Annotated in this window: 102 protein-coding genes, 2 tRNA genes and 5 pseudogenes (2 of these 109 running past the window's edge); 57 read left to right on the top strand and 52 right to left on the bottom strand. The window is 71.1% G+C overall.

Annotated features, from left to right (window positions below):
• On the top strand, positions 1–519 hold the 3' end of the coding sequence (gene chvE / locus QF032_RS17370) for a multiple monosaccharide ABC transporter substrate-binding protein (RefSeq protein ID WP_307043771.1). The gene continues 573 nt to the left of window position 1, outside the view; only the last 519 of its 1,092 coding nucleotides appear in the window; the start codon falls outside the window, past its left edge; it ends in the stop codon at positions 517–519.
• 727 nt (positions 520–1,246) lie between these two features.
• Here the strand turns inward: chvE and QF032_RS17360 are convergent.
• The gene (locus QF032_RS17360) at positions 1,247–2,071 is read right to left on the bottom strand and encodes an SDR family oxidoreductase (protein ID WP_307056468.1); all 825 of its coding nucleotides are present in this window, start codon (positions 2,069–2,071) and stop codon (positions 1,247–1,249) included.
• 238 nt (positions 2,072–2,309) lie between these two features.
• Between QF032_RS17360 and QF032_RS17355 the strand changes: the two are divergent.
• From QF032_RS17355 to QF032_RS17345, 3 genes and pseudogenes are all read left to right on the top strand, one after another.
• Positions 2,310–2,394: pseudogene (locus QF032_RS17355) on the top strand.
• A gap of 386 nt (positions 2,395–2,780) precedes the next feature.
• Positions 2,781–3,254 carry a carboxymuconolactone decarboxylase family protein gene (locus tag QF032_RS17350; RefSeq protein ID WP_307043769.1) on the top strand — a complete coding sequence of 158 codons (474 nt, stop codon included), beginning with the start codon at positions 2,781–2,783 and terminating at the stop codon, positions 3,252–3,254.
• A gap of 147 nt (positions 3,255–3,401) precedes the next feature.
• Positions 3,402–4,325 carry an RNA polymerase sigma-70 factor gene (locus QF032_RS17345; RefSeq protein WP_307043767.1) on the top strand — a complete coding sequence of 308 codons (924 nt, stop codon included), beginning with the start codon at positions 3,402–3,404 and terminating at the stop codon, positions 4,323–4,325.
• A gap of 156 nt (positions 4,326–4,481) precedes the next feature.
• On the opposite strand, the pseudogene QF032_RS17340 reads toward QF032_RS17345, so the two are convergent.
• Both QF032_RS17340 and QF032_RS17335 read right to left on the bottom strand, forming a co-directional pair.
• A pseudogene (locus tag QF032_RS17340) lies at positions 4,482–4,763 on the bottom strand (hypothetical protein); the annotation flags it as partial.
• A 77-nt stretch (positions 4,764–4,840) separates the two neighbouring features.
• A complete protein-coding gene (locus tag QF032_RS17335; RefSeq protein WP_307043765.1) occupies positions 4,841–5,647 on the bottom strand; it encodes a hypothetical protein in 807 nt (268 codons plus the stop codon).
• A 207-nt stretch (positions 5,648–5,854) separates the two neighbouring features.
• Between QF032_RS17335 and QF032_RS17330 the strand changes: the two genes are divergently transcribed.
• The 9 genes from QF032_RS17330 (at position 5,855) to QF032_RS17290 (ending at position 11,152) form a co-directional block, all read left to right on the top strand.
• Positions 5,855–6,289, top strand: coding sequence for an Asp23/Gls24 family envelope stress response protein (locus QF032_RS17330; protein ID WP_307056466.1), 435 nt, complete (start codon positions 5,855–5,857; stop codon positions 6,287–6,289).
• A 38-nt stretch (positions 6,290–6,327) separates the two neighbouring features.
• Positions 6,328–6,555 (top strand): hypothetical protein, encoded by a 228-nt coding sequence (locus tag QF032_RS17325; protein WP_306951407.1) that lies wholly within the window; start codon positions 6,328–6,330, stop codon positions 6,553–6,555.
• Positions 6,552–6,998 carry an Asp23/Gls24 family envelope stress response protein gene (locus tag QF032_RS17320; RefSeq protein WP_307043761.1) on the top strand — a complete coding sequence of 149 codons (447 nt, stop codon included), beginning with the start codon at positions 6,552–6,554 and terminating at the stop codon, positions 6,996–6,998. The genes QF032_RS17325 and QF032_RS17320 overlap by 4 nt, the downstream gene beginning before the upstream one ends.
• Positions 6,995–7,684, top strand: coding sequence for a DUF6286 domain-containing protein (locus QF032_RS17315; RefSeq protein ID WP_307043756.1), 690 nt, complete (start codon positions 6,995–6,997; stop codon positions 7,682–7,684). The genes QF032_RS17320 and QF032_RS17315 overlap by 4 nt, the downstream gene beginning before the upstream one ends.
• Before the next feature lie 9 nt (positions 7,685–7,693).
• On the top strand, positions 7,694–8,287 hold the full coding sequence (gene amaP, locus QF032_RS17310) for an alkaline shock response membrane anchor protein AmaP (protein ID WP_307043754.1): 594 nt from the start codon (positions 7,694–7,696) through the stop codon (positions 8,285–8,287).
• A gap of 242 nt (positions 8,288–8,529) precedes the next feature.
• The gene (locus QF032_RS17305) at positions 8,530–8,700 is read left to right on the top strand and encodes a hypothetical protein (protein WP_306951416.1); all 171 of its coding nucleotides are present in this window, start codon (positions 8,530–8,532) and stop codon (positions 8,698–8,700) included.
• A 376-nt stretch (positions 8,701–9,076) separates the two neighbouring features.
• The gene (locus QF032_RS17300) at positions 9,077–9,469 is read left to right on the top strand and encodes a tyrosine-type recombinase/integrase (protein ID WP_307056464.1); all 393 of its coding nucleotides are present in this window, start codon (positions 9,077–9,079) and stop codon (positions 9,467–9,469) included.
• A 298-nt stretch (positions 9,470–9,767) separates the two neighbouring features.
• Positions 9,768–10,550, top strand: coding sequence for a transposase (locus tag QF032_RS17295; RefSeq protein WP_373430352.1), 783 nt, complete (start codon positions 9,768–9,770; stop codon positions 10,548–10,550).
• Positions 10,551–10,573: 23 nt separating this feature from the next.
• On the top strand, positions 10,574–11,152 hold the full coding sequence (locus QF032_RS17290; protein WP_307056462.1) for a hypothetical protein: 579 nt from the start codon (positions 10,574–10,576) through the stop codon (positions 11,150–11,152).
• A gap of 1,334 nt (positions 11,153–12,486) precedes the next feature.
• Here the strand turns inward: QF032_RS17290 and QF032_RS17285 are convergent.
• The 9 genes from QF032_RS17285 to QF032_RS17245 all read right to left on the bottom strand — a co-directional run bounded on the left by QF032_RS17285 (position 12,487) and on the right by QF032_RS17245 (position 26,115).
• Positions 12,487–12,559, bottom strand: a tRNA-Arg gene (locus QF032_RS17285).
• Positions 12,560–12,807: 248 nt separating this feature from the next.
• Complete coding sequence (locus tag QF032_RS17280) at positions 12,808–16,002, bottom strand: RICIN domain-containing protein (RefSeq protein ID WP_307056460.1); 3,195 nt, start codon at positions 16,000–16,002, stop codon at positions 12,808–12,810.
• Between the two features lie 85 nt (positions 16,003–16,087).
• Entirely contained in the window at positions 16,088–17,851 is a 1,764-nt protein-coding gene (locus QF032_RS17275; RefSeq protein WP_307056459.1) for an amylo-alpha-1,6-glucosidase, read from the bottom strand.
• A gap of 116 nt (positions 17,852–17,967) precedes the next feature.
• Complete coding sequence (locus QF032_RS17270) at positions 17,968–18,810, bottom strand: carbohydrate ABC transporter permease (protein WP_307043733.1); 843 nt, start codon at positions 18,808–18,810, stop codon at positions 17,968–17,970.
• Positions 18,807–19,790 (bottom strand): carbohydrate ABC transporter permease, encoded by a 984-nt coding sequence (locus QF032_RS17265; protein WP_307043731.1) that lies wholly within the window; start codon positions 19,788–19,790, stop codon positions 18,807–18,809. The genes QF032_RS17270 and QF032_RS17265 overlap by 4 nt, the downstream gene beginning before the upstream one ends.
• A gap of 19 nt (positions 19,791–19,809) precedes the next feature.
• The gene (locus QF032_RS17260) at positions 19,810–21,054 is read right to left on the bottom strand and encodes a sugar ABC transporter substrate-binding protein (RefSeq protein WP_307043730.1); all 1,245 of its coding nucleotides are present in this window, start codon (positions 21,052–21,054) and stop codon (positions 19,810–19,812) included.
• A 265-nt stretch (positions 21,055–21,319) separates the two neighbouring features.
• Entirely contained in the window at positions 21,320–22,390 is a 1,071-nt protein-coding gene (locus tag QF032_RS17255; RefSeq protein ID WP_307043728.1) for a LacI family DNA-binding transcriptional regulator, read from the bottom strand.
• A 661-nt stretch (positions 22,391–23,051) separates the two neighbouring features.
• The gene (locus tag QF032_RS17250) at positions 23,052–24,680 is read right to left on the bottom strand and encodes an IclR family transcriptional regulator domain-containing protein (RefSeq protein WP_307056457.1); all 1,629 of its coding nucleotides are present in this window, start codon (positions 24,678–24,680) and stop codon (positions 23,052–23,054) included.
• A 124-nt stretch (positions 24,681–24,804) separates the two neighbouring features.
• Positions 24,805–26,115: a M6 family metalloprotease domain-containing protein gene (locus QF032_RS17245; RefSeq protein ID WP_307056454.1), complete on the bottom strand. Its 1,311-nt coding sequence runs from the start codon at positions 26,113–26,115 to the stop codon at positions 24,805–24,807.
• 310 nt (positions 26,116–26,425) lie between these two features.
• Here QF032_RS17245 and QF032_RS17240 point away from each other — a divergent pair, with 310 nt between their 5' ends.
• Together QF032_RS17240 and QF032_RS17235 are read left to right on the top strand one after the other, a co-directional pair.
• Positions 26,426–27,076 (top strand): TetR/AcrR family transcriptional regulator, encoded by a 651-nt coding sequence (locus QF032_RS17240; protein ID WP_307043722.1) that lies wholly within the window; start codon positions 26,426–26,428, stop codon positions 27,074–27,076.
• A gap of 236 nt (positions 27,077–27,312) precedes the next feature.
• Positions 27,313–28,860: an MFS transporter gene (locus QF032_RS17235; protein WP_307043720.1), complete on the top strand. Its 1,548-nt coding sequence runs from the start codon at positions 27,313–27,315 to the stop codon at positions 28,858–28,860.
• A gap of 37 nt (positions 28,861–28,897) precedes the next feature.
• Here QF032_RS17235 and QF032_RS17230 read toward each other — a convergent pair whose 3' ends face one another.
• Positions 28,898–29,413 (bottom strand): MarR family winged helix-turn-helix transcriptional regulator, encoded by a 516-nt coding sequence (locus QF032_RS17230; RefSeq protein ID WP_307043718.1) that lies wholly within the window; start codon positions 29,411–29,413, stop codon positions 28,898–28,900.
• 149 nt (positions 29,414–29,562) lie between these two features.
• Here QF032_RS17230 and QF032_RS17225 point away from each other — a divergent pair, with 149 nt between their 5' ends.
• On the top strand, positions 29,563–30,372 hold the full coding sequence (locus tag QF032_RS17225) for a dioxygenase family protein (protein WP_307043716.1): 810 nt from the start codon (positions 29,563–29,565) through the stop codon (positions 30,370–30,372).
• 97 nt (positions 30,373–30,469) lie between these two features.
• Here the strand turns inward: QF032_RS17225 and QF032_RS17220 are convergent, their stop codons facing one another.
• On the bottom strand, positions 30,470–31,009 hold the full coding sequence (locus tag QF032_RS17220; protein WP_307056452.1) for a GNAT family N-acetyltransferase: 540 nt from the start codon (positions 31,007–31,009) through the stop codon (positions 30,470–30,472).
• Between the two features lie 188 nt (positions 31,010–31,197).
• On the opposite strand from QF032_RS17220, the gene QF032_RS17215 reads away from it, so the two are divergent.
• Positions 31,198–32,196 carry a sigma-70 family RNA polymerase sigma factor gene (locus QF032_RS17215; RefSeq protein ID WP_306951573.1) on the top strand — a complete coding sequence of 333 codons (999 nt, stop codon included), beginning with the start codon at positions 31,198–31,200 and terminating at the stop codon, positions 32,194–32,196.
• 812 nt (positions 32,197–33,008) lie between these two features.
• Positions 33,009–33,803, top strand: a complete 795-nt coding sequence (locus tag QF032_RS17210) for a TetR family transcriptional regulator (protein WP_307050143.1) — start codon at positions 33,009–33,011, stop codon at positions 33,801–33,803.
• A gap of 99 nt (positions 33,804–33,902) precedes the next feature.
• Here the strand turns inward: QF032_RS17210 and QF032_RS17205 are convergent, their stop codons facing one another.
• Complete coding sequence (locus QF032_RS17205) at positions 33,903–34,967, bottom strand: helix-turn-helix transcriptional regulator (protein WP_307043712.1); 1,065 nt, start codon at positions 34,965–34,967, stop codon at positions 33,903–33,905.
• A 223-nt stretch (positions 34,968–35,190) separates the two neighbouring features.
• Between QF032_RS17205 and QF032_RS17200 the strand changes: the two genes are divergently transcribed.
• The 5 genes from QF032_RS17200 (at position 35,191) to QF032_RS17180 (ending at position 41,714) form a co-directional block, all read left to right on the top strand.
• Complete coding sequence (locus QF032_RS17200) at positions 35,191–36,648, top strand: MFS transporter (protein WP_307050141.1); 1,458 nt, start codon at positions 35,191–35,193, stop codon at positions 36,646–36,648.
• A gap of 294 nt (positions 36,649–36,942) precedes the next feature.
• Complete coding sequence (locus QF032_RS17195) at positions 36,943–37,704, top strand: DeoR/GlpR family DNA-binding transcription regulator (RefSeq protein ID WP_307043711.1); 762 nt, start codon at positions 36,943–36,945, stop codon at positions 37,702–37,704.
• A 140-nt stretch (positions 37,705–37,844) separates the two neighbouring features.
• Positions 37,845–38,792, top strand: coding sequence for a 1-phosphofructokinase (gene pfkB / locus QF032_RS17190; RefSeq protein WP_307060290.1), 948 nt, complete (start codon positions 37,845–37,847; stop codon positions 38,790–38,792).
• 295 nt (positions 38,793–39,087) lie between these two features.
• Positions 39,088–41,274 carry a PTS fructose transporter subunit IIABC gene (locus QF032_RS17185; RefSeq protein WP_307056450.1) on the top strand — a complete coding sequence of 729 codons (2,187 nt, stop codon included), beginning with the start codon at positions 39,088–39,090 and terminating at the stop codon, positions 41,272–41,274.
• Positions 41,275–41,432: 158 nt separating this feature from the next.
• Positions 41,433–41,714 (top strand): hypothetical protein, encoded by a 282-nt coding sequence (locus QF032_RS17180; protein ID WP_307043707.1) that lies wholly within the window; start codon positions 41,433–41,435, stop codon positions 41,712–41,714.
• Positions 41,715–41,757: 43 nt separating this feature from the next.
• On the opposite strand, the gene QF032_RS17175 is transcribed toward QF032_RS17180, so the two are convergent.
• The 4 genes from QF032_RS17175 to QF032_RS17160 all read right to left on the bottom strand — a co-directional run bounded on the left by QF032_RS17175 (position 41,758) and on the right by QF032_RS17160 (position 46,866).
• Positions 41,758–42,504 carry a DUF6227 family protein gene (locus QF032_RS17175; RefSeq protein ID WP_307056448.1) on the bottom strand — a complete coding sequence of 249 codons (747 nt, stop codon included), beginning with the start codon at positions 42,502–42,504 and terminating at the stop codon, positions 41,758–41,760.
• A 166-nt stretch (positions 42,505–42,670) separates the two neighbouring features.
• Positions 42,671–43,900 (bottom strand): L,D-transpeptidase, encoded by a 1,230-nt coding sequence (locus tag QF032_RS17170; protein ID WP_307056446.1) that lies wholly within the window; start codon positions 43,898–43,900, stop codon positions 42,671–42,673.
• Positions 43,901–44,195: 295 nt separating this feature from the next.
• Positions 44,196–45,284, bottom strand: coding sequence for a P1 family peptidase (locus QF032_RS17165; protein ID WP_307056445.1), 1,089 nt, complete (start codon positions 45,282–45,284; stop codon positions 44,196–44,198).
• Positions 45,285–45,513: 229 nt separating this feature from the next.
• Complete coding sequence (locus QF032_RS17160) at positions 45,514–46,866, bottom strand: low temperature requirement protein A (protein ID WP_307056443.1); 1,353 nt, start codon at positions 46,864–46,866, stop codon at positions 45,514–45,516.
• Between the two features lie 140 nt (positions 46,867–47,006).
• Here QF032_RS17160 and QF032_RS17155 point away from each other — a divergent pair, with 140 nt between their 5' ends.
• A complete protein-coding gene (locus QF032_RS17155) occupies positions 47,007–47,189 on the top strand; it encodes a hypothetical protein (protein WP_107443508.1) in 183 nt (60 codons plus the stop codon).
• 52 nt (positions 47,190–47,241) lie between these two features.
• On the opposite strand, the gene QF032_RS17150 is transcribed toward QF032_RS17155, so the two are convergent.
• The 6 genes from QF032_RS17150 to QF032_RS17125 all read right to left on the bottom strand — a co-directional run bounded on the left by QF032_RS17150 (position 47,242) and on the right by QF032_RS17125 (position 53,183).
• Positions 47,242–47,661: a large conductance mechanosensitive channel protein MscL gene (locus tag QF032_RS17150; RefSeq protein WP_373430474.1), complete on the bottom strand. Its 420-nt coding sequence runs from the start codon at positions 47,659–47,661 to the stop codon at positions 47,242–47,244.
• Positions 47,662–47,817: 156 nt separating this feature from the next.
• Positions 47,818–48,357 (bottom strand): RcpC/CpaB family pilus assembly protein, encoded by a 540-nt coding sequence (locus QF032_RS17145; RefSeq protein ID WP_307043692.1) that lies wholly within the window; start codon positions 48,355–48,357, stop codon positions 47,818–47,820.
• A 442-nt stretch (positions 48,358–48,799) separates the two neighbouring features.
• Positions 48,800–49,642, bottom strand: a complete 843-nt coding sequence (locus tag QF032_RS17140; protein WP_307056441.1) for an S-methyl-5'-thioadenosine phosphorylase — start codon at positions 49,640–49,642, stop codon at positions 48,800–48,802.
• Between the two features lie 85 nt (positions 49,643–49,727).
• On the bottom strand, positions 49,728–50,054 hold the full coding sequence (locus QF032_RS17135) for an FmdB family zinc ribbon protein (protein WP_306951593.1): 327 nt from the start codon (positions 50,052–50,054) through the stop codon (positions 49,728–49,730).
• A 67-nt stretch (positions 50,055–50,121) separates the two neighbouring features.
• Positions 50,122–51,414, bottom strand: coding sequence for an MFS transporter (locus QF032_RS17130; RefSeq protein ID WP_307043690.1), 1,293 nt, complete (start codon positions 51,412–51,414; stop codon positions 50,122–50,124).
• 269 nt (positions 51,415–51,683) lie between these two features.
• A complete protein-coding gene (locus QF032_RS17125; RefSeq protein ID WP_307060288.1) occupies positions 51,684–53,183 on the bottom strand; it encodes a potassium/proton antiporter in 1,500 nt (499 codons plus the stop codon).
• 276 nt (positions 53,184–53,459) lie between these two features.
• Here QF032_RS17125 and QF032_RS17120 point away from each other — a divergent pair.
• Positions 53,460–56,247: pseudogene (locus tag QF032_RS17120) on the top strand (penicillin acylase family protein).
• A gap of 53 nt (positions 56,248–56,300) precedes the next feature.
• Here the strand turns inward: QF032_RS17120 and QF032_RS17115 are convergent.
• The gene (locus tag QF032_RS17115; protein ID WP_307043688.1) at positions 56,301–56,915 is read right to left on the bottom strand and encodes a 5-formyltetrahydrofolate cyclo-ligase; all 615 of its coding nucleotides are present in this window, start codon (positions 56,913–56,915) and stop codon (positions 56,301–56,303) included.
• 126 nt (positions 56,916–57,041) lie between these two features.
• On the opposite strand from QF032_RS17115, the gene galU reads away from it, so the two are divergent.
• From galU to QF032_RS17080, 7 genes are all read left to right on the top strand, one after another.
• Positions 57,042–57,953, top strand: coding sequence for a UTP--glucose-1-phosphate uridylyltransferase GalU (gene galU / locus QF032_RS17110; protein WP_306951603.1), 912 nt, complete (start codon positions 57,042–57,044; stop codon positions 57,951–57,953).
• Positions 57,950–59,275: a molybdotransferase-like divisome protein Glp gene (gene glp, locus QF032_RS17105; protein ID WP_307043687.1), complete on the top strand. Its 1,326-nt coding sequence runs from the start codon at positions 57,950–57,952 to the stop codon at positions 59,273–59,275. The genes galU and glp overlap by 4 nt, the downstream gene beginning before the upstream one ends.
• Before the next feature lie 82 nt (positions 59,276–59,357).
• The gene (gene moaC / locus QF032_RS17100; RefSeq protein ID WP_306951607.1) at positions 59,358–59,837 is read left to right on the top strand and encodes a cyclic pyranopterin monophosphate synthase MoaC; all 480 of its coding nucleotides are present in this window, start codon (positions 59,358–59,360) and stop codon (positions 59,835–59,837) included.
• Positions 59,834–60,391 (top strand): MogA/MoaB family molybdenum cofactor biosynthesis protein, encoded by a 558-nt coding sequence (locus QF032_RS17095; RefSeq protein ID WP_307043685.1) that lies wholly within the window; start codon positions 59,834–59,836, stop codon positions 60,389–60,391. Before moaC ends, QF032_RS17095 begins: the two co-directional genes overlap by 4 nt.
• Positions 60,392–60,417: 26 nt before the next feature.
• Positions 60,418–61,029: a GNAT family N-acetyltransferase gene (locus tag QF032_RS17090; protein WP_306956064.1), complete on the top strand. Its 612-nt coding sequence runs from the start codon at positions 60,418–60,420 to the stop codon at positions 61,027–61,029.
• Between the two features lie 281 nt (positions 61,030–61,310).
• Positions 61,311–62,675: a divisome protein SepX/GlpR gene (gene sepX / locus QF032_RS17085; protein ID WP_307056439.1), complete on the top strand. Its 1,365-nt coding sequence runs from the start codon at positions 61,311–61,313 to the stop codon at positions 62,673–62,675.
• An 80-nt stretch (positions 62,676–62,755) separates the two neighbouring features.
• Positions 62,756–62,829, top strand: a tRNA-Ala gene (locus tag QF032_RS17080).
• 73 nt (positions 62,830–62,902) lie between these two features.
• On the opposite strand, the gene QF032_RS17075 is transcribed toward QF032_RS17080, so the two are convergent.
• The 12 genes from QF032_RS17075 to QF032_RS17020 form a co-directional block, all read right to left on the bottom strand.
• The gene (locus QF032_RS17075) at positions 62,903–64,126 is read right to left on the bottom strand and encodes a site-specific integrase (protein WP_307056437.1); all 1,224 of its coding nucleotides are present in this window, start codon (positions 64,124–64,126) and stop codon (positions 62,903–62,905) included.
• Complete coding sequence (locus QF032_RS17070; RefSeq protein WP_307056435.1) at positions 64,123–64,329, bottom strand: excisionase family DNA-binding protein; 207 nt, start codon at positions 64,327–64,329, stop codon at positions 64,123–64,125. Before QF032_RS17070 ends, QF032_RS17075 begins: the two co-directional genes overlap by 4 nt.
• Positions 64,326–65,720, bottom strand: coding sequence for a replication initiator protein RepSA (repSA, locus tag QF032_RS17065; protein WP_307056433.1), 1,395 nt, complete (start codon positions 65,718–65,720; stop codon positions 64,326–64,328). Before repSA ends, QF032_RS17070 begins: the two co-directional genes overlap by 4 nt.
• Complete coding sequence (locus tag QF032_RS17060; protein ID WP_307056431.1) at positions 65,717–65,887, bottom strand: hypothetical protein; 171 nt, start codon at positions 65,885–65,887, stop codon at positions 65,717–65,719. Before QF032_RS17060 ends, repSA begins: the two co-directional genes overlap by 4 nt.
• A 5-nt stretch (positions 65,888–65,892) precedes the next feature.
• On the bottom strand, positions 65,893–66,129 hold the full coding sequence (locus QF032_RS17055; RefSeq protein ID WP_307056429.1) for a hypothetical protein: 237 nt from the start codon (positions 66,127–66,129) through the stop codon (positions 65,893–65,895).
• Between the two features lie 4 nt (positions 66,130–66,133).
• Positions 66,134–66,316, bottom strand: a complete 183-nt coding sequence (locus tag QF032_RS17050) for a hypothetical protein (RefSeq protein ID WP_307056427.1) — start codon at positions 66,314–66,316, stop codon at positions 66,134–66,136.
• 92 nt (positions 66,317–66,408) lie between these two features.
• On the bottom strand, positions 66,409–66,690 hold the full coding sequence (locus QF032_RS17045; protein ID WP_307056425.1) for a hypothetical protein: 282 nt from the start codon (positions 66,688–66,690) through the stop codon (positions 66,409–66,411).
• Between the two features lie 13 nt (positions 66,691–66,703).
• Positions 66,704–66,886, bottom strand: a complete 183-nt coding sequence (locus QF032_RS17040; protein ID WP_307056423.1) for a mobile element transfer protein — start codon at positions 66,884–66,886, stop codon at positions 66,704–66,706.
• Positions 66,887–66,906: 20 nt separating this feature from the next.
• Positions 66,907–67,524, bottom strand: coding sequence for a DUF2637 domain-containing protein (locus QF032_RS17035; protein WP_307056421.1), 618 nt, complete (start codon positions 67,522–67,524; stop codon positions 66,907–66,909).
• Between the two features lie 72 nt (positions 67,525–67,596).
• On the bottom strand, positions 67,597–67,764 hold the full coding sequence (locus tag QF032_RS17030; protein WP_307060573.1) for a hypothetical protein: 168 nt from the start codon (positions 67,762–67,764) through the stop codon (positions 67,597–67,599).
• 5 nt (positions 67,765–67,769) lie between these two features.
• Positions 67,770–69,113, bottom strand: coding sequence for an FtsK/SpoIIIE domain-containing protein (locus tag QF032_RS17025; protein ID WP_307056419.1), 1,344 nt, complete (start codon positions 69,111–69,113; stop codon positions 67,770–67,772).
• Between the two features lie 2 nt (positions 69,114–69,115).
• The gene (locus tag QF032_RS17020) at positions 69,116–69,445 is read right to left on the bottom strand and encodes an SCO3933 family regulatory protein (protein WP_307056417.1); all 330 of its coding nucleotides are present in this window, start codon (positions 69,443–69,445) and stop codon (positions 69,116–69,118) included.
• A 189-nt stretch (positions 69,446–69,634) separates the two neighbouring features.
• Here QF032_RS17020 and QF032_RS17015 point away from each other — a divergent pair, with 189 nt between their 5' ends.
• The 4 genes from QF032_RS17015 to QF032_RS17000 all read left to right on the top strand — a co-directional run bounded on the left by QF032_RS17015 (position 69,635) and on the right by QF032_RS17000 (position 75,332).
• Complete coding sequence (locus QF032_RS17015; RefSeq protein ID WP_307056415.1) at positions 69,635–69,955, top strand: putative quinol monooxygenase; 321 nt, start codon at positions 69,635–69,637, stop codon at positions 69,953–69,955.
• Positions 69,952–71,187 carry a helix-turn-helix domain-containing protein gene (locus QF032_RS17010; RefSeq protein WP_307056413.1) on the top strand — a complete coding sequence of 412 codons (1,236 nt, stop codon included), beginning with the start codon at positions 69,952–69,954 and terminating at the stop codon, positions 71,185–71,187. The genes QF032_RS17015 and QF032_RS17010 overlap by 4 nt, the downstream gene beginning before the upstream one ends.
• Positions 71,188–72,496: 1,309 nt before the next feature.
• Positions 72,497–73,441 (top strand): restriction endonuclease, encoded by a 945-nt coding sequence (locus tag QF032_RS17005; protein WP_307056411.1) that lies wholly within the window; start codon positions 72,497–72,499, stop codon positions 73,439–73,441.
• Between the two features lie 628 nt (positions 73,442–74,069).
• Positions 74,070–75,332: a DNA sulfur modification protein DndB gene (locus QF032_RS17000; protein WP_307056409.1), complete on the top strand. Its 1,263-nt coding sequence runs from the start codon at positions 74,070–74,072 to the stop codon at positions 75,330–75,332.
• 273 nt (positions 75,333–75,605) lie between these two features.
• On the opposite strand, the gene QF032_RS16995 is transcribed toward QF032_RS17000, so the two are convergent.
• Complete coding sequence (locus tag QF032_RS16995; protein WP_306951614.1) at positions 75,606–75,971, bottom strand: hypothetical protein; 366 nt, start codon at positions 75,969–75,971, stop codon at positions 75,606–75,608.
• 58 nt (positions 75,972–76,029) lie between these two features.
• The gene (locus QF032_RS16990) at positions 76,030–76,512 is read right to left on the bottom strand and encodes a GNAT family N-acetyltransferase (RefSeq protein ID WP_306951616.1); all 483 of its coding nucleotides are present in this window, start codon (positions 76,510–76,512) and stop codon (positions 76,030–76,032) included.
• 115 nt (positions 76,513–76,627) lie between these two features.
• Here QF032_RS16990 and QF032_RS16985 point away from each other — a divergent pair, with 115 nt between their 5' ends.
• The gene (locus tag QF032_RS16985; protein ID WP_307056407.1) at positions 76,628–77,431 is read left to right on the top strand and encodes an exodeoxyribonuclease III; all 804 of its coding nucleotides are present in this window, start codon (positions 76,628–76,630) and stop codon (positions 77,429–77,431) included.
• A 26-nt stretch (positions 77,432–77,457) separates the two neighbouring features.
• Here QF032_RS16985 and QF032_RS16980 read toward each other — a convergent pair whose 3' ends face one another.
• Positions 77,458–78,102 carry a MerR family transcriptional regulator gene (locus QF032_RS16980; RefSeq protein ID WP_307043679.1) on the bottom strand — a complete coding sequence of 215 codons (645 nt, stop codon included), beginning with the start codon at positions 78,100–78,102 and terminating at the stop codon, positions 77,458–77,460.
• 134 nt (positions 78,103–78,236) lie between these two features.
• On the opposite strand from QF032_RS16980, the pseudogene QF032_RS16975 reads away from it, so the two are divergent.
• From QF032_RS16975 to QF032_RS16960, 4 genes and pseudogenes are all read left to right on the top strand, one after another.
• Positions 78,237–79,749 (top strand): annotated as a pseudogene (locus tag QF032_RS16975) (flavin-containing monooxygenase).
• Positions 79,746–80,621 (top strand): alpha/beta fold hydrolase, encoded by an 876-nt coding sequence (locus QF032_RS16970; protein WP_307056405.1) that lies wholly within the window; start codon positions 79,746–79,748, stop codon positions 80,619–80,621. Before QF032_RS16975 ends, QF032_RS16970 begins: the two are co-directional and overlap by 4 nt.
• Positions 80,618–81,502, top strand: coding sequence for an SDR family oxidoreductase (locus tag QF032_RS16965; protein WP_307056403.1), 885 nt, complete (start codon positions 80,618–80,620; stop codon positions 81,500–81,502). The genes QF032_RS16970 and QF032_RS16965 overlap by 4 nt, the downstream gene beginning before the upstream one ends.
• 92 nt (positions 81,503–81,594) lie before the next feature.
• On the top strand, positions 81,595–81,882 hold the full coding sequence (locus tag QF032_RS16960; RefSeq protein ID WP_307043673.1) for a hypothetical protein: 288 nt from the start codon (positions 81,595–81,597) through the stop codon (positions 81,880–81,882).
• Positions 81,883–81,953: 71 nt separating this feature from the next.
• On the opposite strand, the gene QF032_RS16955 is transcribed toward QF032_RS16960, so the two are convergent.
• The gene (locus QF032_RS16955) at positions 81,954–85,265 is read right to left on the bottom strand and encodes a S41 family peptidase (RefSeq protein WP_307056401.1); all 3,312 of its coding nucleotides are present in this window, start codon (positions 85,263–85,265) and stop codon (positions 81,954–81,956) included.
• 206 nt (positions 85,266–85,471) lie between these two features.
• Here QF032_RS16955 and QF032_RS16950 point away from each other — a divergent pair, with 206 nt between their 5' ends.
• From QF032_RS16950 to QF032_RS16940, 3 genes are all read left to right on the top strand, one after another.
• Entirely contained in the window at positions 85,472–86,080 is a 609-nt protein-coding gene (locus QF032_RS16950) for a TetR/AcrR family transcriptional regulator (protein WP_306951636.1), read from the top strand.
• 147 nt (positions 86,081–86,227) lie between these two features.
• Positions 86,228–88,438, top strand: coding sequence for an MMPL family transporter (locus QF032_RS16945; protein WP_307056399.1), 2,211 nt, complete (start codon positions 86,228–86,230; stop codon positions 88,436–88,438).
• A gap of 307 nt (positions 88,439–88,745) precedes the next feature.
• Positions 88,746–89,339 (top strand): lamin tail domain-containing protein, encoded by a 594-nt coding sequence (locus QF032_RS16940; RefSeq protein WP_307056397.1) that lies wholly within the window; start codon positions 88,746–88,748, stop codon positions 89,337–89,339.
• Between the two features lie 87 nt (positions 89,340–89,426).
• On the opposite strand, the gene QF032_RS16935 is transcribed toward QF032_RS16940, so the two are convergent.
• Positions 89,427–91,391, bottom strand: a complete 1,965-nt coding sequence (locus QF032_RS16935; RefSeq protein WP_307056395.1) for an Ig-like domain repeat protein — start codon at positions 91,389–91,391, stop codon at positions 89,427–89,429.
• 217 nt (positions 91,392–91,608) lie between these two features.
• On the opposite strand from QF032_RS16935, the gene QF032_RS16930 reads away from it, so the two are divergent.
• The 3 genes and pseudogenes from QF032_RS16930 to QF032_RS16920 all read left to right on the top strand — a co-directional run bounded on the left by QF032_RS16930 (position 91,609) and on the right by QF032_RS16920 (position 92,657).
• The gene (locus QF032_RS16930; protein WP_307043663.1) at positions 91,609–92,100 is read left to right on the top strand and encodes a YbaK/EbsC family protein; all 492 of its coding nucleotides are present in this window, start codon (positions 91,609–91,611) and stop codon (positions 92,098–92,100) included.
• A gap of 25 nt (positions 92,101–92,125) precedes the next feature.
• Positions 92,126–92,272 (top strand): annotated as a pseudogene (locus QF032_RS16925) (EamA family transporter); the annotation flags it as partial.
• Positions 92,273–92,369: 97 nt separating this feature from the next.
• Positions 92,370–92,657, top strand: coding sequence for a DUF1876 domain-containing protein (locus tag QF032_RS16920; protein ID WP_307043661.1), 288 nt, complete (start codon positions 92,370–92,372; stop codon positions 92,655–92,657).
• A gap of 108 nt (positions 92,658–92,765) precedes the next feature.
• Here QF032_RS16920 and QF032_RS16915 read toward each other — a convergent pair whose 3' ends face one another.
• From QF032_RS16915 to QF032_RS16890, 6 genes are all read right to left on the bottom strand, one after another.
• Entirely contained in the window at positions 92,766–93,935 is a 1,170-nt protein-coding gene (locus QF032_RS16915; protein WP_307056393.1) for a serine hydrolase domain-containing protein, read from the bottom strand.
• Positions 93,936–94,041: 106 nt separating this feature from the next.
• Complete coding sequence (locus QF032_RS16910; protein WP_307050135.1) at positions 94,042–94,446, bottom strand: organic hydroperoxide resistance protein; 405 nt, start codon at positions 94,444–94,446, stop codon at positions 94,042–94,044.
• A gap of 314 nt (positions 94,447–94,760) precedes the next feature.
• Positions 94,761–95,258: a MarR family winged helix-turn-helix transcriptional regulator gene (locus QF032_RS16905; RefSeq protein WP_307056390.1), complete on the bottom strand. Its 498-nt coding sequence runs from the start codon at positions 95,256–95,258 to the stop codon at positions 94,761–94,763.
• Entirely contained in the window at positions 95,255–96,112 is an 858-nt protein-coding gene (locus QF032_RS16900) for an energy-coupling factor ABC transporter ATP-binding protein (protein ID WP_307056389.1), read from the bottom strand. Before QF032_RS16900 ends, QF032_RS16905 begins: the two co-directional genes overlap by 4 nt.
• Positions 96,100–96,861 carry a cobalt ECF transporter T component CbiQ gene (cbiQ, locus tag QF032_RS16895; RefSeq protein WP_307043653.1) on the bottom strand — a complete coding sequence of 254 codons (762 nt, stop codon included), beginning with the start codon at positions 96,859–96,861 and terminating at the stop codon, positions 96,100–96,102. The genes QF032_RS16900 and cbiQ overlap by 13 nt, the downstream gene beginning before the upstream one ends.
• A gap of 5 nt (positions 96,862–96,866) precedes the next feature.
• The gene (locus QF032_RS16890; protein WP_307056387.1) at positions 96,867–97,934 is read right to left on the bottom strand and encodes an energy-coupling factor ABC transporter permease; all 1,068 of its coding nucleotides are present in this window, start codon (positions 97,932–97,934) and stop codon (positions 96,867–96,869) included.
• 199 nt (positions 97,935–98,133) lie between these two features.
• Here QF032_RS16890 and QF032_RS16885 point away from each other — a divergent pair, with 199 nt between their 5' ends.
• Positions 98,134–98,517 (top strand): SsgA family sporulation/cell division regulator, encoded by a 384-nt coding sequence (locus QF032_RS16885; protein WP_307043649.1) that lies wholly within the window; start codon positions 98,134–98,136, stop codon positions 98,515–98,517.
• A gap of 89 nt (positions 98,518–98,606) precedes the next feature.
• Here QF032_RS16885 and QF032_RS16880 read toward each other — a convergent pair whose 3' ends face one another.
• The 3 genes from QF032_RS16880 to QF032_RS16870 form a co-directional block, all read right to left on the bottom strand.
• On the bottom strand, positions 98,607–100,283 hold the full coding sequence (locus QF032_RS16880) for a penicillin-binding transpeptidase domain-containing protein (RefSeq protein ID WP_307056386.1): 1,677 nt from the start codon (positions 100,281–100,283) through the stop codon (positions 98,607–98,609).
• A gap of 134 nt (positions 100,284–100,417) precedes the next feature.
• A complete protein-coding gene (locus tag QF032_RS16875) occupies positions 100,418–102,052 on the bottom strand; it encodes a penicillin-binding transpeptidase domain-containing protein (RefSeq protein WP_307056384.1) in 1,635 nt (544 codons plus the stop codon).
• Positions 102,053–102,178: 126 nt separating this feature from the next.
• Positions 102,179–103,930, bottom strand: coding sequence for a dolichyl-phosphate-mannose--protein mannosyltransferase (locus QF032_RS16870; RefSeq protein ID WP_306951668.1), 1,752 nt, complete (start codon positions 103,928–103,930; stop codon positions 102,179–102,181).
• A 63-nt stretch (positions 103,931–103,993) separates the two neighbouring features.
• Here QF032_RS16870 and rsmI point away from each other — a divergent pair, with 63 nt between their 5' ends.
• The 9 genes from rsmI to QF032_RS16825 all read left to right on the top strand — a co-directional run.
• Positions 103,994–104,866 carry a 16S rRNA (cytidine(1402)-2'-O)-methyltransferase gene (gene rsmI, locus QF032_RS16865; protein WP_307043642.1) on the top strand — a complete coding sequence of 291 codons (873 nt, stop codon included), beginning with the start codon at positions 103,994–103,996 and terminating at the stop codon, positions 104,864–104,866.
• Between the two features lie 245 nt (positions 104,867–105,111).
• Complete coding sequence (locus QF032_RS16860; protein WP_307043641.1) at positions 105,112–105,519, top strand: hypothetical protein; 408 nt, start codon at positions 105,112–105,114, stop codon at positions 105,517–105,519.
• 87 nt (positions 105,520–105,606) lie between these two features.
• Positions 105,607–106,527: a TatD family hydrolase gene (locus tag QF032_RS16855; RefSeq protein WP_307043639.1), complete on the top strand. Its 921-nt coding sequence runs from the start codon at positions 105,607–105,609 to the stop codon at positions 106,525–106,527.
• A 112-nt stretch (positions 106,528–106,639) separates the two neighbouring features.
• Complete coding sequence (locus QF032_RS16850; RefSeq protein ID WP_307056382.1) at positions 106,640–108,052, top strand: resuscitation-promoting factor; 1,413 nt, start codon at positions 106,640–106,642, stop codon at positions 108,050–108,052.
• Positions 108,053–108,130: 78 nt separating this feature from the next.
• Positions 108,131–109,006, top strand: a complete 876-nt coding sequence (rsmA, locus tag QF032_RS16845; protein WP_307056380.1) for a 16S rRNA (adenine(1518)-N(6)/adenine(1519)-N(6))-dimethyltransferase RsmA — start codon at positions 108,131–108,133, stop codon at positions 109,004–109,006.
• Entirely contained in the window at positions 109,003–109,902 is a 900-nt protein-coding gene (locus QF032_RS16840) for a 4-(cytidine 5'-diphospho)-2-C-methyl-D-erythritol kinase (protein ID WP_307056378.1), read from the top strand. Before rsmA ends, QF032_RS16840 begins: the two co-directional genes overlap by 4 nt.
• Before the next feature lie 233 nt (positions 109,903–110,135).
• Positions 110,136–111,944, top strand: a complete 1,809-nt coding sequence (locus QF032_RS16835) for an ABC-F family ATP-binding cassette domain-containing protein (RefSeq protein WP_307043634.1) — start codon at positions 110,136–110,138, stop codon at positions 111,942–111,944.
• Positions 111,945–112,133: 189 nt separating this feature from the next.
• Positions 112,134–113,915 carry an outer membrane protein assembly factor BamB family protein gene (locus tag QF032_RS16830; protein ID WP_307043632.1) on the top strand — a complete coding sequence of 594 codons (1,782 nt, stop codon included), beginning with the start codon at positions 112,134–112,136 and terminating at the stop codon, positions 113,913–113,915.
• Positions 113,916–114,075: 160 nt separating this feature from the next.
• Positions 114,076–114,549 carry the 5' end (the start) of an outer membrane protein assembly factor BamB family protein gene (locus QF032_RS16825; RefSeq protein ID WP_307056377.1) on the top strand. The gene runs 1,629 nt beyond the window's last position, so only the first 474 of its 2,103 coding nucleotides appear in the window; its start codon is at positions 114,076–114,078; the stop codon falls past the right edge of the window.

Below are 114,549 nucleotides of genomic sequence, written 5' to 3'. Positions count from 1 at the left end.
CCGTACCTGGACAACAAGCAGTTGATCGTCCAGTCCGGCCAGACCGCGCTCAAGGACGTCACCACCCTGCGCTGGGACGGCCCCACCGCGCGCAAGCGCATGAACGAAGTCCTCGCCGACTCGTACGGGAGCAAGAAGGTCGACGCGGTCCTGTCGCCGTACGACGGCATCTCCATCGGCGTCCTGAACGCGCTGAAGGCGGACGGCTACGGCTCCAACAGCAAGCCGCTGCCGGTCATCACCGGTCAGGACGCCGAACTGGCGTCGATCAAGTCGATCATCGCGGGCGAGCAGTCGCAGACCGTGTACAAGGACGTCCGCCAACTCGCCTCGGCGGCGGCCGACATGGCCAACGACATCCTCACCGGCAAGACGCCGAAGGTGAACAACAGGCTGGGCTACAAGAACGGCGTGAAGGCCGTGTCCGCCTACCTGCTGCAACCGACCAGCGTCGACAAGAGCAACTACAACTACGTGCTGGTCGCGGGGGGCTACTACACCGCCGCCGAACTCAAGTAGCCGTACGGGGCGGGACGTCGTCCGCCGGGCCCGGGTGCGAGCCGGCAGCCACCCTCGGCGGTCGGCCACGGGAGACACGAGACGTGCACGACGGGCGCCACGGGGGACGGGGGACAGGCCACGGGGGCGGGGGACGGGGGACGGGGGACGGGGGATCGAGTGGAGAAGGAACGGCGCCACGCGGCGGACGCGGCGGATCTCGTCCTGTCCGGTGTCCGGTGTCCGGTGCCCGGGGCCGGTGTTCGGCACCCTGCGTCCGAGGCCCAGGCCGGTTCGGCCGTCGCGCGCCGCGGCGTGGCACGGGCGTCGGTGGCCGGTCGCGGCTCTCCGGAGCCGGCGGTGACCGACGCGGCGGGCGCGCCGGGGCGACGGCGTGGCACGCGGACCCGCAGCGCCCCGGGTGTGCAGCGGCAAACGACGGGTGAGGGCAGCACGGTGTGCTCCCCGTCGACGCCGACCGGGAGGGTGACCGTGTCGGCTTCGACGACGACTTCCCCCGCACTCAGCCGCATGACGCCCCGCGCACGTGGACCGCGCACCAGGCGCGCCGCGTCGGCGGCGTTGTCGGGGCCCGCGTAGGGGGAAAACCGGAAGGGTGGGCCGGTGCCGGTGCCGGTGCCGGTGCCTGGCCGGGCCGCGGCACCTCCGGCGTGGTGGTTCAGGTGACCCACGCCGAGGAGCCGCTCCGGTGGTGTGCTCCGCGGGTTCCGGTGGTGTCGCCGTGTGGTTATACGGCGGCGCCCTGAGCCTGGGCGGACACGTCGGCCCACTCCTCCCAGGTCTTCAGCCGCTCGGCGTAGACCTGCGGGACGATGTAATGCGGGGCGGTGCCGAAGAAGACGCGCAGGGGCGGGTTCTCGGCGTCCACGACCTTGAGCAGGGCCGCCCCTGCGGCGTTCGGGTCGCCGGACTTGACGTCGCCCCAGCTCGCGGCGACCGCCGCGCGCAGCTCGTCGTAGGCGGGCAGCTGCTCCGCGAAGACGGCGGAGGAGCCGGCCCAGTCGGTCTCGAAGCCGCCGGGCTCGACGAGGGTGACCTTGACGCCGAAGCCGGCGACCTCCCCTGCGAGCGCTTCGGTAAGACCCTCCAGGGCCCACTTGGAGGCGTTGTACCCGCCCAGGTTGGGGAAGGAGACGACGCCGCCGACGGTGGAGATCTGCACGATGTGGCCGCTGCCCTGCTCGCGCAGGAGGGGCAGGGCGGCCTGGGTGACCCACAGGGCACCGTGGAAGTTGGTCTCCATCTGGTCGCGGACCTGCTGCTCCGTCAGCTCCTCGACCGCGCCGAACAGTCCGTAGCCGGCGTTGTTGACGATCACGTCCAGGCGTCCGAAGTGGTCGTGCGCACGCTGCACGGCCTCGGTGGCGGCCGCCTTGTCGGTGACGTCCAGGGTCAGCGGCAGCATCGCGTCGCCGTACGTGGCGACCAGGTCCGCGAGGGAGTCGGTGTTGCGGGCGGTGGCGGCGACCTTGTCGCCGCGCTCCAGGGCGGCCTGGGTGAACTGGCGGCCGAAGCCGCGCGAGGAACCGGTGATGAACCAGATCTTGCTCATGTCAACACTTTCGTTCGAAACGAAGTACTTGAGAGGGACTCTACCTCTACTTGAGACTCCGTATCAAGACGAGCTGGCGAGTCTTTGTTGTACGCGGTGCCTTCCTGAAGGTTCGCCAGGGCGCTCGGCGGCCCCCTGTGCGCTCGGCGGAGACATGCGGACAGCCGGACAGCCGACAACGGCCGCTCTGTCTGAAAAGAGGTGGGCTCGCCAGGCCGTGCGTCAGTACGATTCCCCCGGCCATGAGTCGTTCAGCGGCCCAGGACGTCGCACGGGGGTTCGCCCCTACGCGGAAACCCCGGTTCGAATCCGGGCCATGGCCACCCTCTCCCGTCCCGACGCGGGCCCGACGTGAGGGCGCGATGCGGAGCGCCGGCAGCGGGACGGCAGGACGTCGAGCCATGTCGTCGGTGTCGGACGCGGCCGTACGCGCCGCGCGCCGCGCACCACGTCACCGGCCTGAACTCTCAGGTTGTCGCTGGCGGGACCGCGCCACCGGAGCCGCGCTGGAGTTCGTCATCAGCTCCTTGTTCCAGGATTGCCTGCTCCCCCTGGGACGAGACAGCACCCCGCCTGTGCCATCCCCGAACACCCGAGTCCGGGGAGACGTGGATCACACACGTCGGTGTCACAGGGCGTTGGGCTGTCTCGTCCCAGGGGCGTAGCCACCGATGAGCACGGAAGAGAACCGAGCACGGAGGAGAACGCAATGGACGCGCGACTGAACTACTTCGCCTACCCGACCGCCGCCAAGGCCCTCAAGCACCTCATGTCGGCGGGCAGGACGCTCAAGGAGTCGCCGCTGCCGGCCGTCACACAGGAGCTCGTGGCGCTGCGCGTGAGCCAGATCAACGGCTGCGCCGTCTGTATCGACATGCACACCAAGGAGGCAGCCGCGGCCGGTGAGACCATGGCGCGGCTGCACCTGGTGACGGCGTGGCGGGAGGCCACGGTCTTCACCGAGGCCGAGCGTGCCGCGCTGGAGCTGGCGGAGCAGGGCACCCGGGTCGCGGACGCGGCCGGCGGGGTCAGCGACGAGGTCTGGGCGCGTGCCGCGCAGCACTACGACGAGGAGCAGCTCACCGCCCTGGTGCTCCTGGTCTCCTTCACGAACACGGCGAACCGGCTGAACATCATCGCCCAGCAGCCTGCCGGCGACTACGAGGTAGGGCAGTTCCACTGAACGGCCATCGGTGATCCGCCCGGGGGCACTGTCGCAAGTCCCCGGCACAGGGCCGTTGCGCGGCCCCTCCGACGGACGTCAAGATCACCGGAACGTCCCCGCGACGGGAAATACGGCCGGGTGGGAAGAACTCGAGGAGGACGCGGCGTGAACAAGGTCGAGGAGTTCCAAGAGTTACGGTCCCTGTTGTTCTCGATCGCCTACCGGATTCTCGGCAGCGTGAGCGAGGCCGAGGACGCGGTGCAGGAGACATGGCTTCGCTTCGACGGCTCGACGACCGTTCCCACGTCGGTCAAGGCGTTTCTGTCCGCCACGGTGACGCGGATCTCGATCGACGTGCTGCGCTCCGCGCGGGTGCGTCGAGAGGCGTACGTGGGCCCGTGGTTCCCCGAGCCGCTGCTGAGCGATCCATATCAGGATCCGGCACGCTCGGCGGAGCTGGCCGACTCGGTGTCGATGGCGGCGCTGTTGCTTCTGGAGCGGCTCAGCCCGCTGGAGCGGTCGGTGTTCGTGCTGCGGGAGGTGTTCGGCTTCGGTTTCGACGACGTCGCCTCGGCGGTGGGGCGTTCGGAGGCGGCGTGCCGGCAGCTGCTGGTACGGGCACGGCGGCACATGCGGGCCGGGCGGCCGCGGTTCGAAGCGGACCGTCAGGAGCGGCAGGAGTTGGCGACGCGATTCTTCGACGCGCTCCGCGAAGGCGATGTCACCGGCCTGCGGGATCTACTGGCCGCCGACGTGCAGATGGTCGGGGACGGCGGCGGCAAGGCTCCGCAGCTGGCCAGGGCCGTCGTCGGCGCCGAGAACGTGGCTCGGCTGCTGGCTTCCGTTTTCCCGTTGCTGGCCCGGATCGACGTGACGTTCGAGCCGCATGAGGTCAACGGCCAACCCGGCGCCATCTTTCACGACCGGGACGGCAAGGTCCTCCATGCCCTCACCCTCGACGTGCACGACGGGCAGGTCCAGGCCATCCGCTCGGTCATCAACCCCGACAAGCTGGGCCACCTCGGACCGGTTGCCGACGCCTGGGCCATCGACGGCGAGCTGAAACGGGCCCGCCGCCAGATGAAATGACCCGGAGACCGGCGTGGGCCGGCTCGATCGCCTGTCGGGCGATGCATGAGGTCGGGTTCCCGGAGGTTCCCGGCCTCATGCGGGCTGAATCCCTGCCAGGCCCTCGTCCGACGACGAGTCGACGACCATCTTGTAGCGCCGGGCCGGGTCCCCGACCGCCCGGCGTCGGCGGAACACCTGGCGGTGGGCCGCGTCATGGGCGATCAGGGCGACCTGGCCGAAGACGACGGCCAGGAAGCCGGCGACCGTCAGCGTCCACCGACTGTCGCCGATGAGCGCGACGGCGGCCCACCCGCTGACGTAGAGCGCGGTCACCACTGTGATTCGCAGTGCGTAGTAGCCGGGGCGGCGTCTCAGCAGCCCGGCGTCAGCGATCTTTCTGCGGGCTCCCTGCCAGGCAGATCTCACACCGTGGCAGGGCAGGGCACGGCAGCGCAGGGGCGGCGGGGTGACGGCCACGCGCTTTCACAGATGAACCCGGGGAGGCCGGGGAGGCCGGGGAGAGGGACGGCTGATCACTGAGGGGCGCTCATCACCGTGACCGGCGAGGTGCCTCGCCAGGCCGCGGTTTCCGTGATGAGGACGGCGACGGTGGCCGGGCCCGGGGTGCCATCGGTGGCTGCCTCGGCTACGGCCTCCCTGACGGCGCGGGCCACTTGCAATGGATGGTGTCCGGGGCCGACCGCGAGGTGAACCTCGATGTGTCGGCCGGGTGGATCATCATGGTCCTCCACCCTGACCGGGCGGCTGCCCAGCACGGCCGTGAGGCGGGCTACGCCCGGCACACCCGTCGCGACGACCGCCAGCTCCCCGGCGAGTCCCCGCATGGGCCCTGTGCCGGTCACCGGGGGCGAGTTCCGCGCGGCCTCAGCTTCCGGCGTGGGCCTCATGGCCGTCGCCGCGGCCCGGGACGTCACGCCCGCCTCCGGGACCTCACGGAGATCCGTCACGCGCATGTCAGCCGTCACCGCGGTCAGCCCGAGCCGTTCCGTGGCCGCGCCCAGCAATGTGCTCCTCAATTCGTCGGCGGTCTCCGGCAGCGGCCGCACGAGGGATGCGGTGAAGGCGGCCTCGATGGTGAGCGGGCCCGGCGGTAGCGCGCTGGCCGGCGGACGGACGGCCGGCTCGGACGCGGGCCGCAGCGGCGCCGACCCGATGCGCAGGGACTCCAGTCGGACACCGGGGACCTCGGCGGCGGTGCGCCCGAGGGCCTGGACGGCCGCGTGCTCGGTGATCCACGTCCCGTCGTCGGGCCCGCCGAGCGGGAGCAACCGGCCCAGGCCCAGCTGGCTTCGTACTGCCTGCGTCCACGCCTCGGTCACTGGCCTCTCACCCTTACTTCTCCACGGCCGCGGTTCTCTTCCCGCGGCGCTCTGCCCGGAGTGTCCGCGAGAACTCGAGGCAGGGGCCGCGGGCCACTCGTCGGACCGATCACCCTGCCTCACGCTCCACAGCCGGGCAAAAGGTACTAAAAAGACTATAATCCTAGTAATTGGTGCTCTGTGGCCTCGAGAGGGAGGAATATCCCGATGACTGAGAACACCGGCGTCAGGCTCGGCGCTGCGCCCGGTTCTCGCGGCCGGACGACCATCGCCGACGTGGTGGTGGAGAAGATCGCCGGAATGGCGGCACGGGACGTACGCGGCGTCTATGCCCTGGGCAGCGGATTCGCCCGCTCGATGGGATCCATGCGGGAGCGGATGCCCGGCGCCGGCAGCGGCAAATCCGCCACGCGCGGGATCAGTGTCGAGGTCGGCGAGCTGCAGGCGGCCATCGATCTGGAGATCGTCGTCGACTACGGCGTCTCGATCACGGACGTGGCCGCCGCGGTGCGGGAGAACGTGATCTCCGCGGTGGAGCGGATGGCGGGCCGGGAAGTCGTGGAAGTCAACATCACGGTCAGCGACGTGAAACTGCCGGACGACGAGGAGGACGAAGGGGAGGAGCGGCAGCGGATCCAGTAGCCGGGGCGGAACAGCCCACTTGAGTGAAGGAGCGCGAAATGAGCAGGGCCGTGGTGGGCTTGATGGCCGGAATGGCGCTGGGTTTCGCCGCGTATTTCGGTGACTTCTGGGCTTTCCTGCTGGTGCTGGTGCTGGGCCTCGTCGGTCTCGTCATCGGGCGGTTCATGGAGGGTGATCTCGAACCGGGCGACTTCGTCCGCCGCCGGGACCGGCAGGATCGGATCCGCGACGACCGGCGACAGGCTCGGGGGGACTGGCAGCGGTGAGCGGGGAAGCCGATGAGCGTCCGGGCGTCCCCCGCGGGGAGCGCGGGGCGACCGCCGTCACCGACCGGGTCGTCGCGAAGATCGCGGCCCGGGTGGCGCGCGAAGCGCTGAGCCGGTTCGCCGAGTCGGCCGGCCACGTACCACCCGGCCGCCGGACGCCGCACGTGAGCACTTCCGTACGGCGGGCGCCGGAACGGACCAGCGCAGGCCGGGACGCCGAGTCCGCCGCCGGACGGCAGGCGGTGCTCGGCGAGGCACGGCTGCACATCACCGTCGAACTCGGCTACCCGTCCGACATCGGGGCGCAGTGCGCCGCGGTGCGCCGGGAGGTCACCGAGCGGATCAGGGTGTGGGCCGGCATGGAGGTGTCCGACCTCGCGGTATCGGTCGGGCAACTGCACTCGGCGCATACGCGGCACACGGACCGGGAGAGGGTGAGATGAGCGCGAACACCTCGCGGCAGCCGACCGGTGACAGTGACCTCTCTTCCGGTCCGGGACCGGCGGCTCCGTCCGCCGACGGCACCCCGGGGGCGGCCGAGGGCGCTACGAAGGTGATCGACGGATCAGGCCGGTCGGCGCACCGTTTCTGGTCGTCGCGGCGGATTCCCGCGGCCTTGGCAGCCCTGCTGTCCGCCGCGGCCGTCGGATTTCTCCTGTACGACGTGGTCGCGGTGCGGGCAGGCCGGAATGCGATGCGATGGCGGCGGCGGCTCGCCGAGGAACTGGCCGAACGGCCCCTGGACGACGTCTGGATGATCGTCGGGGCCGCGGTGGCGATGGCCCTCGGCCTGTGGCTCTTCCTGCTGGCGGTGACGCCGGGACTGCGCAGGCTGCTGCCCATGCGGCGGCCCACCGGCATCCCGGGGACAGAGGACGTCCGAGCCGGGCTCGACCGCCGCGCGGCCGCCCTGGTTCTGCGCGACCGGGCCATGCAGGTGCCCGGTGTCCAGTCGGCACAGGTCGATGTCGGCCGCCGGAAGGTCAAAGCCCGAGCGCGGGCACATTTCCGCGATCTTGAGGAGGTCCGCTCCGACCTGGACGCCGAGCTGGGCGAAGCCGTGACGTCCTTGGGCCTGGCCCGGCAACCCGCACTGGCCGTGCGCGTCCGGCGCCCCAAGAAGGGCTGAGGTGATCCGATGCTCAAGACGGCGAACCGGGTGCTGCTCGGACTGCTCGGCCTCGGACTGTTCGCCCTGGGCGGCGGCGTGCTGCTGGGCGCACTTGACCTGCAGCGTCACTGGGATTTCGACGTGCCGGGCTGGTGGCCCTTCCGTGGGCCGGACGATGTGGTGCTGGGCGCCGAGGGACGCACCCGGTGGCGGGAAGAGGACTGGTGGTGGCCGACCGTGATCGCGGTGCTCGCCGTGCTGCTGGCCCTGCTGCTGTGGTGGCTCCTCGCGCAACGCAGACACCGCCTGGACCGTGTCCTCGTAGACAGCGAAGACGGCGTGCCGGCCCGGCTGAGCGGCCGCACCCTGGAGAGGGTCATCGAGGAAGAGGCACAAGCCCTGGACGGGGTCTCACGGGCCCGCGTCCGGCTGACCGGCCGACGAAGCGCTCCGACCGCGCGCGTACGGCTGCTGCTGGAGCCTCACGCGGACCCGGCGCGGACTCTGGGGCAGCTGAGCCGCGAAACGCTCGCGCACGCACGAGACTCGGCCGGCCTGGACCGCCTCCCCTCGAAGGTCCGACTCCGGGAAGCCCGCCATCGCGCCCAACGCGCCACCTAGCCAGGACCGTTGGGGCTGAGCCTCATGGAGGTATCGGCTGCGAGGAGCCCAGGACTCCTGGAACCCGAGCGAGCCCCGGGGCAGACGCCGCCTCCACCCTGGTGGCCGGCTGCCTCGTGCGCCGGAGCCGCCACGTACCCCTCCTCGGCCGACGCGACATCGAGCGCAGGCACAGCGTGTCCTGCCGTAGCCGAGAGAACGCGCGCGGATCTCGCACGGTTCCTTCCAGGAGGCATCCCGTCATGGTCCTCTTCCTGATCCTGCTCATCGCCGGAATCGCTCTGGTGGCCATCGGCGCGGCCGTCGACGGCATCCCCTACGTGATTTCCATCGGCGTACTGCTTCTCATCGTCGATCTGCTCTACCTGGCGGCCCGCTCCATCTGGCGCTCCACCCGGGGCCCGGCCCGCTGATGGCAAGCCGTACATGGCCGCTGTGCCCCATTGCAGAGTGGCACGTCCCGGCACGAGCCTGACGCGCAACTCGGTTACCTACAGGACGCCCTGACGTTCCCAGCACTCGGCTCCCAGGGCGGGAGAGTTGTGGTAGTGCTGTACCAGCCGCTCGAAATGTACCCCTTCAAGGGGGGAAGCATGAGTGCGCCGGTCCACGAGATAAGGCTCGATGGCTGCCCGGACCTGCGGCGGGGAGCGATGGAAGCAAGCGACTACGAGGTCGAAAGCCAACAGTCCTTCAGGGTGTACGGGATGTGAGTAGGAACAGCTCAAGTCCGGCCGCTGGCAGGTCCGCTACCGCGACCCTGAGACGGGGCAACTCCGGCCGGTCGAGATGACGCGGCGTCGCGACATCGACTTGGACGGGCTGACCGTCAGCGTGCGCCGGTCTCAAGCGGAGTTGCAGGAGGGCGGGCTCTTCGACAAAGCACCGAAGTCCGCCGCTGGGGTACGGGCCATCTCGTTCCCCGCTGAACTGCTCGACGACGTCACACGTCACCTGGACCAGTTCGCAGCACCCGGCCGCGACGGACACGTCTTCGTCGGCCCACGAGGCGGCCTGCTCCGGCGGAGCAACTTCCGCGACGACTGGGTGTCGGCCAGGAAGGCCGCGGGGGTCACGTCGGAACTCCACTTTCACGATCTCCGCCACACCGGCAACACCCTGGCCTCGACCGCCGGTGCCAGCACCCGTGAGCTGATGACCCGGATGGGCCACAACAGCTGACGTGCCGCGCTGATCTATCAGCACGTGACCAGCGACCGGGACCGGGCCATCGCTGATTGCCTAGGAGCCATGATCCGCCAGGGTGGGCGAGAGGGAGATCCCGACTAGGGTTGTGCAAGTGCAGCTCACGAGCACGCATTGAGGCAACGACTGCGCGGGCCGCTCCATCCGCCACCTGTACCGCGAGAGGGCGTGCCACTGGGCGGCTGATAGCTTCAAGGAGTCTGCATCCCGCCCAGGAGCACGGCCACCACTAAAGTCTGTCTCGTAACCGTGTGGGCTGAACCGCGTTGGCCTGATGATGCAGGTGATCTCCGCTGAGCGTCAGGAGCTCGTTGAAGTGTTTACCGGGCTTCGGCCGCGCCAGTTCCAACGGCTTGTGCAGGCGGTTCACAGGGCCGGTGGGCAGGCACTGGGTGCGGTCCGACCTGGACGTCCATGGTCGTTGCCGCTAAGGGACCGGGTCCTGCTGGTGGCGACGTACTGCCGCACCAACCTGTCCATGCGGCAGCTTGCACCCTTGTTCGGGATCTCCGTCTCTGCCGTAGGGCGGATCATCAATCGACATGGGCCGTTACTGGCTCTTGCCCCGAGGAAGCGCAAGCCGACCAGCAACGACGTACTCATCATCGATGGCACTCTGGTGCCCACGCGGGACCGGTCGATCGCGGCATCCTCGAAGAACTACAGGTACTCGACCAACGTGCAGGTGCTGGTCACAGCGGAGACCAGACTCGTCATCTCGGTCGGCCGGCCTCTGCCCGGGAACCGGAACGACTGCACAGCGTTCAGCGACTCCGGGATCGATGCCGCATGCGGAAAGGCAACGGTCATCGCGGACGGCGGATACCAAGGGACGGGCCTGCTCATCCCACATCGCCGCCAGGCGGGGCAGACGCGATTACCTGAGTGGAAGGAGCGGCACAACGCCGCTCACCGCCGCGTTCGGGCCCGCGTTGAGCATGTCCTGGCCCGGATGAAGAACTGGAAGATCCTCCGCGACTGCAGGCTCAAGGGCGACGGTGTGTTCTGGGCTGCCAGCTGTGTCGCCCACATGCACAACCTGGCTCTCGGCGGGTGAGTGGCCCCATAGCATCGCCTGTCATGACCACAGCGATCGTTACCGTCGGACTGGCGTTCATCGGCTACCTGGCGACCTACCTGAACGGGCTGCGTCTTGCGCAGAGACAGGCCGGGCTCATGCGCGTGAACCAGCAGCTGAGTGACTTCTACGGGCCACTGTTCGCCCTGATGGAAGCCAACAGCCGCACCTACGACACCTTCGCAGAGAAGTACGCCCGCCCTGACGGTCGCGATCCCTTCCGCCACGACACACCACCTACCGAGCAGGAGCTCGCGGAGTGGCGCACCTGGGCAACCACCGTCTTCATCCCCAACATCCAAGCCATGCGCGACGTAGTGGTCACCAAGGCCGACCTCCTCATCGAGGAGGAGATGCCCCAGGCCCTGCTCCAGCTATGCGCCCACGTCTCGGGCTATGAGATCACGGCTGCGCGCTGGGCCCAAGGCAACTATGAGGAGCACCTGTCACTCGTATCCTTCCCCGGCCGGGAGCTGCGGGAGTACATCCGTGACCGGTTCGCCCGGCTCAAGAGCGAGCAGGCGCGGCTGCTGGGGCACAGCCGAGCTGGTAACTGGTGGACGAGGCTCCAAGGGAGATAAAGGGAAGTCCCCGCATTGCGAGACAGGCTTTAGGTACACCGGGATAGCCAAGGCGATGGCCAACCCGGCAACGCAGCCCCATATGGCAAGTCGCATGCTGGTTCTCGCGTAGCCATCGCTCTTCGGCACGTCCATATCCAACAGTGAAAGACACTGGCTCTCTACCCAGAGGATGTGGACGCCGCGTGGCCTCTAGCTAAGCGAATCGGTGAATACGCGCCCGGGCGGATCGCGGCGGCGAAAACGCCGTCAACTCCATCCTTCGGCACCGTAAGCACATGTGATCGGCTCCGCGCCCGTCGTGCACACGGAGAGCCAGACCCGGGTTTGCTCCGGAAGGTCACCGGTTTTCCAATCCGTACAATAGGGCGAAGCGTGACCTGAGGTACTGGCGGTGCGAATGACTTTGCCGGTGTCTCGATTAGTCAGCGTCGCCTTTATGCCACGGCCATCGGCGTGCAGGTCGCAGGCTTTCAGTGCGTCACCGGGAAGGCTCCCGTTCGGATCGGCATGGAACCACCCGTACCCTGCAGAGGGGCAGTACTCGAATCCGCACTGCGGAACATGGACAGTAACATCTTGACTTGCAAGGGCCGGAGCTGCGTCAAACACCACCAACCCCGCAGTCGCTATCGCCGCCGTTAGCGCACTCCTCATGAAACGAGAAATCGGCATGGGTTTCCCTTTCTGTTGACGAGTTGGCTGAGCTGACCGCATCGGTCTTGAAATCAGAGGCCTGTCCTGTGGCAAGTCCCAGACATCTCTGCGGCGATCACCAGGATGTACGGCGCTCATTCACCCGTCATTGGCACACCGTCCACAGTTACTTGACGCACCGTCCACGGTGTACGGGCGCGGTTGCGTCAGGGCCGGACACGCGGCGCGCACCCGCAGCGGGGCCGGGGCGGCCCGGGCGGCCGGCGAGTGGCCGGCGCGCTTCGTCGCCTTCGATGTGCCGAGGCTGCCCGGGACCGACACCACCGCCTGGCCGTATCGGCGGCGTAGGGCCGTGCTGGAGTCGGTGTCCGCCGCGCGGCGCCTGTCTGCGCCGTGGCGCTGTGCCCGTCGCCACCGACCGGGACCCGCGCGCATGGCTGTCGTGTGCGGCTGTCGACATGGAAGGCCTCGTCTTCAAGCGGCTGGACGACGCCTGCCACGCGGCGGCGAGAGGCTGGCTCCACGCGCCCGCGGTGGCAAGAGTACAAGTACGCGAAACTACCGAGGCGATCGTCGACAAGCGGATAGTTCCTTGATCAACAACTTCTGTCAGGACCCCTCGAACACGACGAAGGGCCAGCCTGGGAGGAAACCCTCCTGAGCTGGCCCTTTCGCTGTGCCCCCGGCAGGATTCGAACCTGCGACACCCGCTTTAGGAGAGCGGTGCTCTATCCCCTGAGCTACGAAGGCGGGGGCTTGTGGGTTACGTGCCGAGGATCCGGAGATTGGATCTCGATACGTAGTACAAGCCCGCTGGTCAGACCTGGTGCGACGCTTTCCGCTCGGTTGGCTGAGCGGATGGCGCGGCGTACCGATGGCCGACCAGGGACAGCCTAGCGGATGTGCTCCGCGGGGCGTCGTCGGTATAGGGGGCGGAGGGCTTTCGCCGCCCTCTCCGCGCCTCCCGCCGGCCTGGGGCCGGCGGGAGGCCGGGGTGGTCATGAGGTGCCGAGCAGGCGCCAGATCTGGTTCTTCTTGGTGGTCAGGGTGCTGCCGGTGTCGCAGGTCCACTGGTGGACGAGGGCGCCGGGGACGGTGGAGACGGTGCTGACGTCGACGCACTTGCCGCTGTGCACGGCGACGAGCTGGTAGTCGTGGCTGTTGCCGAGCGCGGTCACCGGGCGGAGGGTGAACCGCTGGTTGTTGGCGCCGGTGCAGGTCCACTGCTGGACGGCGGCGCCGTTGGCGGTGGAGACCTCGGAGATGTCGAGGCACTTGCCGCCGGAGTGGTTGACGACGGTGTAGGTGTTGGTGGCGCCGCTTACGGGGTGGAAGTCGAAGATCTGCTCCTGGCCGCCCGAGCAGGTGTTCTGCCGGGACTGGGTGCCGTCGGCGGTGGACTGGCCGGGGTTCTCGAGGCAGAGCGAGCTGTGCTGGGCGACGGCCGTGGACGAGAAGCCGGTCGCGGCGCCGATGTGCAGGCTCTGCGGGGCGAAGGAGACCTCGTCCAGGTGGGGCGCCGAGCTGGAGCGCAGGGGCTGTCCGATGTCGCTGCCGCCGCCGGAGTAGACGACGCCGATGGTCGTGCCGTCGTAGTCGTAGAGCTGGGAGGCGGTGAACTTCACCGTGTTCGCGCCCTTGGCCAGGGTCACCGGGACGGTGTGGGTGGCGAACTGGTTCCAGTGCAGGGTGCTGGCGAAGTTGACGCGGGTGGCGGTGCCGCCGTTGACGCTGACGTCGGCGTGCTCGGCGTACAGGTCGGGGTTGTAGTGGTTGGAGGGCAGTTCCTCGGCGTTGGCGTACCGCATGGTCATGGCGTAGGTGCCGGCCGTGGGCGCGTTGACGGCGAGGGTGAGGGAGTTGGCGGTTCCGTTGCCGATGCCGGTGACGACGCCGCCGTCGGCCTGGGTGTAGGTGGTGTCGGCGGCCGCGGTGCCGGTGAGGGTGCCGTTCTCGGCCTGATAGGTGACGACGTTGCCGGTGGTGACGGCGTCGCCCGCGCCGAGCGGGGTGACGGCCAGGTCGTCCAGGGTCAGGGTGCCGCTGGTGCCGGTGACCTCGACCTTGTTGATGCCGGCGGTCAGGTGGACCCGGTTGGTGGAGGTGGACCAGGCGCTGGTCGTCGTGCCGGCGAGGATCTGGTCGTCGGCGGCCTTGCCGTTGACGGTGAGGCCGGCCCGGCCGGTGTTGCGGTAGCGGGCTGTCAGGTCGGCGTAGCCGTCCTGCGCGGAGTAGACCCAGAACGTCGCGGACCTGCCGGAGGTGAGGTTGACCGCGCCGGCGCCGGACTGGCCCTGCGAGGTGTAGGTGGCGGCGGCGCTGTCGGAGAGGTTGGTCTGCTCGGCCTCGTAGAGGGTCGTGCCCTGGACGGCGGCGTCCTTGTAGCGGAGGTCGATCTTGTCGATGATGGCGTCGCCGACGGTCTTCGCACCGTTGTCGCCGGTGGTGGCCAGGGTGATGGTGTGGCTGCCCGCGGTGAGGTGCACGGTGGTGTCGCTGTGCCCCCACACCACCCACTGGAAGCCGACCGGTATGTCGACCCTGCTGGAGGCGCCGCCGTCGACCCGTGCGTACACGTTCGTCGGGCCCTCGACGTCGGCGTCCTTGGCGTAGCTGTTGCCGAACACCGACAGGTCGTAGTCGCCGGTGGTGGGGACGGAGACGGGGAAGGAGATCACCGTGGTCGAGCCGGTGCGCAGACCGCCGACGTCCTTGGTGCCCGAGGTGGCGAACTTGCCGACGTTGCCGGTCGTGCCCTCGGTGTTGATGTTGTAGCCGCTGCCGCTGAGCGTGGCGTTCTCGGCCTCGTACGTGCCGGTCCAGGTGCTGTCGGAGGCGGTGGCGCTGCCGGTGCCTCCGGGAGAGACGATCACCTGGTACGCGGACATCGCGTCGAGGGTGAGCGGGAGGGTGATCGAGCCGTCGGAGCCCACGGCGACGTCGGCGTCGGAGAGCCGGGTCGGGGTGGCGGCCGCGCCGATGTAGCCGCTGTAGCGGTCCTGGAACACGCTGACGTGCACGGTGCTGCCGAAGACCGCGGGGTCGATGTTCTTGATCACCGTGCTGGAGGCGCCGCTGGTGCCGCCGCCGGCGAGGATGACGCGGGCCTGCTTCTTGGCCGTGTCGAGGCTGGCCAGGCCCTGGAGGGTGTACGCGGCGTCGGCCCCGGTGCTGCTGACCTCGACGGTGTTGCCGCCCTTCATGGAGCTGTACCAGTTGTACAGCCACCACTGGGCGTTGGGGGTGTTCTGGGCGGCGGCGGAGTCGCCGAGGTTGCCGTTGATGTTCCAGTACGGCAGGTTGCCGTCGATCTTCTCGTCCTCGATGGCCGCGATCCACTGGACCATCTGGCCGGGGTCGGTCAGGTGGTAGCGGTGGGCGTACTCGTTGAGGTTGACGGTGATCGGGGAGGTGATCCCGGCGGCGGTCTCCACCGCGCGGTAGGCGTCGACGGTGCCGCGGACGTCGGCCGGGCTGCCCAGGGTGTGCCAGGTCACCACGTCGGGCAGGCAGTTGTTGGCCTTGCAGTAGGTGAGGAAGCCGCTGAGGGAGGAGTTGCTGTAGCCGGCGCTGTTGGGCCCCGCCAGCCGCGCCTGGGGCCAGAGGCCCTTGATGAAGTTGTACGTCTGGCGCCACTCGGCGTTGAAGTTGGCCAGCGCGGTCGCGTTGGTGCGCATGCCGTTGAACCAGCCTATGTCGGGCTCGTTGTAGGGCACGAAGACGATGCGGCTCGCGTAGGGGCTGGCCTTCGCCTGCTCGACCTGCTTCTTCATGTTCGCCTGGTATTCGGCGTAGCTCGCGCGCTCGTACGTGGTGCGGTACACGTCCGTCATGTAGATGAAGACGTCCCTGCCGCCGCTGTCGACGAACGGCTTGGCGACCTCCAGCGCGTCCGAGCCGGGGTGCTGCTGTCCGTCCTGGTACTTGGTGTTGGTGGTCTGCAGCCCCATTCCCTCGATGAGGTCGTTCGTCGGCACGTCCGGCCCGTACAGGCCGTACAGCGCCCCGGAGGCGCCGCCGCGGAATGCTCCGGTGGTGGTGCCGAGGTCGACGGTGAGGGTGGGGGCGGCGGCTGAGGCCGGCGTCGCCGTCACGGTGGTGACGCCGGCCATGAAGGTCAGCGGGAGCAGCGTCCTGGTGATGCCGTGGAGGAGGCGTCTCTTGGCCGAGCGCCTTTGCCCGAGTCTTGCCATGTGCTTACGTCCCTTCAGGGATGGGGCTGGTTGTCGCTGTGCCGGCCCCCGTGCCGGACGTGTGTGGGTGGGTGTCGCCAGCGGGTCAGGCGAGGGTGGTGACGGCCGTCCCTGCTTCCGCGCCGCGGCGTTCGTGGTCGCGGGCGAGGAGGAGGTAGCTGCTCGCGGTCCAGGTGTAGGCGCGGTCGCGCAGGCCGGCGCCGGTGAGGGCGTCGAAGTTCTCGGCGAAGCCGGAGGTCTCGCACAGGGCGCGGAAGCGGGCGCTGATCTCGTCCGCGAGGCGGGTGTGCCCGGCGCGGCGCAGGCCGTCCTCGATGAGCACGGTGGTGGGGGCCCAGATGGGGCCGCGCCAGTAGCCGTCGGGCTCGTAGTGCGGGGAGGCGGGGTGTTCGGTGGCCAGGCCGAACGCGGTGAGGTGGGCCTCGATCCGTTCGGCCAGCCGGTCGCGGACCGCGGCGGGCAGACGGTCGCCGAGCACGATCGGCATCAGGTCCAGCAGGCTGGCGCTGGGGGTGCGGGCTCCGCCGTGGGCCGGGCGGCTCAGGAACCGTTCGCCGTCCCACAGTTCGTCGAGCAGGGCGGCCTGGAGGGCGTCGGCCGTGTCGGCGCGGCGACGGGCGTCCTCGGGGAAGCCCAGTTCGTCGGCCAGCCGGGCCAGTTCGTCGAGTTGGAGGATGAGCAGGGCGGTGAGGTCGGCGGTGACGGCGAGACGCCCGGGGTCGAAGGTGGTGGCGTTGTCCCAGCCGCTGTCGTTGCCGTGCTGGTAGTGGGGCAGGGCGGCGTCGGGTGCGCGCCGCGCGGTGAGCCAGAAGTCCGTCCAGCGGTTCAGCCGGTCGTACGCCTCGGTCAGTTGTGCCCGGGTGAGCGGCTCGGGGAGCAGTCGGCGCAGGTGGCCGAGGGCCCAGCCGTGGATGGGAGGTTTGACGAAGTTGTAGAGGACCTCGGAGTGGGTGACGGAGTCGGGGAGCGCGCCGCTGTCGTCCTGGTGGTCGAAGGGGAGGGAGAACTGGTCCCAGGCCAGCTCGGGGCAACCGGGCGCCAGGGCGAGGGCGTTGAAGCAGTGGTCCCAGCTCCACACCTTGTCCATCCAGTGCTTGGACATCAGCACGGCGGGCCGGGTCACCAGGCCGGCCGGGAGCACGGTCGCCGACCACACCACGTAGGAGGCGAGTTCGGCGGCCGGGGTGGCGGCCGAACGCCAGGGGGCGACCGTGTCGGCGAAGCCGGCGAACAGCTCCCGCGCGGCCTCCCGGACCTCGCCGAACGTCGCCGGGGAGCGGAAGGGCGGTCGCGCGGTGTCGAGTTCCTCGACCGCGACCTCCCACGAGCCGTCGGCCCCAGCGGCGACCGTGAGACCGCGGTCGCCGGCGCCCAGCGCCTGGGAGCCGGAGACGGCGGTGACCGTGCCCGACAGCACGGTGATCCGGTAGCGGCGGCCGGTCTCGTAGGAGGTGAACACGTGCGCGTCGTCCACCGGGTCGCGGTAGAAGTAGGTTCCGCCGAACGGGGTCAGGGCCTGCGCCGCCGCGGTGACGCGCAGGTCCAGTCCCCGGCCGTGCACGCGCACGGTGTCCGGCGACTCGTAGGCGAGGTCCACGCGCCCGGCCGCGCCGGTCCAGCCGAGCAGGCCCGGCGACGCCTCGACGGCGGTCTCCGCCCGCTCGCCCGTCGCCGCGTCGAGGGGGACGAGGCGCAGGACGGCGTGCATGCCGTTCTGGTGCGAGACGAGGTGGAGGTCCTCGGCGCGCGTCCGCTCCGACAGCACGGGGGAGACGCCGAACCAGGAGCCGTGCGTGCTGAAGGGGATGTCGTGGACGGAGAAGGCCGGGCCGGCCGGTGCGGCGGTCATGGAGGCGGCACTCATTTCTTGTGCGGGGGCGGTCGGCGGTTCGCGGTCCGCCGGACGGGGCGACGGTGCTCGCGCGGCGGCTCGTGGGGAGCGCGGCGGCACGGGTGGTGCCGGTGTCAGTCCTTGACGGCGCCGGCGGTCACGCCGGCGGCGACGTACCGCTGGGCCAGGACGAGGATGACCGCGGCCGGCAGCGACGCCACGACGGCGGTGGCCATGATGGCGTTCCACTGCTGGTTGTTGTTGCCGATGTAGTGGTAGATGCCGAGGGTGATCGGCTCGTGGGCGCCGCCGCCCGCGAGGGTGCTGGCGAAGACGAAGTCGGACCAGGACCACAGGAAGGCGAACAGCGACACCGTGACGACGGAGTTGCGGCTCATCGGCAGGACGATCGCCCAGAAGGTGCGCAGCGGCCCGGCGCCGTCCGTCTTCGCGGCCTGCAGCAGCTCGCCGGGGATGCCGGACATGAACGCGGTGAAGATGAGGACGGCGAACGGGACGGCCAGCGTCGAGTCGGCGACGATCAGGCCGGGTACCGACTGGAGCATGCCGAGTTGCAGGTAGATGGCGTAGAAGCCCATCGCCATGATGATGCCGGGGATCATCTGGGCGGCCAGCAGGACGAAGTTGAGGATGCCGCGGCCGCGCGGGCGCAGTTTGGCCAGCGCGTAGCCGGCGGGCGCGGCCAGCGCCACGGTCAGGGCCACCGTGCCGAGGCCGATGACGAGGCTGGTGCCGAGGTAGGGCAGTTGCTGGTCGACGACGGCCCGGTAGCCCTCCAGGGTCGGGTGGGCGGGGAACAGGTCCGGCGGGCTCTTGCGCATGTCCTGGTCGCGGGTGAAGGAGACGTTGAGCATCCAGTAGACCGGGAAGAGCATGACCGCGGTCAGCAGCAGGCCGACGGCCGTCTTCACCCAGGTGCGGCGACGACGGTCCGGGACCGTCCGTGCGTGTGTCATGACAGTGCCTGCTTTCGCTGGACCCGGACGTGGATCAGACCGAAGACCAGGGCGGCGACGACCAGCAGGTTGCCGACGGCCGCTCCGGGGCCGAAGGAGGGCAGCAGGTTGCCGAAGCCGAGCTGGTAGGACCAGGTGGCGAAGGTGGTGGACGAGTCGGCCGGGCCGCCCTTCGTCATGATCCAGATGATGTCGAAGACCTTGAGCGTGTAGACGAGGCCCAGCAGCAGGGTGATCGCGGACACCGGCCGCAGCAGGGGGAACGTGATGCGCCAGAAGCGCTGCCAGGCGTTCGCTCCGTCGAGCGCGGCCGCCTCGTACAGCCCGGCGGGGATGGACTGCAGACCGCTGTAGAGCACGACCAGGTTGAACGGGACGCCGATCCAGATGTTCGCGATGATCACCGAGGCCAGCGACCAGGACGGCGAGGTCAGCCAGTGCACCGGACCGATCCCGACGGCGTGCAGGGCGGCGTTGACGATGCCGGAGTCGCTGTTCAGCATCCACGACCAGGTCGACGCCGACACGATGAGCGGCAGCAGCCACGGCACCAGGAACAGCGCGCGCAGGGTGGCGGAGAGCCGGAAGTGCTGGTTGAAGAAGACGGCGAGCGCCAGGCCGATCGCGTACTGGAAGACCAGGCACACGGCGGTGAACACCACGGTGTGCAGCAGGGCCGGAGCGAACGTCGGGTCGTCGAAGACCGCCCGGTAGTTGGCCAGGCCCGTGAACGGCGCGTCGCCCCGGACGAAGGAACGGACGGTGTAGTGGCGCAGGCTCAGGTCGATGTTTCGGTAGAGAGGGTAGGCGTAGAAGAGGACGAGGTAGAGGGTCACCGGGGTGAGGAACGCCCAGGCGGTCCACTGCGGGGAGGCGGGACGGCGCCGGGCCGGGGTGCGGCCCGGGGGCGGGGCGGCGGTCGCCGCCCCGTTCCGGTCGCGCACCGGCCGGCGGTCCGGCGACGTTGTCGTGTGCTTCATCGGCTGGCCGAGGTCCTGGTCACTTGGCGGCGGACTGGGCTGCGGTCAGCGCGTCCTTCGGTGACGCGGACCCGCTCAGGGCGGACTGCACGGCCTTCCACAACTGCTCGGAGATCTTGGGGTACTTGGTGCCCAGGTCGTCACTGGTGCGTCCCTTGGCGGCCTTGACGGCGTCGACCCAGGGCTTGAGCTTCGGGTTCGCCGCGACCTGCTTGTCCTGGACCTCGGCCGTGGGCGCCACGTAGGACAGCGTGGTGTCGGTCTCGAGCAGGTTCTGGGCGTTGGTCAGGCAGGACACGAGCTTCTGCGTGGTGGCGTAGCGGCCGGTGTCGTCCTGCACCGGGATGCTGACGAACTCACCGCCGGTCGGGGCCGCGGCGTCGCCTCCGGTGGCGGCGGGGACGGGGATGACTCCGTAGTCGAGGCCGGCCTTGTCGGCGTTGCCGAGCTGCCAGGTGCCGTTCTCGGCGAAGGCGTAGTCGCCGGTCGCGAACTCCTGCCAGCTGGTCGTCTGGGTGTTGTTGATCACCGAGTTGGGGGCGTAGCCCTTGTCCAGCCAGCCCTTCCACAGGGACAGCGCGGAGACCGCCTTGTCGGAGTCGAGCGCGGTCAGCTGGGCTCCGGAGCCCCAGTACCAGGGAAGGAACTGGAAGCTGCCCTCCTCCGTGCCGATCGCGGAGAACGTGATGCCCTTCTTGCCCGCTCCCTTGACCTTCGCCAGCGCCGCCGTCAGCGACTTCCAGTCCTTGACGGACGAGATGTCCACCCCGGCCGCCTTCAGGACCGCCTTGTTGTAGTAGAGGGCGAGGGTGTTGGCGCCGATGGGCGTGCCGTACGTCTTCCCGCCCGACTGGCCGGCCGCGAGCAGGTTGTGGTCGACCTTCGAGACGTCCAGCTCGGTGTCGTCCGTGGAGGTCAGCACGCCCGCCTCCGCCAGGGTCGACACCACCGGGTTGTCGACGATCAGGACGTCCGCGGAGTTGCCCTGCTGCGCCGCCAGCAGCGCCTTGTTCGTGAGGTCACCGGTGTCGAACGCGGTCCGCTTGACCTTCACGCCGGCCTCGGTGCCGCAGCCGTCCAGCAACTTCGCCCACGCCGAGCTCTTGTCGAACTGGGGGTAGGGGTCCCAGATGGTGAACGTGCCGCCGTCCGAGGCCTTCGTGGACGTTCCGCTCGCTCCGGAGGAGCACGCGGTGGCGCCGGCGGTGACGGCGACGACGGTCAGGACTGCGGCGGTGAGACGCCGTCCGGCGGATCTGTTCATGACGTGTCCTCAAGGGTTTCGGCACGGGAGTGCCCTGGGATCGGCACGGATGTGCCCGGGGGGACCGGCACAGACGTGGGTGTGCCGTGAAAGCGGCACGGGTGTGCCGGGAGAGGGGTGATCGAGGGCCGCCGGGTTCGCCTAACCGGGGCGGTGAGTTGTGCGGTCGGCCGTCGGACGGCACGGAAGGTGGAGGCGGGCGGGAAGGGAGGAGGGGGAAGGGAACGGAACGGAACGGAAGTTGGGGCAGGCGCCCCGGTGACGGCTAGGGGTGCGTGGAGGCTGCGGGGTCCGCTCCCGGCTCGGCGGGAGTGGCTACCGCGGGAGTGGCGCCGGCGGGTGCGGTGCTGGCCCGCAGCGAGATCGGCGGGGCGAGGAGGTGGTGCCGGGCCGGTGTGTCGGGATGGTCGAGCCGTTCGACGAGCAGGTCGACGGCGAGGCGGCCCATCTGCTCCGCCGGCACGTCGGCCGCGGTGAGCTGCGGGGTCACCGTCTCCGCCCACCTTCCGGCCACGACCCCGGTGACGGAGAAGTCGCGCGGCACATGGCGGCCGGCCTGCGCCAGCCCTCGGTAGAGGCCGCCGAGCGCGGCCTCGTTCAGCGTGACCAGCGCCGTGGTGGCGGGGTCGTCGTGCAGGATCCGCTCCAGGCAGGCGAGGCCCGAGGCGGCGTCGTCCCCGCAGCAGTACGTCCTGACGGTGAGGCCGCGTTCCGCCGCGGCCTTGGTGAACCCGTCGAGGCCCCGGTGGGCCGATTCGTAGCCGGCCCGCAGCAGTTGCTCCGGCCGGTTGACGAAGGCGACCCTGCGATGGCCCAGGTCCGCGAGGTGGTGCACGCAGGCCGCCGCCAGTGCCGTGTGGTCCAGGCCCACCCACCAACTGCCCTGCGGATGGGCGGTGCGGCCGATGGCGACGGAGGGGAAGTCCAGCGCGGTGAGATGGTCGAGCCGGTCGTCCTCCAGCCGGATCTCCATCAGGATCGCGCCGTCGACCCGCCGTTCGCCCAGCAGACGCTGGAACGAGCGGTCGCTGTCCATGCCGCTCGGCGAGAGCAGCACGTCGTAGTCGTGGGCCGCGGCGGCCTCCGTCACGCTGCCGATGAAGTCCAGCTGCATGCCGGTGTAGTGGTTGCCGGCGGGCGGGAAGACCAGACCGATGGTGTTGGTCCGGCCGTTGGCCAGGGCCCGCGCACTCGCGTTGGGCTGGTAGCCCAGCTCGTCGATGACCCGCTGGATCTTGTCGCGGGTCTCCCCGGACACGGGACGCTTCCCGCTGAGGGCGTACGACACGGTGCTCCGCGAGACACCGGCCCGCTTGGCGATCTCACCGATGTTCACGGGACTCCTTGCCGGGATCGATCGAACCGGTTCGACTGTTCCGGGGAACAACATAGGCCGGGTGGCCGATCGTCGAACCGGTTCGCGTGAAGTGAAGGTAGGAGCAACCCGGACGGGTGTCAACGCCTCGCGCCGGATTTCTCGTAACGCCCCGGAAACGTCGGTGGGAGCGGATGTGCGGCCTGACCCGGGGGTGCGCGTACCCGCCCGCCGCCGGGCCAGGGGGATGCGCCGGGCGAAACGCTGTCGTCCCGGTGGGTGGCCGGCCCCGCCGGGAGGGGAATCGACTCCGGGATGCCTCGGGACGGGCCTCGGGATCGACGTGGGGACGGGCCTCGGGATCGACGTCGGGACTGTTGTCGGCCGGTTTCTCCGGTGTTAGTTTCGTCGAACCGGTTCGATCGCTGTCGCGAGCCGTCGTTCCTGCCGAGGAGCCGATCGAAGCGGTTTCGAGCGGACCGGAGCGGTTTCGAGCGGACCGAAGCGGACTGGAGCAGATCGGTGGGGATCGGAGGGGATGGACCGGAGGCCGGCAAACGGACCGGAGGCAGGCAAGCGGCTCGAAGCGATCGGACCGGAGGCAGGCAAGCCGCTCGGAGGCAGGCAATCGACTCGGAGTGGAGCGGCTCGGAGTGGAGCGGATCGGAAGCGGAGAGGGCTGTCAGGTCAGCGGGACGTGGGTGAAACGGGCTGCCGTGTGGAGGTCGGCCTCGATGCGTGAGGCCGTCGACCGCAGGGCCGGGAGGATGTCCCGCACGCATTCCTCGGCCGTACGGCGGGCGACATGCGTGGCCGCGTTCAGGGCGGCGACCGTGACGCCCGCACGGTCGCGGATCGGGACGGCGATCGCGCGCACCCCCTGTTCGAGTTCCTCGTCCGCCAGGGCGTACGCCGAGGCGGGGTCGCTGGGCGCGGCCAGCAGCACCCGGCCCATCGACGTCGTGTGGGCGGGGAGCCGTGTGCCGACGCCGACGTCCACGCTCATGACGTGGCTCGCGGCGGTGCGGGCCGTGTACCGGATCTCCTCGCGCGACTCGGTCAGCACCGCCAGCGACGTCGTCTCCCGGATGTCGCCCGCCAGTGCCGCCATGTGCGGAGCCGCGATGCGGGGGAGCGAGGTGCGGGAGAGCGGCGGGAAGCCGAGGGCGAGCACCCGTGGGGTGAGGGCGAACGTGCGGGGAGTGGACGGCGTCACCAGGCCCAGGTGTTCGTAGGTGATCAGCGCCCGGCGGACCGTCGCCCGTGCGAGCCCCGTCGCCTTCGCGACGTCGGTGAGGGTGAGTTCGGCCCTGCCCTCGCCGAACGCCGTCAGGACGGTCAGGCCCCGGGCGAGGGACTCGATGAACTCGCGGCCCAGTTCTTGCTTGGACGCCCCCGTCCAGACGGCCAGCCCCGCGGGCGGCGGGCCGGACTCGGCGGCCGGCGCCCGGCGCAGCTCGTCCTCCATCGCCGCGACGGCCGCCCGCAGCCGTGGGAGCAGGGTGGCGCGCAGATCCGCCGCCGTGTGCCGGCTCGTGTGGCTGACGACGCTCGCCACGCACGCGATCCGTCCGCTGCGCGGGTCGCGGACCGGGACGGACACGGCCACCAGGCCCGCTTCGATCAGCTGGTCGTCCAGGGCGCAGTCCTCGTCCGCGGCAAGGGCCGTCCGGCGGGCGAAGCCGTCGTCGTCCGAGAGCGCGGGGGGCGGTGGCGGGACGGCCGGGAAGGCGCGGTCGTCCGGGTCCGCCGTGCGGCGGGCGCGCCAGGCCCGCCACTCCTCGTCGGTCCACTCGGTGGCGAACAGCGGTCCCGGCGCGGTGCGTTCGGCCGGCAGCAGGTCGCCGATGCGGAAGCTCAGGGACATCGCGCGGCGGCGGGTCGCCTGGTGGACGAAGCGGATGCCGCTGCCGTCGGCGACCGCCAGGGACACCGACTCGTCGAGTTCGTCGGCCAGGGCGTCCGCGTGGGACGACAGCAGCGCGGGCAGGCGCAGGGCGGCCAGATAGGCATTGCCCAGCTCCATGACGCGGGGGGCCAGCACGGCGTCCCGGCCGTCGAGGCGGACGTATCCCATGCGGGCGAGGGTCGCGACGATCCGGTCGACCGTCGAACGCGCCAGACCGGTGCTCCGCTCCAGTTCGCTCGGACTCGCCGTGCCGCCCGCGCCGGTCAGTTGCCGCAGCACGGCGACCCCGCGGATCAGCGGCGTGACCGCCTCCGCCGGAGCGGGCGCGGTGGCCTCCTGAGGCGGGACGGGCGCGGCGGACCCGGGCGGCGGAGCGGGCACTGGCGTCCTGGTCGCGGGCATGCGGTGGGTTCTCCGATACGGGCGGTACGGGGTGTGGCGTCGGCAGCCTGTCCGCTGCCCTTGCGGTTGCCGCCCTACGGTAGCCCGGGGCCGTCCCCGCACCGGCCCGAGTCACCCGGGGCCTCTACCGTCGGGTCACCCGCACCCGGTATCCGTCCCCGGGGTCCGCCTCCGTGACCGAGATCCGGATGCCCTTCTTCGGGTCCTCGAAGGTCTCGCCCGCGGTGAAGGGCGCGTCGGAGAGCTCGGCGTGGACGTTGGGGCTGCGGGTGCAGCCACCGCTGTCGGGGCGGGAGTCGTAGACCGTCACCGGGCCCATGCCGGTGTCGACGTCGGCGTTCACCTTGTAGATGAGGACGCCCGGGCGGCACACCGCCTCGTCGTTCCCGCCGCGCGCGCGTGTCTCGACGGCGTACCCGGTGCGGTCGGTGAGCGGGACGAAGACGAGTTTCGGGCCGCCCGCGCGCGCGAGGGGCGTCAGCCGGTACTCCCTCGTGCCGGGTGTCGCCGCGCAGGAGATCTGGGCGGCGTCCAGCCAGCCCAGTTTCCACTTGTGCCAGCCGAGCAGGTCGTTGTTGGCCCCCCAGTCCTCGCTCATGATGTCCCAGTGGCCGACGGCCCCGCCGCCCTCCTGGGTGTAGAGGTCGGGAAGGCCGAAGACATGGCCGTTCTCATGGGGCAGGACCCGGTAGCCGGTCCGGTCGTAGGAGCCGGAGCCGTCGTCCTGGCGGGAGTACACGAAGGAGGCGTTCGCCACCGACACCCCGTCGGCGACCGGCGCCTCCGCGTTCCCGGCGAACGTCACCGACAGGACCGTGTCCAGCGCGGAGGGGCCCGCGTTCGGGGTGATCAGCACGTTCAGGAGGTTGTAGTCGCGGAAGTCCACCGCCGGGTCTGCGGCGCCCACGATGTCCTGGACGAGTTCGCGGTAGCCGGGTTCGAACGGCGCGCCGCGCTCTATGCCGTACGCGTGGAACGACTTGGGCATGCGCAGCCAGCGTCGGACGGGCGTCTCGGCGCGGTAGTCGAGACGCCCGTAGGAGGCCGTGCGGAACCACTGCTCGGTCTGCGGGAAGAACTCGCGGTAGCGGCTCAGGGCGCTGCCCCGGCCGGGCGCGTCGGAGAAGTCGATCATGAGGGTGAGGGCGCGGACGACGCCGGTGGAGCGGGAGTAGCCGCCTGCGGTGGGCAGGCCTTCGGACATCTGGACGGACGCGCCCCCGTTGATCATGCAGGGGGCGAGGGCGGCGGTGCGGGCCACGGTGAGAGGGCCGGCGCCGGCCGTCGTCGAGCCGGGATCCGGGGCGAGGTGTCCGCTGCCGGCGGACGAGCTGAGGGCGAGCGTCAGGACGGTGACGGAGGCGAGTGCGGCGGTACGGCGCGTGCGTATCCGGCGGCGAAGGTCCCGGGCAGTGCCCGCGGGCTGCGGCTGCATGGGGGGCCTTTCGCTCCGGGCAGCCCACCGGTCACCGGCTGCGTCCTGATCGCCTCCTGATCACCCTCTTTGAGGGCGCACGCGGGCGCGCGCTGGAAGAGACCGATCGTGGGTTACCAGCTGGTACGGCGAGGTGCGGACGGGGCTGTGGTCCAGGTCACATCGAAAACTTCCGGATCCGGGAAATAACCGGGGACGCCGTCCCCGTTTAGCCAGGTGTCCGACTGAAACGGGGATTCGCTCCCCGGATCGCAGCCACAGACGTCCGTGACGCATCACGCGTCACACGAGCCTCAGACAGGAGTACGCCGTGCAGACCGCGACCGCGATCCCCGCAGAGCGCAAGGCGACCCGGCCTCGCGCCGACGCCCTGCGCAACCGGGAGCGGATCGTCTCCGCCGCCCGCGAGATGTTCACCGAGTTCGGCCCCGACGTGCCGCTCGACGAGATCGCCCGCCGGGCCGGCGTGGGCAACGCCACGGTGTACCGCAACTTCCCCGACCGGGACGCGCTGGTCCGCGAGGTCGTCTGCTCGGTGCTGGACCGTACGGTCCGGGCCGGACGGACCGCCCTCGCCGAGACCGGCGACGCGTTCGAGGCGCTGGAGCGCTTCGTGCACGTCTCCGCCGACGAGCGGATCGGCGCGCTGTGCCCGATGGTCTCCACCGCCTTCGACGAGCACCACCCCGACCTCGAGGCCGCCCGCGAACGGTGCGAGCGGATCATCGAGGAGGTCATGGACCGCGCGAGGGCGGCCGGGCAGCTCAGGCCCGACGTCGGCGTGGGGGACGTGATGATCGCGGTGGCCCAGCTCAGCCGGCCCCCGGCCGGCACGGCCTGCCCGAGCGCCGACCGCTTCCTCCATCGCCACCTGCAACTGTTCCTGGACGGACTGCGGGCCCCCGCCCCCTCGGTGCTGCCGGGAGCGGCCGTGACCATGGAGGACCTGCGCCAGTCCTGAGCGGCTGGTCCTGACCGATGGGTTTCCCGTACCGCAGCAGTCAACACCGAACACGCACCACCGAGAACTCGTCACCGGCCGGCCGTCACACAAGCGGGCGACCGAACGTCAGTGCAGAGATTCCGCCTAGTCGCTCCACCTCCTCTTCATCACGTTTCATCCCTTCACTTCAGATCCTTCCGTTTACTTCAGATCCTTCCGTTTTTCCGTCACGAAGTCCCGAAGCGGGTATTCCCATGTCTGAAACAGCCCAGAAGGCCTCGGCCCCGGCCCCCGGCAAGGGGGGCGGGCCGGACGCCAACCGCTGGAAAGCGCTGGCCTTCATCGCCCTCGCCCAGCTGATGGTCGTCCTCGACGCGACCATCGTGAACATCGCGATGCCCTCCGCCCAGCAGGACCTGGGCATCTCCGACGGCAACCGGCAGTGGATCGTCACCGCCTACGCCCTCGCCTTCGGCGGTCTGCTGCTGTTCGGCGGCCGCATAGCCGACCTGTGGGGCCGCAAGCGCGCCTTCGTCGTCGGCCTCGGCGGGTTCGCCGCAGCCTCCGCACTCGGCGGCGCGGCCGTCAACGAGGCGATGATGTTCGGCGCCCGCGCACTCCAGGGCGCGTTCGGCGCGCTGCTCGCGCCCGCCGCGCTCTCCCTGCTCGCCGTGATGTTCACGGACGCCAAGGAGCGCGCCAAGGCGTTCGGCATCTACGGTGCGATCGCCGGTGGCGGCGGCGCCGTCGGCCTGATCCTCGGCGGTTTCCTCACCGAGTACCTGGACTGGCGCTGGACGTTCTTCGTGAACATCCCGTTCGCGATCGTCGCCGCGGCCGGCGCGTACTTCGTCATCCGTGAGCCGGAGGGCGGCCGCAACCGTTCGCCGCTCGACATCCCGGGCGTCATCCTCTCCACCCTCGGTCTGGTCTCCCTGGTCTACGGCTTCACCCGCGCCGAGTCGGAGGGCTGGAGCGACTCCGTGACGATCGGCATGTTCGTCGCGGCAGCCGTCCTGCTGGCCGCCTTCGTGGTCGTCGAGTCGAAGGTCAAGGCCCCGCTGCTGCCGCTGCGCGTGATCACCGAGCGCAACCGCGGCGGGATCTACCTCTCCCTCGGCCTCGCGATCATCTCGATGTTCGGCCTGTTCCTCTTCCTGACCTACTACCTGCAGATCGTGAAGGGCTACACGCCGGTCAAGACCGGTTTCGCCTTCCTCCCGATGATCGCGGGCATGATCACCGGCTCCACCCAGATCGGCACCCGTCTGATGACCCGGGTCGCCCCCCGTCTGCTGATGGGTCCCGGCTTCCTGGTCGCCGCCCTCGGCATGCTGCTGCTGACCCGGCTGGAGATCGGCTCCTCGTACGCGGCCGTGCTGATGCCGGCGATGCTGCTGCTCGGCCTCGGTATGGGTACGGCGTTCATGCCGGCCATGTCCCTGGCCACGTACGGCATCGAGCCGCGCGACGCCGGTGTCGCCTCCGCGATGGTCAACACCTCGCAGCAGGTGGGCGGCGCGATCGGCACCGCCCTGCTGAACACCATCGCCGCGTCCGCGACGACCTCGTACATCAAGGACCATGTCGCCGGCGCCGCCTCCAAGCCCCAGCAGCAGCTGGTGCAGCTGGAGGGCATGGTGCACGGCTACACGAGCGCCATCTGGTTCGCCGTCGGCATCCTGGTGGCTGCCGCCACGATCGCCCTGACCTTCATCAACGCCGGCAAGCCGGACATGGGCGCGGTCGCGGGCTCGGGGTCGAAGGACGCGGAGGACGCGGTGCCGGTGATGGTCCACTGACCCCCTCGGGGCATCTGACCCGCCTCGGGTCACGGCACTAGCGGAGCCAGGGCAGGTCCGCACCCGCTTCGTTGGGCTGAAGTCCCTCGGCGATGATCTGCATGATCTCGCCGAGGGACTTCTGCTGTTCCGGGGAGAGCCGGTCGAACAGCGCGTTGCGCACGACGGCGACATGGCCCGGCGCGGCGCGTTTGAGCATGTCCAGACCCGCCTCGGTCAGCACGGCGAACTGGCCGCGCTTGTCGGAGGGGCAGTCCTCGCGGCGCACCCAGCCGTTCTTCTCCAGGCGCGCGACGGCGTGGGAGAGGCGGGAGCGGGTGATCTTGGCGTGCATGGCCAGTTCGGTCATCCGCAGCCGTCGGTGGGAGGACTCGGCGAGCTTGACCAGGAGCCCGTAGTAGACGTGCGGCATGCCCGCATCCCGTTGCAGCTGCCGGTCCATGTGGTCCTCGAGGAGGGTGGTGGCGTGCACGTAGGAGCGCCAGACGAGCTGCTCCTCTGCGGTGAGCCAGCGCGGCTGCGGCTCGTCGACGGATGTGGGTGCCTTCTTCATGGACTCCACTGTAGACGTCCGCTCCTTGAAATTTAAATCATCTGGGAATATGCTTATGGCTGTTGACGTTTTAGATTTCAATCAACCATCGCGATCGGCGTCGTTCGGGAACCGCGGCCCGGTCCGAAAGCCTGGAAGGAGTAGCTGCCATGTCCGCCGCAACTCAGGAGCGCGCCCTCCCCCAGGAACGCATGCCCGCGCTCTACCTCAGCCACGGCGCCCCGCCGCTCGCGGACGACCCCGTCTGGCCCGGCGAGCTCGCCGCCTGGTCGGCCGCGCTGCCCCGCCCCAAGGCGATCCTGATGGTCTCCGCCCACTGGGAGGAGGCCCCGCTCGCCCTCGGCGCCGTCGACCCCGTCCCCCTGGTCTACGACTTCTGGGGCTTCCCCGAGCACTACTACCAGGTGAGGTACGACGCCCCCGGCGCGCCCGAACTCGCCGAGAGCGTGCGCAAGCTGCTGCGCGCTCCGGGCGTCCCCGTACAGGACATCCCCGACCGCGGCCTCGACCACGGCGCCTACGTCCCGCTCGTCGAGATGTTCCCGGCCGCCGACATCCCGGTCCTGCAGATCTCCATGCCGACGCTCGACCCCGTGAAGCTCATGGACATCGGCCGCAAGCTCGCGCCGCTCCGTGACGAGGGGGTCCTGATCGTCGGCTCCGGTTTCTTCACCCACAACCTGGCCGCGCTGCGGCACCCCGGCGGGGGAGTGCCGACCTGGTCCACGGAGTTCGACGACTGGGGCCGGCGCGCACTGGAGACGCGTGACTGGGACGGTCTGCTCGACTTCCTCCACAAGGCCCCGGCCGGCCGGTACGCCCACCCGCGCACCGAGCATTTCGCCCCGCTCTTCGTGACCATGGGCACCGCCGAGGTGACCGGCGAGCTGGACGCGCAGAAGTCCGTGATCGACGGGTTCTGGATGGGGCTGGCGAAGCGGTCGGTGCAGTTCGGCTGAGGGCTCCGCGCCGCGCCCCTCGGCCGACGCACCCCCCCGGTCGGCCGACGCGCCCCCGCCGGTCCTGCCGACGCGCCCGGCGACGACGCGCCGGAGCTCAGAGCTCCTTCTCGTACCAGGCCACGTCCCAGTAGCGGCCGAACTTGCGGCCCACCTCCCGGTAGGTGCCGACGTGCCGGAACCCGAACTGTTCGTGCAGCCGCGCGGACGCTTCGTTGGGCTGCGCGATGCCCGCGTACGCGCGGTGCAGGTCCTGGTCCGCGAGCGCTTCGAAGAGCGCCTTGTAGAGCAGTGTGCCGATGCCGCGCCGGCCGGCGTCCGGAGCGACGTAGACCGACACCTCCACCGACGTGGAGTAGGCCGCCTTGGGCCGGTAGGGGCTGGATGTGGCGTAACCCAGGATTGCCTGTGAGGCGCCGTGGATGTCCTGTGAGTCCGTTTCCGTGGCAACCATCAGGCGGTACGGCCCGTCTTCAGGGTGGGAGAGCAGCCAAGGACGTCGCTCTTCCGGACTGAAGACCGCGGTGTCGAATGTGATGGGCGTCTCACGTACGTAGTGGTTGTAGAGGCTGGTGAGGGCTTCGAGGTCACCCTCGATTCCAGGCCTGACCTGCACCTCTTTACGTTCGGACGACATCGGCTCTCCTCGCGTGGTCCGACAGGGTACTGCAAGATCATCAAAATCGGGGTGCGGGTTGGGAATTCTGTCCTGATTCCAGTCGTTGTTTCCATCAGATGCCGGGCACACGAGGAGAGTCGCAAGTTCCGAGAGTGACCGGGCGTCTGAAGGGCCACCCGCCGAACCTCCATCGCAAGGGAGCACGCATGGCAACCCGTGCCGTCGCCCGCCGCAAGTCCGCCACCGGCGAGACGAGCGGCGCGGCCCGCAGTGTTCGCGCCCATGGCGGCGAAATCGCCGACCGCGACCTGGTCGGCATGTACCTCGACGAAATCGCGCGCACACCCCTGCTCGACGCGGCGAAGGAAGTCGAGCTGTCCCAGATAATCGAGGCCGGCGTGTTCGCGCAGCAGGTCCTCGACGGCGAGGAGGAGTCCAGGGCGGACGCCTCGCGCGAGGAGCTCGAGGCTCTGGTCGCGGACAGCGAGCGGGCCAAGGACGTATTCATCCGTTCCAACCTGCGCCTGGTGGTCGCGGTCGCCCGCCGCTACCCCCGCAGCGGGCTTCCCCTCCTCGACCTCATCCAGGAGGGCAACGCGGGCCTGGTGCGCGCGGTCGAGAAGTTCGACTACCGCAAGGGCTTCAAGTTCTCCACGTACGCGACCTGGTGGATCCGTCAGGCCATCACCCGGTCGATAGCGGACCAGTCGCGCACGATCCGGCTGCCCGTCCACCTGGTGGAGGAACTCGGCCGCATCCGCCGCGTACAGCGCGAGTTCAACCGTGAGAACGGCCGTGACCCGGAGCCGGCCGAGATCGCCGCCGAACTCGGCTCCACGCCCGAGCGCGTCACCGACGTGCTGGACTGGGCCCGTGACCCGGTCTCGCTGAACATGTCGGTCGACGACCAGGGCGAGACGCAGTTCGGCGACCTGCTGGAGGACACCTCCGCGGTCTCGCCCGAGCAGTCCGTCCTCACCCTGCTGCGCAGCGAGGAACTGGACGGCCTGATCGACCGCCTCGACCCGCGCACCGCCTCCATCATCAAGATGCGTTACGGCATCGACGACGGCCGGGAGCGCACTCTGACCGAGGTCGGCAAGGAGCACGGCCTGACGAGGGAGCGCATCCGCCAGATCGAGAAGCACGCTCTGCTGGAACTGAAGAAGCTGGCCCGCGACACGGGCTTCGAGGCAGCGGCGTAGCAGGTCGTCGGCCCCCGCCCTGACGGCCCCCGGCAGGGCGGGAGTCGCTGTACGGGGCGGGCGCGCCGAGTGTGCGGCCCTCTGCGGCACTGCGGATCTGCACGGCGGGGGTGGCCGGCGTGGACGGCGCGGGCACCCCGCCGGTGCGGTGCGGCGGATGCGACGGGCTGCGGTGCGGTCGGTCCGGCGATTGCGACGGGTTCCGGACGGACGGCGGTAAGGGCGCCGGCCGATTCGGGCTGGTTCGCATCGGCCGTGACGTGGGCGGAGGCCGGGCGGAGGCCGGTTCGCTTCGGTCGCGCCAGCGCGGTCGGCTGTCGTGGGCAGGCTGCGGGCGTGCTGTGGTGTGGGGTTTCCGCCCGCGTGCGCCGGGTGAGCGGGGACCGCGCGAACATGGCGCGGGAACGCCGCTTCAATCGACGGAAGCGGGGAAAAAGACTTCTGAGCACGGGAGTTCGGGCCGACCGGACCTTGTAGCTCTTCCCGAGAACTTCGCACTACGCGAGTGAGCCACGTCCCGACGCACATCCCCCCGGTGCCGGGACTGTCCAGAGCCGGGCTCCGGTGCCTCTCCCCCCAGGCGCCGGAGCCCGGCTCCTTTTCGACGTGCGGGTGTTGCGAGCGCACACGGCCGGCCTTCGAATGCTCCGCACGCGGGCACGTCAAGAGGCGGGGCACCCCGTACCTGAACCACGGGGTGGCCCGCCCGAATGGCAGATTGTGCCACATGGGCATAGCCTGCCGACGTGATCAGCTCGACCCCCTCCGCCGGCTCGGCTTCGCTGACCGAGCGGCGCAAAGCGGCGACCCGGATGGAGATTGCCCGGGCGGCGGCCGGCCTTTTCGTCAGCCGGGGTCTGAAGGCGACCCGCGCCGAGGACATCGCCCAGGCCGCGGGCATCGCCCCGCGCACGTTCTACCGGTACTTCGCCACGAAGGAGGAGGCGGTCGCCCCCCTCTACTCGGCGGGCGCCGAGCGCTGGGCAAAGGCGCTGCGCGAGGCCCCGGCCGAACTGCCGGTGCCGCAGGCTCTCGAACACGCCGTGCTGCACACCCTCGTCACCGGCCGTGGAGTCTCGGCGGCCTCCTGGGAATGGGTGCGCACGCTGATCCGGCTGGCCGGCGCGAGCCCCGCCCTCGGGAAGGTGTGGGCGGAGGTCTGCCACACCTCGGAGACCACGATCGCGGAGGTGCTGGCCGAACGGGCGGCGGCCACCGAGGGCCGGACGTCCTCCCCGCCGGCCGCGCCCTCGGCCGCCACGGAAGCCGCCGACGTCCCTGCCACGCCCGGCACTTCGGACGAGGCCGGTGCTTTCGCGGGGGCCGGGACTGCGGATGGAGCCGCCGCCGCTGCTGCTGCCGACGCCTCCGATCCGCTCGAGGGCCCCGAGGTGTCCGGCGCCCCCGCCTCCGACGCGACTCCCGCCTCCCCGCGTCAGCGCTTCACCGCCGCCGTGGCCAGTGCCGCCGTCCGGGTCGCGGTGGAGAGCTGGGCGGCGACCGACGCCGCGCCGACCGGCTCGCAGGGCCCGGCCGAGCTGGCGCTGCACAACCTGCGGGCTCTGCACGGGTTCGGGTGGGAAGCGACACCGGCGAAGCGGGCGTGACGCCGGGGCGCGGCGGACGTAACGCAGGGACCGGGCTCACCGCCCGGGGCCCGCTTCACCGCCTGGGGCCCGCCGGGCCCGCCTCACCCCCGCCCCGGATCACCGCCCCGGGCCCGGGACGGTGATCCGGGGCCTGTCCGCTTCCGCGTCGTTCAGCGGCCCTGCGCTTGCCGCCCGGCCCAGGCGCCCGCTCAACTCCCGTGCACAGTCCACCAGTTCCTGTGGCTCCCGGACCGAGAACTCGTACCCCAGCATGGCGATCCGGACCGCCACCCACTCCACCGGATCGCTCGTGGTCCCCCGCAGCCGGCATCGGGGCGCGCCGCCCTCCTCCCCGTCTCCCGGCTCGGACGGGTCCGCCGCGACCGACGCGCTCAGCCAGGACGGCAGCCGGGACGCCACCAGCTCGGCGGGCGCGTCGACGGTGACGTCGTACGCGTACTCGTCCGTGTCGGGGCGTCGTTGGATGGACTGCCGGAGGTATTCCGCCGCACTGCCCGTCGGCAGCTCGCGCGGCGCGAAGCGGGAGCCGGTCGCGAAGGGGTCCCGGACCCGGTCGACGCGGAAGGTCCGCCAGTCCTGGCGGTCGAGGTCGTACGCCACGAGGTACCAGCGCCGGCCCGTCGACACCAGCCGGTAGGGCTCGGTCAGCCGCCGCGACTCCGTGCCGTCCTTCGCGCGGTAGGCGAACCGCAGCCGCTCATGCCCGGCGACCGTCGAGGCCATGACGGTCAGCGTCTCGGGTGCGATGCTCGCGCCGTCCCCGCTGGTCAGCGGCGTGGTCGCGGCCTGGAGGGTGGAGACGCGGTGGCGCAGCCTGGCCGGCAGCACCTGTTCCAGTTTGGCGAGGGCCCGTACGGAGGCCTCGTCGACGCCCTCCAGTGCGTGGCCCGCGCCGGCCCGCAGGCCGACGGCGATCGCCACGGCCTCCTCGTCGTCGAGCACGAGCGGCGGCATCGCCTTGCCCGCGACCAGCCGGTATCCGCCGTCCGAGCCCTTGCTGGCCTCGACGGGATATCCGAGTTCGCGCAGCCGGTCGATGTCCCGCCGGACCGTGCGCCGGGAGACCCCGAGGCGGTCCGAGAGCTCGCCGCCGGGCCATTCACGGGGCGTCTGGAGGATGGAGAGGAGTTGCAGCAGCCGAGCCGGAGTGTCCGTCGTCATGCTTCGAGAATGCCGCACCACTAGGACACGATCTGACCTATTGCGGTCCTACAGTCACACCATGAACGACACGGACACCTCCACCGGGAACGAGAACGAGGCCGCGCCCGCCGCTCGGGCCACCGACGCCGGGACCGCAGCCACGGCATCGGGCGCATCGGGCGCGACGGATGCATCGGACGCACCGGGCGACCGTCGCCGCTGGTTCGCGCTGGCGATCGTGATGACCGCGGCTTTCATGGACCTCGTCGACGTCACCATCGTCAACATCGCGATCCCCTCCATCCGGGAGGACGCGGGCGCGTCCTGGAGCCAGATCCAGTGGATCACCGCCGGTTATGCGCTCGCCTTCGCCGCGGGGCTCATCACGGGCGGCCGGCTCGGCGACATCCACGGCCGCAAGCGGCTGTTCCTCATCGGCATCGGCGGCTTCACCGTCGCCTCCGCGCTGTGCGGTTTCGCGGTGAACCCGGACATGCTGGTCGCCTCCCGCATCCTGCAGGGCGGCATGGCGGCGATGATGGTCCCGCAGGTGCTGTCGATCGTGCACGCCACCTTCCCGGCGCACGAGCGGGGGAAGGTGTTCGGGCTCTTCGGCGCGATCGTGGGGCTGGGAGCGGTCTCCGGTCCGCTGCTCGGCGCGCTGCTGACGGAGTGGAACCTGTTCGGGCTGGAGTGGCGGCCGATCTTCCTGATCAACCTGCCGGTCGGCATCGCGGGACTGATCCTCGGCAGCCGGTTCATCACGGAGTCCAAGGCCCCGAAGGCGCTGAAGCTGGACCTGGTGGGCGTCGTCCTGGTGACCCTCGGTCTGCTCATGCTCCTCTACCCGCTCACCCGCGGCCGTGAGCTGGGCTGGCCGGCGTGGGGCTTCGTCTCGATGGCGGGCGCGCTGGGAGTCTTCGCCGCGCTGGTCGCCTACGAGCGGCGCAAGGGCGCGCGGGACGGCTCGCCGCTGATCGAGCTCTCCCTCTTCCGGGTGCGGAGCTTCGCGGCGGGCGTCGCCGTGCAGACGGTCTTCGGGATCGGCCTCGGCGTCTTCTTCCTGGTGTGGACGCTGTACATGCAGACCGGCCTCGGCTGGAGTCCGCTGAAGGCCGGGCTGACCGGTGTCCCGTTCTCGATCTCAGTGTCGGTGGCCGCCGGGATGTCCGTGCAGAAGCTGACTCCGCGCTTCGGACGCAAGGTGCTCCAGGCGGGCGCCCTGACGATGACCGTCGGTGTGCTCCTCTACATCTGGGAGTCCGAGCGCTACGGCCTCGGCATCGCACCCTGGCAGATGGCGCTGCCGCTGGTCGTGATGGGTGCGGGCATGGGCCTGATCTTCGCCCCGCTGACCGACGCGGTGCTGTCGGAGGTGCCGCGCGAGCACGCCGGCTCGGCGTCGGGACTCATCAACACCGTGCAGCAGATGGGCAACGCGCTCGGTCTCGGACTGGTCGCGGTGGTCTTCTTCGGTGAGATCGGCGACCGGCTGGCCCCGGCCGAGGTCGGCCCCACCTTCGTGAACGCCTTCCAGCACGCGCTGGGCTGGGTGGCGCTGGTGATGTTCGGGATCTTCCTGCTGATGTTCGCTCTGCCGAAGCGGTCCGCGCAGCACATGGAGGGCGCCGAGGACTTCCCGGAGGTGACCTCCTTCGAGGGGCCGGAGCGGGAGAAGGAAGGCGCGTTCGCCGGCTGAGCCGCTGGTCGCGCGTTCCCGGCGAGGGGTCCGTCACCGCAACGGTGACGGGCCCCTTCTCCGTGCCGGGACCCTCGCGGCGCGGGATCGGAGCGACACCGGAGGCAGCGGCGCGGGATCGGAGCGACACCGGAGGCAGTCGTGTCCGTTCATGCCCGAATCACGCCCGAACCTGTTTACTTCTCGGCCATCCGGGCGTAGTCTCCGGGGCGAAACCACAACTTCGGGCACAAAGCACCTCGAGCACACAGCACTTCGGGCACAAAGCACGGTAGCGGTCGGAGGGGAACGGACATGTACGCACCGGAGCGGCAGCAGGAGATCCTGCGGCTCGCCCGCGACGCCGGCCGGGTGGACGTCCTGTCGCTCGCCGAGGAGTTCCAGGTCACCGCGGAGACGATCCGCCGGGACCTGAAGGCCCTCGACCGCGCCGGCCTGGTGCGCCGCGTCCACGGCGGTGCCATACCGGTCGGACGCCTCGACTTCGAGCCGGACCTCGCCGAACGCGAGGGCACCTCGATCGACGAGAAGGACCGCATCGCCAAGGCGGCCCTCGCCGAACTGCCGGCCGAGGGCACGATGATCCTCGACGCCGGCACGACGGTGGCCCGTCTGGCCGCGGCTCTGCCGCTGGAGGCCGAACTCACCGTCGTCACCCACAGCCTGCCCATCGCGGCCCGCCTCGCGGACCACCCCGGGATGCAGCTCCATCTCATCGGGGGGCGCGTACGGCACCGCACGCGCGCCGCCGTGGACGCCTGGGCGCTGCGCGCGTACGGCGAGATCCGCGCCGACGTCCTGTTCGTCGCCGCCAACGGCTTCTCCGCCGAGCACGGGCTGACCACCCCCGACCTCGCCGAGGCCGCGGTGAAGAGGGCGGCCGTCGCGGCCGCACGCCGCGTGGTGCTGCTCGCCGACTCCTCCAAGCACGGCCAGGAGCACTTCGCCCGCTTCGGCGACCTGAGCGACGTGGACCTGCTGATCACCGACAGCGGGCTCAGCGACGACGACACGGCCGCCGTCGAGCGCGGCGGCACGGAAGTGATACGAGCATGAGCGGCGGCAACGGCGGCATCGGCACCAACGGCAGCAACGGCAGCAACGGCAGTATCGGCACCAGCGCGTCCCACGGCGCCGACGCCGGCGGCGCCGACGGCGTGAGCGGCGGGACCGGTGCCGTCGCGAACGGTGCGGGCGTGATCCTCACCGTCACCCCCAACCCCTCCCTCGACCGTACCTACGAGGTTCCCGCCCTGGACCGCGGCGAGGTCATCCGTGCCACCGGTGAGCGGATGGACCCGGGCGGCAAGGGCGTGAACGTGTCGCGCGCGGTGGCCGCCACCGGGCGGCGCACGGTCGCCGTGCTGCCCCTGGGCGGCGCACCGGGCGCGCTCGTCGCCGAACTGCTCGACGCGCAGGGCATCGAGGTCGCGCCGGTCCCGGTCGCCGGAGCCACCCGCTCGAACATCGCCCTCGCCGAGTCGGACGGCGTCCTGACGAAGATCAACGCGCCCGGTCCGGAGCTGTCCGCCGAGGAACAGGAACGGCTCCTGGAGACGGTGCGCGAGCAGTCGCGCGGCGCGGACTGGATCGCGTGCTGCGGAAGCCTGCCCCGCGGGCTCACGCCCTCCTGGTACGCCGAGGTGGTCGCACGGGCGCACGCCGGAGGCGCGCGCATCGCGCTGGACACCTCGGGGCGTGCGCTGCTCGAGGCGCTGCGCGAGCGGCCCGACGTCGTCAAGCCGAACGCCGAGGAGCTGGCGGAGGCCGTCGGACGCCCCCTGACGACCGTCGGCGACGCGGTGAAGGCGGCCGAGGAACTGCGCGGAATGGGCGCCCTCGCCGTGCTCGCCAGCCTGGGCGCCGACGGGCAGCTGCTCGTGGAGGACGCCGGCACCTGGTTCGCGAGCGCCCGCGTGGACGTCGTACGCAGCAACGTCGGAGCGGGCGACTCCTCCCTCGCCGGCTTCCTCGTCGCCGGCGGCACCGGCCCGGCGGCGCTCGCCTCCGCCGTCGCGCACGGCGCGGCCGCCGTCCAGCTGCCCGGCAGCGTGATGCCGACCCCGTCCGACCTGGACCCGGCGGCGGTGACGGTCACGGCACAGGTGCCGGTGGACCGTCGCCTCGAGGAGCCGGTGTCATGACGACGACTCACGCGCGTCCCGCGGCGCCCGGCGGACCGGCCCGTGAACGGCGAGACGCCCCGTCTCCCGCCGCCCCCTACGGCCGGCAGGGCATCCTGAGCCGCCCTGCCGACCAGGGGAAGCAGGACCCGAGCCCTCCTGCGACCCCCCGGAGGCGGGGCTTCCCCGGCCCCGCCTCCGACCTCCCCCGACCGCCCGACGCATTCCACCGAACCCCCGCCTCCACCCGCCTCCCCGTCCCCCCTCCCGCCCACCACACCACGCCCCGGGCGATACGCGTGCGAAGGAGCCCGCGATGAGCGACATGATCACCGCGGATCTGGTCGATCTCGACCTGTCCGCCGAAACGAAGGAAGCGGCGGCGCGGTCACTCGCCGAGCGCATGGTCGCCCTCGGCCGGGTGACCGACATCGAGGGCTTCCTCACCGACGTGGCCGCCCGCGAGGCCCAGATGCCGACCGGTCTTGACGGCGGCATCGGCATCCCGCACTGCCGCAGCGCCCACGTCACCGAGCCGACCCTCGCCTTCGGCCGCAGCGCGGCGGGCGTCGACTTCGGCGCCGCGGACGGCCCCGCCGACCTGATCTTCCTCATCGCCGCCCCCGCCGGCGCCGACGACGCCCACCTGACGATCCTGTCGTCCCTGGCCCGTCAGCTGATGAACAACGAGTTCACCGACGCGTTGCGCGCGGCGGGCGACCCGGTGGCCACGGCGGCCCTGATCCGCGGTGAGCAGGCCCCGGGGGCCACGTCGTCCGAGACCCCCGAGACGGCGGAGACCTCCACGGCCCCCGCAGCCGAGGCCGCAGCCCCCGTTGGCGAGGCAGCAGCCCCCCTTGGCGAGGCAGCAGCCCCCGTTGGCGAGGCCGCAGGCGCCTCCGCAGACTCCGTGCCGGCGTCGGCGGCGGCCTCCGCCGACGCCGGCACGGCTCCCGTCGCGGACCCGGCCGCCCCCGCTCCGGCGAGCGATCGCCCCTTCCGGATCGTCGCCGTCACCTCCTGCCCCACCGGCATCGCCCACACCTACATGGCGGCGGAGTCCCTGGAGAACGCGGGGCGTGACGCGGGCGTCGAACTGGTCGTCGAGACGCAGGGCTCGGCCGGGTTCACTCGACTCGACCCGGTGGTCATCGCCGAGGCGGACGGCGTGATCTTCGCCCACGACGTGCCCGTACGGGAGAAGGAACGGTTCGCCGGCAAGCCGACCGTCGACGTCGGCGTGAAGGCCGGCATCAACAAGCCCGCCCAGCTGATCGCCGACGTGCGCGGCAAGGCCGAGCGCGGCGAGGTCACGGCGAGCGCCAAGGGCGGCACGCCCGTCGAGCGGGCCGGCGAGTCCGGCGACGGCTACGGCACCAAGCTGCGCAAGTGGCTGATGACCGGTGTCAGTTACATGGTCCCGTTCGTCGCCGCGGGCGGTCTGCTGATCGCTCTGGGCTTCGCGATCGGCGGCTGGGAGATCAACAAGGCGCCGTCGGTCATGGAGCATTTCTCCTGGACCCAGGTCGACAGCTGGGGTGCCCTGCTGTTCCAGATCGGCGGGGTCGCCTTCGGCTTCCTCATCCCGGTCCTCGCCGGTTACATCGCCTACGGCATGGCCGACCGCCCCGGACTCGTCCCCGGCTTCGTCGGCGGAATGATCGCCTCCAACATCGCGGCCGGCTTCCTCGGCGGCCTGGTCGCCGGTCTGCTGGCGGGCGGGGTCGTCCTCGCGATCCAGCGCGTCAGGATTCCGCCGGTGCTGCGCGGCATCATGCCGGTGGTGGTGATCCCGCTGATCTCCTCGCTGGTCGTCGGCTTCCTGATGTTCGTGGTGGTCGGCAAGCCCATCGCCGAGGCCCAGAAGGGCATGACGGACTGGCTGGCCGGGCTGTCCGGCACCAACGCCGTCCTGCTGGGCGTGCTGCTCGGCCTGATGATGTGCTTCGACCTCGGCGGCCCCGTCAACAAGGTCGCGTACGCCTTCGCCACGGCCGGCATCGCCGTCCAGGCCCCCAGTGACTCGGCGATGAAGGTCATGGCCGCCGTGATGGCGGCGGGCATGGTCCCGCCGCTGGGCATGGCGCTCGCGACCGTCGTCCGCAAGAAGCTCTTCACGCCGACCGAACGCGAGAACGGCAAGGCGGCCTGGGTGCTGGGCGCGTCCTTCATCTCCGAGGGCGCGATCCCGTTCGCCGCCGCCGACCCGCTGCGCGTCATCCCCGCGTCGATGGCGGGCGGCGCGGTCACCGGCGCCCTGTCGATGGCCTTCGGCGCCACCCTGCGAGCCCCGCACGGCGGCATCTTCGTGGTCCCCCTGATCGGCAGCCCGTTCCTGTACCTGCTCGCCGTCGCGGCAGGCGTGTGCGTGACGACGGCCGTCGTCGTCGTCCTCAAGGGCCTGCGCAAGCCGCTCACCGACGCGGAACCGACGGAACCCCGGACGACGGAAGAGGCCGCGGCCACATCAGAGCCGAAGCCGAAGCACCCGGTGGCCGCATAATCTCCGAGACCTGAACCCGCGGCCCCGGCTTCGGGCCTGCGGCCCCGGCCCCGCCCGTCTCCCTATGGGGCGAGCGCGAATATCCGCCGTTGTGCGTGACCTGCGAGATTCGTCACGGTCCGGGGCCGGGCTCCCGGGCCGTGGTGTGTACTGGCGGTATGCCCGTGCATCTCACGCCCGCACAGTTGACGGCCCTGACCGTTCTCGCCGCGGCGTCCGTCGTCTGGCTGCTCGTCCTGACCCGGGTCCTGCGCCGTATGCGGGCACGCGCCGCCGCTCACGCCGCACTGCGCGCCGTTCCGGTCATCCCCGCTCATCCCGCGCTTCCCGTCCTGCGGAGTCGGGAGCGGACCGGGCCCCACCGGGAGACCGTCGAACTGACCGTGGCGGAGGAGGACGCGTTCGCGGGCCTCGTGCGCCGGCTCGGCGACGGACGCTGATCCCGGCACGCCGGCCGGACGCTTCCGCTCCCGAGCCCGCTCCTCAGGAGACCTGGGCCGCCCGGCGCTCCATCGCGTCGCGTGCAGCGTCCTCCGACGCGTACACCTCGCACATGTGACGACCGTCGGGCGTGGCCGTGTGCTCGACCTCCCACAGGGAGATCTCCCGGCCGTCGCGCAGCAGGAAGGCGTGCTCGTAGAGCGAGTAGCCGAGGCCGATCCGGCCCGCACGGCAAGGACGCCCGAAAGCCTGGGTGATCTGGTGCGCGAACGCCGACTTCAACAGCGCGGTCGTGTCCGCGCCGGGCTGATCGGCGTTCTCCGCGCGGCGTAGCAGTCTGCGCGCGTGGTCCGCCGAGTCGTCCGGCACGTACATGTGCCGGGGCGCGGGCACCGGCGACAGCTGTACCAGCACCGGCAGTTCGAAGTCCGGCGTGTCCGACGGCAGGGGCAGCCGGGCGGTGGCGGCGCGCAGCTCCTCCTCGTCGACGTACACCTCGTGCTGCGGCTCGCTGCCCGGCGCGGTGTTGTGCACCAGCTCCCACAGTGTGAGCGCGCAGCCGTCGGCCAGCAGCCAGGTGTGCCGGTAGGTCTCCCGGTGCAGACCCGCGCTGTGGTGCGCCGAGTGCAGGGAACTGTCGTGGGCCAGCGCGCAGTCGAGCCGGCGCAGGGCCTCGTCGGGCAGTTCGAAGGAGTTCAGGGCGCGACCCAGCAGTCGCGCGAGGTGCTCCTCCGGAGACTCGGGCGACTCGGCTGGTTCGTACGCTGCAGTCTCGTACGGAACGCTCAAGGTTTCTCCCGGCGTTGCTGCATGTCACCTTGTGGGTGCATACCGTAGCCCCTCGGTCGGACATCATGTCCGGGAACCGAGAAAACGTACGTCGAGGAAAACGCTCGGGCCGCGCGATCGGTTCCCGCACGGCCCGACGTACCCTCAAAAACCGCCGGTCATACGGTCAGACCGCGCTTCCGGCCGTCCACTCGGCCCACGACAGGTTCCACCCGTTGAGCCCGTTGTCCGGGGCCACCGTCTTGTCGGGGGAGTTCTTGACGACCACCACGTCGCCGATCAGCGACTGGTCGTAGAACCACTTGGCGGGAGTGTCGCCCTGCGCGCCCTGGACGTCGGCGAGCCCCACGCACCCGTGGCTGGTACCGGTGCGGCCGAAGGGCGGATTGCCCTTCCTGTACCAGTAGTTGCCGTGAAGGAACGTGCCGGACGCGGTCAGCCGCATCGCGTGCGGGACATCCGGGATGTCGTACTCGGAGCCCAGGTTGACCGTCCGGCTGTTCATACGCGTCTGCGTGAACTTCTCGGAGATCACCATGCGGCCGTTGTACGTGGTGTGCTCGGCGTCGCCCGACGAGATCGGGACCGCCTTCAGCGTCCGGCCGTCCCGCACGACCGTCATGGTCTGCGTGTTCACGTCGACCGTGGAGACCTGCGAACGCCCGACCGTGAAGGTGACCGTCTTCTTCTGCACGCCGTGGAGACCGTTCGCGCCCTCCACCCCGTCCAGGTCGATCTTCATGGTGACCTTGGAGCCGGCCTTCCAGTACTCCTCGGGCCGGAAGTCCAGCCGCTGCGCGCTGAACCAGTGCCCCACCACCTGCTGTCCGCTGCTGGAGGTGACCGTGATGTGCGACTGCACGGCCTTCCTGTCGCCGATGGCCTTGTCGAAGGTGAACGACACCGGCATCCCCACGCCCACCGTCGTGCCGTTGTCCGGCGTGTACGTGCCGATGAAGCTGTCGGCCGAAGAGACCGTGGTGAAAATGGAGTTGGCGGCGGCCGTCCTGCCGCTGGAGTCCTTCGCGGTCGCGGATATCCGGTACTTCGTCCCGCGCTCCAGCTGCTCCTTCGGCTTCCAGCTGCCGCCGTCCGCCGACAGGACGCCCTCGACGGCCTGCCCGGACCCGGCCACCGTCATCCGCACCTTGGCGAGCCGGCCCGCGCTCACCTTCACCCCGGTGGTGTTGATCGACGCGCCCGTCGAGCCGTCCTGCGCCGAGATGACGATCTTCGCGGTGGACGTCCTGACGGAACCCGAGCCGTTCCTGCCGCCCTTGGCGTTGTCGTCCTCGGCGCTGGCGCTGCCCCCGCAGGCGGTCAGGGTCAGGGCGCCGACGATCAGGGCCGCACAGGCTCCCACTGTGCGCCGCGCTGCTTTGTCCGCCGTTGTCACGGGCTGCTCCGACTTCGTGTGAGGTGAGTGATCCGCTCCGGTATCCGATCCGGTACGTGGACAAGGAGGGAGCCGGCGGCCGACGGGGTTCCCCACCGGTCCCGGTTGACGCCGTCGCGTGACAGAACCCGGACAATCGCCTTCGCAGAGCCCGACACCGGTGACGATCACCCGTCCCGGAGCGCCCGACACCGGTGACGATCACCCGTGCGGGAGCGCCCGTTGCCGGTCCCGTACCGCTCCGCGGGCGACGGCCGCGTCCGCCCGGGGACGACCGCCCTTCCCGGGCGCGGGCTCACGAGCCGCCGGACGACTCCCCGGCCGGCTCCCCTGTCGGCGCCCCGGACGACTCGCCGGACAACTCGCCGTACAACTCCCGGTACGACGGCCAGGTCCCGCCCGGCACGTCCACCGACTCGGCGGCGCGCACGGCCCGCACGATCGCCCGCATCACCATGTCCGCGCCCGCCGCGAGCACGTCGTTCAGGGCGAGCGGGTTGCCGGGGTCGAGCGGACGCGCGCCCGTCGCCAGCGTGAAGACCGTGTCGCCGTCATGGAGCAGGTGCACCGGCCGCACGGCGCGCGCGATGCCGTCGTGCGCCGTCCCCGCCAGCTTCTGCGCCTGCGCCTTCGACAGGTCCGCGTCGGTGGCCACCACCGCGAGCGTCGTGTTGAGCGGCGCGGGGGCGTTCCTTGCCGCGCTCTCGGCCAGCCGGCGGCGCGCGGCCTCGTGCACCCGCGCCCGCGGGTAGGTCACGCGCCCCTGGAACAACTCCCCGTACAGAACCCCTGTCTCCGGATCCAGCACCGACCCCACGGCGTTGGCCACCACCAGCGCGGCCACCGTGATCCCCGACGCGAGGACGACGCCGGCGGTGCCCACCCCACCCTTCATCGCTCCGACGGCCGCGCCCGTGCCCGCGCCGACGCACCCCTGCGGCACCGGAGCCCCGGGCTCGCAGGCGGCGGCCGCCTCCACGGCCGCCCGGCCGGTGGCCGCGTCCGGGCGGGCCCGGAAGTCGCCGCCCCGGCCCAGGTCGAAGACGCAGGCGGCCGGCACCACCGGCACGACGTGCCGCGGGTCCGGGCCGACGGGGACCCCGCGGCCCCGCTCCTCCAGCCAGGCCATCACCCCGGACGCCGCGTCCAACCCGTAGGCGCTGCCGCCGGTCAGCACGATCGCCTCGACCCGCTGGACCAGGTTGCGTGGATCGAGGGCGTCGGTCTCCTTGGTGCCGGGACCGCCGCCGCGCACGTCGACGGCGGCCACGGCACCGCCCTCCGGCGCGAGGACGACCGTGACTCCGGTGAGCCAACCGTCGCCCGTCCGCGTGGCATGCCCCACCCGCAGGCCGGCGACGTCCGTCAGAGCGTCAACTGTCATGGGAGCAGTCTCACCCAGCACGCCGGCCTCCCGGCCGCATCCAGCTCTCCCGGCTGCACCCCGGCCTCCCGGCCGCACTCAGCTCTCCCGGCTGCACCCCGGCCTCCCGGCCGCATCCAGCTCTCCCGGCTGCACCCGACCTCCCGGCCGCACCCAGCTCTCCCGACTGCACCCCGACCTCCCGGCCGCACCCGGCTCTCCCGACTGCACGCCGGCCTTCCGGGTGCACTCAGCCCCCACGGCTCTCCGGCGCTTCCCGGCTCTCAGACGCCTCCGCGTCCTCCCCCGCCCCTGCGCCCTCCCTCGCGTCCGCGTCCTTCCCCGCCCCTGCGCCCTCCCTCGCGTCCGCGTCCTTCCCCGCCGTCCGGGCCTCCCGTGCCGGCGTGCGTGCCGTCAGTGTCGTCCCGGTCGCGACGGCCAGTGCCGCCACCAGACCGGCCGTCAGCACCGCCCACTCGCCCAGGAAGGTGCAGCAGATCACCAGCAACGCGGTGACGGGCAGTACCGACTGCTGGGCGGTGCCCACCTTGAAGTGCCGTGCGTGCAGGACCCAGACGGTCGCCAGGAACAGTGCCGTCGGCAGCGTCACGGCAGCCGACGCGGCCGTCGTCGAGAGGTGGGCCTCGCCGATCGCCTGCTCGACGGCGACCTCCAGACCCGCGCCGATCGCGGCGGCGGAGGCGAAGACGAAGTAGTGCCCGTACCCCCACAGGAACGCCTGCCCGCTGGTGCGCAGATGGCCGTGGATGGGCACCACGAAGTAGATCCACCAGGCGGCGAAGACGATCAGCAGCCCGCCCACCGCGATCGGCAGCAGCTCGCCCAGCGCGTCGTTCTCGTCGATGCCGGACTTCACCGCGACCGTGGCCGCCGCGATCGTCTCGCCCAGCACGATGATCGTGAACAGCCCGTACCGCTCCGCGATGTGATGCGGATGCCAGGACGTCGGCCGGTCCTTCTCGGCGTAGAGCGGCACGCACATCTCCACCACAGCCATCGCCAGGAACAGCCATGTCCTGCCGCCCTCGGGCAGGATCAGCAGCCCCAGCCAGCCGACCTGGCAGATCAGCACGCCGCCCGCGTAGCGCAGCGCGGCCGTCCGCTCCGCGCCCTCCGTCGACAGCGCCACGCGCAGCCACTGGGAGGACATGGCCACGCGCATGATGGCGTAACCCAGCCAGACGGCCAGGAACTCGTGGTCCTCGAACGCCCGGGACACCCCCGCGGCGAGCACCAGCACTCCGGCGATCTGCACCAGCGTGACGACGCGGTAGAGGACGTCGTCGTTGTCGTAGGCAGAGGCGAACCAGGTGAAGTTCATCCACGCCCACCAGATGGCGAAGAAGACCATCGCGTAGTCGAGGATTCCCTCGCCCGCGTGGGACCCCGCCACGGAGTGCACCAGTTGGACGCCCGCCTGGGCGACGGCGACCACGAAACAGAGATCGAAGAAGAGCTCCAGCGGCGAGGCCACCCGATGTGCCTCGTCCCTCCCGCGCGAGGTGAGCCTGCGCACCGGTCTCCTGCGGGTGGGGGTGGGGGCGCCGGAGGGAGTGGCCGGCGGAGTCGTACGGGACGTCATGGGCCCCAGCAGAGCAGATAGCGGCAGGAATGTCCTCTGCGCGAGTCACCCGCCGTCGGCCGTCGGCGGCCGTGCCGTGGAGTTCGCGACGGACGGCCCGGCCCCGGTGAGGCCGGCCGGCGTGGCCGTACTCTTGAGGCATGAGCAGCCCCTCCGCCTCCGAGCCGCGCGACCCGAAGACCGCGCTGAACTTCGACGACCCGCTGGACCGGCAGTCCTCGGACGACACCGACCAGGGGTGGGGCGAGCGCCCGGCCGCCGACGGCGACAGCGCCGCCGACCTCAGGCGCTTCCTCGACGAGAAGCCGCCCCACCACATCTGAGGCCGCACCGGCTGCCGGACGCCCTCTCGCGAGGCCCCCGGCAGCGCCGCCGCTACCGCTGGCTGTGGCCGTTGCCCCGCTGGGCGACCAGGGCGTCGCGGATCTCCTTGAGCACCTCCAGCTCGGTGACCTCGATGATCTCCCGCGTGCCCTCCTTGGCCTTCCTGCGGGCCTCGACCTTCGCCAGGTACTTCGCCATGGGCAGGACCATCAGGAAGTACACGACCGCCGCGGTGATCACGAACGTGAGGGTGGCGCCGAGGACGGACCCCCACAGGATCCGGACACCGGTCGCGCTGTCGCCCGTCCCGGTGCAGGGATCCTTGACGCAGGAGTAGTAGCTGTCCAGGTTCTTGGTGCCGATCGCTCCGACGACCGGGTTGATGATCCCCTTCACGATCGAGTTGACGATGTTCGTGAAGGCCGCGCCGATCACCACCGCGACGGCCAGGTCGACGACGTTGCCACGCATCAGGAAGGCTTTGAAACCCTGCAGGACGCCTGTCTTCTCTTCGCTCACCTCGGGGACACTCCTCGCATATACCGGTGGTGGAACAAACAGCTCCGCAACCTACGTCAACGCTCGGCATGCGTGTCCAACGAGGTCCCCCGAAGGGGCGGCTTGACGTCACCACAGGGTCACCGACAGCCGCGCGGCGGCGCTCGCGCCCGCCAGGCGCGCCGCGGTGGACCGGGGCACCGACAGTACGACCAGCGCGCCCGCGTCACTGCCCGGTCCAAGGTCCCCGACCGGGGCGGCCGGCGGCTCGGGCACCTTGGTCACGAGTGCTCCACGGGCGACCACCCGGGCCGTGCCGCCCCGCGCCGTCTGCTCGGCGGCGATGACGTCCACCCGGTCACCGGGGCGCAGCAGCCGGACGGCGGCGGCATCGGCGATCCGCACCGGGGCGGACACCTTCCGGGCGGCGTGCACGCTCGGGGAGGGGGCGTGCACCGCCGACCGTGCGCGGTCCGGCGGCCCGGTGCCGCTTCGCTCATCGGGGTGCCCGCGCACCGGATCGCCGATCCGCGGCCCGGCCGCGACCAGCGCGACGGCGGTGACGGCGAGACCGACCGCGAGGGCGCGCCTGCGGCCTCGGGCCGGCCGGCCCGCCGGACCCAGCCGGCATCGCCAGCCGCGGACGCGTACCGGAGGAAAGGGCGGCACCTCCCGGTTGGTGGGCGTCTCCGAACCCGGCGGTCGCGAGGACGCGGGGGACGGGGACGCGGACGGGGCCGGGGGCCGCGGCGGGAAGGGTGTCGAAGGGAAGAACGGGCGGCCGGGTGACGGATCCGAGGGGGAAGCCGCGGGACGGACGTGCCTGGCGGGAAACGGTGTGGAGGGCAGCGGAGGGGAGGGAGGCGTAAGGGACACGACGGGGGTCACCACCTGCGACGAGGGACGGGCTTGCACAGCCAGGATGGGCCTTCGCACCGCCCCTCGCCGGAGCCGGTGGACCATCCACGGATTGTGGACAACTCCCTCACCCGATCGAGGAGTTCCGCCGCCGCTCTGCCCCCTCCGGCCCCCTTACGGGCCCGTTCAGCGCCCGCCATGCCGCCGCCCCCGCCGGAACAGCAGCACCCGGCACCCCTCGGCGCACCCCCGCCTACGGCAGCGCGAACCCCGGGTTCATTCCGCCGAGCGCGCTCCCGCAGCGGCAGTCGCGGTCCTGCGTGGACGGCAGCACGGCCACCGCGTCGAACAGCACGCCCCGCAGCCGGTCCACGTTCGCCGCGAACACCCGCAGCACCTCCTCGTGGGAGACGCCCTCGCCGCTCTCGGCGCCCGCGTCCAGATCGGTGACCAGGGTCAACGTGGTGTAGCAGAGCTCGAGTTCACGGGCCAGCGCCGCTTCCGGGTGGCCCGTCATGCCCACCACCGACCAGCCCTGCGCCCGGTGCCACAACGATTCGGCACGGGTGGAGAACCTCGGCCCCTCGATCACGACGAGGGTTCCGCCGTCCACCGGTTCCCACTCGCGGCCGCGCGCCGCCTTGAGCGCCGCGGCCCGTCCGGCGGGGCAGTAGGGGTCGGCGAGCGACACGTGCACCACCTGGGGCACCGTGCCGTCGGGCAGCGGCAGGCCGTCGAAGTACGTCCCCGTCCGCGACTTGGTGCGGTCGACCAGCTGGTCGGGCACGAGGAGCGTGCCGGGCCCGTACTCGGGGCGCAGGCCGCCCACCGCGCACGGGCCGAGCACCTGACGCACCCCGACCGAGCGCAGCGCCCACAGGTTGGCCCGGTAGTTGATGCGGTGGGGCGGCAGGTGGTGGCCGCGTCCGTGCCGGGGCAGGAAGGCGACCCGCCGGCCGGCCACCTCGCCGAGGAAGAGGGAGTCGCTGGGCGGCCCGTAGGGGGTCTCCACCTGGAGCTCGGTCACGTCGTCCAGGAACGAGTAGAGACCGGAGCCCCCGATCACGCCGATCTCTGCGTTCGCCTTGTTCGCCATGCGTCGCACCCTAACCGCACGGGGAAACGCCGAGGACCCCGCCGTCGGACGGCGACAGGGTCCCGTGAGAAAGGCGAAAGGCGCCCTACGCGGCGGAGCTGCTCCCGGCGGAGGTGCCGCTGCTCGACGACTTGGAGTCCGAGGACGACGACGAGCTCGTGCTCGACGACTTCGTGTCGGAACCGGACGTCGCCGGCTTCGAGGACGACGACGCCGGCGAGCTGCTCGACGAGGAGCCGCGGCTGTCGTTGCGGTAGAAACCGGAGCCCTTGAAGACGATGCCGACGGCGGAGAACACCTTCTTGAGGCGGCCACCGCAGTCGGGGCACTCGGTCAGGGCGTCGTCGGTGAACTTCTGCACCGCCTCGAGGCCCTCGCCGCACTCGGTGCACTGGTACTGGTAGGTCGGCACTGTCTTCCTCCTGGCACTCTCACTCAGTGAGTGCTAACGACGGTCTATCTTGACGCATTCCCCGGGTTCAGTCCACTGTCACCGGCACGCGGTGACCGACGCCACGTGCGACGGTGCGTTCGCGGGGGCGCGTCGCGAGCCGCGGCCGCAGGGCCAGCAGGGTGACCAGGGCCAGCACCGTGCCGCCCATCGGGACCAGGAAACCGGAGCCGCCCCACAGGCGGTCCTCGAGCTGTCCGGCGATCGTGACGGCGGCCGCCTGGCCGAGCGCCACCGCGCCGGTCAGCCAGGTGAACGCCTCCGTGCGGGCGCCGGCCGGGACCAGGCCCTCGACCAGGGTGTAACCGGTGATCAGCGCGGGCGCGATGCACATGCCGACCAGCAGGCCGAGGCCCGCCAGCACGAGCACCGAGTGCGCCGCCCACAGCCCGGACGCGACGAGCGCCAGCGCGGCGTAGGCGACGACCAGGCGCCGCTGCGGCGCGGCCTTCCAGGCGACGGCGCCGCAGACCAGGCCGGAGAGCATGTTGCCCGCGGCGAAGGTGCCGTACAGCACGCCGTTGAGGCCGGGCTCGCCGATGGACTCGGTGAACGCGGCCAGTGAGACCTGCATGCCGCCGAAGACGGAGCCGATGCCCAGGAAGGTCACGATCAGCACCCGCACACCGGGGACGCGCAGGGCCGAGGAGTGCTCCACGCGCGCGTGCCCGGCGGCGGCGACCCGGGGCTGCGTGCTGCGCTGCGCGGCGAACAGCAGCCCGCCGAGCAGGGTCAGCGCGGCCTCGGTGAGCAGACCTGCGGCCGGGTGCACGGCGGTGCACAGGGCGGTCGCCAGCAGCGGGCCGAAGACGAAGGTGAGCTCGTCGGTGACGGACTCGAAGGCCGCCGCGGTGGTCATCAGGGGCGAGCCCTTCAGCCGCACGCCCCAGCGGGCCCGCACCATGGGGCCGACCTGGGGCACCGAGGCGCCCGTGGGCACGGCCGCCGCGAACACCGCCCACAGCGGCGCGTGGGCGAGGGCCAGGGTGGTGAGCGCGAGGCCCGACACGGTGTGCACGAGGACGCCGGGGACCAGCACGGCGCGCTGTCCGTAGCGGTCGGCGAGACGGCCGCTCCAGGGGGCGAACAGCGCCATGGAGACACCGGTGACGGCCGCGGCGGCGCCGGCCGCGCCGTAGGAGCCGGTGGTGTGCTGCACGAGCAGCACGATGGAGAGGGTGAGCATCGCGAACGGCTGGCGGGCGGCGAAGCCGGGCAGCAGGAACGTCCAGGCGCCGCGGGTGCGCAGCAGCTGCCCGTATCCCGGGCGGGCGGATGCCGACGAGTCCTTCGACGGCTCGGTGGTGACCGTGGATGCCACGGCCCGTGCCTTTCTGCCGCCTGGTAGCGCGCCCGTGCGGGGGCGCCGAGAGCTGTCCTCTTGCGCGTGCTGCGGTAGATGCCGGTCTCCGCTGCGAGGGGTGTCCCGGCCGCCATACGGTCGCGCCAGCTCTGCGTCAGGCAGAGTTGGTTCGATCAAAGTGCGCCTTCATCCTACAGGGATCAAGGGGTGCCTCACCTGTGAAAAGGAGCACCGCTGAGCCGGTCGCCCTCGGAATGTGGGGGGTGTGAACGGTGTGAAACGCGCATTTAACGGGTGTCGCCGCCGGTGCCCAGCCATCCGGCGAGCTTGCCGCCGTGCCCGACGGCGCGCAGCCGCTTCTCGGCCGCGTCGCGGACCGGGTCGGTGGCCACGACGAGGAGTTCGTCGCCGTGCCGCAGGACGGTCGCCGGCAGGGGCACGAACGACGTCCCGTCGCGTACGACGAGGGTGACGGCGGCCCCGGCCGGCAGGCGCAGTTCGTCGACCTCGACGCCGTGCATCTTCGACCCCTCGGGGATCGCCACCGACAGCAGGTGCCCGCGCAGCCGCTCCAGCGGAGCCGACTCGACGCCCAGGTCGGCGGCCTCGGAGTCGCCGCCCAGCCGCAGCGTGCGCGCCAGCCAGGGCAGGGTCGGCCCCTGGACCAGGGTGTAGACGACGACCAGGACGAAGACGATGTTGAAGATGCGGCGGCTGGCGTCGACGCCGTTCACCATGGGGATCGTCGCCAGGATGATGGGCACGGCGCCGCGCAGTCCCGCCCAGGACATCAGCGTCTGCTCCTGCCAGGGGACCCGGAACGGGGTCAGGCAGAGCACGACGCTGAGCGGGCGGGCGACCATGGTCAGCACCAGGCCGATGACCAGCGCGGGCAGCACGTCGTCCCCGAGCTCGTGCGGGGTGACCAGCAGGCCGAGCAGCACGAACATCCCGATCTGGGCGATCCAGCCGAGGCCGTCGGCGAACCCGCGCGTGGCGGGCCAGTGCGGCAGCTTGGCGTTGCCCATCACCATCGAGGCGAGGTACACGCCGAGGAAGCCGCTGCCGTGTGCCAGCGAGCCGGCCGCGTACGCGGTGACCGCGATCGCCATGACGGCGATCGGGTAGAGACCGGAGGCGGGCAGTGCCACGTGCCGAAGGCCCCAGGAGCCCAGCCAGCCGACCGCGAGGCCGATGGCGGCGCCGATCGCCAGCTCCAGCAGTATCTCGGCCAGAAGCAGGTACCAGTGCTCGACGGGGCCGGCCGTGGAGAAGGCGACGACCAGGATGACGACCGGGGCGTCGTTGAAGCCGGACTCGGCCTCCAGGGTGCCCGTCACGCGCGCGGGCAGGGGGATCTTGCGCAGGACGGAGAAGACCGCCGCCGCGTCCGTCGAGGACACCACCGCGCCGATGATCAGCGCCTGCCGCCATTCCAGCCCCGTCACGAAGTGCGCGGCCGTGGCCGTGACGCCGACGCTCACCGCGACCCCGGCCAGCGCCAGCGCCGTGGCGGAGGGCAGGACCGGCCGGATCTCCTTCCACTTCGTGCCCAGGCCGCCCTCGGCGAGGATCACGACCAGGGCGGCGTAGCCGATGACCTGGGTCAGTTCGGCGCTGTCGAAGTGGATGTCGCCGATGCCGTCCTGGCCCATGGCGATGCCGATCCCCAGGTAGACGAGCAGGCTGGGGAGCCCGCTGCGCGAGGAGATCCGGACCGCTGCGACGGCGACGAGCAGGACGAGGGAGCAGGCGAGCAGGAGCTGGTTGAGGTGGTGGACAGTCAGCGGCGGTTCCCTTCAGCGGCGCGCGCGCCTCGGGCACGGGCGCACATGTGCACTGGTCACATGGGACACGAAGCTGCGCGCCCCGAGCCCAGGTACTTCATTACCTTACCTAACTCTTGACGATTTCTTGACACTCCGCGACGTGAGATCGAACATCCTTCCGCGCCGGTACCCGACTCCGCGTCAAGTGGCGCGAACCCCTGCGCCTATGGTTGCTCCAGTGCTCATTCAAAGGACAGCCCGCCTGCCGCTCGCGTTAGGACAGCAAGGACAGCGATGCCCCCCAACACCACCGCCACATCGGGTGACAAGCCCGTCAAGTCCGGCAGGAAGAAGGGGCGCAAAGCCCGTTTGATCGTTCTTGTACTGGTGCTGGCGATCATCGGAGGCATCGCCTACGGCGCCTACTGGTCCATCAGCACGGTCCGCGCGTCTTTCCCGCAGACCACGGGTTCGATCACGCTCAAGGGTCTCTCCGGACCCGTGAGCGTCCAGCGGGACGGCTACGGCATCCCGCAGATCTACGCGGACTCCGACGCCGACCTGTTCATGGCGCAGGGGTACGTGCAGGCCCAGGACCGTTTCTACGAGATGGACGTCCGCCGGCACATGACCTCCGGGCGGTTGTCGGAGATGTTCGGCAAGAGCCAGATCGACAACGACGAGTTCCTGCGCACCCTGGGCTGGGACCGGATCGCCAAGAAGGAGTACGACAGCAAGCTGTCGGACTCGACCAAGAAGTACCTCCAGGCGTACGCCAAGGGCGTGAACGCCTACCTCGAGGGCAAGGACGGCGCGGACATCTCCCTGGAGTACGCGGCCCTGGGGTTCACCAACGACTACAAGCCCGCCGAGTGGACCCCGGTCGACTCGGTGTCCTGGCTGAAGGCGATGGCCTGGGACCTGCGCGGCAACATGCAGGACGAGATCGACCGCGCCCTGATGACCAGCCGCCTGGGCTCGCAGCAGATCGCCGAGCTGTACCCGGAGTACAACTACGAGACCCACCAGCCGATCGTCCAGGAAGGGCAGTACGACAAGCTGACCAAGACGTTCGAGCAGGGCGGCGGCGAGGGCGGCGGCTCCGGCGACAAGAGCGGCTCCGGCTCCGGCGACACGTCCGGCAGCGGCGACACGTCGGGCGGCTCGGGTTCGGCCCTGCAGAGCCAGCTCTCGGGCCTCTACGACGTCCTGGACGACCTGCCCACCGCCGTCGGCGTGAACGGCAACGGCATCGGTTCCAACAGCTGGGTCGTCGGCGGCGCGCACACGATCACCGGCAAGCCGCTGCTGGCCAACGACCCGCACCTGTCGGCGTCGCTGCCCTCCGTCTGGTACCAGATGGGCCTGCACTGCCGGAAGATCTCGAGCGCGTGCCAGTACGACGTCGCCGGCTACACCTTCGCGGGGATGCCCGGCGTGGTGATAGGCCACAACGCGGACATCTCCTGGGGCATGACCAACTCCGGCGTCGACGTCACCGACCTCTACCTGGAGAAGCTCTCCGGGGACGACGGCTACCAGTACGACGGCAAGGTGAAGCCGTTCGTCACGCGCGAGGAGACCATCAAGGTCGCCGGCGGCGACTCCAAGAAGATCGTCGTCCGGCAGACCGAGGACGGGATGCCCCTGCTGTCCGACCGTGACGACGAACTCGTCGACGTCGGCAAGCGGGCCAAGGTCGAGGGCGAGGCGCCCGACCGCGGCGACGGCTACGGCGTCGCCCTGAAGTGGACCGCGCTGGAAGAGGGCACCACCATGGACGCCGTCTTCGCCATGAACAAGGCGAAGGACTGGAACGACTTCCGCAAGGCGGCCGAGCTCTTCGACGTGCCCTCGCAGAACCTGGTCTACGCCGACACCAAGAACCACATCGGCTACCAGCTGCCCGGCAAGATCCCCACGCGCGCGAAGGGGGTCGACGGCTCGATCCCGGCGGAGGGCTGGGACTCCAAGTACCGGTGGCGGGGGTTCATCGAGTTCGACGAGCTGCCCTACGAGTACGACCCCGCGCGCGGGTACATCGTCACCGCCAACCAGGCCGTGATCGACAAGGACGAGTACCCCTACACGCTCACCACGGACTGGGGCTACGGCGCGCGCAGCCAGCGGATCACCGACCTGATCAAGGGCAAGATCAAGGGCGGCGGCAAGATCTCCACCGACGACATGCGCCAGATGCAGATGGACGACGACAGCCAGGTCGCGAAACTGCTGAGGCCCGTACCTGCTGAAGATCAACCTGAAGGACCCCGACGTCCGTGAGGCCCAGGACCTGCTGCAGGGCTGGGACTACAGCCAGGACCCCGACTCGGCGGCCGCCGCCTACTTCAACGCGGTCTGGCGCAACATCCTGAAGCTGGCCTTCGGCAACAAGCTGCCCAAGGAACTGCGCGTCGAGGGCCAGTGCCTGTGGGTCGACCCGGTCAACACCACCGGTCCCGTCGACGACACGGACAAGGTCCGCGAGTGCGGGCAGCGCGACGCCGACCAGGCCCAGCCGGACGGCGGCGACCGCTGGTTCGAGGTGGTGCGCAGGCTCGTGGACAAGAAGAACAGCCCGTGGTGGACGACGCCCGCCGTCGGCACCCGTCCCGAGGCCGTCAACGACCGGGACAAGCTGTTCGCGCGGGCCATGATCGACGCACGCTGGGAGCTGACCGCCAAGCTCGGCAAGGACATCGACACCTGGAGCTGGGGCCGGCTGCACCGCCTGTTCCTGAAGAACCAGACCCTGGGCACCAGCGGACCCGGCTTCCTGCAGTACATCCTCAACCGGGGCCCCTGGAAGCTCGGCGGCGGCGAGGCGACGGTCGACGCGACCGGCTGGAACGCGGCCGGCGGCTACGGCGTGGTGTGGGTGCCGTCGATGCGGATGGTGGTCAACCTCGACGACCTCGACAAGTCGAAGTGGATCAACCTCACCGGCGCCTCGGGGCACGCCTTCAGCGCCCACTACACCGACCAGACGGGCAAGTGGGCCGACGGCGAGCTGCTCGACTGGTCCTTCGACAAGAAGGCGGTCGACGGCAGCACGGTCGACACCCTGACGCTCGAACCCTGAGCGACTCGGCGGACGACGGGCCCTCCACGCGCGTGGAGGGCCCGTTCGTCGTCTCAGGCGAAGCGGCGCACCCCGGACGGCGTCACCACCGCGTGCACCGGCCGGTCGTGCGCCTCCGCGGGCAGACGGTCGACGACCTCGCCGTCGTACAGCAGCACCACCAGCGAGGGTCGTGCGCCGACGGCCGCCAGCCGGGCCAGCACGCGGTCGTACGATCCGCCGCCGCGCCCCAGCCGCATGCCGCCCGCGTCGACCGCCAGGCCGGGCAGCAGCACCACGTCGGCGTCCGTCACCGCGTCCGGGCCGAGGCGCTCGCCGGCCGGCTCCAGCAGGGCCGTCCTCCCGCCGTGCCGGACCGGCGCGAGCGAGCCCTCCCCGGCGTAGGCGCCCCAGTCCAGGTCGTTGTCCGGCAGCAGTGCGGGGAGCAGGACGCGCACGCCCCGCGCGTGCAGCGCGTCCAGCAGCGTCAGGGTGCCGGGTTCGCCGCCCACGGAGACGTACGCCGCCACCGTGCGGGCGTGCGCCAACTCGGGCAGTTCTCCCGCGCGCTCGGCCAGCGCGAGGGCCGCCGTGCGCACGTCGTCGGTCGTCAACGCGTTCCGCGCGGCGAGGAAACCCCGCCGCAACGTACGTTTGTCAGGCTCCGGTTCGTCTTCGAGATGGCTCATGTGTCGCTCCCGCACCGCTTGCGCACCGCTCTCGCGGCACTCCCGCACAGCTTCAATACGTTCATATGATCATTAATTGAGCAGAGTCACAGATTCCTCTCAAAGTCACCGGATAGTGTTGCCGCCATGACTCAGTCGCACCCACGGATCAGCAAGGCTGTCATCCCCGCAGCAGGTCTCGGCACCCGGTTCCTGCCGGCGACCAAGGCCACTCCCAAGGAGATGCTGCCGGTCGTGGACAAGCCCGCTATCCAGTACGTGGTCGAGGAGGCCGTCTCCGCCGGCCTCGACGACGTCCTCATGGTCACCGGCCGCAACAAGCGCCCCCTCGAGGACCACTTCGACCGCAACTACGAACTCGAGTCGGCCCTGCAGAAGAAGGGCGACGCCGCGCGGCTCGCCAAGGTGCAGCAGTCCAGCGACCTCGCGACGATGCACTACGTCCGCCAGGGCGACCCCAGGGGCCTCGGCCACGCCGTCCTGTGCGCGGCCCCGCACGTCGGACAGGAACCGTTCGCCGTCCTGCTCGGCGACGACCTGATCGACCCCCGCGACCCGCTGCTCCGGCGGATGATCGAGGTGCGGGAGCAGCACGGCGGCAGCGTCGTCGCCCTCATGGAGGTCGCCCCCGAGCAGATCCACCTCTACGGCTGCGCGGCCGTGGAGACCACCGTGGACGGCGACGTCGTCAAGGTGACCGGCCTCGTGGAGAAGCCGGACCCGGCCGACGCCCCCTCGAACTACGCCATCATCGGCCGCTATGTCCTCGACCCGGGCGTGTTCGGCGTGCTCCGCGAGACCGAGCCCGGCCGCGGCGGCGAGATCCAGCTCACCGACGCCCTCCAGCAGCTCGCCATGGACGAGAAGGTCGGCGGCCCGGTCCACGGCGTCGTCTTCAAGGGCCGCCGCTATGACACCGGCGACCGCGGCGACTATCTGCGTGCCATTGTCAGACTCGCGTGCGAACGTGAGGATCTGGGTCCGGACTTCCGGTCCTGGCTTCGCCGTTACGTCACCGAGGAGATGCAGCAACTTTGAGCACCGCCGCGCCCCGCCCCGCCGCCCAGGACCGCCTCTGGTCGGTGGACGAGCATCTGGACGACATCCTCGCCGCCGTCCGCCCGCTGGAGCCCATCGAGCTGCAACTGCCCGACGCCCAGGGCTGCGTGCTCGTCGAGGACGTCACGGTGCCGGTCTCCCTGCCGCCCTTCGACAACAGCTCCATGGACGGCTACGCGGTACGGGTCGCGGACATCGCGGGCGCGAGCGAGGAGTTCCCCGCGGCACTGGACGTCGTCGGGGACATCGCGGCGGGACACCAGGCCGACCTGCTGCACGTGGGGCCCGGCCAGGCCGCCCGGATCATGACCGGCGCCCCGCTGCCGGGCGGCGCGGAGACCGTCGTCCCCGTGGAGTGGACCGACGGCGGGCTCGGCGAGGGCCCGGTCGCCGGGATGCGGGCCCGCAGCCTCGCCCCCGAGCAGGCCTCCGGGCAGGTGCGCGTGTACCGGCCCGCCGCGGCACGCGCGCACGTCCGCGCGAAGGGCAGCGACGTGCGGGCGGGGGACCGCGCCCTCGAAGCCGGCACCGTCCTCGGCCCGCCCCAGATCGCCCTGCTCGCCGCGATCGGCCGCGGCTCGGTGCGCGTGCACCCGCGCCCGCGCGTGGTCGTGATGTCCACCGGCAGCGAACTCGTCCAGCCCGGCGGGACGCTCGGCAGCGGCCAGATCTACGACTCCAACAGCTTCGCCCTCACCGCCGCCGCCCGCGACGCCGGGGCCATCGCCTACCGGGTCGGCGCGGTCGCCGACGACGCCGACACCCTGCGCTCCACCATCGAGGACCAGCTCGTGCGCGCCGACCTGCTGGTCACCACCGGCGGGGTCAGCGTCGGCGCCTACGACGTCGTCAAGGAGGCCCTGGAGCACGTCGGCGACGAGGACGAGGAGGGCGGCGGCGTCGAGTTCCGCAGGCTCGCCATGCAGCCCGGCAAACCCCAGGGCTTCGGCACCGTCGGCCCCGACCACACCCCCCTGCTGGCCCTGCCCGGCAACCCCGTGTCGTCGTACGTCTCCTTCGAGCTGTTCGTGCGGCCCGCCATCCGCACCCTCATGGGACTCGAGGACGTCCACCGGCCCACCACACGCGCGAAGCTGACCGCCGACGAGGCGCTGACCTCGCCCAAGGGCCGCAGACAGTTCCTGCGCGCCACGTACGCCGACGGCGCCGTCCGCCCCGTCGGCGGCGCCGGCTCCCACCTGGTCGCCGCCCTCGCGCACGCCGACGCGCTGATCGTCGTCCCCGAGGACACGGAGTCCGTCGAGCCGGGCACCGACGTCGAGGTGGTCCTCCTCCGCTGAGACCTCCTGGTTGGGGGTACCGTGTCGCGCACAACAGGCCCCCCGCACCGCGCCGGGCCCGGACCGGGAGCGCCACACGACCATGAGTACGCAGGACCGACTGACGCACATCGACGCCGCGGGCGCCGCCCGCATGGTCGACGTCTCCGGCAAGGACGTCACCTCCCGCACCGCACGGGCCAGCGGGCGCGTCCTCGTCTCGCCCCGCGTGGTCGAGCTGCTGCGCGGCGAAGGGGTCCCCAAGGGGGACGCGCTGGCCACCGCGCGGATCGCGGGCATCATGGGCGCCAAGCGCACTCCCGACCTGATCCCGCTGTGCCACCCGCTCGCCGTCTCCGGTGTGAAACTGGACCTGTCGGTCGCGGACGACGCCGTGGAGATCACCGCCACGGTGAAGACGACGGATCGCACGGGCGTCGAGATGGAGGCCCTCACCGCGGTCTCCGTCGCCGCGCTCACCGTGATCGACATGGTCAAGGCGGTCGACAAGGGAGCGGTCATCACGGACGTGCGCGTGGAGGAGAAGACGGGCGGCAAGTCGGGCGACTGGAGCCGGACATGACACAGGACGCGAACCCCGGCGCGTCGGCCGGCGACGCCGGGTCGGCGCTGCTCGCGCCGTACGGCGCCCTGGTGGTCACCGCGTCCAACCGCGCGGCCGCGGGCGTGTACGAGGACCGGGGCGGTCCGCTGGTCGCCGAGGGCCTGCGCGGTTTCGGCTTCGCCGTCGACGGCCCGCAGGTCGTGCCGGACGGCGACCCGGTCGAGGCCGCGCTGCGGGCCGGCGTCGAGGCGGGCTACGACGTGATCGTCACCACCGGCGGCACCGGCGTCTCGCCCACCGACCGCACGCCGGAGGCGACCCGCGCGGTACTCGACCTGGAGATCCCGGGCATCGCCGAGGCCGTCCGGGCGTACGGCCGCGACAAGGTGCCCACGTCGGCGCTCTCCCGGGGCCTGGCCGGTGTGGCGGGCGGCACGCTGATCGTCAACCTGCCCGGATCCACCGGCGGGGTGAAGGACGGCCTCGCCGTCCTGGAACCCCTGCTGATCCACGCCGTCGACCAGATCCGGGGCGGCGACCACCCCGGACCGAGCCAGGGAGGTGCGAGCTGAACAGCCCGTCCTGGCCCGTGGAACTGGTGGAGGGCGACATCGTCCTGCGGCCCATAAAGCTGCGCGACCAGCGGGTCTGGCGCGAGGTCAACCGGCGCAACCGGGACTGGCTGCGCCCCTGGGAGGCGACCATCCCGCCGCCCGCGCCGAGCGGACCGATCGCGCACCGGCCGACCTACCGTCAGATGGTCCGGCACCTGCGCACCGAGGCGCACGCCGGACGGATGCTGCCGTTCGTCATCGAGTACCAGGGGCGGCTCGTCGGGCAGTTGACCGTCGCGGGGATCACCTGGGGCTCCATGTGCTCCGGACACGTCGGTTACTGGGTGGACGAGTCGGTGGCCGGCCGCGGCGTGATGCCGACCGCCGTGGCGCTCGTCGTCGACCACTGTTTCCGCACCGTCGGACTGCACCGCATCGAGGTCTGCATTCGGCCCGAGAACGGGCCCAGCCGCCGGGTGGTGGAGAAACTCGGATTCCGCGAGGAAGGGCTGCGGCCGCGCTATCTCCACATCGACGGGGCCTGGCGGGACCACCTCGTGTTCGCGCTGACGGCGGAGGAGGTCCCGGAGGGTCTGCTGAGCCGGTGGCGACGCACCCGCTCCGCCAGCGTCCCCCGCGACCACCGGAACGCCTGACGCCGGACGCCCGACCCCGAGGATGCGACCCCGAGGACCCGACCCCGAAGACCCGACGCCGAACATCCTCGGGGAATGCCGACGAGAATCGTCGCGGTACGGGAAATTGAATAAGTGTTCGAAAATGATCGGAGGTTGACCGTCTGGGGCGGGGAATTCGCGCCCTCGGCGGCCTGCTGATCGCATCGGTCACAAAAAAAGTTCGAAATATCAGCCGGATCGTGCGACACACCGACTCAATTGGCGGATGGCCTCACGCAAACCCCTCTACCGTGTGAGACGTGAGCAGCAGCGGCCTCATCTACGCAGTCATCGTCGGGGCCTGGGCCGCCTACTTGGTGCCTATGTGGCTCCGTAGGCAGGACGAGCTGAACGAGGCCCGTCCGACGGAACGCTTCAGCACCGCCATCCGGCTGCTGTCCGGACGGGCGGGTATGGAGCGCCGGTACGCCAAGGACCTGAAGGCGCGTTCCACCGAGGAGGGGGAGCCCGTCGCCGACGCCTCGGACGCCGTCACCGACTCGGTGGACGTCCGGGCCTTCGCCATGCCCCCGACCCGTCCCCAGGTGACGGCACAGGCCCACGAACGCGGCCAGGACCGCGGCCAGGACCGCGGCGGGGACCGGAGTGTGGACCGGGGCGCGGACCGCGGCCAGGAGCGAGCGCCGGGCCGCTCGGAGCCGGCGCGGGAACAGGCCCGTGACCAGGCCCGTGACCAGGCCCGTGAGCACGTGCGCGAGCATGTGCGCGAGCAGGTACGCGAACCGGCGGGACGGCTCGCGCGGGACCAGCGCGAGCAGAACGCCCGGCGGGCGGCCTCCGCGCAGGCGGCCGCCGCCCGCGCCCAGCGCTCGAAGTCGCTCGCCCGCCGCCGGCGCACCACCGTGATGCTCTTCTTCGCCTTCACGATCGGCGCGATCGTCGCGGCGGTCGGCGGGCTCGCCTTCCTCTGGGCGCCCGCCGTGCCCGCCGTACTGCTCAGCGCCTACATCGGGTACCTGCGCGCCCAGGAGCGCCGTCGCTTCGCGTTCCAGATGGACCGCAGGCGCGCCGAGGTCGCCGCGCAGCGGCTGCGGGAGCGTCAGCCGCGCCGGCGGGCGCCCGCCCCGGCGAACGCGGCGTCCGCGGACCCCGGCCCCGACGCCGGCGCAGAGGAACCGCACGCGGACCCCGAACCGCAGACCGACCCGGGCCTGCTGGCGCTCGCCGCGGACCGCAGGGCGCTCGTCGAGCAGACCGACCACGCGGAGTGGATCGACCAGCAGCGTGAGCGGCAGCGCCGCCCCGGCCACGGCGACAGCTGGGACCCCGTCCCGGTGCCCCTGCCGACATACGTGACCGCCCCGGTCGCGCCTCGCGCGACCTCCGACGTGGATCTCGGAGCGGCGGACGCCTGGAGCTCGGCCCGCTCGAGCTCGGTCGCCCCCGAGCACGACACGGCGGACGCCGGGGACGAGGCGGCCACCGGGCCGGACGACCCCGGCCGTGCGCGGGACGACGCGGCGGAGGAGGACCGGGGCGCGGAGGACGGCGAACGCAGCGACGCCCGGCGCGCGGCCTCGGCCCGGCGTTCCCGCGAGCGCGGGCGCACCCCGCTGTTCGACCAGAACGAGGACGGCGAGCGTCGGCGGGCCGCCAACGAATGATCTCCGGCGCCCCGCCTCCGGCCTCGGGGAACGGATTTCCAAGCACGCCGACGGAGATGCTAGAGTTTCACTCGTTGCAAGGGCCTGTGGCGCAGTCCGGTAGCGCACCTCGTTCGCATCGAGGGGGTCTGGGGTTCAAATCCCCACAGGTCCACCGCAGCTCAGAACCCCTGCCGGGGAGATCCGGCAGGGGTTCTTTGGTGTCGTACAGCAGCGAAGTACAGCAACTACTCCGGATCTTGCTTCCCAAGGTGCTTGCCCAGCTTGCGCAGCGCCCGGTGGGTGGCCTCCGAGGGCACGTGCGTGTACACCTCCATCGTCACCGCGATCTTGCTGTGCCGAAGGATCTGCATCGCGACCCGCGGGTGCACGTCGAGCGCCGCGAGGAGCGAACCGCACGTGTGTCGGGTGTCGTGCAGCCGGATCTGACGGACGCCGGCCCGGGTTGAGCGGTCGACGAAGGCGCGGTTGAAGTTCCGGGGTTCGACCGGTGTCCCGTAGCGCGTCGTGAACACGAAGTCGAAGTCCGACCACAGCTCGCCGGCCGCCTGCTTGGCCAACTCCCTCTCCTTCTGCCTGCGCTGGAGAGCCGCAATGCAGATCTCCGGAAGCGGCAGCACGGCCGTGGACGCCTCGGTCTTGGTCTCGTCGTGGACCAAGCGCCGGTTGATGCGCTGTAGCTGCATCTGCACCGAGATCTCACCGGCGTCCAGGTTGACGTTCTCCCACGTGAGGCCGAGTACCTCACCACGTCGGAAGCCGAGAACCAGGATGAGGACGTAGGCCGCGTACAGCGGGTCATGGGCCGCGCTCGCCGCTTCGAGGAACTGCCGAGCCTCTTCGACCGACCACGGGTGCCGCTTCGTCTTCCGTGCCGATCGCACCTTGACCAGGCCAGCCACGTTCTTCGTGATCAGCTCCTCCGTCATGGCGTTGGTCAGGGCCGACCGCAGGACCGCGCGAGCGTCCTGGACGGTGCGGCGGGACGGAATGCGCTCGCAGCAGGCGCCGGTGGCGCAGCAACGGGGAGTGTCCCGTTTCACATCCAGGCCCTGGGCGCAGCACTGGCACTGTTCCAGGAGGGTGTTCACCCAGCTCCGGACGTCCCGGACGGTGAGTTTGTCGAGCCGCTTCGAGCCCAGTCCCGGCGCGATGTAGAGGCGGACGTGCATCGCGTACGTCTCGGCCGTCTTGGGCTTCAGGTCGGGTCCCACGACCTCCTTGAGCCACCGGGCGAGGTACTGGGCCAGCGTCGGCGAGGACGTGAGCACCGGGCCTTGCTTGGCCTCAGCGTGCAGTTTGATCCACTTGTCGTGGGTCTCCTCGCGGGTCTTGCCGTACACGTACTTGCGTTTGCGATTGCCCTCCGGTGTGGTCACCCAGGCGTAGGCGGCGAAGCTGTTCTTGTACGGGTAGATCGAGCCCTCACCGTTGCCTCGCTTGCCGCTCATGCCGACATCCCCTCAGCGCCGGAGGTCACGCTCTGGACGTACTCGTCGACCCACTGCGGCAGGATGCGCCGGTTGCGGCCGATCTTCACGGAGCGGATCTCACCGGTGAGGATCAGCATCTTGGTCTTGGAGAGGCCGAAGCGGAGCAGGACCGCGACTTCCTCCGTGGTGTGCCACTTCGGTTCGATGATGGTTGCGGTCATGCTCCTCGTTCCTCCCAGTCGGGTTGGGCTTGCAGGGCTTCGCGTGCGGTCTCGCGGTTGAGTTGGATGTCGCGGCGGATGTTGGCGGCAAGCCAGGATTCGCCGGGAGTGTGGCCGTGGCCGGCGTAGGTCCAGTGGGCGAGGGTCAGGGTGGTTGCCTCTGGGGCGTCGGGATCGGGCAGGCCGAGGGCTTCGCGTTGCTGGGCTGCGCGGTAGTCGGCTCGTGTCTGGCGGAGGGCGCCGAGGGTGGTGGAGTAGCGGCGGGACTTGGTGGAGAAGTGGCCCCGGAAGCCGAGCATGTGGGCCCAGTCGCGGAGCTTGCGGTCCGGGTAGAGCGCGTGGAGGTCGAGGCAAGCCGAGATGAGCCGTGCGGGATGGTCGGGCACGTCGAGCAGGACCAGAGCCTCTTTGTTGCCGATGCGGCGGTCGACGGTGCCGGTCGTCTCGGCGGCTTTGGTGGCGTACTTGGCGACGTAGGAGGCGACGGCCTGTTCGGTGATGTCCTCGCCGTCGCCGAAGGCCCGGATCGTGCGGACGTCGAGCTGTGTGCCCCAGCGCAGGACTCGAGCTGGCTGGTCTCCGGCAGGGTCGACCTCGAGCTCGACGCGGCCGGCGGCGGCATGGATCGCGTCGGTGAGCAGGTCGAGGGTGGCCCAGGCCGGGGGCGGGGAGTCGGGACCGTCGGGTCCGTCGAAGCGGATGACGGCATGGAAGTGCACGGCGCCGCGCTTTTGGTACTCGGCGACCTTGCCGAAGGAGACCCGGGACTGCGCGTGGGCGTCCTTCTGTGTGAGGCCGGCGCGGCGGGCGATCTCGCGGCGGAGGTAGATCGTGAAGTAGCGCCACAGGTCGGAGGCGTGGTTGTTCCAGAGCACGGCGCTGGCGTAGTCATAGGTGTCCGGGTTGAGGGGGGTGCCGAGTTCGGGGGCGGCCTCGCCGTGGCGGGCGCCGCAGCGACAGGGCCGGTTCCCGGGGCGGTTGTGGACGGGTCCGAAGGACGGGGCGGTCAGGGTGGCGAAAACGCGGGGGTGATCGCGGATCGTGTGCGGTGTGCCTTTGGTGGGGTCGCCGACGAGTCCGGCCCGAATCAGGTGGTAGGTGTCGCCCGCGTAGGTCCAGGCACACGAGGGACAGCGGGAGGCTCGGCGGTTGCCGCACGCTATGCGGAGTCGTCCGCCGGGCTCGGTGTCCGTCGCGTAGTGGTGCAGGACGTGACCGGTGGCCTTGTCGCGGGTGACGGTCGAGCCCTGGAGGTGGATCGGGTCGGAGCAGCCGCCGGTTCGGCGGATCTGGTCTTGGACGCGGTCGAAGCCGGGGGACCCGGCCAGCCTCAGCACGTCTGCGAGGGTGGCCGGGTCCTCCAGGCCCGCCATGGTGGCGGCGTTGGTCACGCCTCGTTCTCCTTCGGCGTGTGGGCGTCGATCCATTCCTCCGCGCAGACCTTGTGCGCGGGCTTGCCCCGGTCGGAGCGCAGCGGGGTGGGCTTGGTGCAGATCACGCACGGCTTGTCGCCGCTGTGGTCGAAGTGCTCGGGAGAGCGCCAGTCGAGGAGAGCCACGGTGATCACCTCCCAGCCGGAACGGGGGCGGCGGTCATGGCGTCAAGGGCGCCGGCGGCCTCGATCGCAGCGGCAGCCAGGGCACGCAGGGCGTCGGAGGTGCCGAGGCACGCGAGCAGCGCGATTTCGACGGAGTCGCCCTCGATGCGGAGGCTGACGAAGGGGTTGGCGCGGTCCGCGAAGGGGGTGACGCGGAATCGGGTGTCCGGCTCGATGTGGGCCGAGGCGATGAGGCTCTTCACGCGGTCACCTACCGGCCTGGACGAGGACCGAGGCGGACCGGGCGGTGCCGGTTCCCTTGCAGGTCGGGCAGTCGACGCGGACCGTGGCGCGGGTGCCGTCGAGGTGGCGGGCACCGGTCGTGACCAGGGCCGATGCGAAGCCGGCGCAGTCGCGGCAGACGCGCGTGAATCGGGCGTGCTGAGGCATGATGGGGCTTCCCTTTCGGGTCCGTTGGATCAGGAAGGTGGAGCCGTCCGGGGCGGCGGATACTTGGCGGTAGAGGCCGCCCCGGGCGGGTGTTACTTGCGCTTGGACGCGCGGTTGATCGTGTAGCTCAGGCCGCCGGTGGCCGACAGGACCGCGACGGCCGCGCCGGCGATGACCTGGACGACGAAGGCGAGCACCAGCAGCACCGCGACCGATCCCGTGATGATCAGAGCCGTCAGGACGATCGGGCCCTTGTAGGAGCGCGGTGCTTCCTGGACGATCACGACCTTGCGGACGTCGGTACTGGCGGGAATGCGGCGGTAGAGGTCAGCGGGGATGTGACCGGCACGGATCTGGTCTTCGGGCAACTGCACGGTTCGGCCCTCCTCAGGTGCAGCGGTGGGTGCGGGCAGCGAGTTCGGCGGCCGACCGCTTGGCGTATTCGGCGGAGAAGTCGCAGTTCGGAGCGGTGCATGCGGCGGTGTGTCTGGTCTGACCACGGCCGTTGTGGAACGTGCCGACCTGGACGGGACCGATGCGGATCACGTCGTAGAAGCGGTTCGGGCGCATCGGGTGAACCTCCTTATCTGTCAGGCGAGTTGGGCTGCGATCGCTCCGGCGAGGTCTTCCGGGACGCCGAGGCGGAGGCGCAGCGTGGCGGTGTCGATGTCGGTTCCGGTTCGGGTGCGGTGCTCGATGGCGACCTTGCGGGCGTGGTCGATCAACGCCGGGGGTACTGACGGGACAGCCACCGGCAGCGCTGCAACAGGCTCGACAGCGGGGACCGCCGGGGCCGGTTCGGGCGCCGGGGGCGTGTCGGGTCGGTCGACCGTCGGGGCGGGGTGCGGGGTGGGCGTGTGGACCAGCAGGGTTCCGCCCATGAACGCGAGCGCGGGCCAGCCGGCGACGAGAATGCGCAGCCACGAGGGCACGGCGCCCAGGTCGAGGAGTCCGGCGGTCGCGATGTTCGCCCCGAGCGAGGCGGTCAGCGCGATCACAAACCAGGTCCAGGCGGACCGGTCCCGGCGAGCCGTGCGCAGCCGACGCCACGCGGCGACCAACAGCAGGTCGACCGATACCGGGTAGGCCCACGCCTTCCAGCCGGACTGCCCGGCGGCTTCGGCCAAGTCGTGCAGGTGAGCGAAGGACAGCGCGCCGGCGATGACGGCTTGGATCAGGACCGCGTCCGGGCGGATCGAACGGGACATGCGGGACACCTCCCTTCAAGGGGAGTAGGGCCGACCGGGCGAGGCCAGGAAGCGCCGCCCGGTCCGGCGGGATCAGGTCGAGGGGGCTTCGCCGCTGCCGAGGCAGTTCAGGCAGAGGCCGGTCTGTTCACCGGCGACACGGCGTTTGCGGCCGACATGGACCGTGCGGGAGATCTCACCCGTGCCGTTGCATACCGGGCACTTGGCGGGCTCCGTCGCGCCGGGCTTTCGCGCGACCACGGCGATCACTCCGTGACCGGCTGCGGGGAGACCAGCAGCGAGACAGGTTCCGGGGTCGGTACCGGTCGTACGAGCGGACGGAACGGCGCCAGGAACGGCAGTTCCGGGGTGAGGTGGGCGAACTCCCGGCAGATAGCCGCCGCTTCATCCGGCGAGGTCTCCGGAGTGCGGATGCGGGACCAGCCGCCCGAGGTGTCACCGGCCACCGCGACGCCGGGACGGTCCGGCCGGATCCCGGTCACAGCGACCACGGCATCCGGGGCGATGTCGCCCAGACCCATTTCCGCCGTCTGTTTGTCGTTGACGCGGTGCACGATCCGGCCGGTGAGCTGGGCACGCAGGGCGGTCGCGCCCCTGCCGAGGTCGGAGCCGAAGCGCTGCCCGCACACCTCCAGATAGATCCCGATCGCACGGGCCATCTGACCGAGCCGGACCAGTTGCATGACCGTGTGGTCACGGGCCGCTTCATCCTTCTTCGAGGTCACGAAGAACAGTTCCGCCACCTCGTCGACCAACACCACCAGCGGCACCGGGCGGACATCGTCCGGCAGCGCCCACAGGTCCGAGACGCCGTGCAGGGCCAACAGGTCGAAGCGGTCTTCCATCTCTTTGACCAGGACGTCAACCATGCGGCCGGCGCTCTCGGGGTCGGTGGCCAGGGCGGACAGCCGGGGCGCGTACGGGCGCTGTTCCACACCGCGCTTGCAGTCGATCCCCACCAGGCCGACCGGCAGTCGAGCCAGCCCCTGGACCAGGTTGCGCTGAAGCATGGACTTGCCCGACTGGTTCGCACCCAGGGTCAGGGCGTGCGGGACCTTGCGGTAGTCCCGCTCGAACACGGTCCCGTCTTCCCTGAGCGCGACCGGGACGACCAGGTCACGAGGCGTGGCCGAACGCGGCATGCGAACCCGGCTGAGCACGTCGTAGCCGGTCATCCGCAGTTCGACGTACCCCGGCTTGACCTCTGCCACGGTTACCGAACGGACACCCCAGGCGTGCCTGAGACGCTCGCAGGAGGCGACGACGTCAGCCGGTTCGAGGCCGGCGGGAAGACGCAGGGTGACCCGCAGACCGGTAGAGGTCGGACGGACCCGACGCACCTTCGGCGGCACCGGCCGAACCTCACGTCGAGCCAGGTTGCGCGTCACGAACGCCCGCATGCTCGACGGCTGCACCGTCAGCCCGCACACCTCCATTGTGGAGGCGTACGTCACGGTGAACCGCCCCCAGGTCACCGGCAGGCCGACCAGCGACCAGTACACGCGCGGAGCTCGCACCTTCGCGTAGCCGAGACCGCCAGCACCGGCCGCTAAGCCCCCGGCTTCCAGCCACATCGTCAGGTCAGTCATGGTCAGGCCGCCGGGGTAATCGCGACCGCGCGGAACGAGATGCCGTGACGCTTCTCGCCGTTGAACGTGTTCTCCCAGTCACGGGCCTTGAGGCCGACCACCCGCACGGGCATGCCCGGCGCGAGACCCTCCGGGAAACCCGTCTCCGGAACGGTCACCTGGTAGAGGTTGCCCTCACCCTCGTCCGAGACCAGCAGGCCCACGGTCGACAGGCCGGCGTTCGTCTCACGGTCCACGGCCCGCTCACCGGTCTTCTTGTTAACCATCTTGGGTTCGGGCGCGGTAGCCACGAACACCACAGCGGTCGAAAGGTCGATCTTGAAGGACGGCATTATGGAGTCTCCCCTTGTGGGATGAGCCCCGGGCTACGTTGTGATCTTGGCGGATGCACGTAGCCCGGGGTGCCTTGTTGTTCGACACCATCGAAGCTACTCGCAGAAAAACTGCGAGTCAACAGAAAACCTGCGACTAGCAGTAGAAGTCCGACTCTGCGAGACTGAATGCGACACGAAGGAGGAGAAATGGCCAACTTTGGGCTTTTTGTTCGCTTCACGCTTCGCGAGGGTGCAGGCGAGGCATTTGACGCGCTGATGCGGGAGACCACAGCAGGGATTCGGGCCCACGAGCCCGGCACGCTCGTCTATGCGTGCCACGAGGTCGAGGGCGCACCGAATCAGCGGATCTTCTTTGAGCTGTACGCCGATCACGACGCGTTTGAGGAGCACGAGCGCCAGCCGCACACGCGCCACTTCCTCGCGGAGCGGACCAAGTACGTCGAGAAGACCGAGGTTGACCGGCTTCAGCCGTACGCCGGCAAGTACCCCACCGGAGCCGAGGCGTGACGGGCTCCGATTCCAAGACGCTCGGCCAGCGAGTCAAGGAACTGCGCCGCGCGGCAGGCATGTCACAGAGTGACCTTGCCATCGCGATGGCGCGCTCCGAGAGCTGGGTTTCACAGGTCGAAAGAGGCGTACAGCCCGTTGAGCGGCTGTCGATCCTTCAAGCTCTTGCCGATGCCCTGAACGTGCCCGTGCGCGAGGTACGGCCCGACGCGGCGCCGGCCGAGGAGACCGAGCCGAACGAGACCCATAGAAGCACCGACCTTGAAGGGCTGCGCGTAGCCCTCACTGGACACCCAGCCCTGGGCAGCCTCTTTGAACAGCCGCCGGCTGAACCTGTCCCTTCACTTGCCGACTTCCGTCAGCGAGTGGACGAGGCGTGGACGCTCGCGCACGCGTCGAGCTACGGGGCGTTGAGCGATCACCTTGTCAGGTTGCTTCCAAGCATCGAGGCGGCGGTGCGCCACGCACCCGCAGGCGACCGTTTGGAGCTTCACGCCCTGCGTGCCAAGGCGTACCAGGTGGCAGCAGCGAGCTTCACCCGGCAGGACCAAGCCGACGCGGCATGGGTCGCGGCCGATCGGGCGCTACAAGCGGCCGAGCTTGCAGGCCAGCCGTTGGAGGTTGTGGCGAGCCTGTTCCGCATGGCTCACGCGTTCATGCGGCAGCAGCACATGGAGCAGGCCGAGCAGGCTGCAAAGTCCGCTGTAGCCGTCATGGCGCCCAGAGCGGAGGCGCCAGCGTGCCCCCCGGAAGAACTGTCCCTCTTGGGTGCCATGAACCTCGTTCTCGCTGTGATCAACGCGAGGGAGGGGAACCGGGGGCGGACCCACGAGCACATTGACCGAGCGCGCGGAATCGCAGCGAGGTTGGGGGAGGACCGCAACGATTTCGACACGGAATTCGGGCCGACGAACGTCGAGATTCACGCGGTGAGCACGGCGGTCGAGCTGGGGGACGCGGGGCTTGCGCTGGAGGTGGCCCAGGAGGTCGACGCATCGAGCCTTTCACCCGAGCGGCAGTCACGTTTCCTCCTTGACGTGGCGCGAGCGCACGCGCAGCGGCGACACGTCGGCGAGGCCACAGCCGCGCTCTTGGAATCCGAGGCTCTGGCACCTGAGCAGATCCACGATCACCACCTGGCCCGCGAGGTCATCCGCGATCTGCTCCAACTGTCTGAACCTCGTGTTCCTGAGTCCCTACGCGGTTTGGCCGAGCGGAGCGCGGTCGGGTAGCCGATCTTGTTACAGGTTTCTCTACCTCATCAAGCCCCGGCTGCGCTCCGCTCCGCCGGGCGCGCTTCCGGCTCCGCCGCGGGCGACGCTCCTGCCTTCGGCCCGCTCCGCCCGCGCTGCGCCGACGCGCGCCCACAGCGGGTAGGGCCGTGGCCATGGGGTGATCACCGCAGAGCGGCAGCCGGTCACAGCAGTGCCTCCGGCGGGGGCGCTCAGGCTCCGAGATGGCGGGGGCGCCGTTCGCGAGTGCCGGCGGAATAGTGGCGTGCGCGGGGTGCTCCCATCCCGTCTGCCGTCGACCCACACACCGTGGAGCAGACGCGGCCCATGGCGTCCAGGTCGTTCGTACAGTGGCGCGCTCCACCTGGACGCCATGACCCACGCCTGCTCCACGGTGTGTGGGTCGACGGCAGACGGGATGGGAGCTGGGGTGGGTGGTGGGAGCGGGGTGTGTGGACGCTGACGTCCCTGACGTGGCATCAGATATCACGTCAAACGGCAGATTCCGCCGGAGCGATCTAGAGGCACCTAGATCTAGGACTGCGAAGCATCTAGAGCTAATTAGAGCTAGGACTGAGAGCCGTCTAGAGCCATCTAAGGCTAACTAGTGCTAGGACAGATATAGTGGCAACGCAACAATGGTTGCCATTGAGTGGGGTAGCAACATCAGGTTGCCCCTGATCGCACCTAGACCTCCAGCACGGAGACCCGGCCCCGGGTGCAACCAGGACCGGGCTCGTGCGTGGAGTAGGCGAAGCGGGTCCGGCCGACTAAGCAACGGTCGGACCCGTTTCGTGCGGTCCGCCATCTTCCGGCACCACTTCAAGCGACACTAGCGCCGCGCCAACAACTGCTCCACACAGGTTGCGACAGCCGCCACAGCCGGCAAGGCCACGATCAGGAACCTGAACCACCGCGGATCCGGATCTTGATCGCGTTTCCCTTCCTGCTCGTCAGACTCTCGCTCTCCCATATCTGCTCCTCACCAGAGTTGTTCCCCCCGGGCGAGCCGGGTACCTCGGTCGCGGTGCGTCGAGGCGTGGTGATCGGTAAGGAGCGAGACGGGCTCAGCATACCCGTCACGCCTTGTGCTTGACGGAGCGTTAGCGGCAGACGAATTGAAAGCTGGCGCAGATTAATTAATTCGTTCCAGGTTTCGTTGTAGCTTCACATCCTCCGTCTTCTGCATGTCCAAATCGGATGCGTAAATCAGGCATCCAATTCGGCTGTCTGATTCCCATGTGTCTCGGACAGTGTACCCTATGAGGCAGCCGTACCAGGTGCGGCGGGACTAAGGAGGAGGGCGACCGTGACGGAGGTGAGCTCCGCGGAGCGCGAGGCCATCGAGTGGGACCTCGAGCCAGGTGATGTGATCGAGCGCAAGCAGTTGCACGTCAAGTACGGCGGGCGAACTCAGGGTGGCATCGGGCCCTCGGCCAGGACGCCCAACGTGATGATCTTTACGGACCCAGTCGCAGGCGAGAAGCACGGGTACTACGACGGCTGGATGCCCGACGGGCTCTTCCACTACAGCGGCGAAGGGCAGTATGGAGATCAGCGGATGCTCTCCGGTAACGCCAGCATCCTGAACCATGAAGCCGAGGGGCGAGCGCTGCGGGTCTTCCAGGGTGCTCGGGGGAACGTGATCTACCTTGGCCGCTTTGCTGCCGCGGGATGGTACGAAGCAGACGCGCCGGAGACCGGAGACGGCCCTCTTCGTAAGGTCATCGTCTTCAAGCTTCGCCCTTTGGACACCCCGCCCAAGCACCCTGGTACGAAGTTGGGTCGGCTACTCGAGGAGAAGCCCGAGACGGTCACCGAGATCGACATCGAGCGACTCGAAACTGAGAAGACGTACGTCGACCCGAACCGCGAGTCGTACGAGGCTGAGCGCCGAGAAGGCAAGCTGGTACTGGACTTCAGTGCCTACCTGCGCACCAAGGGCTACCGGGTGAACCGCCAACGCATCCTGCCTGAAGGCGAAACCAGGCCCCTTCTCACAGACCTCTACGTGCCTGACCTGGACCTCCTCATCGAGGCCAAGGGCAGCGTGACGCGGGAGAACATGCGCATGGCCCTCGGCCAGCTTCTCGACTACAACCGCTTCGTGCGCGCCAAGTACCAAGCTGTTCTTGTGCCGAGCAAGCCCCGCCCGGACCTCGCTGAGCTCGCCAAGGCTGCTGGGCAAGCGATCATCTGGCCCCAAGGGAACGGCTATAAGTGCTCCGATGCTGACCTGCTACCCAGCGGTTGATCATCGCGGTACAGCGGCGAAGTACAGCAACCATCGCGACCAGCCCCGACTACCACCGACACTGAGCGACCGTCTGACGTGCCCGGCGGACCTCAGCGACCACCGTGCCCGTAGTTCGCATCAGCTACACGGCTCGCCCCCCAAGTACAGGCAAGGACACATGCCTCCGGCGGGGGCGCTCAGGCTCCAGGATGGCGGGGACACCGTTCGCGAGTGCCGGCCCGTGGGATGGCGGGCGCGGGGAGGCTCCCATCCCGCCTGCCATCGACCCAGGCGGAGCCGAGCAGACGCGGCCCCTGGCGTCCAGGTCGTTCATACAGTGACGCGCTCCACCTTGACGCCCTGAACCACGCCCGCTCCACGGTGTGTGGGGCGACGGCAGACGGGATGGGAGCAGGCGGGTTGCGATTTCCCGTCGTCGGGAAGGCCAGGACGGCCCGATGCGCGGGGCGTCCTGCGATGAAAGGACAGGAATCGATCACTGTCGATCCGAGGTGGTCAAAGTGCGAGGCGCCCATTCAGGAAACGTTCATCCAGGCACGTCTTACGTGGAGAAGTTGACGTAGTACGTCGAGGTGTCCTACGTTTCTGATGCCTACTCAGCTCCGCCTACGTCTAAGGGGATTCAGTGTTCTTTGCAGAGCTCGGACTGACTCAACACGACTCGCTGACGGCCGCTCAGGTGGCCGCGAGCGAGGCCGCGACGGCGTCGGGCGGACGAGTCTTCACCTGCGTGGTCTTCCAGCAGGGAGGGCGCCTGATGCTGACGACCGCCTTCTCGTACGCATTCCTCGTCAAGCACGTGGTCGCCGATGCGGCGGTCAAGGGCGGCAACCCGCGTATGGCCACCAACCGCCCGATCGACGCCAATCACGTCAGGTCCATCACCAAGTACCTGACCGAGAACGAGAAGGACTACATCCTCCCGCCGGTCACCCTGAACGTCCGTGCCGTTCCTGCCATCCACATCCCCCGAGGCAACTTCGCCATGACGGCCGGCTTCGTCGTCATCGGCGACGAGACCAAGTTCTCCGTCACTGACGGCCAGCACAGGCTTGCCGCCATCGCCAAGCGCAGCGACAGCCTCATCGACACGGACTCGCCCTTCCTGAGCGACAGCATCTCCGTCGTCATCGTGGTGGAGCCGGACGTTGCGCGGATCCACCAGGACTTTGCCGACGCGGCGCAGACGAAGCAAATCCCGGCCAGCCTTCTGGCCGCCTACAACACTCGTGAACCCCTGAACCGTGTTCTCACGAAGATCGTGGATGGGTCTGCCCTGTTCGCGGGACGCATCGACGAAACCTCCAAGAGTCTGTCGAAGCTTTCCTCTGCGATCTTCCTGCTCAACCAGGTGCGCGGACTGGTCAAGGAACTCCTGTTCCAGGACTACGCGCTCAGCGAAGCGAGCATCCCGGCCCGCAGCCTCCAAGCCATCGGAACCACCGAGAAGCAGGACGCCTTCGTCAGCAGGACCCTGGCGATGCTCGACATCCTCACGCGGCACATGGACCCCTGGCGCTCTGTGGCCGAACTGCCCACGAGCGGGGGGCCGGCCAACCAGGTGGTGGACTTCCGAAAGCACTACATCAACATGACCGCCACCGGTCTGGTCATCATCGGGCACGTCGCCTTCGAGATCGAGAAGAACCTGGACCCGGAGTGGCGGGAGGCTCGATACCTCGACCTCGCCACCAAGATTGACTGGCGCCGGAACGCGCCGATCTGGGAGGGGAACATCATCACCGGAGACAAGATCACCACTACCAGGTCTCCCGGACGGATCGCAGCCAGGAAGGTCATGGAGGCGATTGGCGTTCCCGTCCTCCCCAAGAATCCGACCATCCCGCAGCCCACGCAGGAGATCATCGTCACTGAGGGCGTTCACTGAGGATCACCGAGGCCAGGTGGACTCAACTTCGGATGAGCCAGCGCCCCGTTTCGTGTCTGCGGTACAGCAACGAAGTACAGCAACTGTTGTGACCAAAGGCGACCGGCATGAGCCGCTAACACCCTCGTGACCAGCTCGGGAGACCTCAATAACCGCCCCGCCCGTAGTTCGCATCGAGGGGGTCTGGGGTTCAAATCCCCACAGGTCCACTGCAGCTCAAAGCCCCGGTCGGGATTCCCGACCGGGGCTTTGGCCATGTCGTGGTCGTGCCGCTCAGGCGCGGTCCGTCAGCTCCTCCGCGAACACTTGGGACAGCGGCTGTGGTCCCACGTACTGCTGGCAGTTGCACTGGCCGGCCTCGAAGCGCAGCGGCTTCTTGTTCTCGTCCCAGGCCGTCGGCACCTCGACGCGCTCGTGGCACCGGCCTTTCTTGTCGTGCTTGGCCAGATGGTGCGTGCAGCCGCACACCGGCTCCGGCGGCTTGTGCGCCGCTTCGACGGCCAAGCGCTCCTGCCTCGACGCCTCCAGCAACTGCAACTTGCGCTCATGCCGATTGCGCAGCGCGGTGCGGACGTTGTCGGCCACCCACGCGAAACCACCCGTCCAGAAGATGATGAGAACCCACCAGAACCAGTCCATCGAGCGCCCCTTCCCCGTTCCCGCTACAAGGCCAGCCTAGAGCCCTGTCATGCAAGCATCAGGCGTTGAGCGGCTTGGCGAAGCAGCGGCTTTCGGCGTACGCGCGGTAGTAGCCGAACTTCGTGCACGGCTCGTACCCGCTGGAGGTGTACAGGGCGATCGCCTCCGGCTGCTCGGTGCCGGTCTCCAGCACCATCCGGACACGGCCCGCGTCCCGGGCGCTCTCCTCCAGCGCGGTGAGCATCCGCCGCGCCAGGCCGCGTCCGCGCATCTCCCGGACCACGAACATCCGCTTCAGCTCGGCGTCGCCGTCCTGGTTGCCCTCGCCGTTCTCGTCCTGGCAGCGCCAGCCGCCCGTGGCGACCGGGCGGTCGGCCTCGTCGTAGGCGATGAGATAGACGCCGCGCGGCGGCTGGAAGTCGGAGGGCGCGAGGACGGTGGCGTCGCCGCCGTCGCCGTATCGCTCGTGGTACTCGGCCTGGACCTCGTCGTTGAGCTTGACCGCGTCGGGATGGTCGAAGGGGACCGGACGTATTCTCACGCCGAACACAGTACGTGGAGGCACTGCCGGACCGTCGCCGTCCCCGCACGGTTCCCCGCGCGCCGGGAACGGGACCAGGTCCGGCGCGGCGCCCCGCGGCCGGTATCGTGCCCGGGTGCTGACCGTGACCTCCGTGAACGTGAATGGACTCCGCGCCGCCGCGAAGAAGGGCTTCGTCGAGTGGCTCGCGGACACCTCCGCCGACGTGCTGTGCCTCCAGGAGGTGCGAGCCGAGCCGGAGCAGCTGCCGGAGGCGGTCCGCTCCCCCGAGGGCTGGCACGTCACCCATGCCCCGGCCGCCGCCAAGGGCCGCGCCGGCGTCTCCCTCTACACCCGCCGTGAGCCGGACGCCGTCCGGGTCGGCTTCGGCTCGTCCGAGTTCGACGGGTCCGGCCGCTATCTGGAGGCCGACCTGCCCGGTGTGACGGTCGCCTCCCTCTATCTGCCCTCCGGCGAGGTGGGCACCGAACGGCAGGACGAGAAGCTCCGCTTCATGGGCGAGTTCCTCGCGTACCTCAAGGAGTTGCGCGCCCGTGCCGCCGCCGACGGCCGCGAGGTCCTCGTCTGCGGCGACTGGAACATCGCCCACGAGCAGGCGGACCTGAAGAACTGGCGCGCCAACGCCAAGAGCTCCGGCTTCCTGCCCGAGGAGCGCGCCTGGCTCGGCCAGGTCCTCACCGCGACGGACGGCGGCTACGTCGACGTCGTCCGCGAACTCCACCCGGAGACGACGGGCCCGTACACCTGGTGGTCGTACCGGGGCCGTGCCTTCGACAACGATTCGGGTTGGCGGATCGATCTTCAGGTGGCGACGCCCGGTCTCGCGGCCAGGGCCGTCAAGGCGCTGGTGGAGCGGGCCGCCACGCACGGCGAGCGCTGGTCGGACCATGCCCCGGTGACGGTGGTCTTCGACCTGTAGAGCGCCCGGTGACCGCCGAGGCCCCGTCAGCTCTCCTTGCGCAGCCGTCGGTCGAGGGCCAGGGAGACCTCCGCCTCGACGACGCTGCGGGCCAGCGGGCGCAGGCGGGGGAGTTCCTGTTCGGTGGTGTGGCGCAGGATCAGGTCGGTGAAGAGTTCGGCGAGCGCGTCGGCGTGGGCGCGGACGCGGACGCCCGCCGCCAGTACCTCCGCGAGCGGGATGCCCTCGCGGACCAGGGCGGCGGAGACGTCCAGCAGACGGCGGCTGATGTGGACGATCTCGTCGCCGTCGGTGCCCAGGTAGCCGAGTTCGAGGGCGGTGGCGAGGTTCTCCGGGGTGACCTGGCCCTCGAAGCGGGCGGCGAGCTCCTCGGGGGTGAGGCGGACCGGCTCCTCCTCGGTGGGGCCGCCGACGCCGATGAGGTCGGCGACGTCGCGGCCCTGGTCGAGGGCGTCCGCCAGCTCCGCGATGCCGGTGAGGGTGTGGCCGCGTTCCAGCAGGGCCGCGATGGTGCGCAGACGGGCCAGGTGATGGTCGTCGTACCAGGCGATGCGGCCCTCGCGGCGGGGCGGCGCGAGCAGTTTGCGTTCGCGGTAGAAGCGCAGGGTGCGCACCGTGATGCCGGCCTTCGCGGCCAGCTCCTCCGTTCGGTACTCCCTCTTCTCCGTCACGGCCGAAGCCTATGTTGTACCGCGGGTAACTTTCCTTCCCCGGGCCTACCCATCGGTACGGAGCTGCTCTACGCTCCCATTGCGCCAGTAGTCACTGGCAGAGTCGCGAGAGTCGCACGGCAGGAGGCGTCGGGATGACCGAACACGTACGGGTGGCGGTGATCGGGTCCGGCTTCGGCGGGCTGGGGGCCGCCGTGCGGCTGCGCCGGGAGGGGATCACCGACTTCGTGATCCTGGAGCGGGCGAGCAGCGTCGGCGGGACCTGGCGGGACAACAGCTATCCCGGGTGCGCCTGCGACGTGCCCTCCCACCTGTACTCCTTCTCCTTCGCCCCGAACCCCGACTGGCCGCGCACCTTTTCCGGGCAGGAGCACATCCGCGCCTATCTGGAGCACGTCACGGACGTCTTCGGGCTGCGGCCGCACCTGCGGCTCGACTCCGAGGTGCTGCGGATGACCTGGGACGCGCGGGAGCTGCGCTGGGACGTCGAGACGAGCGCGGGGCGCTGGTTCGCCGACGTCGTCGTGTCGGCCACCGGGCCGCTGTCCGACCCGAAGATCCCGGAGATCCCCGGCCTCGACTCCTTCCCCGGCAAGGTCTTCCACTCGGCACGCTGGGACCACGACGCCGACCTCGCCGGGCAGCGCGTCGCGATGGTCGGCACCGGCGCCTCCGCCATCCAGATCGTGCCCGCCCTCCAGCCCGACGTCTCCCGGCTGACGCTGTTCCAGCGCACCCCGCCGTGGGTGATGCCCCGCGTCGACCGGGCGATCAGCGGCGCCGAGCGCGCCCTGCACCGGGCCCCTGCCGGTCACCGCGCAGGCGCGCCGGGGGCTGCTGTGGGGCATCCGGGAGCTGCAGGTCCAGGCGTTCACCAAGCGGCCGAACCAGCTCGGTCTCGTCGAGAAGCTCGCCCGGCAGAACATGGCCCGTGCCATCAAGGACCCGGCCCTGCGGGCCAGACTCACCCCGGACTACCGCATCGGCTGCAAGCGGATCCTGCTGTCCAGCGCCTATTATCCGGCCCTCGCGCAGCCCAACGTGGACGTCGTCGCGAGCGGGCTGAGCGAGGTGCGCGGGTCCACGCTGGTCGCCGCCGACGGCAGCGAGGCCGAGGCGGACGTGATCGTCTTCGGCACCGGCTTCCATGTCACCGACATGCCGATCGCCGACCGGGTGGTGGGCGCCGAGGGGCGAACGCTGGCGGAGAGCTGGAAGGACGGCATGGAGGCCCTGCGCGGCGCCTCAGCCGCCGGCTTCCCGAACTGGATGACGATCATCGGCCCCAACACGGGCCTCGGGAACTCCTCCATGATCCTCATGATCGAGTCGCAGCTGAACTACCTGGCCGACTATCTGCGCCAGTTGGACGTCCTCGGGGGCCGGGCGGCCCTGGACGCCCGCCCGGGCGCCGTGCACGCCTGGAACCGCCGGGTGCAGGACCGGATGCGGCGCACGGTGTGGAACACCGGCGGCTGCACCAGCTGGTACCTGGACGCGAACGGCCGCAACACCACCGTCTGGCCGGGCACGACCTCGGAGTTCCGGCGCGCGACGCGACGGGTGGACCTCGCCGAGTACGAGGTCCTGCGCGCGCCCGCGGCCCCGGCCGGCACCCGCACGGCGGACAGCGAGGTGACGGCGTGAGCGCCCGCCGCGACCTGACCGCGGTCTCCGCCGACGGCACGTCCCTGCATGTCGAGGTGCACGGCCCGGAGGGCGCGCCCGCGGTCGTCCTCGCGCACGGCTGGACCTGTTCGACCGCGTTCTGGACGGACCAGATCCGGGACCTCGCCGCCGACCACCGGGTCATCGCCTACGACCAGCGCGGCCACGGCCGCACCCCGGCGAGCCCGGTGTGCAGCACGGACATGCTGGCCGACGACCTGGAGGCGGTGCTCACCGCGACGCTCGCGCGCGGCGAGAAGGCCGTGATCGCCGGGCACTCGATGGGCGGCATGACGGTTTTCGCGGCGGCCACCAGGGACGCCTTCAGGGAGCATGCGGCGGCGGTCCTGCTGTGCAGCACCGGCGCCTCGGGGCTGGTCGCCGAGTCCACCGTGCTGCCCCTGCGGCCCGGCCGGCTGCGGACCTGGCTGACCGGACACGTCCTCGGCTCGAGGGCGCCCCTCGGACCGGTCACGCCCGTCGCGAAGCGGATCCTCAAGTACGCCACGATGGGCTCCGGTTCCGCCCCGCACATGGTGGACGCGTGCGCCCGCATCGTGCACGCCTGTCCGCGCAGGGTGCGCCACGCCTGGTCGCACGTGCTGAGCCTGCTCGACCTCGACCACCGGGTACGGGAGTTGAGTGTGCCGACGGCGCTGATCGTCGGCACCGGCGACCGGCTCACCCCGCCGGTGCACGCCCACCGGATCGCCGCGGCGCTGCCGCACTGTCTCGGCGTCACCGAACTGCCCGGCCTCGGCCATATGACGCCGGTCGAGGCGCCCGAGCTGGTCACCGGCCGGATCAGGCAACTCGTCACCACTTACTCGCAGTTGAAGGAGGGCGCATGAGCAGGGTGAGCCTCGAGGGACAGGTCGCCGTCGTCACGGGGGCCGCGCGCGGCGTGGGCGAGCTGCTGGCCCGCAAGCTCTCCGCGCGCGGCGCGAAGATCGCGCTGGTCGGTCTGGAGCCGGACGCGCTCAAGCAGGTCTCCGAGCGGCTGCACGGCGACAGCGACCACTGGTACGCCGACGTCACCGACCACGAGGCGATGACCCGGGTCGCGGCGGAGGTGAAGGAGCGCTTCGGCAAGGTGGACATCGTGGTCGCCAACGCGGGCGTCGCCAGCGGCGGTCCGTTCGCCGACTCCGACCCGCGGTCCTGGCGGCGGGTCGTCGAGGTGAACCTGATCGGCTCGGCGGTCACCGGGCGCGCCTTCCTGCCGCTGCTGAAGGAGAGCCGCGGCTATCTCCTGCAGATCGCCTCGCTGGCCGCGGTCACCCCGGCGCCGATGATGACCGCGTACTGCGCGTCCAAGGCGGGCGTGGAGGCGTACGCGCACTGTCTGCGCGCCGAAGTCGGCCACCAGGGCGTACGGGTGGGCGTCGGCTACCTGTCGTGGACCGACACCGACATGGTGCGCGGCGCCGATCAGGACGAGGTGATGCGGGAGTTGCGGCAGCGGCTGCCCTGGCCGGCCAACAAGACGTACCCGCTCGGTCCGGCCGTCGACCGGATCGTGGCCGGCATCGAGCGGCGCTCGGCGCATGTGTACGGGCAGGGGTGGCTGCGCGGCATGCAGGGCGTGCGCGGATATCTGCCGGGTCTCATCGGGACGGTCGGACAGCGCGAGATGCGGCGGTTCGCGCCCCGGCTGCAGGGGATGCGGACGGGGCTGGTGGGTGCGGGCGGCTCCGCCGACGAGGAGTCGAGGGCTACGCAGCGTAGTTGATCGACATGCGTGCCGTGACCGCCCGTGTGAATCTGGTCGAGGCCCCACCACGGGGCCTCGACCCCCCTCATCTCCTACAGGAGTGAACCCACATGGGTATGAAGGACAAGTTCCAGGACCAGACCGAGCAGTGGCAGCAGAAGGCCCAGCAGAAGGCCCAGCAGGCCAAGGAGCAGGTCCAGCAGCGCGGCGGCAAGCAGCGCCCGGGTGAGCGCCCCGGCGAGCGGCCCGCGGACCGCTCCGGCGACCGCTCCGGCGACCGCCCCGGCGAGCGTCCGGGCGAGCGCTCCGGTCAGCGTCCCGGTGAGCGTCCCGGCCAGGACACCGAGCGGATGCGGCGCGACGACGACGACCGTCTCGCGCACGACTACGACATGTAGTCACCGCTGACCTGCCGGCCCAGGCCGGCGACTCGGGGCGCCCCTCTCCGGAAGGGCGCCCCGAGTGCGTCTCACCTCTCCCTCTCCGTGCCGCGCGGCGGCAGTGGCGGCCGGGACCGGTCGGGCACGCCGGTGAGGTCCGGCGGGGTCGCCGGGGGTGTGAGGGTGAGGAGGTCGAGGGCCAGGCGTACGGCGTCGTCGAGTTGGGCGTACCGGCCCTCGGCCCAGTCGAGCGGGGTGCGCAGGGCCTCCAGGTCGGGGGTGACGCCGCGGTTCTCCACCGACCAGCCGTACGCGTCGAACCAGGCCGCGTTCATCGGGACGGTGATGACCGTGCCGTCGCCGAGCTGATGGCGTCCCGTCATGCCGACCACACCGCCCCAGGTGCGCTGGCCGACCACCGGGCCCAGCTTCAGCAGTTTGAAGGCGGCCGCGATCATGTCGCCGTCCGAGGAGGTCGCCTCGTCGGCGAGCGCCACCACCGGACCCCGCGGCGCGTTCGAGGCGTACGACACCGGCTGGGCGTCGCGGGTGAGGTCCCAGCCGAGGATCGTGCGCGTCAGTTTCTCCACGACCAGCTCGCTGATGTGGCCGCCCGCGTTGCCGCGCACGTCCACGATCAGCGCGGGTCGGGAGACCTCCATGCGCAGGTCGCGGTTGAACTGGGCCCAGCCCGAGCCACCCATGTCGGGGATGTGCAGGTATCCGCAGCGGCCGCCGCTCAGCTCGCGGACGACGGCCCGGCGTTTGGCGACCCAGTCCTGGTAGCGCAGGGGGCGTTCGTCGACGAGCGGGACGACGGCCACCCGGCGCGCCCGGCCCGCCTCGCCTTCGGCCGGGGCGAAGGTCAGCTCGACCGTGGTGCCGCCGGCCCCGGCCAGCAGCGGGTAGGGGCCGGTCACCGGATCGACCGCCCGGCCGTCGACGTGGGTGAGCACCGCGCCCTCCCGGATGCCGGTGCCGGCCAGCGGTGAGCGCGCCTTGGAGTCGGAGGAGTCGCCCGGGAGGATTCGGCGGACGGCCCAGCCGGCGTCCCGGCGGACGAGGTTGGCGCCCAGCAGGCCCTGGAGACGCTGGTAGTGCGGCGGTCCCTCGTTGCGGCGGGCGGCGGTGACGTAGGCGTGCGAGGTGCCGAGTTCGCCCAGCACCTCGCGCAGCAGGTCCGCGAACTCGTCGGGGGACGCGACGCGCTCGACGAGCGGGCGGTACTGATCGAGCACCGCGTCCCAGTCGATGCCGCACATCCCGGGGTCCCAGAAGTAGGCGCGGATCAGCCGGCCGGCCTCCTCGTACGCCTGTCGCCATTCGGCGCCGGGGTCCACCTCGTGCAGGATGCGCCGCAGGTCGATCCAGACCGTGGAGTCGGGGTCCCCGGTCTCGGCCGACGGCACCGCCCGCAGGTCGCCCTCGTCGACGACGACCAGCCGGGTGCCGTCACCGCTGAGCGCGAACCAGTCGAGGTGGTCGACGAGTTCGGACTTCCTGGCCTTGCCGATGCTGAAGTGCTCCAGCGTCGGACGGCCGCTGGTGTCGTCCGGGTTCGCGAACGTCTCGCCCAGCGCGCCGGAGATCGGCCAGCGCAGCCACACCAGTCCGCCGCCCGCGACCGGGTACAGGGCGGAGTACTTGGACGCCGGCACGGGGAAGGGGGTGACCCGGCTCTCCAGCCCCTCGGCCTCGACGGTCACGGTCCCGTCGCCCGTCTCACCGCCCTCGCCGTCCTGCAGCGGGTCCAGTCCGCCGGCGGCCGGACGGCCCTCCGGGGTCAGCGCGAAGGGCGAGGGGGTGGCCGAGGACAGCGGCACCAGGTAGGGGCGGCAGCCCAGCGGGAAGGACAGGTCGCCGGTGTGCACGTCGTACACCGGGTCGAAGCCGCGCCAGGACAGGAACGCGAGATAGCGGCCGTCCCGGGTGAAGACCGGGTTCTCGTCCTCGAACCGTCCGTCGGTGACGTCGACGATCAGCTGCTCGCCGTTCGCCACGCCGGGCACGCGGGCCATCTTGATCTGCCGCAGGGAGCGGCCGATGCCCGGGTGCGACCAGGTCAGCCAGCTGCCGTCCGGCGAGAACGCCAGGTCGCGGACGGGACCGTTGACCGAGGCGGTCAGCTCGGTGACCTCGTCCTCCCCGGCCTGTGCCGGGGAGCCCGTCCCGGGGTCCTCGCTCACGTCGACGAGCAGCAGCCGGCCGTCGTGCGAGGCGATCGCGAGCCGTTCGCCCTCCGGGTCGGACACCATCTCGAGGACCCGCCCGAGCCTTCCGGAGGCCAGCCGGCGCGGCGCGCGGTCGCCGCTGGCGCGCGGCAGGTAGGCGATCTCGACGGCGTCCTCGCCGTCCGCGTCGGTGACGTAGGCGACCTGGCCGCCCGAGCCGAGCATCTCCGGCAACCGCACCCGTACCCCGGGCGTGTCGCTGATGGTCCGGGCGGGGCCGTCCCGGTGGGTCAGCCAGTAGAGGCTGCCGCGGACGACGACGGCGCTCGCGCGTCCCGTCTCGTCGACGGAGATGCCGTCCACGTGCTGGGCGGCCGGGATCTGGTACGGCCGCCGGCCGGCCCGCGGTCCGCCGAGACGCACGTCGAGGCGGCGCGGCGCGGAGCCCGCGGTGAGGTCGTCGACGATCCACAGCTCGCCGGCGCACTGGTAGACGACGCGGGTGCCGTCGCCGGCGGCGTGCCGGGCGTAGAAGGCGTCGTGGTCGGTGTGCCGGCGAAGGTCGGAGCCGTCGTGGGCGCAGGAGTACAGGTTGCCGACGCCCTCGTGGTCGGAGAGGAAGGCGATGCGGTCGCCGACGAAGAGCGGGCAGGCGAGGTGCCCGTCGAGGCCTTCCAGCAGGCGCCGCCCGTGCAGCCACAGGCGGCCGGTGGCGCCGCCGCGGTAGCGCTTCCAGGCGGCCGGCTCGTGCGGGGGAGTGCCGGTGAGCAGGAGGGTGCGGCGCTCACCGTCGACGTCGGCGGCCTGGAGGTCGGAGACCGGGCCCCAGGGGAGCTTGCGGCCGGGCGAGCCGTCGGTGGGGACCTTGTAGGACCAGGTGAAGTAGGAGAACGGCTCGCCGTGGGAGGCGACGGCGAGGATGTCGGCGTTCCCGTCCGGGCCGGGGGGCGTCCAGCCGCGGACCTGGGTGTCGGAGCTGCCCCAGTACGTGAGGCGCCGCCCCGGGCCGCCGTCCACCGGGACCACGTGGATCTCCGGGACCAGGCTGCGCCAGCTCGTGTACGCGATGTGGCGGCCGTCGGGGGAGAAGCGGGGGTGGCCGGCCTTGGTGCGGTCGACGGTGAGCCGCCAGGCCCGTCCGGGGTCGTCGAGAGGGGTCAGCCAGAGGTCGTCCTCGGCCACGAAGCACAACAGGTCACCGCTGAGATGGGGCAGACGCAGATAGCTCACCTTCCCATGCTTTTCCGGGGGATGGACCGGAGCAAGTTATGACAAAGGCGCGTCGTGGACGATCACGTGACGATCACCTGGGCGACGGGGGGACGGCCGGGTGAGCGAGGGCACGTACGAAACTGTTTCGTTTCGCAGCGGGATGCGCTACATTCGGCGTGTACGAACAGGAGACTGTGGCGGTGCGGAGTGGGAAGGTGAGCGGAATGACCGAGGTCGCAACGGCGCGTCGTAGCCGTATCACCCCCGAGCGCGAGGCCGAGCTGTACGAGGCCGTGCTCGAGCTGCTCCGCGAAGTCGGCTACGACGCCCTCACCATGGACGCCGTCGCCGCCCGCACCAGGTCCAGCAAGGCGACGCTCTACCGCCAGTGGGGCGGCAAGCCCGAGCTGGTGGCGAAGGCGGTCCGGCACAGCAAGCCGGGCGGCTCCCTCGGCGAGATCGACACCGGGTCCCTGCGCGGCGACCTGCACGCCCTCACCCTGCGTTCGGACGACTGCCAGATGGAGCAGAACTCCGCGCTCATGCGAGGGCTGGCCATGGCCGTCCACGAGAACCCGGACCTGCTGAAGGCGTTCAAGGAACACCTCATCGAGCCGGAGCTGGCCGAGTTCCGCCTGCTGCTGTCGCGGGCGATCGACCGGGGGGAAGTCCGCGCGGACAACCCCGCGGCCGAGTTCATGATGCACATGATGATCGGGGCGTTCGCGGCCCGGACACTGCTCGACGAGCAGCCCCCGACGCAGGACTTCCTCCTCTCGTACATCGACGCCGTGGTGCTCCCCGCCCTCTGCGCGCCGAATCCCGCCACCTGACCGTCCCCACGGTCCGCCCAACCTGACGTCACCGCTCACGTCGTCGGGCCGATCACCCCTGCCTCCCCGCCGGGTTGGTCAACCCTGCCCCCGGGCCCGCGCCGGAACCGCGGCCCTACACCACGACCTGACCGGGAGTACGCCTCCGTGGCCACGTTCCTCTATCGACTCGGCCGGCTCGCCTTCCGCCGCCGCCACTTCGTCGCCCTCATATGGGTCGCGCTGCTGACCCTCGCCGGCGTCGGCGCCGCCTCCGCGCCCGCCGCCGGGACAACCTCCTTCTCCATACCGGGAGTCGAGGCCCAGAAGGCCTTCGACCTGCTGGAACAGCGCTTCCCCGGAGCCAGTGCCGACGGCGGGACCGGGCGCATCGTCTTCAAGGCGCCCGAGGGCCAGAAGATGACCGACGCCGCCAACAGGGCGACCGTCGACAAGACCGTCAAGGCCCTGCGCGACGGCTCCGAGGTCACCTCCGTCACCGACCCCTTCACGACGAACGCCGTGAGCAAGGACGGGACGGTCGCCTACACGTCCGTCAAGTACGACGTCCCCGGCATGGAACTGCGGGACTCGACCCGGGACGCCCTCGAGGCGGCCGGCGACACGGCCCGGGCCACCGGACTGACCGTCGACGTCGGAGGCGACGCCCTCCAGGCCGCGGCCGAACCCGGTGCGATCGGTGAGGCGGTCGGTCTCGCGATCGCCGCCGTCGTCCTCGTCCTCACCCTGGGCTCGCTGGTCGCGGCCGGACTGCCGCTGCTCACCGCGATCATCGGCGTCGGCATCGGCGTCTCCACCATCACCGCCCTCGCCAAGGCGCTCGACCTCGGCGACACCACCTCCACCCTCGCGCTGATGATCGGCCTCGCGGTCGGCATCGACTACGCGCTGTTCATCGTCTCCCGCTACCGCAGCGAGCTCGCCGAGGGCCGTGACCGCGAGGAGGCGGTCGGCCGCGCCACCGGCACCGCCGGCTCGGCCGTGGTCTTCGCCGGCCTGACGGTCGTCATCGCCCTGGCGGGCCTCGCGGTCGTCAACGTGCCGATGCTGACCAAGATGGGCCTCGCCGCGGCGGGCACGGTCGTGGTCGCCGTCCTCATCGCGCTGACCATGATCCCTGCGCTGCTCGGATACGCGGGCGGGAAGATCAGGGCCACCGGTGAGAAGCGCAGGCCGGCCGCCGCGAAGGGCAAGCAGGGCGAGCAGGCCAAGCCCGGCCCGGGCGTCCGCTGGGCGAGCTTCGTCATCCGCCGTCCGGCCGCCGTGCTGCTGCTCGGCGTGGTCGGTCTCGGAGCGATCGCCGTCCCGGCCACCCAGCTGGAGCTGGGTCTGCCCGACGACGGCTCGCAGCCGACGTCCACGACGCAGCGCCGGGCCTACGACCTGCTGTCGGAGGGCTTCGGCCCCGGGTTCAACGGCCCTCTGATGATCGTGGTCGACGCCGCGGACAGTGACGACCCCAAGGCCGCGGCCACCTCGGTGACCGACGGGATCAAGAAGCTCGGGGACGTCGCGACGGTCACCCCGGCCATGTTCAACAAGGCCGGCGACACCGCCACCATCACCGTGATCCCGGACTCCAAGCCGTCCTCGACGCAGACCGAGGACCTGGTGCACGCCATCCGCGGCCAGGGCGCCGACGTCAGGGCCGACACCGGCGCGCAGGTCCTGGTCACCGGCACCACCGCGATGAACATCGACTTCTCGCAGAAGCTCAACGACGCGCTGATCCCGTACCTGGGCCTGGTGGTCGGCCTGGCCTTCCTGCTGCTGATCGTGGTCTTCCGCTCCGTCCTGGTCCCGCTGAAGGCGGCCCTCGGCTTCCTGCTCAGCGTGCTCGCCGCGCTCGGCGCCGTCGTCGCGGTCTTCCAGTGGGGCTGGCTCGGCGGCCTGATCGGCGTCGAGGAGACCGGCCCGATCATGTCGATGATGCCGATCTTCATGGTGGGCGTGGTGTTCGGCCTCGCGATGGACTACGAGGTGTTCCTCGTGACCCGGATGCGGGAGGCGTATGTCCACGGCGAGAGCCCGAGCCAGGCCGTGGTCACCGGCTTCCGGTACAGCGCCAAGGTGGTGGCCGCCGCCGCGGTCATCATGATGGCCGTGTTCGGCGGCTTCATCAGCTCCAGCGAGTCCATGATCAAGATGATCGGCTTCGGCCTCGCGATCGCCGTCTTCTTCGACGCGTTCGTCGTCCGCATGGCGATCGTCCCGGCGGTGCTCGCGCTGCTCGGCAAGAAGGCCTGGTGGCTGCCGAAGTGGCTGGACCGCGCCCTGCCCAACGTGGACGTCGAGGGCGAGGGACTGCGCACCCCCTCCGACGCGGGCGACGAGGACCGCGAACTGGTCCGCGTCTGACGCCTCGGACCGTCCGAAAGACCGCCGGTGAGGGCTCCGTGGGGACGGGGCGCCCTCACCGGCCTTTTTCTTCGCGGTCCGCTTCGTGACCCACTATCGGGTGACGGCCGCACGCGCCCGGGCCGCACGGGGCCGGTGGCCCAACGGGTCCGGCGCCTTCAGGACATAGATGGACATGGAAGGCTACTGTCACCGGAATGTGCATGATTCGTAACGTGCAGCAGTATTGAGCCACTTGGGACGGGCCGGGTGGGCCAATCTGGTTCTGCGGCCGAGGGGCCGCAATCGCACCAAGCAAGGAGACCTTGTGTCCGTTTCCTCTGTTTCCGCCCGTCGTCTCACCGCCGTCGCGATCGTCGCCGCCGCTGTGACCGGGGCGGCGACACTGCCGGCGTCGGCCACCGCGACCTCGCGTCCGAACCGGCCGCAGGTGGAGATCAGCGCCGTGCACTACGACGCACCGGGTCGGGACGACCGCTCGGCCTTCTCCCTGAACAAGGAGTGGGTGGAGCTGAGCAACAACACCCGTCACACCGTCAACCTGGACGGGTGGACGCTCTCCGACGATCGGGGCGACAAGTACACCTTCCGCCACTACCGTCTGGCCCCGCGCTCCACGGTGCGCGTCCACACCGGTGTGGGCCGCGACACCCGCACCGACCTGTACCAGGACCGCCGTCGCGAGGTGTGGGACAACCGCTCCGACACCGCCACCCTGCGCGACGACCACGGCCGCCGCGTGGACCAGGAGTCCTGGGGTCACAACCGTCACCACGGCAACGACCGTCACCACGGCAACGACCGTCACCACGGCAACGACCGCCACCACGGCAACGACCGCCACCACGGCAACGACCGCCACCACGGCGACGACCGTCACCACGGCGACGACCGCCACTGACCCGGCCCCACCACGCGCGGCGCGCCCGACCCCTTCCGGGGCGGGCGCGTCGCCGTGTCATGCCGCGGACCCTTCCGCGGGCCGTGCTCAGTTGGTGAAGACGATGTACTTCCAGGCGCCGTGCGTCGTCGCGTTGACGTTGTCGCCGGAGGAGCCGTCGATGTACGACGAGCGGATCCGGGCGCGGATGCCCGCCTCGCCGGGAGCCTCCAGCGTGACGGCGGACTTTCCGTTGGCGCCCACCGGGAAGTACTGGGACCCGGAGTCGTACCAGGAACCCTGGTAGTAGACCTGGACCTGCAGGCGCTGCTGGCGGCCCGCGTAGTAGTTCATGGTCGTGGTGAACAGCGGGTCGGTGTTCTTGCGGAAGTAGGAGTACGTCGTGGAGCCGATCCTCCCCGTCTTGTAGTGCCGGGAGACGGCGGTCGACACCTTCGCGTAGGCGCCCGCGGTGGACTTCGCGGTCTTGTCGGCGCTGCGCGCGTCGCCCGCGAAGACGGCGGTGACGGCCGTGTCGCGGGTCATGTCGACGACCACCGACAGGTTGCCCTGCGCGTTGACCCTGGCGTTCTTGACCAGCTTCTTCGGCTTGTCGGAGCCGGCGGGGTCGACGTAGATCGCCACCGTGCGGTTCCTGTACGTCGCGCCCAGGTGCGCCGTGAACGTGACGTCCTTGCCGTACGCGTACAGCTTGGCGTTGTTGGTGACGGTGAGCGCGGTCGCCTTGCGCGAGACGGCCACCACGTCGGAGCCGACGGTGGCCGCGTGGCCGGCGTCGCCCGCGAAGAACACCCGGTAGGTGACCTTGCCGCCGGCGGGCGGGACGTCCGTGAACGCGAACGAGCCGTCGGCCTTGGTCTTGACCGGGGCGAGGACCTTGCCGCCCGGCGACTCGAGGTCCGCCCGGGTCACCTTGAGGGCGGTGCCGGCCGAAAGCGGCGTCGCCGAGGTCAGTCGGCCGGTGACGGTGAGCTGCTTGGCGCGTTCCGCCTTGACCGGAGCCGTCACCTTCAGCGCCGGAACCTCCTTGGTCGGGTCCGTCAGCGCGCGCAGGGTGAAGACGTCCGCGGTGTTCACGGAGACCGCGAACACCCGGCTGCTGTCCGGCGCCCAGGCGAGCGCGCCGTCGACGAGGGTGTCGGCGCCGCTGCTGTTGCCGGTGTTGGGGAAGTCGTACTCGCGCACCGGCGTCGTCGCGCCCGGCCGGATGACGTGGACGTCGGGGTCGTACCAGGAGAAGCTGCCGCCCGCGACGCTGCCGTCGGGTGCGACCCGCACGGCGTTCGGGTACGCGTCGATGGCGTAGCCGGACTGCTCGGCGAGGTCGGTGGTCGAGTAGGCGCCGATGCCGTAGCCGAAGCCGGGCGAGCCCCACGAGGTGAGGACCTGCTTGCCGTCGGGCGTCAGGTCCAGCTGCTTCACGGACCCGTCCATGTCGCCCTTGGCCCGCAGCGTGGCCCCGTCGGCCGAGAGGTCGTAGACGGCGACCCGGCCGCCGTTGCCGGCCACCAGGACGCCCGGGACGGCCGGGTCGGCGCCCAGGAGCGCGGTGCCGGAGAAGTCGCCGTCCCCGCGCTGGGAGAGGTGGACGACGGGTTCGGCGCCGGAGACGTCGAGCGAGCCGAAGTCGGAGCCGTAGCCGAACCAGATCCGGCCGTCCACGACCTCCAGGTCGCCCGGAGCCGCACCCACCGGGTAGCTGGCGGTCTCGGTATACGTCCCCGTCTCCACCGAGACGATCCTGCTGCCGTTCGTGACAGCGGCGTACACGTGCCCGGAGTCGGCGGACAGCGCGAGGCCGCTCACGCCGGACAACCCGCTCAGGGTGGCCTTGACGGCGCCCGCGTAGTCGGTGACGACGATCTTGCCGCCGCGCGGGTCGGAGACGTATACCCGCTGGTGGGCGCCGTCCACGACGATGTCGCCGACCGACTCCACCGGAAGGATGTTGGCGGAGTCGGCCACGGCCACTCCCGCCGAACCCGCGGCGAGTACCGCGGAGCTGAGAACGACCGCGAGCGTCGTCGCGGCCGAGATGCTGCGCCTGCGCACAGAAATGGGAACCCCCAGAAAAAAGAGCCCGGTGTGTCCGCCGGGCGTGAGGAAACGCCTGCGTCCCCCCTTCGCACCCGCAGCGGGCGCGTGAACGCGGCAGAGCAGCAGCGTATGGCATGCCAATGACAACAGGGACGGGATTTCGCGCCGCCCCGGACACTTACCGGACAATTCCGCTCGCGCACCCGGCGCCACCCTCGCTAGCGTGCCGCGCATGACGACCACCGGCGCCCACCCCCGCTTCGCCCAGGCCCTGAGCGAGCTCGGCCTCGACGAGCTGACCCCGCGCGTCCGCCGCTTCCCCGACGCGACCCGCACCGCCGCGGAGGCCGCCGCCGCGATCGGCTGCGAACCGGCCGAGATCTGCAAGTCCCTCATCTTCGCGGCGGACGGCGCGCCGGTCCTCGTGCTGATGGACGGGGCCTCCCGGGTCGACGTCGAGCGCGTGCGGCGGGAACTCGGCGCGCAGCGCGTGACGAGGGCGGCCGCCGACGTCGTGCGGGAGACGACGGGGTACGCGATCGGCGGGGTGCCGCCCTTCGGGCACCGCACACGCACGCGGGTCCTCGCCGACCGGGGCCTCCTGGCACACGGCGTCGTCTGGGCGGCGGCCGGCGATCCGCACGCCGTCTTCCCCATCGCCCCCGACGCCCTCGTCCACCACGCCGGCGCGGCCCTCGTGGACGTCCGCGAACGCACCGCCTGACCCCGCCGGTCACCGCCGCCGTCCTGCCCTGGTCGCAGCCCTGCGCGCGTCGTCGGTCCTGGTCGGGGCGGCCATCGGGGCGCTGTCCTTCAAGGAGCGGTTCGGGGCGCCGCGCCTCGTCGCGGCCGGGCTGCTGGTCGTCGTCATCGGTCTGATGCTGCACCCGGGCTGACGCCTGCCGGCCCGGCCCGTCCGCTGGGTGCGGTCGCTGGGTGCGGCCGCCCGCCGCGAGGCGCACCCTGGAACCAGAGGCTTCGGAGGTGACCGTCATGACGCACACCGCAACACGCACCACGGTCGGATGGCATGTCGAGCTGGAGTTCGAGGAGGACGACCGGCACACGCGCGCGGCCGCGCTGGTGCGGCTGCCCGACGGGACCGAGGTCCGGTCCCAGGGGCACGCCAGCCGGCACGCCGTGGACGCGGACCAGCCCCGGGTCGGCGAGGAGATCGCCGGCGCCCGCGCCCTCAACGAGATCGCCATGCAACTGCTGACCAAGGCGCACACCGAGATCGACGACGCCTCGGGACGGACGTCGCACTCGATCAACGTGTAGACGCCACCGACGCCGGGGTGGGCGTGGGCGTGGGCATAGGCATCGGCGTCGGTTCCGACGCCGCGGTCACGGCTGCCGCCGCCGCCACCGCGACTGCCACCGCCGGTGTCACGACGTCGTCGCGGTCGCCGTCCGCAGCGCCCGGAGCAGCGCCTGCGCCCGCGGGTCCGCCGTCACGCTCGTGCGGAAACCGTTGGTGACATAGGCGAAGGCGGTCCCCGACTCAGGGTCGGCGAGGCCGAGGGCGCCGCCGCGGCCCGGGTGGCCGAAGGCACCGGGGGACAGCAGCGGGGAGGCCGTGCCGTGCAGCATGGGGCCGAGGCCGAACCGGGTGTTCACCACCAGGACCCGGTCCGGCCCTGACGACTGCTCGCCGCGCGCGAGTTCCACCGTCTCCGGCCGCAGCAGCCGCACTCCGCCCTCCACCTCGCCGATCAGCGACGCGTAGAAGCGGGCCAGGCCGTCGGCGGTCGCGATGCCGTTGGAGGCGGGCAGTGCGGCGGCCCGGTACGCGGCGTCGTTCTCGTCGGGCAGCGGGGTGATCGCGGCGAAGGCGCGCCGGGTGAGGGAGGCCGGATCGGCGTAGGCGGCGGTGACGGCGGGCTTGGGCCGGGTCCTCAGCGCGCCGGTCTGCGCCGGCGCCTCCACTTTGCCCACGCGCCCCGCCCGCCCGCGCCGCGCCGCCGGGAGTCCGAGCCACAGGTCGGCGCCGAGCGGCCGGGCGATCTCGTCGGCGATCCACTCGCCGACCTTCCGCCCGGTGATCCGCCGCACCAGCTCGCCGGTCAGCCAGCTGTAGGTCTGCGCGTGGTACCCGTGGTCCGTCCCGGGCTCCCAGACCGGGGCCTGCGCCGCGACCGCCGCCGCGCCGAGGTCGGGGTCGGCGGCCTCGGCGGGCGTCAGCGGCCGGTCGAGGACCGGCACGCCCGCGCGGTGCGCGAGGACATGCCGTACGAGGGTGCGCTCCTTGCCGGCCGCCTTGTACTCGGGCCAGTACGTTCCCACGGGAGCGTCCAGGTCCAGCTCGCCGCGCTGGTGCAGCAGCAGGAGGCCGGCGGCGACCACGCCCTTGGTCGCCGAGCGCACGATCTGGGCGGTGCCCCGCTCCCAGGGCGCCGTGCCGTCGACGTCCTTCGTGCCGCCCCACAGGTCGACGACCTTGCGGCCGTCCCGGTAGACGGCGACCGCCGCGCCCCGGTCGCCGAGCGCCTCGAAGTTCCGTGCGAACGCCTCCCGGACCGGCTCGAAGCCCTCGGCCACCGCACCGCTCACGTCCACGCCCGCACGCCCTCTCGCAGTTCGCCTACGACTCCAGCGCCTTCTCTTCGAGCGCCTTCGACTCCTCGGGGAACGCCCGGGGCGAGCCTGCGATTCCTGCGCCGCGTCAGCCGAGGAGGATCGTTACATCGATGTTGCCGCGCGTGGCGTTCGAGTACGGGCACACCTGGTGCGCCGCGTCCACCAGCTTCTCCGCGAGGCCCGGGTCCAGCACGGGGAGCGAGACGCTGAGCGCCACCGCGAGTCCGTAGCCCTTGGTGCTGTTGGGGCCGATCCCGACCTTGGCCGCCACCGTCGACCCCGTCAGGTCGTAGCCCGCCCGGTTGCCGACCAGGATCAGCGCGTTGTGGAAGCAGGAGCTGTAGCCGGCCGCGAAGAGCTGCTCCGGGTTGGTGCCGTTGCCGTCGCCGCCCAGCTGCGGCGGCATCGCCACCTTCAGCTCGATCTGTCCGTCCTGACTGGTCACGAACCCGTCGCGGCCCCCGTGCGCGGTGGCCTCGGCGACGTACATGATCTTCGTCGGACGGGTGTCGGCGGTGCCGGCCGTCCCGCCCGTCCCGGCGGTCTCGGTCGTGCCGGCTGCGGCGCCCTCTGTCACGGCGGTCCCTCCCCAAACATCTTCCCCAATTACATCGTGCACAAGGTACCGGCCGGTAGGTAGGCGCGTCCCGGGCAGGGGCACGTAACCCCCGGTAACTTCGGCTCGCGTCACGGATGTGTCCGACCGGCCGGACGGCCGCCCCAGGGGGAGTCCCAGCGGGCGCGCACGGGGGTGGGCCCGGGCGGGCGCGGGCAGAGTGGGGCCCGGGCGGGCAGGGGTGAGTCTTACCGGGTGGGCACGGAGGTGGGTCCTGGCGGGCGCGGGTCCGCCGTCGGGTGCGCCCGCTCCGCGAGGCCCCACAGCTCCTCGCGCAGCCGCGCGACCTCCGCCGTCCCCAGCCCCGTCGACGCGAGCAGCGCCCCCGGGACGCGCTCCGCACGCTTTTTCAGCTCCTCGCCGGGGCCGGTGCACGCCACCAGCACCGACCGCTCGTCGTGCGCCGAACGCTCCCGGCGCACCAGCCCCGCCGCCTCCAGGCGCTTCAGCAGCGGTGACATCGTGCCGTAGTCCAGCCGCAGCGCCGACGCCAGGTCCTTGACCCTCGTCTCGCCGCGCTCCCACAGCACCAGCAGTACGAGGTACTGCGGGTAGGTCAGGCCCAGCTCGTCCAGCAGCGGCCGGTAGGCGGCCGTCACCGCGCGCTGAGCCGCGTACAGCGCGAAGCAGAGCTGCTCGTCGAGGAGCAGCAGTGAGCGGTCGGCGGCGGGTTCCTCGTCAGTCACGCGCCCATTGTCGCGGAGCGCGGGTCGAACCCGAAGGGCAGCTCCAGCCGGTGGGCGCGCATGAGGGCGTCGTCGGCGAGCAGCTCGCCCGTCGGGCCGTCCGCCGCGATCACGCCCTCGCTGAGGACCAGGGCGCGCGGGCAGAGCTCCAGGGCGTACGGCAGGTCATGGGTGACCATGAGCACCGTGACGTCCAACCCCCGCAGGATATCGGCCAGTTCGCGGCGCGAGGCAGGGTCGAGGTTGGAGGACGGCTCGTCCAGGACGAGGATCTCCGGCTCCATCGCGAGGACCGTCGCGACGGCCACCCGGCGCCGCTGCCCGAAGGAGAGATGGTGCGGCGGACGGTCCTTGAACTCCGCCATGCCCACCTGCGCAAGCGCGTGGTCGACCCGCGCCTCCAGCACGGCCCCCTTCAGTCCGGCCGCCGCCGGTCCGAACGCCACGTCCTCGCGGACGGTCGGCATGAACAGCTGGTCGTCCGGGTCCTGGAAGACGATGCCGACCTTGCGCCGGATCTCGGCCATGTGCCGCTTGTCCACGGGCAGTCCGGCCACCGTCACCGTGCCGGTTCCGCCGGTCAGGATGCCGTTGAGGTGCAGCACGAGCGTCGTCTTGCCGGCGCCGTTCGGCCCGAGCAGCGCGACCCGCTCCCCGCGCGCGACGGAGAAGTCCACGCCGAACAGGGCCTGGTGCCCGTCGGGGTAGGCGAAGGCCAGTCCGGCCACGTCGAGGGAGGCCGGCACGTCGGGGGAGGCCGGTACGTCGGGGGAGGCCGGTACGTCGGGGGATGCCGGTACGTCGGGGGATGCCGTCAGGCCGGGCGATGGCGTCACGTCAGTCACAGAGTCCATCCCAACACGCAGACGACGAGAGCGGCGAACGGGAGGGCCAGCGCGTACGACCACTGGGCCCGGGACGCGGTCACCTCGTCGATCACCGGCATGGAGCCGGCGTACCCCCGGCTGATCATGGCCAGGTGCACGCGTTCGCCCCGTTCGTAGGAGCGGATGAACAGCGCGCCCGCCGACTTCGCGAGCACCCCCCAGTGCCGCACTCCCCGGGCCTCGAAGCCGCGTGACTCCCGGGCGATCCGCATGCGCCGCATCTCGTCCGCGATGACGTCGCCGTAGCGGATCATGAAGGAGGCGATCTGCACGAGCAGCGGCGGCAGTTTGAGCCGCTGCAACCCGAGCAGCAGCTCCCGCAGTTCGGTGGTGGACGCCAGCAGCACGGACGCGGCGACGCCCAGGGTGCCCTTCGCGAGCACGTTCCAGGCACCCCACAGTCCGTCGACGCTGAGGGACAGTCCGAGGACGTCCACCCGCTCGCCCTCCGCCACGAACGGCATCAGCACGGCGAACGCGACGAACGGCGCCTCGATCAGCAGCCGCTTCAGCAGGAGACCGGCGGGCACGCGCGCGCGATGCGTGACGAAGGCCAGCAGCAGCGCGTACAGGCCGAACGCCCACATCGCCTCCCGGGGCGTCGACACCACGACGACCACGAACGCGAGGACGGCGGCGAGCTTGGTGTGCGGCGGCAGACCGTGCACGGCCGAGTGTCCGTGCAGGTAGAGCCGGTGGGCGTGGCCTGCTCCCATGGCCGTCAGACGTTCTCTACGGCCGTGGGGGACGCGTCGGCGCCGCGTCGCCTGCGCACCGCCCAGAACACCGCGCTGCCCCCGACGACGGTCACGCCGACGCCGATGACGCCGGCGAGGCCGCCGGACAGGCGGGCGTTCGTCACGTCCTTGACGCCGTAGTCGGCGAGCGGGGAGTCGGAGGCCGCGTGCTTCCCGGTCTTGGCGTCGATGCCCTTGTCGGCGGCGACCTTCTCCAGGCCGTCGGGGCTCGCGGAGGCGTAGTAGCTGACGAATCCGGCCAGTACGAGGGAGGTGACCAGGCCCGTCGCCCACAGCGTGCGCCGGGACGTGCGCGCCGCCACCGGGACGGCGGACCCGGCGGGCGCGCTGCCGGCCGCCGGGGCGTCGACGAGTTCGCCGTTCACCCGCAGCCGGAGGGTCTGGCGCAGGTCGCGCGCGCCGTGGACGAGGTCCGGACGCACGGCGAGCACGGCGCCCACGGTCAGCGCGGTGATCACGGCCTCGCCGATGCCGATCAGCACATGCACGCCGATCATGGCGGTGGCGACCTTGCCGATGGCCACGTCGGTGGTGCCGCCGATCCAGTACAGGAACGTGAAGGCCACGGCGGCGGCGGGCACGGACAGCACGGCGGCGACGAAGGACGCGGCCGTGACGGACCGGCGGGTGCGCGGCAGCACCTTCACCAGGCCCCGGAAGACGGCGTACGCGACGACCGTCGTCACGATGGCCATGTCGGTGATGTTCACGCCGAGGGCGGTGAGTCCGCCGTCGGCGAAGAGGACGCCCTGCATGAGCAGGACCACGGAGACGCACAGGACCCCGGTGAAGGGGCCGACGAGTATCGCGGCGAGCGCACCGCCGAGCAGATGGCCGCTGGTCCCCGCCGCGACGGGGAAGTTGAGCATCTGCACGGCGAAGATGAAGGCCGCGACGAGGCCGGCCAGCGGCGCGGTCCGGTCGTCGAGCTCACGGCGCGCACCGCGCAGGCTCACGGCGATGGCGCCGGCGGCGACCACACCGGTCACGGCGGAGGTCGGGGCGTCGATGAATCCGTCGGGTACGTGCACCTGACGATGATAGTGGCTTGATGCGAATGATTCGCAAGAGCGAGGACCTTGTGTATCGCAGCGCGCCGCAGCGCAGACGCATCGCACACAGATGAGACGGGTCTGCCCCGGAGGAGCGTATTGCGGAAAATATGGGACATTGGGAGGGGAGCGGACGCACAGCTTCCGCACAGGTCACGCTGCGTGAGAGGGTCGGCCGATGTCTGTAGTCGAACAGTACGCGCGAGCCCATATCGTCACGGACGCCGACCAGGTCGAGGAGGAACGGACGGCCGTTCCCGTCGTCCTGCGCTACGACCCGGACAGCGATCCCCGCTCGGTGCGGGTCGGACTGCCCGACCGGCACGAGTGGACGTTCTCCCGCACGCTCCTCGAACAGGGCCTGCGCGCCCCGGCCGGCACCGGAGAGGTCCGGGTGTGGCCGTGCGGGCGGGTCCAGGCGATCGTGGAGTTCCATTCCGCGCACGGCGTCTCGGTCGTCCAGTTCGAGTCGAAGACGCTCGTGCGGTTCCTGCGCCGCACCTACACGGCCACCACCGCCAAGGCCTCGGCCACGGCACGCCGGCAACCCGTCAGTCACTAGGCCTGGCCCAGCATCGGGCCAGGCCAGGCCAGGCCAGGCCAGGCCAGGCACGGGGCAGGGCCGGCACAGGACCTGGCAGGGCAGGGCCGTCAGCCGCCCAGGCGCAGCAGTGACGCCACGATCGGGCCGGCCGTGTCGCCGCCGTGGCCGCCCGCCTGGACGACGCCCGCGGCCGCCAGGTCGCCCCGGTAGGCGGTGAACCAGCCGTTGGGCTTGTCCTGGTTGTCGACCTCCGCGGAGCCCGTCTTGGCGCCGTAGTCGGGGCCGAGGCCGGACATCGCCTCGGCGGCGGTGCCGGCCGCGGCGGTGTAGTTCATCAGCTCCCGCAACTGGGACAGCGTGGCCGCCGACATGGTGCGGGAGGCCTTCGCCAGCGTGCGGTCGTCCACGGACGGGGCGACCAGGTACGGCTGGTGGAAGGAGCCCGACTTCACGGTCGCGGCGACCGACGCCATGTTCAGCGGGTTCATCCGGACCCCGCCCTGGCCGATCAGCGACGCCGCCATCTGCGCCTTCGACTGCACCGGCACCGAACCGTCGAAGGACGGGACGCCGATCGCCCAGTTGTTCATCGACAGACCGAACACCTGCTGCGCCTGCTTGGTCAGGCTGTCGTCGTCCAGCTCCGGCGCCTGGCTGATGAAGGCGGTGTTGCAGGAGCGCGCGAAACTCGCCTTGAACGAGCCGCCGGTGATCTCGAAGTCGTCGTCGTTGTGGAACTTCCAGCCACCGTAGGTGAACGTCTTGGGGCAGGGGTGCGTCTTGTCCGCCGACGCGAGGTTCTTCTCGATGAGCAGCGACGACGTGACGACCTTCATCGTCGAGCCGGGCGCCAGCGAGCCGTTGAACGCGGTGTTGAAGCCGTGACCGGCGTTGGCGACCGCGAGGATCTCGCCCGTGGAGGGGCGCAGCACGACGACCGACGACTTCGCGGTCTTCGCCACCTGCTGCTCGGCGGCCGCCTGCAGGGCCGGGCTCAGCGTGGTCTTCACGGTGCCCGGGGTGCCCTTGCTGAGCTCCAGCAGAGTCTTGTCGGAGGCCTTCTTCGCCTTGGCCGCCTTGCCGCGGACGACCCGGAGCTCGACGCCCGCCTTGCCGCCCGCCTTCTTGCCGTACTTCTCCCGCAGCCCGTCCAGGACGGGTGCCAGCGAGGGGTACTTCGCGACGGTCAGCTCACCGCCGTCGCGGTCGACGGCCTTGACCGGCGGGGTGCCCGCCGCGCCGGTGACGAGCCGGTCGCCGTCCTGAAGATCCGGGTGGACGACCGACGCGTGCCAGTCGACCTGCGCCTTGCCGTTCTTCGGGTTGCGGACCACGGTGAGCGAGCTGGCGTACGACAGCGGCTTCTTGACGTCCTTGTACGTCACCGTGCCCTTGACCGCGAACGGGACCTTGGCGCCCGTTGCCGTGCCGGCGCTGAGGGCGACGCCGGTGACATGGGCGTCCTTGCCGTAGCCGGTCAGCAGGGCGGATGCGGCCGCGGCATCGTCCGTTTCGGCGGCCGCCTGCGCCACCTCGCCGCCCTGCCAGGCCGTGAGGAACCGCTCGGCCACGGTCTTGGCCTCGGCCGCCGACGGGGGGTCGGCCCTGACCCTCGGCACCTGCTTGCCGTTGGCGGCCGCGGCGGAGCCGTCGTCGGCCGCCGCCCCGCCGTACAGGGCGTAGACGCCGATCCCGGCGCCCGCGACCACGACGGCGATCATGCCGCCCGCCACGGCGGGACGCCGCTTGCTGCGCTGCTCTTCGACGCGTCTTCTCTTGCCCACTGCGTGCGATCCTCCGGATCCCCAGGGGCTTCCCCCCGCCCCGTTGCCCTCACCGACCCAAACGACGGCAACAGCCTAGAGTCCCGTCCTGTGGGTGTGACGCCATAGGTGACGTCGGCCACTCCGGTTCCGGTTCAGCCGGCCCGCAGCACCTCCACGACGATCGGCCCCGACGCGTCGATGCCGTGGCCGCCGTCCTGGGTCATCGCGGCGGCCGCCACGTCGCCCCGGTAGCCGGTGAACCAGCTGTCGGACCTGGCCTGTCCGTCGACCTCGGCGGAGCCGGTCTTCGCGCCGATGCGGCCGCTCAGCCCGGCCATCACCTCGGCCGCGGTGCCGCTGGTCGCGGTGCGGTTCATCATGGAGCGCAGCTGCTGGACGGTGCTCGCCGACAGTCCCTTCGCGCGGGCCGGGTCACGGCCGTCGAGGCTCAGCGGCACGATCACCGGCTGCCGGAAGGCGCCGGTCATCGCGGTCGCGGTCACCGAGGCCATGTTCAGCGGGTTCATCTGGACCTTGCCCTGGCCGATCAGGCCGGCCGCGGTGTCCGGGCCGCCGGCCGCCGGGACGGAGCCGTCGAACGAGGGGATGCCGGTCTGCCAGTCGAGGCCGATCCCGAAGCGGTCCCGGGCCTCGTTCGTCAGCGAGTCGGCCTTCACCTCGTCCGCGAACTTCACGAACGCCGTGTTGCAGGAGCGGGCGAAGCTCTCGGAGAGGGTCGCGCCCTCGTCGGGCTTCATGCCCTTGATGTTCTTGAAGGTCTGGCTCTCGGAGACGGCCGAGGACGGGCAGGGCGCGGGTCCGTTCGCGGTGGTGAGCCCGTTGTCGATGAGGGTGGCCGCGCTGACGATCTTCATGGTGGAGCCGGGCGCGACCTCGCCCAGGAACGCGGCGTTCCAGCCGTCGTCGCGGTTGTTGGCGACGGCCAGGATCTCGCCGGTGCTGGGCTGGACCGCCACCACCGACGACTCGGGGTACCTCTGGACCGCCTTCTCCGCCGCCGCCTGCACGCTCACGCTGAGGGTCGTGGGCAGCTTGCCCGCCTTGCCCTCGGCGAGCGTCAGCAGCGAGGTGTCGGCGGTGTCGGGGGTGGCGTGCCGGATCGCCAGCTCGATGCCCGGCGTCCCGCCCGCCTTCGCCCCGTACTTGGTGCGCAGCTGGTCCAGGACCGGCCCCAGGGAGGGGTACTTCTCCTTCGTCAGCACCTTGCCGTCCCGGTCCACGGCCTCGATCGACGGCGCCGAGGAGTCACCCGTGACCAGGGTGTCGTCCATGTTCTTCAGCGCGGGATGGACGACCGACGGCTGCCAGTCGACCAGCGCCTTGCCGGTGGTGACGCCCCGCACGACCGTCAGCCGGCTCCGGTAGGCGAGCGGCTTGGACTTCCCGCCGAAGGACACCGTCGCCTTCACGGAGAAGGGCACGCTGTCGCCGGCCGTTCGGCCCGGGGTGATCTTCACGCCCGTGATGTGCGCGGCCTGGCCGTACGAGGTCAGCAGCGGCTCGGCCTTCGCCGCGTTGTTGGTGAGATCGGCGGCGGCCGAGGCCTGGCCCTTCTCCCAGGCCGCGAAGAACGCGGCGCTGGTGTCCTTCACCTCGGAGCCGCTCGGTGGTCCGCTCTTCACGGCCACCGGCTCGGCGCCTCCCGGTCCGCCGCTCCCGCCGGTGTCGCTCAGCGCGCTCACGACGTTGAACGCCCCGTAGCCGGCCCCGCCCACCATCATCGCGAACACCGATCCCACGATGGCCGCCTTGGCACCCTTGCGCATGGTCCGCGCCCTCCCCGTCCTCCCCGTGGTGACCCTCGCGGGTCTTTTCTGAACGCGTTCAGAAAACCGCGCTCAGCCTCACAGTAAGCGCTGACATGGCGCACGGGGCGGGAGTTTCCGCAATCGTTAGACCCACGTGTCCAGCCACATCCGTGAACGCCAGTCGTCGATCGGGATGGCCTGGCCGGTGTACAGGGGGAAGAAGTAGATGAAGTTCCAGGTGATCAGGAGGACCAGGACGCCCGCGCCCGTGGCGCCCGCGACCCGACGGGTGTCGCTGGATCCCGGGGGACCGACGAGGGCCCCGATCATCATGGCCACGGCCAGACACAGGAAAGGCAGGAACACGACGGCGTAGAACAGGAAGATCGTGCGTTCCTGGTACATGAACCACGGCAGGTAGCCGGCCGCGACGGCGCAGACGATCGCGCCCGCACGCCAGTCACGGCGGAACAGCCAGCGCCACAGCACGAACAGCACCGCGAAGCAGGCCGCCCACCACAGCAGCGGGGTGCCGATCGCCAGCACCTCGCGCGCGCACTTCTCGCCCGCGTCCGTCGGACAGCCGTCCGCGCCGGGCGCCGGGGACTCGTAGAAGTAGGAGACCGGCCGGCCGAGGACGAGCCAGCTCCACGGGTTCGACTGGTACGTGTGCGGCGACGTGAGGTGGGTGTGGAACTCGTACACCTCGTGCTCGTAGTGCCACAGGCTGCGCCACCAGTCGGGGAACAGCCAGGTCCAGCTGCCGCCCTTGCCGTCGGTCGCCGCCCAGCTGCGGTAGTAGCCGCCCTTGCCGTCCGTGGCGGACAGGATCCAGCCCGTCCACGACAGCAGGTACGTGACCAGCGCGACCGGCACCGTCGCCAGGAACGCCAGGCCCGTGTCCCGCTTCAGCACCGCCAGGTACGGACGCCGGGCGCCCGCCACCTTGCGCGAGCCGACGTCCCACAACACCGCCATCAGGCAGAACGCCACCATGATGTACAGGCCGTTCCACTTCGTGCCGATGGCCAGGCCCAGCATCAGGCCCGCCCCCCAGCGCCAGGGGCGCCACCCGACGCGGGTCGTCTCCGCGAGGTGCGCGTCGGGACGGCAGCGGCCGTCGGCGTCCGGCTCGAGCGCCGCGGCGAGTCGCGCGCGGGCCCAGTCCCGGTCGGCCACCAGACAGCCGAACGCCGCCAGCACGAAGAACATCAGCACCCCGTCGAGCAGGGCCGCCCGGCTCATCACGAAGTGCAGGCCGTCGACCGCCATCAGCGCGCCCGCGAGGCAGCCGAGGAACGTGGAGCGGAAGAGACGGCGGCCGATCCGGCACAGCATCAGCACGCTGAGCGTGCCGAGCACCGCCGTCATGAACCGCCAGCCGAACGGGTCGAACCCGAAGAGCAGTTCGCCCAGCCCGATCACGTACTTGCCGACCGGCGGATGCACGACGTACGCCGCGTCCCCCGGGATCGGGACATGGCCGCCCGAGGAGAGGATGGCGTCGTTGGCGTTCTTGTCCCAGTTGACCTCGAACCCGCGGTGGACGAGCGCCCACGCGTCCTTCGCGTAGTACGTCTCGTCGAATATCACCGCCCTGGGGCTGCCCAGATGCCAGAACCGCAGCACACCCGCCAGCAGCGTGACCAGCAGCGGACCGAGCCAGGACGACCAGCGGACGATCCGGTCCGCCCACCCGTACGGGACGCCGAGCGCCTGCCACAGCCGCGGGCTGGGCTGCGCGAACGGCGGCAGCAGACGCTCCCGGACGTCGGCGGAGGACTGCGCCGGGTAGCCGAAACGGCGCAGCCGCTGCTGCCACGACGGCCGCCGGTCGTGCGGCGCCGGGCCCTGCCGGTAGTCCGTGGAGTCCATGGAGGACGCGGTACTGGTCACCGCGCCATCGTAGGGAACACGTCTGTGTGAGTCCCGTGTCTCTCCCCCTGCGAGGATGGAAACGTGACAGCTACGCCCCGAACCGCCCCCGGAGTCCTCGTCCTCGCCGGCACGCCCATCGGCGACGTCGCGGACGCCCCGCCGCGTCTCGCCGAGGAACTGACGGTCGCCGACGTCATCGCCGCCGAGGACACCCGCCGACTGCGCCGGCTGACCCAGGCCCTGGGCGTGACGCCCAAGGGGCGGGTGGTGTCCTACTTCGAGGGCAACGAGTCCGCCCGCACACCCGAGCTGGTCGAGGAACTCGTCGGCGGCGCACGGGTGCTGCTGGTCACCGACGCCGGCATGCCCTCGGTCTCCGACCCCGGCTACCGGCTGGTCGCCGCCGCAGTGGAGAAGGACGTCCGCGTCACCGCCGTCCCCGGCCCGTCCGCGGTGCTCACCGCGCTGGCCCTGTCCGGGCTGCCCGTCGACCGGTTCTGCTTCGAGGGGTTCCTGCCGCGCAAAGCGGGCGAACGGCTGTCGCGGCTGCGCGACGTCGCCGACGAGCGCCGCACCCTCGTCTACTTCGAGGCCCCCCACCGGCTCGACGACACCCTCGCCGCGATGGCCGAGGTGTTCGGCGCGGACCGGCGGGCCGCCGTCTGCCGCGAACTCACCAAGACCTACGAAGAGGTGAAGCGAGGCCCGCTCGGCGAACTGGCGGAGTGGGCGGCCGAGGGCGTGCGGGGCGAGATCACCGTCGTCGTCACCGGCGCGCCGCAGCGCGGGCCCGAGGAACTCGACGCGACGGAACTGGTGCGGCGCGTGCGGGTGCGCGAGGAGGCGGGCGAACGCCGCAAGGAGGCCATCGCGGCCGTCGCGGCGGAGGCCGGGCTGCCCAAGCGCGAGGTGTTCGACGCGGTGGTGGCGGCCAAGAACTCCGGTGCGCTCTGACCGCTGACGGGGTCGTGCTGTGACGGCTGACACCGGGGTGGTGTGAAGGGGCTCACAACCCCTCTGAGCAGGGCGCATGTCGTCTGAGCATGCGCCCCATGCGCGGGCAAAGGACCCCGGGCCCTGGGGCAAGGGACACCCAAATCGCCTTCAACAGTGCACAGGTCGAGTGCATTCGCCGCGGGGGAGGCGTCCACTGGACGACGGGACGTGAACCGTCCCACCAGCGGACCACGGGAGCGGCCATGAGTGACATCACAGGGCAGACCGGCCTCCGCGGCGGTGCGAGCGCCGTCGTCAACGAGTCGTACTCCTTCGCCTGCATGCGCTGCGGGCACGGCTGGGAACAGTCGTACGAGATCGAGCACCACACCGACGCCGACGGCCACGAGTTCGTCCTCTACGTGGCGAACGGGCGTGTCGTGCCGTCGCCGTTGAGCCGGCCGGCCTGTCAGAACTGCGACGGGCACATCGTGCGCATCATGCGGGCGGGCCAGGTCTCCTCGGTGCTGAGCGCGGCCCGTCAGCGCAAGGCGCCCCCGGCCGGACCGGTCCAGGCGCCGGTGACGGCGGCCGAGGGGGACCCGCAGGGACAGCCACAGCACCACTGGCACCTGTCCGACCTGCTGCACCCCTTCCGCAAGGCGAGCTAGCCCGGGCCGGCCGGGAGCCGTCGCGAGCTAGCCCGGGCCGGCCGGGGAGGGCGGCTCCTTCCGCGGCTCCTTCCGTAGGATCGGGGCATGTCTTCGAACGCCGGCGACCGCGCCGACAAGAGTGCCGCGCCGCCGCTTCCGGCCCCCCTCGGGGTGCCGGTCGCGGACTCCCACACCCACCTCGACATGCAGTCGGACACGGTGGCGGAGGCCCTCGCCAAAGCCGCGTCGGTCGGCGTGACCACGGTCGTCCAGGTCGGCTGCGACGTCCGGGGCTCGCGGTGGGCGGCCGAGACGGCGGCGGCGCACGACAGCGTGCACGCTGCCGTCGCCCTGCACCCGAACGAGGCGCCGCGGATCGTGCACGGAGACCCCGGGGGCGCCTCCCAGCCCCCGAGGGCCGGGGGAGGTCGGTCCCGGCACGGTGCGCGGACGGCGGGCGGCACCGCGGCGCTCGACGAGGCGCTCGCCGAGATCGACCGCCTCGCCGCGCTCCCGCACGTCAAGGGCGTCGGCGAGACGGGTCTCGACTTCTTCCGCACCGGCCCCGAGGGCAGGGAAGCCCAGGAGAGCTCCTTCCGCGCCCACATCGAGATGGCCAAACGGCACGGCAAGGCCCTGGTCATCCACGACCGCGACGCGCACGCCGACGTGCTGCGCGTCCTGAAGGAGGAGGGCGCCCCCGAGCGCACCGTCTTCCACTGCTACTCCGGCGACGCCGAGATGGCCGGGATCTGCGCCCGCGCCGGCTACTTCATGTCCTTCGCCGGCAACGTCACCTTCAAGAACGCCCAGAACCTCCGGGACGCCGTCGCCGTGGCCCCCGCGGAGCTGCTCCTGGTGGAGACCGACGCCCCGTTCCTCACCCCGGCGCCCTACCGAGGACGGCCCAACGCCCCCTTCCTGATCCCCGTCACCGTGCGCGCCCTGGCCGCCGTGCGGGGCGTCGACGAGGACGTCCTGGCCGCCGCTCTCGCCGCCAACACGGCACGCGCGTTCGGGTACTGACCCGCACACGCGCGTCGAACACCACACTCGGTAGCCGCGTCACTTTGGAGAGTGACCGTCGCTCCGCTAGGTTCTGGGGGCCCGATCCGGACCCCACCCCTGGAGTGTCGGCGTGAGCAACTCGCAGTACCTCGAGTACGGGCCGTACGGCGGCGGGACGCAGGTCGACCTGCACGACGCCGAGACGGTCGCGTACGGCGTGTACGCGGCGCCCGGGACGTACGACGACACGTACCGCCCCTCCTACGAGGAGTACGCGACGCACGACGCGCACGACGCGTACGAAGCGGAGCCGGCCGCGGCCGGGCCCGCGCGGACGCTGCAGCTGACCGAGCCGGTGCTTCCCCTCCCCGGACCGCCGCTGCCGGCGCAGGCGCGGGGCGTGGGGCGGCGGGCCGAGCGCCGGCGCCGGGCGCGTGACGCCGAGCGCCCGGAGTCCGCGATGCGCCGGCTGCTTCCGCAGGCCCTCGTCGTGGCGTTCCTGGCGGGCGGCACCACCGCGTTCGTCGCCGACGACAAGGCGGTGGAGCTGACCGTCGACGGCAAGCCGCGCACCCTGCACACCTTCGCCGACGACGTGGGCGAACTCCTCGCGGACGAGGGCGTGCGGGTCGGCGAGCACGACGTGGTCGCACCCGCCGCGGGCACGGATCTCGCGAGCGGCGACGAGATCACCGTGCACTACGGGCGGCCCGTCCGGCTCACCCTGGACGGGCAGCGCCACGAGTGGTGGACGACCGCGCACACGGTGGAGGAGGCGCTCCGGCAGCTCGGGGTGCGGGCGGAGGGCGCGTACATGTCCGTGTCGCGCTCGCAGCGCATCGGACGCGCCGGGCTGGCGCTGGACGTGCGCACCGAGCGTTCCGTCACCGTCATGGCCGACGGCCGGGCCCGCACCATCCGCACCAACGCGGCGACCGTGCGCGAGGCGGTCGCGGCGGCCGGGATCACCCTGCGCGGCGAGGACACCACCTCCGTCGAGCCCGGCAGTTTCCCGCGCGACGGCCAGACGGTCACCGTGCTGCGGATCACCGGCTCCCAGGAGGTCCGCGAGGAGCAGATCCCGTTCGCCGTGCGCCGCAGCGAGGACCCCTCGCTGTTCAAGGGCACGGAGGTGGTGGAGCGGGCCGGACAGCCCGGACTGCGGCGCATCACCTACGCCCTGCGCTCCGTCAACGGCGTGCGGCAGAAGCCCCGGCGGATCCGCGAGGAGACCGTGCGCGAGCCGCGCGAGCAGCGGGTGAGGGTCGGGACGAAGCCGCTGCCGTCGTCGGTGCGGGGAGCGGACGGCCTGGACTGGCGCAGCCTCGCGGCCTGCGAGTCGGGCGGCCGGCCCGGCGCCGTCGACGCGTCGGGCACCTACGGCGGCCTCTACCAGTTCGACACCCGCACCTGGCAGAGTCTCGGCGGCAGCGGACGGCCGCAGGACGCCTCGGCGGCGGAGCAGACGCTCCGCGCGAAGAAGCTGTACGTGCGACGCGGCGCGAGCCCCTGGCCGCACTGCGGACGACGCCTGCACGGCTGACCGCGTCGCAGGCCCCGCCTCGCCCGCCTCGCACGGCGGCGGTGCGGGGGCGTCCTTGCAGCCCCGTACCCTTGTCCCGTGAGCAGCAGCCCCCCTTCCGACGCCCTTCTGGGCCCCGCCGACATCCGTGAGCTGGCGGCCGTCCTCGGCGTGCGGCCCACCAAGCAGCGCGGCCAGAACTTCGTGATCGACGCGAACACCGTCCGCCGGATCGTGCGCACCGCGGGTGTCCGGCCCGACGACGTGGTCGTCGAGGTGGGTCCCGGGCTCGGCTCCCTCACCCTCGCGTTGCTGGAGGTCGCCGACCGGGTCACGGCCGTCGAGATCGACGACGTCCTGGCCGGCGCGCTGCCCGCGACGATCACCGCCCGCATGCCGCAGCGCGCGGAGCGGTTCGCGCTGGTGCACTCCGACGCGATGCACGTGACCGGGCTGCCGGGCCCCGCCCCCACCGCGCTCGTCGCGAACCTGCCGTACAACGTCGCCGTGCCCGTGCTGCTGCACATGCTGGAGACGTTCCCGAGCATCGAACGCACCCTGGTCATGGTCCAGTCGGAGGTCGCCGACCGGCTCGCCGCGGGCCCCGGCTCGAAGGTGTACGGCGTGCCGTCCGTGAAGGCGAACTGGTACGCCGACGTCAAGCGGGCCGGCGCCATCGGCCGCAACGTCTTCTGGCCGGCGCCGAACGTGGACAGCGGGCTGGTCTCGCTGGTGCGGCGGTCCGAGCCGGTCGTGACCACGGCGTCCCGGCGCGAGGTCTTCGCCGTCGTCGACGCGGCCTTCGCCCAGCGCCGCAAGACCCTGCGGGCCGCGCTCGCGGGCTGGGCGGGGTCGGCGGCCGCCGCCGAGAGGGCCCTGGTCGCCGCCGGGGTGTCCCCGCAGGCGCGCGGCGAGGCCCTCGGTGTCGAGGAGTTCGCCCGGATCGCCGAGCACCGGCAGCAGGCCCCCGCGTGAGCGCCCGCGTCACCGTGCGGGTGCCCGCCAAGGTCAACGTGCAGCTCGCGGTGGGCGCGGCCCGCCCGGACGGCTTCCACGACCTGGCCAACGTGTTCCTGGCGGTCGGCCTGTACGACGAGGTCACGGTGACCCCGGCCGACGCGCTCCGCGTCACCTGCGAGGGCCCGGACGCGGCCCAGGTGCCCCTGGACCGCACGAACCTGGCGGCGCGGGCCGCGATCGCCCTCGCCGAGCGGTACGGCCGGACCCCCGACGTGCATCTGCACATCGCCAAGGACATCCCGGTCGCCGGGGGCATGGCCGGCGGCAGCGCGGACGGCGCGGGCGCCCTGCTGGCCTGCGACGCGCTATGGGGCACCGGCGCCACCCGGGACGAACTCCTCGACATCTGCGCCGAGTTGGGCAGCGACGTGCCGTTCAGCCTGGTCGGCGGGGCGGCTCTCGGCACCGGGCGCGGCGAGAAGCTGACGGCCCTGGAGACCGGCGGCGACTTCCACTGGGTGTTCGCCATGGCCGGACGGGGACTGTCGACGCCGGCGGTGTTCCGCGAGTTCGACCGGCTCACCGAGGGGACGGACGTCCCCGAACCGGTCGCCTCCGGCGCGCTCCTGGACGCCCTTGCCGCGGGCGACCCCGACGCCCTCGCGGCCAACGTCTCCAACGACCTCCAGCCCGCCGCGCTGTCGCTCTTCCCCGAACTCGCCGACACCCTCGCGGCGGGGCGCGCGGCGGGCGCGCTGGCCGCCCTGGTCTCGGGCTCGGGGCCCACGACGGCGTTCCTCGTGCGTGATCCGGGGGCGGCGGAGACAGTGGCCGAGGCCCTGCGCACCTGCGGCACCTGCCGAGCGGTGCGGGTGGCGTCGGCGCCGGCGGCGGGGGCGACGGTGCTCTGAGGGGTGGCTGCGGTCAGAGTACGTCGACGGCGGTCAGGTCGATTGGACGCGGCGCTTGACGGACTCGGCGGTCGATGTTCCTCCCATGGACGGGATCCTGCTGCCCCACCTCCACGGTAGCGGCCCGGTCCCGAACCAGGTCATCACAAAGAGTGACGAGACCCTCGCGCCCGGTGCCTCACCCGTCAGGCCGTAGGCTTAAAGGCTGTCCGACCCCGATGCGCAGGAGTGAAATGGCCGTCAATCTGGTCAATGTCGAGAACGTCAGCAAGGTGTACGGGACCCGTGCGCTGCTGGACGGCATCTCGCTCGGCGTGTCCGAAGGGGACCGGATCGGTGTCGTCGGCCGCAACGGCGACGGGAAGACCACGCTGATCCGCATGCTCGCCAAGCTGGAGGAGGCGGACTCCGGCCGGGTCACGCACTCCGGCGGGGTGCGCCTCGGCGTGCTCACCCAGCACGACTCGCTCGACTCGGCCGCGACCGTCCGCCACGAGGTCATCCGGGACATGGCCGACCACGAGTGGGCCGGGAACGCCAAGGTCCGGGACGTGCTCACCGGGCTCTTCGGCGGGCTCGACCTGCCCGGCTTCCCACAGGGCCTGGACACCGTCATCGGCCCGCTCTCCGGCGGTGAGCGCCGCCGTATCGCGCTCGCCAAGCTGCTGATCGAGGAGCAGGACCTCATCGTCCTGGACGAGCCGACCAACCACCTCGACGTCGAGGGCATCTCCTGGCTCGCCCGGCATCTGCGCGAGCGCCGTTCCGCGCTCGTCTGCGTCACCCACGACCGCTGGTTCCTCGACCAGGTCTGCACCCGCATGTGGGACGTGCAGCGCGGCGCCGTCCACGAGTACGAGGGCGGGTACTCCGACTACGTCTTCGCGCGCGCGGAGCGGGAGCGCATCGCCGCGACGGAGGAGACCAAGCGGCAGAACCTGGTCCGCAAGGAGCTGGCCTGGCTGCGCCGCGGCGCGCCCGCGCGCACGTCCAAGCCGCGCTTCCGCGTCGAGGCCGCCAACGAGCTCATCGCGGACGTGCCGCCGCCGCGCGACAGCAGCGAGCTGATGAAGTTCGCCTCCTCGCGGCTCGGCCGGACGGTCTTCGACCTCGAGGACGTCACCGTCCAGGCCGGCCCCAAGGTGCTGCTGAAGCACATCACCTGGCACCTCGGCCCCGGTGACCGCATCGGCCTGGTCGGCGTCAACGGCGCCGGCAAGACCTCCCTGCTGCGGGCCCTGGCCGAGGCCGCGCGCACCGAGGGCGAGACCCAGCCGGCGGCCGGCAAGGTCGTCGTCGGCAAGACCGTCAAGCTCGCCTACCTCTCCCAGGAGGTCGCCGAACTCGACCCGAACCTGCGGGTGCTGGAAGCCGTGCAGCAGGTACGCGAACGCGTCGACCTCGGCAAGGGGCGGGAGATGACCGCCGGGCAGCTCTGCGAGACGTTCGGTTTCAACAAGGACAAGCAGTGGACGCCGGTCGGCGACCTGTCCGGCGGCGAGCGCCGACGGCTGCAGATCCTGCGGCTGCTGATGGACGAGCCCAACGTCCTCTTCCTCGACGAGCCCACCAACGACCTGGACATCGAGACCCTCACCCAGCTCGAGGACCTGCTCGACGGCTGGCCCGGCTCGATGATCGTCATCTCCCACGACCGCTTCTTCGTCGAGCGCACCACGGACCGCGTCTTCGCCCTCCTCGGCGACGCCGCGCTGCGGATGCTCCCGCGCGGCATCGACGAGTACATCGAGCGCCGGCAGCGCATGGAGGAGGCCGCGGCCGCCTCCGCCGCCCCGGCGCTCACGCAGAAGGCCGCGCCCGAGAAGAGCGCCGCCGACCAGCGCGCCGCAAAGAAGGAACTGCAGAAGATCGAGCGGCAGTTGGACAAGGTCTCCGAGAAGGAGACCAAGCTGCACGACCGGATCGCCGCCCACGCCACCGACTTCGCGAAGGTGGCCGAACTCGACGCCGAGCTGCGCGCGTTGGCCGGTGAGCGGGAGGAACTGGAGCTGCGATGGCTGGATCTCGCCGAGGACGCGTGAAGGGTGCGTGAAGACGCATAACGACGGCATCACGGGGCGGTCCTCCCTTGGGAACAGGGGTGGAGCGGCCCCGGGAGCCGTCGGCGCCGGGTGATAGAAAGAGCCGTCCGAGAACCTTCTGAGGACGGCTCCGGGTGGTCACTGGCCCGGAGGCGTGGCTAAAAATCAGTGACCAGGGGGAACACGCCGATGGCCCAGCCGCCCAGTCAGCCGCCGCAGCCCGGCGGTTTCGGAGCACCGCAGGACCAGCCGCAGCACCAGCAGCCGCCGCAGGGCGGCTTCGGTGCTCCGCAGATGCCGCCGCAGCCGCCCCAGGGCCCGCCCGCCCAGCCGCCGCAGCCCGGCTACGGCTACCCGCAGCAGCCGGGCCCCTACGGGCAACAGCCCCAGCAGCCCGGCCCGTACGCGCAGCCCGGCCAGCCCGGCCCCTACGGGCAGCAGGGACCGTACGGGCAGCCCGCCGGTCCCTACGCCCCGCAGCCCGGCTACGGCTACCCGCAGCAGCCCCAGTTCCCCGGCGCGCCCGGCGCCCCGACGGGCGGACGCAACCCCTTCAAGGGGCGGCCGGCGCTGGTCGTCGGGGCCGCGGTCGTGGCGCTGCTGGTGATCGGCGGCGCGGTGTTCGCGGTCACGAGCGGCGACGACAAGGACCCGAAGAAGCCCGTCGCCGGACCGAGCGGCGACGACAAGGCGACGAGCGCGGCGCCGGTCAACCCCGGTGACGGCGACGGCGACGGCGGCGGGGACGACCAGGACTTCAACGCCGGGCGCAAGTCGGGCGAAGCGAAGGTGCTCTGGTACAAGGAGGCGCCCGACGCGCCCGCTTCCGGCGCCGACGCCCCCGGCATGTGGATCACGTCGAAGGCGGCCGTGAAAGCTGCGTACAAGCAGGTCGTCGCGTACAACGTGGCGGACGGCAGGCCGACCTGGCCCGCCCTCACGTTCCCGCAGAAGATCTGCGCGGTCACCCCGCAGCGGACGGCCGACGACAAGATCGTGGTCGCGTACATGAGCGGCACCAGCGACCGCGCCAAGTGCAACCAGCTCCAGCAGGTCGACCTCGGCACCGGCGCCAAGGGCTGGACGGGCGTGGTCGCGGACGGCGCGCTGTTCGACAGCGCGATCAGCGTCGAACTGTCGCTGGCCGGCAACACGCTGATGGTGGGCCGCTCGCAGTCCGGCACGGCGTACGACGTCCGCACGGGCAAGAAGCTGTACGACAAGCAGAAGTACGGCGACGCGTGCTTCCCGACGGCGTTCGCGGGCGGCACCCGGCTCATCTCGGTGGCGTCCTGCGACGCGACCAAGGCCACCGAGCACGACGAGCTCCAGGAGCTGGACCCGGCCACCGGCAAGGTCAAGTGGACCCAGAAGTTCGACAAGGGGTGGAGCGTCGGCAAGACGTACTCCGTCGACCCGCTGGTCGTCTACAGCACCAACAAGGACAAGAACTCCTGGAACATCTCGACGTTCAAGGCGAACGGCTCCTACCGCTCGCAGGTCGGCTTCGACGAGGACTTCGCCCCCGACTGCGACTCCGGTTTCCTGCAGCGCAACCTCACCGGCTGCCAGGGCACGGCGTCCGACGCCAACACGCTCTACCTGCCGACCGACGCGAAGAGCGGTGCCAACGAGATCGTGGCGATCGACCTGGCCACCGGCAAGGAGAAGTGGCGGGTGAAGTCCCCGACCGACGAAGCCATGCAGCCGGTGCGGGTCGAGGGCGGGAACCTCGTGGCGTACGTCCAGCCGTCGTACGACGCGCCCGGTCAGGTCGTGGCGATCCCCACGGCGGGGTCCGCGCACACGCCCACGAAGCTGCTCCAACTGCCCGAGAGCACGGTCAAGATCGAGGACGGTTTCTACTCCCGTGCCGTCGACTGGGTCGGCGGGCGCTTCTACCTCTCCACCACCCGGCTGACGGGCAACGACGACACGAAGGAGAAGCTGATGCTCGCCTACGGCAAGTGAGGCGAGCCGCCGTCCTCCCGGCCCGCGCCGTCCCTCCGGCTCCGGCTTCCGCCGTCGTCCGGGCCCGCCACCGCGGGCCGTCCGGGCCCGCCTTCCGCGGGCTTCCCCGTCTCCTCCGCCTTTCCGGGCTTCCCGAGCTTTCTCCTGAGGTACCCACACCATGACCCAGCCGCCGCCCCCGCCGCCGAACCAGCCGCCGAACCAGCCCCCGCAGCAGGGCGGCTTCGGCCCGCCCCAGCCACCGCAGGACGCGACGCCCCCGGACTCCGCTCCGCAGGACTCCGTCCCCCAGGACGCCGTGCCCCGGGACTCCGTGCCCCAGGACTCCGTCCCTCAGGACGCTCCGCCGCAGCCGCCCGCGCCGAGCCTGTCGAAGACCCCGGAGCCGCAGTCTCCGCCCCAGCCCCCGGCTCCGGTTCAGGCCCAGCCCCCGGCTCCGGGACAGGCGCCGCAGGCTTCCCCGGCGCCCGCGCCGCCGGCTCCGTCCGGGACGCCGCAGCCCCAGCCGGGCTACGGCTACCCGCAGGCGCCCGCACCGGGCGGGCCCGCCGCGCCGCCGACCGCCCCCGGCTACGGCTACCCGGCCCAGCCGGCCGCTCCCGCGCCGGGCCCGTCCGCGTACGGCCAGCCGCAG

The sequence above is a fragment of the Streptomyces achromogenes genome, assembly GCF_030816715.1.
GTDB lineage: Bacteria > Actinomycetota > Actinomycetes > Streptomycetales > Streptomycetaceae > Streptomyces > Streptomyces achromogenes_A.
Note: the sequence above shows the minus strand (reverse complement) of the source record. Positions and strands in the feature narration are given on the sequence as shown.

Excerpts from the sequence above, each read along its gene's own strand:
- galU (WP_306951603.1), top strand. The coding sequence starts at position 57,042 with ATGACTCAGTCGCACCCACGGATCAGCAAGGCTGTCATCCCCGCAGCA.
- QF032_RS17230 (WP_307043718.1), bottom strand. The coding sequence starts at position 29,413 with ATGAAGAAGGCACCCACATCCGTCGACGAGCCGCAGCCGCGCTGGCTC.
- QF032_RS17205 (WP_307043712.1), bottom strand. The coding sequence starts at position 34,967 with ATGACGACGGACACTCCGGCTCGGCTGCTGCAACTCCTCTCCATCCTC.
- QF032_RS16835 (WP_307043634.1), top strand. The coding sequence starts at position 110,136 with ATGGCCGTCAATCTGGTCAATGTCGAGAACGTCAGCAAGGTGTACGGG.
- QF032_RS17250 (WP_307056457.1), bottom strand. The coding sequence starts at position 24,680 with ATGCCCGCGACCAGGACGCCAGTGCCCGCTCCGCCGCCCGGGTCCGCC.
- QF032_RS17020 (WP_307056417.1), bottom strand. The coding sequence starts at position 69,445 with ATGCCGTCCTTCAAGATCGACCTTTCGACCGCTGTGGTGTTCGTGGCT.
- QF032_RS17050 (WP_307056427.1), bottom strand. The coding sequence starts at position 66,316 with ATGCCTCAGCACGCCCGATTCACGCGCGTCTGCCGCGACTGCGCCGGC.
- QF032_RS17220 (WP_307056452.1), bottom strand. The coding sequence starts at position 31,009 with ATGTCGTCCGAACGTAAAGAGGTGCAGGTCAGGCCTGGAATCGAGGGT.
- QF032_RS17350 (WP_307043769.1), top strand. The coding sequence starts at position 2,781 with ATGGACGCGCGACTGAACTACTTCGCCTACCCGACCGCCGCCAAGGCC.
- QF032_RS17235 (WP_307043720.1), top strand. The coding sequence starts at position 27,313 with ATGTCTGAAACAGCCCAGAAGGCCTCGGCCCCGGCCCCCGGCAAGGGG.
- QF032_RS17025 (WP_307056419.1), bottom strand. The coding sequence starts at position 69,113 with ATGACTGACCTGACGATGTGGCTGGAAGCCGGGGGCTTAGCGGCCGGT.
- QF032_RS17115 (WP_307043688.1), bottom strand. The coding sequence starts at position 56,915 with ATGAGCCATCTCGAAGACGAACCGGAGCCTGACAAACGTACGTTGCGG.
- QF032_RS17040 (WP_307056423.1), bottom strand. The coding sequence starts at position 66,886 with ATGCGCCCGAACCGCTTCTACGACGTGATCCGCATCGGTCCCGTCCAG.
- QF032_RS17165 (WP_307056445.1), bottom strand. The coding sequence starts at position 45,284 with ATGACAGTTGACGCTCTGACGGACGTCGCCGGCCTGCGGGTGGGGCAT.
- QF032_RS17215 (WP_306951573.1), top strand. The coding sequence starts at position 31,198 with ATGGCAACCCGTGCCGTCGCCCGCCGCAAGTCCGCCACCGGCGAGACG.
- QF032_RS17015 (WP_307056415.1), top strand. The coding sequence starts at position 69,635 with ATGGCCAACTTTGGGCTTTTTGTTCGCTTCACGCTTCGCGAGGGTGCA.
- QF032_RS17185 (WP_307056450.1), top strand. The coding sequence starts at position 39,088 with ATGAGCGACATGATCACCGCGGATCTGGTCGATCTCGACCTGTCCGCC.
- QF032_RS17140 (WP_307056441.1), bottom strand. The coding sequence starts at position 49,642 with ATGGCGAACAAGGCGAACGCAGAGATCGGCGTGATCGGGGGCTCCGGT.
- QF032_RS17270 (WP_307043733.1), bottom strand. The coding sequence starts at position 18,810 with ATGACACACGCACGGACGGTCCCGGACCGTCGTCGCCGCACCTGGGTG.
- QF032_RS17300 (WP_307056464.1), top strand. The coding sequence starts at position 9,077 with ATGACGCGGCGTCGCGACATCGACTTGGACGGGCTGACCGTCAGCGTG.
- QF032_RS17075 (WP_307056437.1), bottom strand. The coding sequence starts at position 64,126 with ATGAGCGGCAAGCGAGGCAACGGTGAGGGCTCGATCTACCCGTACAAG.
- QF032_RS16855 (WP_307043639.1), top strand. The coding sequence starts at position 105,607 with ATGTCTTCGAACGCCGGCGACCGCGCCGACAAGAGTGCCGCGCCGCCG.
- QF032_RS17315 (WP_307043756.1), top strand. The coding sequence starts at position 6,995 with ATGAGCGCGAACACCTCGCGGCAGCCGACCGGTGACAGTGACCTCTCT.
- QF032_RS17330 (WP_307056466.1), top strand. The coding sequence starts at position 5,855 with ATGACTGAGAACACCGGCGTCAGGCTCGGCGCTGCGCCCGGTTCTCGC.
- QF032_RS16860 (WP_307043641.1), top strand. The coding sequence starts at position 105,112 with ATGAGTGACATCACAGGGCAGACCGGCCTCCGCGGCGGTGCGAGCGCC.
- QF032_RS16910 (WP_307050135.1), bottom strand. The coding sequence starts at position 94,446 with ATGTACGTCGCCGAGGCCACCGCGCACGGGGGCCGCGACGGGTTCGTG.
- moaC (WP_306951607.1), top strand. The coding sequence starts at position 59,358 with ATGAGTACGCAGGACCGACTGACGCACATCGACGCCGCGGGCGCCGCC.
- QF032_RS16960 (WP_307043673.1), top strand. The coding sequence starts at position 81,595 with ATGGGTATGAAGGACAAGTTCCAGGACCAGACCGAGCAGTGGCAGCAG.
- QF032_RS17095 (WP_307043685.1), top strand. The coding sequence starts at position 59,834 with ATGACACAGGACGCGAACCCCGGCGCGTCGGCCGGCGACGCCGGGTCG.
- QF032_RS17360 (WP_307056468.1), bottom strand. The coding sequence starts at position 2,071 with ATGAGCAAGATCTGGTTCATCACCGGTTCCTCGCGCGGCTTCGGCCGC.
- QF032_RS16930 (WP_307043663.1), top strand. The coding sequence starts at position 91,609 with ATGACGACCACCGGCGCCCACCCCCGCTTCGCCCAGGCCCTGAGCGAG.
- QF032_RS16875 (WP_307056384.1), bottom strand. The coding sequence starts at position 102,052 with ATGCGCAAGGGTGCCAAGGCGGCCATCGTGGGATCGGTGTTCGCGATG.
- QF032_RS17260 (WP_307043730.1), bottom strand. The coding sequence starts at position 21,054 with ATGAACAGATCCGCCGGACGGCGTCTCACCGCCGCAGTCCTGACCGTC.
- QF032_RS16900 (WP_307056389.1), bottom strand. The coding sequence starts at position 96,112 with ATGGACTCTGTGACTGACGTGACGCCATCGCCCGGCCTGACGGCATCC.
- QF032_RS17195 (WP_307043711.1), top strand. The coding sequence starts at position 36,943 with ATGTACGCACCGGAGCGGCAGCAGGAGATCCTGCGGCTCGCCCGCGAC.
- QF032_RS16885 (WP_307043649.1), top strand. The coding sequence starts at position 98,134 with ATGTCTGTAGTCGAACAGTACGCGCGAGCCCATATCGTCACGGACGCC.
- QF032_RS16830 (WP_307043632.1), top strand. The coding sequence starts at position 112,134 with ATGGCCCAGCCGCCCAGTCAGCCGCCGCAGCCCGGCGGTTTCGGAGCA.
- QF032_RS17305 (WP_306951416.1), top strand. The coding sequence starts at position 8,530 with ATGGTCCTCTTCCTGATCCTGCTCATCGCCGGAATCGCTCTGGTGGCC.
- QF032_RS17265 (WP_307043731.1), bottom strand. The coding sequence starts at position 19,790 with ATGAAGCACACGACAACGTCGCCGGACCGCCGGCCGGTGCGCGACCGG.
- cbiQ (WP_307043653.1), bottom strand. The coding sequence starts at position 96,861 with ATGGGAGCAGGCCACGCCCACCGGCTCTACCTGCACGGACACTCGGCC.
- QF032_RS17150 (WP_373430474.1), bottom strand. The coding sequence starts at position 47,661 with ATGCGTGGCAACGTCGTCGACCTGGCCGTCGCGGTGGTGATCGGCGCG.
- QF032_RS17290 (WP_307056462.1), top strand. The coding sequence starts at position 10,574 with ATGACCACAGCGATCGTTACCGTCGGACTGGCGTTCATCGGCTACCTG.
- QF032_RS17160 (WP_307056443.1), bottom strand. The coding sequence starts at position 46,866 with ATGACGTCCCGTACGACTCCGCCGGCCACTCCCTCCGGCGCCCCCACC.
- QF032_RS16950 (WP_306951636.1), top strand. The coding sequence starts at position 85,472 with ATGACCGAGGTCGCAACGGCGCGTCGTAGCCGTATCACCCCCGAGCGC.
- QF032_RS17180 (WP_307043707.1), top strand. The coding sequence starts at position 41,433 with ATGCCCGTGCATCTCACGCCCGCACAGTTGACGGCCCTGACCGTTCTC.
- QF032_RS17295 (WP_373430352.1), top strand. The coding sequence starts at position 9,768 with ATGATGCAGGTGATCTCCGCTGAGCGTCAGGAGCTCGTTGAAGTGTTT.
- QF032_RS17325 (WP_306951407.1), top strand. The coding sequence starts at position 6,328 with ATGAGCAGGGCCGTGGTGGGCTTGATGGCCGGAATGGCGCTGGGTTTC.
- QF032_RS17280 (WP_307056460.1), bottom strand. The coding sequence starts at position 16,002 with ATGGCAAGACTCGGGCAAAGGCGCTCGGCCAAGAGACGCCTCCTCCAC.
- QF032_RS17035 (WP_307056421.1), bottom strand. The coding sequence starts at position 67,524 with ATGTCCCGTTCGATCCGCCCGGACGCGGTCCTGATCCAAGCCGTCATC.
- QF032_RS17155 (WP_107443508.1), top strand. The coding sequence starts at position 47,007 with ATGAGCAGCCCCTCCGCCTCCGAGCCGCGCGACCCGAAGACCGCGCTG.
- QF032_RS16920 (WP_307043661.1), top strand. The coding sequence starts at position 92,370 with ATGACGCACACCGCAACACGCACCACGGTCGGATGGCATGTCGAGCTG.
- QF032_RS16995 (WP_306951614.1), bottom strand. The coding sequence starts at position 75,971 with ATGGACTGGTTCTGGTGGGTTCTCATCATCTTCTGGACGGGTGGTTTC.
- QF032_RS17200 (WP_307050141.1), top strand. The coding sequence starts at position 35,191 with ATGACCGCGGCTTTCATGGACCTCGTCGACGTCACCATCGTCAACATC.
- QF032_RS17210 (WP_307050143.1), top strand. The coding sequence starts at position 33,009 with ATGGAGATTGCCCGGGCGGCGGCCGGCCTTTTCGTCAGCCGGGGTCTG.
- QF032_RS17070 (WP_307056435.1), bottom strand. The coding sequence starts at position 64,329 with ATGACCGCAACCATCATCGAACCGAAGTGGCACACCACGGAGGAAGTC.
- QF032_RS17245 (WP_307056454.1), bottom strand. The coding sequence starts at position 26,115 with ATGCAGCCGCAGCCCGCGGGCACTGCCCGGGACCTTCGCCGCCGGATA.
- QF032_RS17225 (WP_307043716.1), top strand. The coding sequence starts at position 29,563 with ATGTCCGCCGCAACTCAGGAGCGCGCCCTCCCCCAGGAACGCATGCCC.
- QF032_RS17275 (WP_307056459.1), bottom strand. The coding sequence starts at position 17,851 with ATGACCGCCGCACCGGCCGGCCCGGCCTTCTCCGTCCACGACATCCCC.
- QF032_RS16965 (WP_307056403.1), top strand. The coding sequence starts at position 80,618 with ATGAGCAGGGTGAGCCTCGAGGGACAGGTCGCCGTCGTCACGGGGGCC.
- amaP (WP_307043754.1), top strand. The coding sequence starts at position 7,694 with ATGCTCAAGACGGCGAACCGGGTGCTGCTCGGACTGCTCGGCCTCGGA.